Origin of the sequence: Candidatus Villigracilis vicinus (assembly GCF_016702885.1) — a bacterium.
Lineage (GTDB): Bacteria > Chloroflexota > Anaerolineae > Anaerolineales > Villigracilaceae > Villigracilis > Villigracilis vicinus.
Genome location: NZ_JADJDD010000022.1, coordinates 1 through 114,449 on the forward strand (window position 1 = coordinate 1; position 114,449 = coordinate 114,449).

Annotated in this window: 117 protein-coding genes, 1 tRNA gene, 2 pseudogenes and 1 riboswitch (1 of these 121 running past the window's edge); of the genes and pseudogenes, 68 read left to right on the top strand and 52 right to left on the bottom strand. The window is 51.0% G+C overall.

What is annotated here, in order from left to right; all coding sequences use genetic code 11:
• From IPG80_RS14465 to IPG80_RS14475, 3 genes are all read left to right on the top strand, one after another.
• A partial coding sequence (locus IPG80_RS14465) for a type I restriction-modification system subunit M N-terminal domain-containing protein (RefSeq protein WP_345108025.1) occupies positions 1-607 on the top strand: 607 nt, incomplete at its 5' end.
• A complete protein-coding gene (locus IPG80_RS14470) occupies positions 568-654 on the top strand; it encodes a hypothetical protein (protein ID WP_345108425.1) in 87 nt (28 codons plus the stop codon). The genes IPG80_RS14465 and IPG80_RS14470, both read left to right, overlap by 40 nt.
• Before the next feature lie 53 nt (positions 655-707).
• Positions 708-1,070 carry an N-6 DNA methylase gene (locus tag IPG80_RS14475; protein WP_345108026.1) on the top strand — a complete coding sequence of 121 codons (363 nt, stop codon included), beginning with the start codon at positions 708-710 and terminating at the stop codon, positions 1,068-1,070.
• 1,085 nt (positions 1,071-2,155) lie between these two features.
• Here the strand turns inward: IPG80_RS14475 and IPG80_RS14480 are convergent.
• The gene (locus IPG80_RS14480; RefSeq protein WP_345108027.1) at positions 2,156-2,329 is read right to left on the bottom strand and encodes a hypothetical protein; all 174 of its coding nucleotides are present in this window, start codon (positions 2,327-2,329) and stop codon (positions 2,156-2,158) included.
• On the opposite strand from IPG80_RS14480, the gene IPG80_RS14485 reads away from it, so the two are divergent.
• From IPG80_RS14485 to IPG80_RS14495, 3 genes are all read left to right on the top strand, one after another.
• Complete coding sequence (locus IPG80_RS14485) at positions 2,328-2,843, top strand: GNAT family N-acetyltransferase (protein WP_345108028.1); 516 nt, start codon at positions 2,328-2,330, stop codon at positions 2,841-2,843. The genes IPG80_RS14480 and IPG80_RS14485 overlap by 2 nt on opposite strands.
• Positions 2,844-2,961: 118 nt before the next feature.
• On the top strand, positions 2,962-3,462 hold the full coding sequence (locus tag IPG80_RS14490) for a hypothetical protein (protein ID WP_345108029.1): 501 nt from the start codon (positions 2,962-2,964) through the stop codon (positions 3,460-3,462).
• Between the two features lie 24 nt (positions 3,463-3,486).
• Positions 3,487-3,708, top strand: coding sequence for a VF530 family protein (locus IPG80_RS14495; protein ID WP_345108031.1), 222 nt, complete (start codon positions 3,487-3,489; stop codon positions 3,706-3,708).
• A 73-nt stretch (positions 3,709-3,781) separates the two neighbouring features.
• Here IPG80_RS14495 and IPG80_RS14500 read toward each other — a convergent pair whose 3' ends face one another.
• The 16 genes from IPG80_RS14500 to IPG80_RS14575 all read right to left on the bottom strand — a co-directional run bounded on the left by IPG80_RS14500 (position 3,782) and on the right by IPG80_RS14575 (position 19,680).
• Positions 3,782-4,855 carry a hypothetical protein gene (locus tag IPG80_RS14500; RefSeq protein WP_345108033.1) on the bottom strand — a complete coding sequence of 358 codons (1,074 nt, stop codon included), beginning with the start codon at positions 4,853-4,855 and terminating at the stop codon, positions 3,782-3,784.
• A gap of 19 nt (positions 4,856-4,874) precedes the next feature.
• Positions 4,875-5,927 carry a hypothetical protein gene (locus IPG80_RS14505; RefSeq protein WP_345108034.1) on the bottom strand — a complete coding sequence of 351 codons (1,053 nt, stop codon included), beginning with the start codon at positions 5,925-5,927 and terminating at the stop codon, positions 4,875-4,877.
• A 10-nt stretch (positions 5,928-5,937) separates the two neighbouring features.
• Positions 5,938-6,960 carry a hypothetical protein gene (locus IPG80_RS14510; protein WP_345108036.1) on the bottom strand — a complete coding sequence of 341 codons (1,023 nt, stop codon included), beginning with the start codon at positions 6,958-6,960 and terminating at the stop codon, positions 5,938-5,940.
• A 15-nt stretch (positions 6,961-6,975) separates the two neighbouring features.
• A complete protein-coding gene (locus IPG80_RS14515) occupies positions 6,976-7,842 on the bottom strand; it encodes a hypothetical protein (protein ID WP_345108038.1) in 867 nt (288 codons plus the stop codon).
• 77 nt (positions 7,843-7,919) lie between these two features.
• Positions 7,920-8,825, bottom strand: coding sequence for a hypothetical protein (locus tag IPG80_RS14520; RefSeq protein WP_345108040.1), 906 nt, complete (start codon positions 8,823-8,825; stop codon positions 7,920-7,922).
• A 120-nt stretch (positions 8,826-8,945) separates the two neighbouring features.
• Entirely contained in the window at positions 8,946-9,749 is an 804-nt protein-coding gene (locus tag IPG80_RS14525) for a hypothetical protein (RefSeq protein WP_345108042.1), read from the bottom strand.
• Between the two features lie 263 nt (positions 9,750-10,012).
• Positions 10,013-10,384 (bottom strand): nitroreductase family deazaflavin-dependent oxidoreductase, encoded by a 372-nt coding sequence (locus tag IPG80_RS14530; RefSeq protein WP_345108043.1) that lies wholly within the window; start codon positions 10,382-10,384, stop codon positions 10,013-10,015.
• Between the two features lie 73 nt (positions 10,385-10,457).
• The gene (locus IPG80_RS14535) at positions 10,458-11,036 is read right to left on the bottom strand and encodes a hypothetical protein (protein ID WP_345108045.1); all 579 of its coding nucleotides are present in this window, start codon (positions 11,034-11,036) and stop codon (positions 10,458-10,460) included.
• 7 nt (positions 11,037-11,043) lie between these two features.
• Complete coding sequence (locus IPG80_RS14540; protein ID WP_345108046.1) at positions 11,044-11,496, bottom strand: YqhA family protein; 453 nt, start codon at positions 11,494-11,496, stop codon at positions 11,044-11,046.
• Positions 11,497-11,568: 72 nt separating this feature from the next.
• Positions 11,569-12,399 carry an MBL fold metallo-hydrolase gene (locus tag IPG80_RS14545; protein ID WP_345108047.1) on the bottom strand — a complete coding sequence of 277 codons (831 nt, stop codon included), beginning with the start codon at positions 12,397-12,399 and terminating at the stop codon, positions 11,569-11,571.
• A 137-nt stretch (positions 12,400-12,536) separates the two neighbouring features.
• Entirely contained in the window at positions 12,537-13,925 is a 1,389-nt protein-coding gene (gene lpdA / locus IPG80_RS14550; RefSeq protein ID WP_345108048.1) for a dihydrolipoyl dehydrogenase, read from the bottom strand.
• An 89-nt stretch (positions 13,926-14,014) separates the two neighbouring features.
• Positions 14,015-14,671, bottom strand: coding sequence for a dienelactone hydrolase family protein (locus IPG80_RS14555; RefSeq protein WP_345108049.1), 657 nt, complete (start codon positions 14,669-14,671; stop codon positions 14,015-14,017).
• Between the two features lie 84 nt (positions 14,672-14,755).
• A complete protein-coding gene (locus tag IPG80_RS14560; RefSeq protein ID WP_345108051.1) occupies positions 14,756-15,232 on the bottom strand; it encodes an isoprenylcysteine carboxylmethyltransferase family protein in 477 nt (158 codons plus the stop codon).
• A gap of 2 nt (positions 15,233-15,234) precedes the next feature.
• On the bottom strand, positions 15,235-15,561 hold the full coding sequence (locus tag IPG80_RS14565) for a hypothetical protein (RefSeq protein ID WP_345108053.1): 327 nt from the start codon (positions 15,559-15,561) through the stop codon (positions 15,235-15,237).
• A gap of 19 nt (positions 15,562-15,580) precedes the next feature.
• Complete coding sequence (locus IPG80_RS14570) at positions 15,581-16,810, bottom strand: dihydrolipoamide acetyltransferase family protein (RefSeq protein WP_345108054.1); 1,230 nt, start codon at positions 16,808-16,810, stop codon at positions 15,581-15,583.
• A gap of 452 nt (positions 16,811-17,262) precedes the next feature.
• The gene (locus tag IPG80_RS14575) at positions 17,263-19,680 is read right to left on the bottom strand and encodes a thiamine pyrophosphate-dependent enzyme (protein WP_345108056.1); all 2,418 of its coding nucleotides are present in this window, start codon (positions 19,678-19,680) and stop codon (positions 17,263-17,265) included.
• A 124-nt stretch (positions 19,681-19,804) separates the two neighbouring features.
• Between IPG80_RS14575 and IPG80_RS14580 the strand changes: the two genes are divergently transcribed.
• Entirely contained in the window at positions 19,805-20,935 is a 1,131-nt protein-coding gene (locus IPG80_RS14580) for a PLP-dependent aminotransferase family protein (protein WP_345108058.1), read from the top strand.
• 56 nt (positions 20,936-20,991) lie between these two features.
• Here the strand turns inward: IPG80_RS14580 and IPG80_RS14585 are convergent, their stop codons facing one another.
• Positions 20,992-21,924, bottom strand: a complete 933-nt coding sequence (locus IPG80_RS14585) for a hypothetical protein (protein WP_345108060.1) — start codon at positions 21,922-21,924, stop codon at positions 20,992-20,994.
• On the opposite strand from IPG80_RS14585, the gene IPG80_RS14590 reads away from it, so the two are divergent.
• Positions 21,923-22,285 carry a hypothetical protein gene (locus IPG80_RS14590; protein ID WP_345108062.1) on the top strand — a complete coding sequence of 121 codons (363 nt, stop codon included), beginning with the start codon at positions 21,923-21,925 and terminating at the stop codon, positions 22,283-22,285. The two genes, IPG80_RS14585 and IPG80_RS14590, sit on opposite strands and share 2 nt — an antisense overlap.
• On the opposite strand, the gene IPG80_RS14595 is transcribed toward IPG80_RS14590, so the two are convergent.
• The 13 genes from IPG80_RS14595 to IPG80_RS14655 all read right to left on the bottom strand — a co-directional run bounded on the left by IPG80_RS14595 (position 22,275) and on the right by IPG80_RS14655 (position 35,311).
• Complete coding sequence (locus IPG80_RS14595; protein ID WP_345108064.1) at positions 22,275-22,628, bottom strand: hypothetical protein; 354 nt, start codon at positions 22,626-22,628, stop codon at positions 22,275-22,277. The two genes, IPG80_RS14590 and IPG80_RS14595, sit on opposite strands and share 11 nt — an antisense overlap.
• 70 nt (positions 22,629-22,698) lie before the next feature.
• On the bottom strand, positions 22,699-24,684 hold the full coding sequence (locus tag IPG80_RS14600; RefSeq protein ID WP_345108066.1) for a heterodisulfide reductase-related iron-sulfur binding cluster: 1,986 nt from the start codon (positions 24,682-24,684) through the stop codon (positions 22,699-22,701).
• A 144-nt stretch (positions 24,685-24,828) separates the two neighbouring features.
• Positions 24,829-26,478 (bottom strand): hypothetical protein, encoded by a 1,650-nt coding sequence (locus IPG80_RS14605; protein WP_345108068.1) that lies wholly within the window; start codon positions 26,476-26,478, stop codon positions 24,829-24,831.
• 63 nt (positions 26,479-26,541) lie between these two features.
• On the bottom strand, positions 26,542-26,694 hold the full coding sequence (locus tag IPG80_RS14610; protein WP_345108070.1) for a hypothetical protein: 153 nt from the start codon (positions 26,692-26,694) through the stop codon (positions 26,542-26,544).
• Positions 26,695-26,708: 14 nt separating this feature from the next.
• On the bottom strand, positions 26,709-27,407 hold the full coding sequence (gene ccsA, locus IPG80_RS14615; protein ID WP_345108072.1) for a cytochrome c biogenesis protein CcsA: 699 nt from the start codon (positions 27,405-27,407) through the stop codon (positions 26,709-26,711).
• Between the two features lie 135 nt (positions 27,408-27,542).
• Entirely contained in the window at positions 27,543-28,232 is a 690-nt protein-coding gene (locus IPG80_RS14620) for a heme exporter protein CcmB (protein WP_345108074.1), read from the bottom strand.
• Positions 28,233-28,294: 62 nt separating this feature from the next.
• Positions 28,295-28,993 carry a heme ABC exporter ATP-binding protein CcmA gene (ccmA, locus tag IPG80_RS14625; protein WP_345108076.1) on the bottom strand — a complete coding sequence of 233 codons (699 nt, stop codon included), beginning with the start codon at positions 28,991-28,993 and terminating at the stop codon, positions 28,295-28,297.
• A 37-nt stretch (positions 28,994-29,030) separates the two neighbouring features.
• Positions 29,031-30,884, bottom strand: a complete 1,854-nt coding sequence (locus IPG80_RS14630) for a c-type cytochrome (protein ID WP_345108078.1) — start codon at positions 30,882-30,884, stop codon at positions 29,031-29,033.
• Positions 30,885-30,937: 53 nt separating this feature from the next.
• A complete protein-coding gene (locus IPG80_RS14635; RefSeq protein ID WP_345108079.1) occupies positions 30,938-31,447 on the bottom strand; it encodes a zinc ribbon domain-containing protein in 510 nt (169 codons plus the stop codon).
• A gap of 10 nt (positions 31,448-31,457) precedes the next feature.
• Entirely contained in the window at positions 31,458-32,027 is a 570-nt protein-coding gene (locus IPG80_RS14640; RefSeq protein WP_345108081.1) for a redoxin domain-containing protein, read from the bottom strand.
• Between the two features lie 92 nt (positions 32,028-32,119).
• The gene (locus IPG80_RS14645; RefSeq protein ID WP_345108082.1) at positions 32,120-32,611 is read right to left on the bottom strand and encodes a cytochrome c-type biogenesis protein; all 492 of its coding nucleotides are present in this window, start codon (positions 32,609-32,611) and stop codon (positions 32,120-32,122) included.
• Between the two features lie 45 nt (positions 32,612-32,656).
• Positions 32,657-34,726 (bottom strand): heme lyase CcmF/NrfE family subunit, encoded by a 2,070-nt coding sequence (locus IPG80_RS14650; RefSeq protein ID WP_345108083.1) that lies wholly within the window; start codon positions 34,724-34,726, stop codon positions 32,657-32,659.
• Positions 34,727-34,828: 102 nt separating this feature from the next.
• Positions 34,829-35,311, bottom strand: a complete 483-nt coding sequence (locus IPG80_RS14655) for a cytochrome c maturation protein CcmE (RefSeq protein ID WP_345108085.1) — start codon at positions 35,309-35,311, stop codon at positions 34,829-34,831.
• Between the two features lie 178 nt (positions 35,312-35,489).
• On the opposite strand from IPG80_RS14655, the gene IPG80_RS14660 reads away from it, so the two are divergent.
• Together IPG80_RS14660 and IPG80_RS14665 are read left to right on the top strand one after the other, a co-directional pair.
• Positions 35,490-36,851 (top strand): peptidase MA family metallohydrolase, encoded by a 1,362-nt coding sequence (locus IPG80_RS14660; RefSeq protein ID WP_345108087.1) that lies wholly within the window; start codon positions 35,490-35,492, stop codon positions 36,849-36,851.
• A complete protein-coding gene (locus IPG80_RS14665) occupies positions 36,844-38,475 on the top strand; it encodes a peptide ABC transporter substrate-binding protein (RefSeq protein WP_345108089.1) in 1,632 nt (543 codons plus the stop codon). Before IPG80_RS14660 ends, IPG80_RS14665 begins: the two co-directional genes overlap by 8 nt.
• Before the next feature lie 34 nt (positions 38,476-38,509).
• On the opposite strand, the gene IPG80_RS14670 is transcribed toward IPG80_RS14665, so the two are convergent.
• Positions 38,510-39,421 carry a LysM peptidoglycan-binding domain-containing protein gene (locus IPG80_RS14670; protein WP_345108091.1) on the bottom strand — a complete coding sequence of 304 codons (912 nt, stop codon included), beginning with the start codon at positions 39,419-39,421 and terminating at the stop codon, positions 38,510-38,512.
• A gap of 78 nt (positions 39,422-39,499) precedes the next feature.
• On the opposite strand from IPG80_RS14670, the gene IPG80_RS14675 reads away from it, so the two are divergent.
• Positions 39,500-40,486, top strand: a complete 987-nt coding sequence (locus IPG80_RS14675) for an aldo/keto reductase (RefSeq protein ID WP_345108093.1) — start codon at positions 39,500-39,502, stop codon at positions 40,484-40,486.
• A 59-nt stretch (positions 40,487-40,545) separates the two neighbouring features.
• Here IPG80_RS14675 and IPG80_RS14680 read toward each other — a convergent pair whose 3' ends face one another.
• From IPG80_RS14680 to IPG80_RS14700, 5 genes are all read right to left on the bottom strand, one after another.
• Positions 40,546-41,955, bottom strand: a complete 1,410-nt coding sequence (locus tag IPG80_RS14680; RefSeq protein ID WP_345108095.1) for an FAD-dependent thymidylate synthase — start codon at positions 41,953-41,955, stop codon at positions 40,546-40,548.
• Between the two features lie 149 nt (positions 41,956-42,104).
• The gene (locus IPG80_RS14685; protein WP_345108097.1) at positions 42,105-42,446 is read right to left on the bottom strand and encodes a histidine triad nucleotide-binding protein; all 342 of its coding nucleotides are present in this window, start codon (positions 42,444-42,446) and stop codon (positions 42,105-42,107) included.
• A 17-nt stretch (positions 42,447-42,463) separates the two neighbouring features.
• Positions 42,464-43,564, bottom strand: a complete 1,101-nt coding sequence (locus IPG80_RS14690; protein ID WP_345108098.1) for a hypothetical protein — start codon at positions 43,562-43,564, stop codon at positions 42,464-42,466.
• Between the two features lie 130 nt (positions 43,565-43,694).
• On the bottom strand, positions 43,695-44,861 hold the full coding sequence (locus IPG80_RS14695; protein WP_345108100.1) for a polysaccharide deacetylase family protein: 1,167 nt from the start codon (positions 44,859-44,861) through the stop codon (positions 43,695-43,697).
• A gap of 95 nt (positions 44,862-44,956) precedes the next feature.
• Complete coding sequence (locus IPG80_RS14700; protein WP_345108102.1) at positions 44,957-46,045, bottom strand: inositol-3-phosphate synthase; 1,089 nt, start codon at positions 46,043-46,045, stop codon at positions 44,957-44,959.
• 99 nt (positions 46,046-46,144) lie between these two features.
• Here IPG80_RS14700 and IPG80_RS14705 point away from each other — a divergent pair, with 99 nt between their 5' ends.
• From IPG80_RS14705 to pheA, 3 genes are all read left to right on the top strand, one after another.
• Positions 46,145-47,407 carry a GAF domain-containing sensor histidine kinase gene (locus IPG80_RS14705; RefSeq protein ID WP_345108104.1) on the top strand — a complete coding sequence of 421 codons (1,263 nt, stop codon included), beginning with the start codon at positions 46,145-46,147 and terminating at the stop codon, positions 47,405-47,407.
• Positions 47,408-47,520: 113 nt separating this feature from the next.
• On the top strand, positions 47,521-48,702 hold the full coding sequence (locus IPG80_RS14710; protein ID WP_345108106.1) for a pyridoxal phosphate-dependent aminotransferase: 1,182 nt from the start codon (positions 47,521-47,523) through the stop codon (positions 48,700-48,702).
• Positions 48,703-48,747: 45 nt separating this feature from the next.
• Complete coding sequence (gene pheA, locus IPG80_RS14715; RefSeq protein WP_345108107.1) at positions 48,748-49,560, top strand: prephenate dehydratase; 813 nt, start codon at positions 48,748-48,750, stop codon at positions 49,558-49,560.
• Between the two features lie 37 nt (positions 49,561-49,597).
• Here the strand turns inward: pheA and IPG80_RS14720 are convergent, their stop codons facing one another.
• Complete coding sequence (locus tag IPG80_RS14720) at positions 49,598-50,278, bottom strand: isoprenylcysteine carboxylmethyltransferase family protein (protein ID WP_345108109.1); 681 nt, start codon at positions 50,276-50,278, stop codon at positions 49,598-49,600.
• A gap of 116 nt (positions 50,279-50,394) precedes the next feature.
• Here IPG80_RS14720 and IPG80_RS14725 point away from each other — a divergent pair, with 116 nt between their 5' ends.
• Genes IPG80_RS14725 through IPG80_RS14755 form a run of 7 tightly spaced genes read left to right on the top strand, consistent with a single transcriptional unit; the run spans position 50,395 to position 53,487 of the window.
• Positions 50,395-50,730 carry a metalloregulator ArsR/SmtB family transcription factor gene (locus IPG80_RS14725; RefSeq protein ID WP_345108111.1) on the top strand — a complete coding sequence of 112 codons (336 nt, stop codon included), beginning with the start codon at positions 50,395-50,397 and terminating at the stop codon, positions 50,728-50,730.
• Positions 50,714-51,196, top strand: a complete 483-nt coding sequence (locus IPG80_RS14730) for an SRPBCC family protein (protein ID WP_345108113.1) — start codon at positions 50,714-50,716, stop codon at positions 51,194-51,196. Before IPG80_RS14725 ends, IPG80_RS14730 begins: the two co-directional genes overlap by 17 nt.
• Positions 51,197-51,748 (top strand): DUF1697 domain-containing protein, encoded by a 552-nt coding sequence (locus IPG80_RS14735; protein ID WP_345108115.1) that lies wholly within the window; start codon positions 51,197-51,199, stop codon positions 51,746-51,748.
• The gene (locus IPG80_RS14740) at positions 51,741-52,118 is read left to right on the top strand and encodes a DUF1801 domain-containing protein (protein ID WP_345108117.1); all 378 of its coding nucleotides are present in this window, start codon (positions 51,741-51,743) and stop codon (positions 52,116-52,118) included. Before IPG80_RS14735 ends, IPG80_RS14740 begins: the two co-directional genes overlap by 8 nt.
• Positions 52,115-52,573, top strand: coding sequence for a VOC family protein (locus tag IPG80_RS14745; RefSeq protein WP_345108119.1), 459 nt, complete (start codon positions 52,115-52,117; stop codon positions 52,571-52,573). Before IPG80_RS14740 ends, IPG80_RS14745 begins: the two co-directional genes overlap by 4 nt.
• Positions 52,574-52,576: 3 nt before the next feature.
• The gene (locus IPG80_RS14750) at positions 52,577-53,173 is read left to right on the top strand and encodes a dihydrofolate reductase family protein (RefSeq protein WP_345108121.1); all 597 of its coding nucleotides are present in this window, start codon (positions 52,577-52,579) and stop codon (positions 53,171-53,173) included.
• 32 nt (positions 53,174-53,205) lie between these two features.
• Entirely contained in the window at positions 53,206-53,487 is a 282-nt protein-coding gene (locus IPG80_RS14755; RefSeq protein WP_345108123.1) for a DUF4287 domain-containing protein, read from the top strand.
• Positions 53,488-53,508: 21 nt separating this feature from the next.
• Here the strand turns inward: IPG80_RS14755 and IPG80_RS14760 are convergent, their stop codons facing one another.
• Entirely contained in the window at positions 53,509-53,976 is a 468-nt protein-coding gene (locus IPG80_RS14760) for a MarR family transcriptional regulator (protein WP_345108125.1), read from the bottom strand.
• 90 nt (positions 53,977-54,066) lie between these two features.
• Between IPG80_RS14760 and IPG80_RS14765 the strand changes: the two genes are divergently transcribed.
• From IPG80_RS14765 to IPG80_RS14815, 11 genes are all read left to right on the top strand, one after another.
• Positions 54,067-54,522 (top strand): hypothetical protein, encoded by a 456-nt coding sequence (locus IPG80_RS14765; protein ID WP_345108127.1) that lies wholly within the window; start codon positions 54,067-54,069, stop codon positions 54,520-54,522.
• A 120-nt stretch (positions 54,523-54,642) separates the two neighbouring features.
• Positions 54,643-56,892: an excinuclease ABC subunit UvrA gene (locus tag IPG80_RS14770; RefSeq protein WP_345108128.1), complete on the top strand. Its 2,250-nt coding sequence runs from the start codon at positions 54,643-54,645 to the stop codon at positions 56,890-56,892.
• 66 nt (positions 56,893-56,958) lie between these two features.
• Positions 56,959-58,284 carry an MFS transporter gene (locus IPG80_RS14775; RefSeq protein WP_345108130.1) on the top strand — a complete coding sequence of 442 codons (1,326 nt, stop codon included), beginning with the start codon at positions 56,959-56,961 and terminating at the stop codon, positions 58,282-58,284.
• A gap of 332 nt (positions 58,285-58,616) precedes the next feature.
• Complete coding sequence (locus tag IPG80_RS14780) at positions 58,617-58,871, top strand: hypothetical protein (protein ID WP_345108132.1); 255 nt, start codon at positions 58,617-58,619, stop codon at positions 58,869-58,871.
• 162 nt (positions 58,872-59,033) lie between these two features.
• Complete coding sequence (locus IPG80_RS14785) at positions 59,034-59,156, top strand: hypothetical protein (protein WP_345108134.1); 123 nt, start codon at positions 59,034-59,036, stop codon at positions 59,154-59,156.
• 10 nt (positions 59,157-59,166) lie between these two features.
• On the top strand, positions 59,167-59,655 hold the full coding sequence (locus IPG80_RS14790; RefSeq protein ID WP_345108135.1) for a DinB family protein: 489 nt from the start codon (positions 59,167-59,169) through the stop codon (positions 59,653-59,655).
• Positions 59,656-59,731: 76 nt separating this feature from the next.
• Positions 59,732-60,331 (top strand): GNAT family N-acetyltransferase, encoded by a 600-nt coding sequence (locus IPG80_RS14795; protein ID WP_345108137.1) that lies wholly within the window; start codon positions 59,732-59,734, stop codon positions 60,329-60,331.
• Positions 60,332-60,380: 49 nt separating this feature from the next.
• Positions 60,381-60,950, top strand: coding sequence for a dihydrofolate reductase family protein (locus IPG80_RS14800; RefSeq protein WP_345108139.1), 570 nt, complete (start codon positions 60,381-60,383; stop codon positions 60,948-60,950).
• A 34-nt stretch (positions 60,951-60,984) separates the two neighbouring features.
• Positions 60,985-61,854 (top strand): 5'-3' exonuclease H3TH domain-containing protein, encoded by an 870-nt coding sequence (locus tag IPG80_RS14805; protein ID WP_345108141.1) that lies wholly within the window; start codon positions 60,985-60,987, stop codon positions 61,852-61,854.
• A 28-nt stretch (positions 61,855-61,882) separates the two neighbouring features.
• Positions 61,883-62,392 (top strand): ClbS/DfsB family four-helix bundle protein, encoded by a 510-nt coding sequence (locus IPG80_RS14810; RefSeq protein ID WP_345108144.1) that lies wholly within the window; start codon positions 61,883-61,885, stop codon positions 62,390-62,392.
• Positions 62,393-62,404: 12 nt separating this feature from the next.
• Complete coding sequence (locus IPG80_RS14815) at positions 62,405-63,655, top strand: crosslink repair DNA glycosylase YcaQ family protein (RefSeq protein ID WP_345108146.1); 1,251 nt, start codon at positions 62,405-62,407, stop codon at positions 63,653-63,655.
• On the opposite strand, the gene IPG80_RS14820 is transcribed toward IPG80_RS14815, so the two are convergent.
• Positions 63,644-64,084 (bottom strand): GNAT family N-acetyltransferase, encoded by a 441-nt coding sequence (locus IPG80_RS14820; RefSeq protein WP_345108147.1) that lies wholly within the window; start codon positions 64,082-64,084, stop codon positions 63,644-63,646. The two genes, IPG80_RS14815 and IPG80_RS14820, sit on opposite strands and share 12 nt — an antisense overlap.
• 94 nt (positions 64,085-64,178) lie before the next feature.
• Here IPG80_RS14820 and IPG80_RS14825 point away from each other — a divergent pair, with 94 nt between their 5' ends.
• On the top strand, positions 64,179-64,841 hold the full coding sequence (locus IPG80_RS14825; RefSeq protein ID WP_345108148.1) for a potassium channel family protein: 663 nt from the start codon (positions 64,179-64,181) through the stop codon (positions 64,839-64,841).
• On the opposite strand, the gene IPG80_RS14830 is transcribed toward IPG80_RS14825, so the two are convergent.
• From IPG80_RS14830 to IPG80_RS14855, 6 genes are all read right to left on the bottom strand, one after another.
• Positions 64,838-66,121, bottom strand: coding sequence for an O-acetylhomoserine aminocarboxypropyltransferase/cysteine synthase family protein (locus tag IPG80_RS14830; protein ID WP_345108150.1), 1,284 nt, complete (start codon positions 66,119-66,121; stop codon positions 64,838-64,840). The genes IPG80_RS14825 and IPG80_RS14830 overlap by 4 nt on opposite strands.
• Complete coding sequence (metA, locus tag IPG80_RS14835) at positions 66,118-67,035, bottom strand: homoserine O-succinyltransferase (RefSeq protein WP_345108428.1); 918 nt, start codon at positions 67,033-67,035, stop codon at positions 66,118-66,120. The genes IPG80_RS14830 and metA overlap by 4 nt, the downstream gene beginning before the upstream one ends.
• A gap of 82 nt (positions 67,036-67,117) precedes the next feature.
• The gene (locus tag IPG80_RS14840) at positions 67,118-68,410 is read right to left on the bottom strand and encodes an O-acetylhomoserine aminocarboxypropyltransferase/cysteine synthase family protein (RefSeq protein WP_345108152.1); all 1,293 of its coding nucleotides are present in this window, start codon (positions 68,408-68,410) and stop codon (positions 67,118-67,120) included.
• Between the two features lie 115 nt (positions 68,411-68,525).
• Positions 68,526-68,643: riboswitch (SAM riboswitch) on the bottom strand.
• A gap of 92 nt (positions 68,644-68,735) precedes the next feature.
• Positions 68,736-69,797, bottom strand: coding sequence for an aspartate-semialdehyde dehydrogenase (asd, locus tag IPG80_RS14845; protein WP_345108154.1), 1,062 nt, complete (start codon positions 69,795-69,797; stop codon positions 68,736-68,738).
• A gap of 109 nt (positions 69,798-69,906) precedes the next feature.
• Positions 69,907-70,959: an aspartate kinase gene (locus IPG80_RS14850; protein WP_345108431.1), complete on the bottom strand. Its 1,053-nt coding sequence runs from the start codon at positions 70,957-70,959 to the stop codon at positions 69,907-69,909.
• Positions 70,868-71,326: a hypothetical protein gene (locus tag IPG80_RS14855; RefSeq protein WP_345108156.1), complete on the bottom strand. Its 459-nt coding sequence runs from the start codon at positions 71,324-71,326 to the stop codon at positions 70,868-70,870. Before IPG80_RS14855 ends, IPG80_RS14850 begins: the two co-directional genes overlap by 92 nt.
• A gap of 575 nt (positions 71,327-71,901) precedes the next feature.
• On the opposite strand from IPG80_RS14855, the gene IPG80_RS14860 reads away from it, so the two are divergent.
• From IPG80_RS14860 to lysX, 4 genes are all read left to right on the top strand, one after another.
• Positions 71,902-73,173 carry an argininosuccinate synthase gene (locus tag IPG80_RS14860; RefSeq protein ID WP_345108157.1) on the top strand — a complete coding sequence of 424 codons (1,272 nt, stop codon included), beginning with the start codon at positions 71,902-71,904 and terminating at the stop codon, positions 73,171-73,173.
• Positions 73,174-73,264: 91 nt separating this feature from the next.
• Positions 73,265-74,626, top strand: coding sequence for an argininosuccinate lyase (argH, locus tag IPG80_RS14865; RefSeq protein WP_345108159.1), 1,362 nt, complete (start codon positions 73,265-73,267; stop codon positions 74,624-74,626).
• A 3-nt stretch (positions 74,627-74,629) separates the two neighbouring features.
• The gene (gene lysW, locus IPG80_RS14870) at positions 74,630-74,800 is read left to right on the top strand and encodes a lysine biosynthesis protein LysW (protein WP_345108160.1); all 171 of its coding nucleotides are present in this window, start codon (positions 74,630-74,632) and stop codon (positions 74,798-74,800) included.
• 47 nt (positions 74,801-74,847) lie between these two features.
• Positions 74,848-75,723, top strand: a complete 876-nt coding sequence (gene lysX, locus IPG80_RS14875) for a lysine biosynthesis protein LysX (RefSeq protein WP_345108162.1) — start codon at positions 74,848-74,850, stop codon at positions 75,721-75,723.
• A gap of 9 nt (positions 75,724-75,732) precedes the next feature.
• Here lysX and IPG80_RS14880 read toward each other — a convergent pair whose 3' ends face one another.
• A complete protein-coding gene (locus tag IPG80_RS14880; protein ID WP_345108164.1) occupies positions 75,733-76,164 on the bottom strand; it encodes a hypothetical protein in 432 nt (143 codons plus the stop codon).
• 51 nt (positions 76,165-76,215) lie between these two features.
• On the opposite strand from IPG80_RS14880, the gene argC reads away from it, so the two are divergent.
• From argC to leuC, 14 genes and pseudogenes are all read left to right on the top strand, one after another.
• Complete coding sequence (argC, locus tag IPG80_RS14885; RefSeq protein WP_345108166.1) at positions 76,216-77,250, top strand: N-acetyl-gamma-glutamyl-phosphate reductase; 1,035 nt, start codon at positions 76,216-76,218, stop codon at positions 77,248-77,250.
• A 68-nt stretch (positions 77,251-77,318) separates the two neighbouring features.
• Entirely contained in the window at positions 77,319-78,140 is an 822-nt protein-coding gene (locus IPG80_RS14890; protein WP_345108168.1) for a [LysW]-aminoadipate kinase, read from the top strand.
• Between the two features lie 56 nt (positions 78,141-78,196).
• Positions 78,197-79,375, top strand: coding sequence for a phosphoribosylaminoimidazolecarboxamide formyltransferase (locus IPG80_RS14895; RefSeq protein ID WP_345108170.1), 1,179 nt, complete (start codon positions 78,197-78,199; stop codon positions 79,373-79,375).
• Between the two features lie 43 nt (positions 79,376-79,418).
• Positions 79,419-79,991, top strand: coding sequence for a hypothetical protein (locus IPG80_RS14900; protein ID WP_345108172.1), 573 nt, complete (start codon positions 79,419-79,421; stop codon positions 79,989-79,991).
• 8 nt (positions 79,992-79,999) lie between these two features.
• Entirely contained in the window at positions 80,000-81,142 is a 1,143-nt protein-coding gene (gene carA, locus IPG80_RS14905) for a glutamine-hydrolyzing carbamoyl-phosphate synthase small subunit (RefSeq protein ID WP_345108174.1), read from the top strand.
• Position 81,143: 1 nt separating this feature from the next.
• Positions 81,144-84,362: a carbamoyl-phosphate synthase large subunit gene (carB, locus tag IPG80_RS14910; RefSeq protein ID WP_345108176.1), complete on the top strand. Its 3,219-nt coding sequence runs from the start codon at positions 81,144-81,146 to the stop codon at positions 84,360-84,362.
• Between the two features lie 75 nt (positions 84,363-84,437).
• Positions 84,438-85,604, top strand: a complete 1,167-nt coding sequence (locus IPG80_RS14915; protein WP_345108178.1) for an aspartate aminotransferase family protein — start codon at positions 84,438-84,440, stop codon at positions 85,602-85,604.
• Positions 85,605-85,773: 169 nt separating this feature from the next.
• Positions 85,774-86,683 (top strand): annotated as a pseudogene (locus tag IPG80_RS14920) (M20/M25/M40 family metallo-hydrolase).
• A 312-nt stretch (positions 86,684-86,995) separates the two neighbouring features.
• Positions 86,996-88,666 (top strand): dihydroxy-acid dehydratase, encoded by a 1,671-nt coding sequence (ilvD, locus tag IPG80_RS14925; protein ID WP_345108180.1) that lies wholly within the window; start codon positions 86,996-86,998, stop codon positions 88,664-88,666.
• A 36-nt stretch (positions 88,667-88,702) separates the two neighbouring features.
• Positions 88,703-90,388: a biosynthetic-type acetolactate synthase large subunit gene (ilvB, locus tag IPG80_RS14930; RefSeq protein WP_345108182.1), complete on the top strand. Its 1,686-nt coding sequence runs from the start codon at positions 88,703-88,705 to the stop codon at positions 90,386-90,388.
• A gap of 38 nt (positions 90,389-90,426) precedes the next feature.
• Complete coding sequence (ilvN, locus tag IPG80_RS14935; protein ID WP_345108183.1) at positions 90,427-90,987, top strand: acetolactate synthase small subunit; 561 nt, start codon at positions 90,427-90,429, stop codon at positions 90,985-90,987.
• A 96-nt stretch (positions 90,988-91,083) separates the two neighbouring features.
• The gene (gene ilvC / locus IPG80_RS14940; RefSeq protein WP_345108185.1) at positions 91,084-92,136 is read left to right on the top strand and encodes a ketol-acid reductoisomerase; all 1,053 of its coding nucleotides are present in this window, start codon (positions 91,084-91,086) and stop codon (positions 92,134-92,136) included.
• 54 nt (positions 92,137-92,190) lie between these two features.
• A complete protein-coding gene (locus tag IPG80_RS14945; RefSeq protein ID WP_345108187.1) occupies positions 92,191-93,825 on the top strand; it encodes a 2-isopropylmalate synthase in 1,635 nt (544 codons plus the stop codon).
• A 93-nt stretch (positions 93,826-93,918) separates the two neighbouring features.
• On the top strand, positions 93,919-95,328 hold the full coding sequence (gene leuC / locus IPG80_RS14950) for a 3-isopropylmalate dehydratase large subunit (RefSeq protein WP_345108189.1): 1,410 nt from the start codon (positions 93,919-93,921) through the stop codon (positions 95,326-95,328).
• A gap of 3 nt (positions 95,329-95,331) precedes the next feature.
• Here leuC and IPG80_RS14955 read toward each other — a convergent pair whose 3' ends face one another.
• Entirely contained in the window at positions 95,332-96,048 is a 717-nt protein-coding gene (locus tag IPG80_RS14955; protein ID WP_345108191.1) for an HNH endonuclease, read from the bottom strand.
• Positions 96,049-96,111: 63 nt separating this feature from the next.
• On the opposite strand from IPG80_RS14955, the gene leuD reads away from it, so the two are divergent.
• The 12 genes and pseudogenes from leuD (at position 96,112) to IPG80_RS15015 (ending at position 106,372) form a co-directional block, all read left to right on the top strand.
• Positions 96,112-96,693, top strand: coding sequence for a 3-isopropylmalate dehydratase small subunit (gene leuD, locus IPG80_RS14960; protein WP_345108193.1), 582 nt, complete (start codon positions 96,112-96,114; stop codon positions 96,691-96,693).
• 59 nt (positions 96,694-96,752) lie between these two features.
• Positions 96,753-98,315, top strand: coding sequence for a citramalate synthase (gene cimA / locus IPG80_RS14965; protein ID WP_345108195.1), 1,563 nt, complete (start codon positions 96,753-96,755; stop codon positions 98,313-98,315).
• Positions 98,316-98,394: 79 nt separating this feature from the next.
• Positions 98,395-99,453 carry a 3-isopropylmalate dehydrogenase gene (gene leuB / locus IPG80_RS14970; RefSeq protein ID WP_345108197.1) on the top strand — a complete coding sequence of 353 codons (1,059 nt, stop codon included), beginning with the start codon at positions 98,395-98,397 and terminating at the stop codon, positions 99,451-99,453.
• A 17-nt stretch (positions 99,454-99,470) separates the two neighbouring features.
• Positions 99,471-100,385: a branched-chain amino acid transaminase gene (locus tag IPG80_RS14975; RefSeq protein ID WP_345108199.1), complete on the top strand. Its 915-nt coding sequence runs from the start codon at positions 99,471-99,473 to the stop codon at positions 100,383-100,385.
• A 228-nt stretch (positions 100,386-100,613) separates the two neighbouring features.
• Positions 100,614-101,486, top strand: a complete 873-nt coding sequence (gene rpsB, locus IPG80_RS14980) for a 30S ribosomal protein S2 (RefSeq protein ID WP_345108201.1) — start codon at positions 100,614-100,616, stop codon at positions 101,484-101,486.
• Positions 101,487-101,536: 50 nt separating this feature from the next.
• The gene (tsf, locus tag IPG80_RS14985) at positions 101,537-102,142 is read left to right on the top strand and encodes a translation elongation factor Ts (protein WP_345108203.1); all 606 of its coding nucleotides are present in this window, start codon (positions 101,537-101,539) and stop codon (positions 102,140-102,142) included.
• A gap of 57 nt (positions 102,143-102,199) precedes the next feature.
• Positions 102,200-102,916 (top strand): UMP kinase, encoded by a 717-nt coding sequence (gene pyrH / locus IPG80_RS14990; protein WP_345108205.1) that lies wholly within the window; start codon positions 102,200-102,202, stop codon positions 102,914-102,916.
• A 210-nt stretch (positions 102,917-103,126) separates the two neighbouring features.
• Positions 103,127-103,648, top strand: coding sequence for a ribosome recycling factor (frr, locus tag IPG80_RS14995; protein WP_345108434.1), 522 nt, complete (start codon positions 103,127-103,129; stop codon positions 103,646-103,648).
• A gap of 41 nt (positions 103,649-103,689) precedes the next feature.
• Positions 103,690-104,436 (top strand): isoprenyl transferase, encoded by a 747-nt coding sequence (locus IPG80_RS15000; protein WP_345108207.1) that lies wholly within the window; start codon positions 103,690-103,692, stop codon positions 104,434-104,436.
• Positions 104,429-105,241, top strand: coding sequence for a phosphatidate cytidylyltransferase (locus IPG80_RS15005; RefSeq protein ID WP_345108209.1), 813 nt, complete (start codon positions 104,429-104,431; stop codon positions 105,239-105,241). Before IPG80_RS15000 ends, IPG80_RS15005 begins: the two co-directional genes overlap by 8 nt.
• A gap of 15 nt (positions 105,242-105,256) precedes the next feature.
• Positions 105,257-106,248: pseudogene (gene glpX / locus IPG80_RS15010) on the top strand (class II fructose-bisphosphatase).
• Positions 106,249-106,296: 48 nt separating this feature from the next.
• Positions 106,297-106,372 (top strand) — tRNA-Asn (locus IPG80_RS15015).
• Between the two features lie 41 nt (positions 106,373-106,413).
• On the opposite strand, the gene IPG80_RS15020 is transcribed toward IPG80_RS15015, so the two are convergent.
• Positions 106,414-107,199, bottom strand: coding sequence for a hypothetical protein (locus tag IPG80_RS15020; protein WP_345108211.1), 786 nt, complete (start codon positions 107,197-107,199; stop codon positions 106,414-106,416).
• A 107-nt stretch (positions 107,200-107,306) separates the two neighbouring features.
• Between IPG80_RS15020 and IPG80_RS15025 the strand changes: the two genes are divergently transcribed.
• Genes IPG80_RS15025 through IPG80_RS15040 form a run of 4 tightly spaced genes read left to right on the top strand, consistent with a single transcriptional unit; the run spans position 107,307 to position 111,505 of the window.
• Entirely contained in the window at positions 107,307-109,181 is a 1,875-nt protein-coding gene (locus tag IPG80_RS15025) for a VanW family protein (protein WP_345108213.1), read from the top strand.
• A gap of 7 nt (positions 109,182-109,188) precedes the next feature.
• Positions 109,189-109,440, top strand: a complete 252-nt coding sequence (locus IPG80_RS15030; protein WP_345108215.1) for a Trm112 family protein — start codon at positions 109,189-109,191, stop codon at positions 109,438-109,440.
• A 1-nt stretch (position 109,441) separates the two neighbouring features.
• A complete protein-coding gene (locus tag IPG80_RS15035) occupies positions 109,442-110,005 on the top strand; it encodes a HEAT repeat domain-containing protein (RefSeq protein WP_345108217.1) in 564 nt (187 codons plus the stop codon).
• 12 nt (positions 110,006-110,017) lie between these two features.
• Positions 110,018-111,505, top strand: a complete 1,488-nt coding sequence (locus tag IPG80_RS15040; protein WP_345108219.1) for an LCP family protein — start codon at positions 110,018-110,020, stop codon at positions 111,503-111,505.
• Positions 111,506-111,613: 108 nt separating this feature from the next.
• Here IPG80_RS15040 and IPG80_RS15045 read toward each other — a convergent pair whose 3' ends face one another.
• Both IPG80_RS15045 and IPG80_RS15050 read right to left on the bottom strand, forming a co-directional pair.
• A complete protein-coding gene (locus IPG80_RS15045) occupies positions 111,614-112,057 on the bottom strand; it encodes a DUF4870 domain-containing protein (protein ID WP_345108221.1) in 444 nt (147 codons plus the stop codon).
• Between the two features lie 124 nt (positions 112,058-112,181).
• Positions 112,182-112,490 carry a hypothetical protein gene (locus IPG80_RS15050; protein WP_345108223.1) on the bottom strand — a complete coding sequence of 103 codons (309 nt, stop codon included), beginning with the start codon at positions 112,488-112,490 and terminating at the stop codon, positions 112,182-112,184.
• A gap of 186 nt (positions 112,491-112,676) precedes the next feature.
• On the opposite strand from IPG80_RS15050, the gene fmt reads away from it, so the two are divergent.
• On the top strand, positions 112,677-113,588 hold the full coding sequence (gene fmt, locus IPG80_RS15055; RefSeq protein ID WP_345108225.1) for a methionyl-tRNA formyltransferase: 912 nt from the start codon (positions 112,677-112,679) through the stop codon (positions 113,586-113,588).
• A 1-nt stretch (position 113,589) separates the two neighbouring features.
• Here fmt and IPG80_RS15060 read toward each other — a convergent pair whose 3' ends face one another.
• Positions 113,590-114,449, bottom strand: partial view of a LysR family transcriptional regulator gene (locus IPG80_RS15060; RefSeq protein WP_345108227.1) — the 3' portion only. 25 nt of this gene lie beyond the right edge of the window; only the last 860 of its 885 coding nucleotides appear in the window; the start codon falls outside the window, past its right edge; it ends in the stop codon at positions 113,590-113,592.

The following is a 114,449-nucleotide window of genomic DNA, read 5'->3' on the forward strand; positions in this document are numbered from 1 at the left end:
TATGATGCGGAAGGATGCGGGGTTGAATGGGGAGTTGGACCGGATTCCGCAGTTGGCCTGGATTTTGTTTTTGAAGTGCTATGATGATTTGGAGATTCGGCGCGAAGAGGATGCGAAGGCGACGCGGCAGAAGTATAAGCCGATCATTCCGCCGCCGTATCGCTGGCGGGATTGGGCGTCGAATGAGAATGAAGGGGCGACGGGCGAGGATTTGATCAAGTTCGTTAATGATGGTTTGCTGTCTGCGTTGCGCGGACTGTCGGGGTCGGATGAACGGTTGAAGGTGGCGGAGGTTTTCAAGGAGACATACAGCCGTATGCTCTCGGGGTATCTGCTGCGGGACGTGGTCAACCTGGTGGATGGGATCCACTTTCAGTCGAAGGATGAGATTTTTACGCTGGCGCATTTGTATGAATCGATGCTCACAGAACCAAGCCGCGGCTGGGTGAGACGGTACTCGATCCCGCGTGCGGCATGGCGGGATTTTTTAGTCGAGGCGTATGAATATCTCAAGCGCTGGCGAAGAATCCAAAGATCAGACTGCTGCAGAGCGAGACGTTGTACGGCGTGGAGAAGAAGCCGCTGCCGTATTTGCTCGGGACGATGAACCTGCTGCTGCACGGCGTCGAGAATCCCGAACATCCGCCGCGATAACGCGTTGAAGAACCCGCTGAACAAATCGGGAGCAAGACCGCTTTGATGTGATCGTGACCAACCCGCCCTTCGGCGGCGAGGAGGAGGCGGGCATTCAGTTGAACTTCCCCGGAGTCGCTGCGCGCCAGCGAGACCGCGCTGCTGTTCATGCAGTTCTGTTGCGCTCGCTGAAACCGGCGGACGCTGCGGCGTGGTGGTGCCCAATGGTTTTTTATTCGGCGACGGGGTTTCGGCGCGGATCAAGAACAACTGCTGCAAACTTTGACTTGCATACGATTGTCCGCCTGCCAGAAGGTGTATTTGCGCCTTATACGGGGATACCGACCAATGTGCTTTTCTTCGCTCGTACCCAGCCGACAACTGATATCTGGTTTTATATGAAGTTCCCTGCTCGTGATGGAGTGAAGATACACTAAACCAAGCACGATGAAATTTATGAAATTAAAATTGTATTGCATGGTGGGATAAACGTGTTGAAAACGAATTTGCATGGAAGGTTTCTGCCAAAAGCTTTTAGAAAATGGATGCAATTTAGATATTCGCAAACCAACAGACTTTAGCCATTGAACATCGCCCTCCAGAGGTTATTGCAAAAATATTCTTGAAAAGAGGCAGAATATTTGAAATCATAAAAGATAAATCAACTTTTGGAGAACAAAGGTGCGCTCCAGAAAAATCCATCTCATTAAGGAAGAAGTGCCAATAGGAGAAATCAAAAGATCGTGACGACCAAGTTGTGTTTTGATGACATGGCTGAATATATTACTATTACCGTAAAGCGTCGTCATGGCGGACTGGAAGCACGCGAGAAACTTTTCGGACATGAATAAAGACTAAAAACATATCGCCTTCATCGAGGAGCTTTCAATATTCGCGTCGTGTTCAGTGTTGGCACGCGCTTTTCTAGCTATTGTGCCCGATGACATACCTGAAAACATGATCGCAAGTCAAAATTAAGACAATTCGAGATTTCTCCAAAAGTAGATAAGCGTTTCTTCTGGTGGCTTTCACACACTCTCCGCAGTTTATCGGAGACCGTTAGAAGCAGTGCGTCGGTGTTGTGATTGAAATTAGGTTTTCAATCGAGATGCTTGGTTGTGCATAAGACGATTTCCATCCCCGCCATTGGATGAACAACGTCGCATTGAGAAGGGGTCGAAGCCCTTGCTGCCCGTATTACAGAGGCGCAGTCCTTGCGAGATGATGCGAGTGGCGAAGTAGATACTTCTTCTATCAAGAGCAACGAATACACCCTTGACGACAGGTTGGGTTCCCATTCCCCCGCTCGACGAACAGCGGCGAATCGTGGCGTATCTCGATAGCGTCCAAGCGCGGCTGGCGTCGCTGCGGGAGTTACAGTCCGCTACGGGGGAGGAATTGTCCGCGTTGTTACCGTCCGTGCTGGATAGGGCTTTCAAAGGTGAACTATGAAGACCCTAAGGGTTTGTCCCGATAACCTTCGTCATGTCAAGCAGGAGAGTCTTGTCCGCGGGAACACGAGTCAGTCAAGGAAACCCTTAGGGTCTCGGATGATGATGTCCGCGCGGCTGGTGACGCTGCGGGAGGTACAGTCCGCTACGGGGGAGGAAATGCGGGCGTTGTTACTGAGTGTTTTCAATAAAGCATTCAATGGGAACTTGTGAACGTAAAGAAAGATCAAGAGGAGTTCGACCATGCCTGAACCTACGAAAACACTGGTTAGAAATGCCAGGGAGCAGGACATTCCCACCGTTGCTGAAATTGATGCGGAGGCATTTTCTCCCTACGGAACCGCTGAAAAGCCGGAAACGTTTCAGCTCCGCCTCACGGCATTCCCAGATGGTTTTATTATTCTGATCGCCGATAATGAAATTGCAGCCTATGGTTGTTCAGAAAAATGGTTAACCGAACGCGAGCCCGGCTTGGACGAGAATCCCATGTCCACTCATCAACCAGAGGGCAGGATCCTGTGCATCACCGGAATGGCTGTCAAAATGAAATATCAGAAGCGGGGCTATGGGCTGCTGATCCTTGATAAACTTATTGAAATTGCCCATAGAGAAGGTTGCCGAAAAATTATTTTAGAGACGACCCATGCTCAAGGGTTATATCTAAAACGAGGTTTCACGACCATCCAAACTCGTGCCGAACGTGGAGTTTCTCTGGATGTGATGTCTCTGGATATAGAATCCTATGGCAGTAAGGCATGAATAGCGGTTCTGTGTCCCAGACTTTGGACGTCTAAAGTGCGACACCCTCTCTGCTGTTCTCAGTAGGGGGTAGGAGGGGACTGATGCGAGGTTCGCTTTAAATCTAAAGGAGAACATAATGACAGAAACAAATGTACTGCCGTGGGTCGAAGTCAACGAAATGATGGACGATGAGTATCGTCAACTGGTGGTGGCGGAGGCGCTCGGTCACTACCCCAAGGCTTCGCCAGAACTAAATAAATTCGCCCTGGATATTCTCAAGAAGACCATTCAGGTGAATGGGTTCCGCTCCTTTCAGAGCATTCCGCCGCACATGGCAAAAATACAGGTGGTTAAAGAGTTCAAGGTCAATGATCTGGTCGCTGCGGCGGTTATCTGCTTGTGGGCAGAGAAACAACACGAGCTGATCGAGTCTCTGGCAAAGGCGGCGCGGGACGCGAACATCCCCGTCCCTGAAAGCTGGGGCTGGCAGCAGGCGCGCTATGGCTTTGTGCAGGGTGAAGATACGCCCGAGTTCGATCAATTGGCTACGGACTTGTCCGCACAGAAGACCAAGCCCGAATCCGATCATTATCTTTTGGCTGCATTGTGGTTAAGCCATAGCCTTCATGAAAAGTAAAAGATCAACTCTTGATAGATTGTTATGAACACCCCACAACCAAATAATCCCCTGCACGGCGTAACATTGGAAATGATCGTCACCCAGTTGGTCAGTCAATATGGCTGGGTAGAGTTGGGCAGGCGTATTCCGATCAAATGCTTTAACGAGAACCCCAGCATCAAATCGAGCCTCAAGTTTTTACGTCAGACCGCGTGGGCAAGGAAGAAAGTGGAAGAGTTGTACCTGAAATCCATCGCAAAGTGACCGCGATCATATTGTGGAAATCAAAAGGAGACGATCACAACATGACCGTCTCCTTTTGATTCGACTTATCCGCTTACGGACAGGTGAGCGAAGCCGAAGCCTGAGATGTCCCGTCACCGGAAGTAACAGTAAACGAGTAAGTCGCTCCGGCTGGTCGTATTTCAGTGAATTCCCTATACGATTGATCGAGGCTGGTTGTCCCCCCGTTTCCTGTTAGTTGATTCCCATTTTGATCGAACCACTTCGCGTTACGCGAATAACGGCGGCCGTCATTCAGGACACTTGTCGTATCCGTCCAGTGAATGACGATTTGGAATTGGAAAGTGCCGTCAAGTTGATCGGTGCAAATCACAGATGATTTCAATATCACCAAAACTGGCGGGCTCTGGTAGGCGCAGGAGCCGTCGTCGCTGTTGGCTTTTGCATTGTAGTTTGTCGCTGCGGGGTCGGTGCAACCCAAAATTGTCGCCTGTGCCGTATAGATACAGGAGCTGTCGTTCACTGTGGCGGCGGAATTGTAATTGCTTGCGGCTGGGTCGGTACAACCTGCCACCGCTGGGGCGCCAGCCGCGGTTGTGCTGGTGGCTGTTGCGCTTGCACTGGGGGTCTTGGTTGCGGTTGGCTTTAGAGTTGCAACGGAGGTGGGCGTGACCACATCCTTCAAGCTGGCAGTATCGCCAGTGATGGTGGCGTATTGCCCCCATAACCAACAGGTCTGCCCGTTCTGCCCGGGGATCTCGATGATCCAATAGCCAGAATAGGAATTCTTAGCAACCACTTTGGCAACCTGCCCCACCGGCATGCCATAAATACTTTTGAATGCGGCGCCGGGTCCTTGTCGGCAGTTGGTTGCCACGCTGACGGTGACGGTCACATCGCCTGTGGCGGGTGGCAGAACTTCGGCTGGAATAACCACTTCTTCGGTCGGAGGAAGAGCCGGGTCTTCCGTCGCGGGCACGCCTTGTGCTTCTGGCGGTTGCGCTCCACTGGCCAACGCGGTTTCGATCAAGGCGGCATTAGCGGTCACGGTCAGTTCATAGCCGGGGGCGCTGGGGTCGCTGCCTGCATCGACAAGTTTCAGGTTGCAGGCTTGCAGGGCAAGGGCTGCCAATAAAGCGATGCTGAAAATGTTTTTCATTCGTTTCATACAGGTTTCCAATCGGTTGCTATGGGCATTTAATCTTGGCTATAGATGATGATGCGCTCCCGCCAGTGTTGTATGCCGTGATGCGGATATCGATCTCTAAGGTGGCAGAGAACGACGAGCGCGAGTCGGAATACTCTGTGGTATTTGCCGGTTCGTTGATATCGCCCTCAGGATCTGTTACCGTGAACCCATCTTCATTGTTGGAATTATCGTTCCAGTAAAATGTAAAATAGTGGGTGTAAATCCCATCCCCATCGGGTCCTGACACAGGACCACAAATATAATTCTTGAAAGTAGGCGCGTTGGGCTTGGTCACCGGGTAAGTGCAAGAGCCATCATCTGCGTTGGCATTGGGTTTGTAATTGGTGGCTTTCGGGTCGGTGCAGCCCAAAATGGTTGCCTGACCTGTAAAGACACACGAGCCATCGTCCACAGTGGCTGCAGAGTTGTAATTGCTGGCGGCTGAGTTGGTACAGCCTGTCACGGCTTGGGGACCGGAAGAAGACGTAGTGGCTGTTGCGCTTGCACTGGGGGTCTTGGTTGCAGTCGGCTTTTGGGTTGCCGCTGATGTGGGCGTGACCACATCCTTCAAGCTGGCAGTGTCACCACTGATAGTGGCGTATTGCCCCCATAACCAACAAGTCTGCCCGTTCTGCCCTGGGATCTCAATGATCCAATAGCCAGAATAGGAATTCTTGGCGACGACTTTGGCAACCTGCCCCACCGGCATGCCATAAATACTTTTGAATGCGGCGCCGGGTCCTTGTCGGCAGTTGGTTGCCACGCTGACGGTCACGGTCACATCGCCAACAGCGGGCGGCAAGACTGCGGCTGGAATGACCACCTCTTCGGTCGGAGGAAGAGCCGGGTCTTCCGTCGCGGACAAACCTTGTGCTTTTGGCGGTTGCGCTCCACTGGCCAACGCGGTTTCGATCAAGGCGGCATTAGCAGTCACGGTCAGTTCATAGCCGGGGGCGCTGGGGTCGCTGCCTGCATCGACAAGTTTCAGGTTGCAAGCCTGCAGGGTGAGTGCGAGAATGATGAAACCGACCCAAAGTTTGGATGTTTTCATTATTTTTTCCTTATGGGCAGGTTAATGAAGTCGAAGTTACGCTTTCAAACGTAACGGTGACGACCGTCCCTGCTGGCAATGTGAGCGTGGGACTATAAGGGTTTATGCTTACTTTCATGCTGGTACCGCTTTTATATACCTCTTTCCCATTGAGCATCCCAACGGTAGTTCTTGCAATCCTACTTAGACCCGGATCAGCAGGCTTCCAATGCACTGTGATAATAAATTTGTAGTTGCCATCGAACTGGTCTTCGCAGACCACGGATGCACTCGTAATGATCGGCGCAGGATAGCCGCAGGAGCCATCATCCGCATTGGCGTTGGGGTTGTAGTTAATTGCGTTTGGATCTGTGCAGCCACCCACAAATGCAGGACCGATATAGGCGCAGGAGCCGTCATCCACGGTTGCCGCAGAGTTGTAATTGCTGGCAGTTGAGTCGGTGCAGCCTGCCACGGCAGGGGCAGCGGCAGCCACTGTGTTGGTGATTGTGGGGGCAATGGTAGCTGTAGGTGTGTTTGTTGCCACAGAGGTGGGCGTGACCACATCCTTCAATCCAGCCATATCCCCGTTGATGGTTGCGTATTGCCCCCATAACCAACAAGTCTGCCCGGCTTGCCCTGGAATCTCAATGATCCAATAGCCCGAGTAGGAATTCTTGGCGACGACTTTTGCCACTTGCCCAACTGGCATGCCATAGATGCTGGCAAAGGCTGTGCCGGGTCCCTGACGGCAGTTGGTTGCCACACTGACGGTCACGGTCACATCGCCTGTGGCGGGCGGCAAGACAGCAGCTGGAACGACCGCTTCTTCTGTAGGTGGAGCGCTCTGTACACTGCCCGGTTGAGGCGTGGCAGTGATTTCCACAACATTCCCTTGCTGCGCCGCCTGGTCGATCAACATCTGCTGGACGATGGCGGTCAACTCAAGGTTTGCGTCGTTTGGGTCTTGCGGACTTTCTACCAATTGCAGGTTGCATGCGGAAAGTATGAATATGGGCAGAACCAGCCATAAAAACTTGGTTTTGAAGTTCATCAATAGCCTCTTTGATTATGGACAAGATAAACTGGTTGAGACGGGAGCCGAACTGCCAGTACCGTTTTGCGCAATCAGGCTGACGGTAAGATTCGTTCCCGCCGGAAGCACTTCGGTGAACGTATGGGATGTCGCATTGGGACCCTTACTATCGAGCCTATTGGAGGACGTCGTGATTACAAACATTGTTTCGTTATTAGAGTTATCTGCCCAATTGAGTTCAATCACATAGTTCCGGTTGCCGCCGCCCGCATCAGAGCAAGTCACAAATGAGGTAAGGATCTGAGGCGCATTCGGTGCAACGGCTGCAGCGGTTGTGCTCGTGGCAGTCGGCTGGACGGTGTTTGTTGGCTTGGGCGTGTTGGTAATGGTCGGTGCGGGCGAGGTAGGCGTGACAACTTCTTTCAAGGCGGCGGTATCGCCATTGATCACCGCATACTGTCCCCATAGCCAACAGTTCTGCCCGGCTTGCCCGGGGATTTCGATGATCCAATAGCCCGAGTATGAATTTTTTGCAACTACCTTCGCTACTTGTCCCACCGGCATGCCATAGATAATCTTAAAATTCTGTCCGGGACCCGTGCGGCAGTTGGTCGCCGTGGTGACGGTGACAGTCACATCACCTGTAACGGGCGGCAAGACCGCAGCTGGAACGACCGCTTCTTCGGTGGCAGGAACATTCCCCGCACCCGGCGTGGCAGTGATCTCCACGATGTTCCCTTGTTGCGCTGCCTGGTCGATCAACATCTGCTGGACGATGGCGGTCAACTCAAGGTTATCGGCATCTGCGCCTTGTGAGCTTTCTACAAATTGCAGATTGCAGGCTGATAATGAGAGGGTCAATATCAAGCACAGGAAAAGTTGCACGATTCTTTTTTTCATATTCATATCCTAGCCCAATGAAGTTTAAAGAATCAAAGTCCCTGCAAAGAAACTTGTAGGGACTTTGATTCAGTAAATTAAGGGCAGCCAGCGCCCACTACTTGTATGGTAGCAGGTAAACCGCATGTGCCTTCAGTGTTGCCACTACATGCATAGACAGAGACCGTAAATTGAAAGTTTGGCGAGGCGTTCTGGACAGTGATCGTTTCCATAACAACACTGAAACTGTCACTGGTCGAATTGGCTGCCAATATATGTGTGGAGACGTTGTTAGCACTTGAGACAACCTGTAACTCATTAGTAGAGTTATCCGTCCAGGATATGTTCCCGTTGACCGTTGTTTGGGTAGCGCCGGGTCCAGCAACACAACTGATATTGGCAGTCAGCCCTGAAGGTGCATTGGGGTACACAACTCCAGTGGTAGCTGTAGCAGTCGCTGTGGGTTTGGGCGTGTTGGTAATGGTCGGTGCGGGTGAGGTGGGCGTAACCACTTCCTTCAATTTGGAAGTATCGCCGTTGATCACGGCATACTGCCCCCATAGCCAGCAGTTCTGCCCGGCTTGCCCGGGGATTTCGATGATCCAATAGCCCGAGTAGGAATTTTTCGCCGTGACCTTCGCCACTTGTCCCACCGGCATGCCATAGACAATCTTAAAATTCTGCCCAGGACCCGTGCGGCAATTCGTCGCCGTGGTCACGGTGACGGTCACATCACCGGTAGCGGGAGGGAGTACCTGAGCCGGTTGAACTTGTTCGGCAGGCACGGCGCCGCCTTCGGGCGTGGCAGTAACAACGACGACCACTTGTTGAGCGGGGTCCTGCCCTGCGGCGGGCTGACCACCTTGTTGCAGCAAGGCTGCCTGTGCGGTAATGGTCGCTTCGAGATTTGGCGATTCAACGACCTGAATATTTTCCAATCCGCAAGCGAGAGTGGATAGGATGAGAACAACTAACAAGCTAAGAGATTTTCGGGCGGCGTTCATTCGTATTTCTCCTCATTTAGAGATATTGCTTACATAGACATCCACCACAGAGAAAGTTGAAATCTATGGCTTCTCTGTGGTGAATATTCTTTATATACATTGAGTCAGTAGACAGTCCCTTTATGGGCATTTGAAGGCGCCGGTTCCTACTGGCTGGGATGCGCCTTTTTCATTGGCGGCAGCCAAGGTTGCGGAAAGAGTTGTTCCTGAAGGAAGATTCTCTTCGAAACTGAAAGATGTTTTATTGGGTGGTGTTGAGAAAGCTTTACCGGTGGAAGAATTAATTACAAATTTATTTTCGTTGGAGGAGTTATCTGCCCATTTGAGGATGACCTTGTATTGATAATTTCCACCGCTGAGGTTGGTGCATTTTAATTCTGCATTCAAAAGTGTTGGCGCAATTGGCGCACCATTTGAAACGGCTGTAGGCGTTGCCGCATCTGCAACTTTTGAAGCATCACCCGTTACTGTGGCATATTGTCCCCACAACCAACAGGTTTTCCCTGAAGCATCTGGCAATTTGATGACCCAATAATTATCAATGGTATCTTTGCCGATCACTTCAGCCACTTGCCCAGGACCTAAAGCCCCAACTTCATCAAAAGCCTGACTCGGACCGGAACGACAATTGGTATTTTGGCTGACAGTTATTGTCACTGCACTGGATGTAGTGGCAGCAGGGTCGGTGGTTGGAGCAAGAATGTTAGGGTCTGGCGTTGCTGTTACTACGATGATAATGGGTTGAGATTGTAATGCTTGGGCTGTTTGAGTGAAAAAGTCCAATTGAATGGCTTGCACCGTTAATGTCAGCGCAACCTCAGGCGGTGGAGGGGGAGGGGCATATTTTTGCGGAATACAAGCAACAAGTACGCCAACACATAAAATAGAGAAGATTACAGAAAATGACTTGCGAATCGCGTTCATGGAACAGCTCCTGTATGAATCTATATGGCTTTGCAATAAGAGTGGATTTGTATTTCTGCCAAATGACCATCCTTTTCACTCCATCTTTATAAAAGGCTTTACCTGTGCGGAGCCTGGCACATGGCAAAGAACATGAGGTTCAATTGGAAAAACTAAATTTCCCCATTAAGGTAATTATCCCCATTTTACTGGACTTTTCATTTTAGTAAGGTGTCCTTAAGTACTGTAATTTAATGGCAATATGTTATTTATCACAAATAACTTTATAAATCTTGGGGGGTAAACTTCACCACCAATGCTGTCCGCGCCCATTCGCTTGGATCTTGCCCTTCCCACTCGTTGTATTTGACTGCCATTACCATGCGGATCATTTGCTCGACCGTCTTATCGTCTAGTAGATTTGCCACGGCAGGGAAGGTCTGCCCGGCAATGCGGATGCTCACTCTGGGCTCTTGGAGCAGGTTTCGAACCCAATCTGATCTTTCCATATTGCCGGACATGATGTATAGCGAATTTTCATGGACGATAAACCATATCTCGATCTCATGTGGATTCCCGGTTTTTCGTCCGCGGGTGGTGAGGTAGCAGTATTCTTCTTTTTCGAATTGTGCCAGGTCGATGGGGAAGTTTGTCATTAGGTGACTCCATATAAAAAAGACTGACGATTAAGTCAGTCTATCACGGTGGGCAGAGAAAATAAATAGTGGGCTATGTGTCGTACTGAGCGATATCAGTAGAGATTTCATTTGAGAGGAAGTAGGTCTGCGCGGGGAGTAGGACATGCTTACGCTGCCAGGTGGCGTCACTTGTGGTGCAGAAGGAACGCGGCAGGCGTTTGATCATGGCTGAGTCATAGAGCAGGATGGAGCGGTTGGTGATCTTCTCAATGACCGTCCAATGGTCGTGATAGCCCTGGATACCGAGGATGATGGAACGCCCGGCGGTGCCATCCAAAAAGCTCTGCATGGATTTCCAGAATGTTGTCAGGTCTGGGTTGGGTATACCCCGCCAAGGCAGCCCCACATTTGAGATACGTTTCTTGCCCACTACTTTTTTGAGAATGAGCAGCATGTGGGGGTGATGAATGCCGCCGATCAGGAATGTGCCGAGCAGCCCGCGGCGGGATAGATAACGGATCAGGTCATCGAACAGGACCTGAGATTCTTCATCCTTGGAGCGGTTGATGAAACGTTCGGCGTTGATGATGCTGTACAAGCCGCAGAGCGAATCCAAGCCGCCTTGTTGAAAGGGTGGCAGCCCCATCATCAGGCGATTCGATCTTTTCATTACGGCACTAGTCCTTCTTTCCGAAATATCCGAAAGCGATCAACGCGGCAGAGACGACGGCAATGGCAATGCCTCTTTGCAGAAGCTCCATGCCATCTTTGATCTCGATCAATTTTTGTAGATATTTGACCGCCATGACGAGCACGATCATACTGCTTAACTTGGCTTTGAGCTCATACAGGTCATGTGCCAGCATCCACTCGGGCATGTCCAGTTTCCCGATGAAGAGTTCATATAAACTGGCAGAGAAGATCAAGATGGTGGTGGCGATCAGAAAGATGTCAATGAGTTCGATCAACTCGATGGTGATGGTGGCGTCTTTGCCGAGGGATTGGACGATCAACAGCGTGGTGGTCACCGTCTTGATGGTGCCCCAGGCAAAGGCGGCGAATGAAGCGACCAAAAGGGAGATGATGCCGATCAGGGCAAGATAGCGTGAGCGTTCGAGTAGGAATTTCATGGGGTTATCCTCCAAAATTATCATTAAATGAAAGATGTTGCAGACCTGTCTTGCATCTGCAACATCGTGTACTTATTCTCCGTGCATTTGGCGGTGCAGTGCCCGCAGGTTGCGCCGGTGCAGGGTCTCTGCCAGCCCACCCAGATACACGCGGCTCTTGCCGCAATCTTCGATGGCGATCTCCTCGAGATATTCATCGACATTCTTGCGCTTACCGCCCGCTTTAACCGCCTTCTTGATGTTGTTGAGGTAGTTGACGTTCTCACGCACGGCTGCATCGATCTCACCGCGCAGGATGATATCACCATGACCTTGAATGATGTTTTCCAGACCCATCTTGCCGATCTTCTTGATGGAGGCGAGCATGTCGTCTGCGTCGCCATCTACAATGAAGGGCAGGGGCATGAAGGCATCGCCAGCAAAGAGGACACGGTCTTCTTCGACGAGCACCGAGATGCCGTCATCGCTGTGACCAGGCGAAGTGGAAAGGATCAAATTCTTCTTGCCGACCCGTAGAGTCATTTCGCCGGTTTCAAAGGTGAGGTGCGGCGGCACGATCTTGACCTGACGCAAGCTGGGGTTTTGCTTTTGGGCGTTTTCCAATGAGGCAACGCCGTCTTCGATTAGATACTGGCGGCACTTGGCATGACCGATCACCACTGCGCCGGGGAAGAAACAATTGCCCCAGCAATGGTCGGCATGGTAATGGGTGTTGATAACATACCGAACCTGCACGCCTAACTCGTGCTCGATGAACTCGCGCATGGTCAGCGTCTCTTCAGGGAGGGCAAGGGTGTCGATCACCACTGCCCATTGAGGACCGATAATGACACCCGCCGTGACTTGCGCGTAGACTTCACTTTGGAACCAAAAAACGTTCTCTGAAACTCGTTCTCTATGCATGCTTGCAACCTTCTTACGTGGAGTATCTATTGTTAATAGCATACTATGCCGAAAATTTCAAGATGTATATACAAATTAGTAAGGGCAAAAAAAACCGAGGTTCAAAACCTCGGTTTTTAGGTCTCAATTGGCGATACTTAGATGTGAATAGGTGTTCCGCTTGCGCCGTGCGCTGCTTCCATCAATGTCTCTGAAAGCGTCGGGTGCGCATGGACGTTGCGTGCGATCTCGTGCGGGGTCAGTTCCATCATCTGCGCGAGGGTCAGTTCGGGCAGCAGTTCGGTCACTTCAGGTCCGATCATGTGTGCGCCGAGGATCTCGCCGTATTTTTCATCGGTGATGATCTTGACGAAGCCCGCATAATCGCCCAAGCCAAGCGCCTTGCCATTCGCCTGGAAGGGGAAGCGCCCGACTTTGATGGTGTAACCCTTCTCTTTTGCCTGCGCCTCGGTCAGCCCGAATGAAGCAACCTGTGGATGACAGTACGTGGCACGCGGCATCATGTCGTAATTGAGCACCACGGTCTCATGTCCGCCAATGTGTTCGGCAGCCACAATGCCCATCGCCGAGCCGACATGCGCCAGCATGAGTTTGCCGGTCACATCACCGATAGCCCAAATGCCGGGGACGTTTGTTTGCATCTTTTCATTGATCTCAACAAAACCGCGATCACTGATCTTGACGCCAACCGCCTCAAGCCCAAGCCCTTTGCTGTTCGGCGTGAAGGAAGTTGCGATCAACGCCTGATCCACTTCAAGGGTCTCGTCTGGCAGTTTGACCTTCACCTTGTCACCGCTCACTGCGATGCTTTCGAACTTAATGCCGGTCTTGATCTTGATGCCGTTCTTGGTGAGTTCCTTGGTCAATTCCTTGCTGACCTCTTCATCTTCACGCGGCAACACACGCGGAAGCAGTTCAACGATGGTCACGTCCACGCCATAGGAATTCCAGATAGTGGCGAATTCCACGCCAATGGCGCCCGCACCGACGATCACCACCGACTTGGGCAGTGTGTCTTGCATGATGGCTTCCCAATACGTGACGATCTTCTTTCCGTCAATCGTTATGCCGGGCAAGGTGGCTGCACTCGCGCCGGTTGCGACGATGATATTCTTCGCCTTGAGCTCAGTAGCTTTGCCGTCTTTATCGGTAACGGTAATTGTGTCTTTCGTCTTGAATTGCGCCGCGCCCATGAAGACAGCGATATTGTTCTTCTTCATTAAGAAGCCAATGCCTTTGACTAGACGATCTGAGTTGGAGCGCGAGCGTTTGAACGCCACACTGTAATCCAATTTCAGGTTATCGAACGAGAAGCCAAAATCCTTGGCGCGGTGACGTAGGGTATGTGCCACTTCGGCGTTCTTTAATAGCGATTTGGAGGGGATACACCCAACATTCAAACATACTCCGCCCAGCCACTGCTTGTCAACGATTGCCACTTTTTGTTTCAATTGTGCGGCACGGATCGCAGCCACGTAGCCTGCAGGCCCCGCACCGATCACAACAACATCAAAATTTTCGGACATGAGAAGTTCTCTCCTAAATGTAAAAAGGTTAAGGGCGATTATACCCTTAACCTTTTTTGCGTTTTGTAGGACAAGTCTATAGACTTGTCCTACAGTGCGGCTTTCAAAAACTCAAACGTCCGGCTCCATGCCAACTGCGCAGCAGCGGGGTTGTATTCGGGGCGATCCTCTTCCACGAACCAATGGGCAGTTCCCGGGTAGTTGTGACGCGTCGCATCCACGCCTGCTTTGGCGAACTCTGCAAAGGTGTTATCCACAAATTCGGTTGGTTCCCATTCATCCACCTCACAAAAATGCCCCATCACTTTGGCGGTGATCTTGCCATAGTCCACGCCTTCGTTGCCGTAAAAAAGAACGACGGCGCCGAATTCCGCTGGCTTGTATGCAGCCGCGATCAAAGACCACGCCGCACCCATTGAAAACCCTATCACGCCGAGTTTGCCCTTCACCCGTGTTTGTAAATAATCTTTTGCAGTGAACACCGTGTCCCCGGTCAATTGGCTGTCGCTTTTTTCCATCAAAGTTTTGGCTTCATCAATAGTCTTGGCGATTTGTCCATCACGCAGATCGGGCGCGAGTACAGTAAAACCTTGTTCTGCAATACGGTCGCAGACTTGTTTGAAGAAAGGCTTCAATCCCCACCAGGCGTGCAGAAGCAAAATACCCGGTCCGCTGCCGTCCGCGAGATAGGCTTTTACTTTTTTATCATTCACGGTCAATTCGATCTCGGAAGTTTGAATGGACATGGCAATCTCCTTTTGAATGATTATAAGTACATTTGTTCTAATTATCAAGCAAAAGAAAAAGGCGACTTTCGCCGCCTTTGGGATTTACAACCAACGCCTCACTTTGGAACTGTAGGCTGTGTACTCGCCTTTGAACTTTTTCTCCAGATAGGCTTCTTCCTTCTCTATCACGAGCCGCGAGAGAGTGACCATAAAAATTGGCGACACGACCAAACCCCATAATGATCCGTATGCCAGTGGGAAACCAATGACCATCAAGAGAAAACCCAGGTAGATGGGGTTGCGGGTAAAACGATAGATTCCACTTTTTACCAATGCTTTGACCGACCCATGCGGGTCAAGCGTTGTATGTGCTTTGCGAAATTCGATGAAAGCGCCCACGCCGAAGAGAAAGCCAATGAAAGTGAGACCCAACCCGATATTTTTTAGAAGCGGAGGCATCCCGGCAAGGATGGGGGCGAGGTATCCCATCAAAAGACCGACGATGATAAAGACCATCGCCACAATGGGTGGGTGGACGTTCTTGTTTATGTTCGGACTGTCTTTTTGTTTATCGCTCATTTTCAATCCTCAAGTTTAAGTGTTGCCTTCAACGGCGGTTTACGCCAGAACCAATCCATCCAATCGGCATAAGAGACACCTTTTTGTTTTGAGTCCGACCAGATGCCTGCTGTGAGTTTGTGTTTGTCGAAAAAACCGCGTTTGATAAATTTTATTTTTCCAGACCAGAGTGTCTTCTCATGCGTCTCGTAGATAGTTAGATAATGACCGTCTTGCAAAGTGATGAGGTCGTTCAGCCCATTACCTTCATCAGGCATGAAACTGAACACGATCATACCTTCCCAGCCTTGCTCGTAATAGGCTTCCAATTTTCCGAAGTAACGTTTCACTTGTGACTCGTTACTTCTCTCAAGCCCAATTTTCCAACGTTTCCTTGACCTTCGCCAGGAACCAATCCGCGGATGCGCCATCCAGGATGCGATGGTCGAAGACGAAGGACATGTAGACCATTGGGCGAATCGCGATAGCATCATCGATTACAACCACGCGTTTTTGCATCGCTCCCACACCGAGGATGCCCGCTTGCGGCTGGTTGATAACGGGGAAGGCGAATAATGATCCACTCACGCCGTGGTTGGTGAGTGTGAACGTGCCGCCTTTGACATCGTCCGGTTGCAATTTCTTGGTACGGGCACGATTCGCAAGGTCGTTGACTGCGCGTGCCATCGCCAGCAGGGAGAAGTCTTCGGCTTTCTTGATGACTGGCACGATCAAGCCATCTTCGCCGAGTGAGACCGCCATGCCAAGGTTGACATTCTTATGAACCAGCAAGCCTTCATCTGTCCATGAGGCGTTGGTCTGTGGATAGGCTTTCAGTCCCGCCACGATCGCCATCATGAAGTATGCCGTGAATGTGAGGTTGACCCCATCGCGTTCAAATGCGGCTTTGTTCGCGGCGCGATGCTTGCTAACCTTGCTCATATCCGCTTCCATCACAGTCAATACATGCGGCGAAGTATGCTTGGACTCGACCATGTGCTGCGCGATGGATTTTCGCATGGTGGAATGCTTGATAAGTTGATCGCCTTCGGTTGGAGAGACGATTGACGATTGACGATTGACCATAGGCTGACTTTTGACCTGTGACTTTGGACCCGAAGACACATAGTTCAACACATCATTCTTCGTAATGCGTCCACCCAACCCGGTGCCAGCGACCTGAGACAAGTCCACGCCATGCTCGGCGGCGATCTTTGCTACGACGGGGGAGATGAAGCCGAGGTCTGTAGTGCGTGATGCGTGATCCGTAATGGGAGGCTGGAGGTTAGAGATTGGAGATTGAGCAGTCTTTTGTGCAGGCGCACTGCCCACTGATAATTGTTCACTGTCCACTGCTTCCCCAGGCTTACCGATAATCGCAAGTAATTCTCCCACCTTCGCGGCAATCCCTTCTTGCGTGATGATCTTCAAGACTGTTCCAGTTGCCGGGGCAGGGATTTCAGTATCTACTTTATCGGTGTTAACTTCGAGCAAAGGTTCCAGTTCATTAATAGAATCGCCAACTTGCTTTAGCCATTTTGTAACGGTAACTTCATCCACGCCTTCGCCGAGCCGGGGTACATAAACTTTTGTTGCCATAATATCTCCAGTTGGTGGTGTAACCAGTTCTTAGTGGTGTAACGGCCTGTGCTGGTGGGTTGTGGGAGCAGCAAAGTGTTTTGCGTACATTTTGCCAAGTATGCTCATCCATTGGTCAACATGCGGCTTCTTTGCTCAAATACCCAAATTCCTGCAACCCCCAATGTTGCGTCTCATGCTGTTCACCATCTGCATCTGTAAATTTGCTTTGAAATGCTTTTCCAAGGACGTTTTGCCCATGCCTTCTGCATATTTGAGCGCCAACAGAACCAGAAGAGCGACGGATCTGGTCTGCGAAAGAGTACGTCTCTTCTTTAGGGAATTTTCCAGTTCAATGATTACAGTTTGCAATCTTGATGGCTTTCTGATAAACAATCAACTCACGATAACCTCGTTGCATACTTTTTCTTTTCCATATAACCTCCTGCCAGGTCTTTCAACTACTGCACTGGTTACTTGAATACTGGATACGCGTTCGGGTCAACTTCATGCATCATTTCATAAACAGCATCAAACACCGTCTCAGGATTTGGTTTGGACCAGTAATCTCCATCACTTCCATAAGAAGGGCGATGTGCCTTGGCAGATAAGGTGCGGGCTGGTGAGTCTAAATGGAAATAGCCGCCTTGTTTCTCAATGACTTCCTGCATCATGTAAGCGGTTGTTCCGCCGGGGACGTCTTCATCCACGAAAAGGATGCGGTTGGTTTTCTTGAGCGACTCGATGATCTTGCTGCGAATATCGAACGGCATCAGTGATTGCACGTCAATAACCTCAACATCAATACCGACCTTGGCTAATTTATCTGCGGCATCCAACACGACACGGCAACAGGCGCCATACGTGACGATGGTCATGTCCTTGCCTTCACGAAGGGTTTCAGGCACCCCCAATGGAAGTGCGATTTCACCGATATTTTTTGGCAAACGTTCTTTAACACGATACCCGTTCAGCACTTCTACTACAATGGCGGGCTCGTCCGATTTCAACAGGGTGTTGTAAAAACCAGCGGCATGGGTCATGTCTCGCGGAACGAGCACATACATACCGCGCACCAAACTCAAAATACCCATCATGGGTGAGCCCGAATGCCAGACGCCTTCCAAACGGTGCCCGCGTGTGCGCACAATCACTGGCGCTTTCTGTCCGCCAGCGGTGCGCCAATGCAACGACGCCAGATCATCGCTCATGGTCTGTAAGGCATACAAGACATAATCCAGATATTGGATCTCCGCGATGGGGCGTAGTCCACGCATGGCCATGCCGATCGCCTGCCCCATGATGGTCGCTTCACGAATGCCGGTATCGGTCACACGCATTGCGCCATATTTCTCCTGCATTCCTTTGAAGCCCTGATTTACATCCCCGAGTTTGCCAACGTCTTCACCAAAGGCGATCAGGCGCGGGTCACGGGCGAGGGCGGCATCGAAAGCGGCATTAACCACTTCGAAGCCGAACATGGTCGGCGATTCGTCCGCATACACCGGCTTGACCTCATCCACTTTCATGGCGGTGCCCGAATATAAATGCGAGCCGTAGCGTTCAAGATTCAATTTGTCGTTCTCGTGTTTCCATCCGATCAAAACCTGCTTGTTCGGATGCGACTCATCCCGCAGCAGGCGCAGCGCTTCATGCACTATGGTGTGGATGTCGCGCCTCGTAAACGACGGGAGAGTTGCCAGCCGGTCTCTGAGCATTCGCAACTCTGCGACATGATTCGAAGCCCCGGCGATCTCTTCAAGCATATCCATCACCTGTGCCCGCTCTTCGGTGATGGGGGCGAGGTAGGCATCCCAGGCAGCTTTGCGGAATCCCTCCACAGTGTCGTAGTCTGCTTTTTCAAGGGCATCCAGCTCGGGCACAGAAATGATGCGGTTGTCTATCATCCACTGACGCATCTTTTTGAGTCCGTCAAACTCTTCTTCCCACTTTAATCGCTCGGCTGATTTATACCGTTCATGACTGCCTGAGGTGCTGTGACCCTGTGGCTGCGTCACGTCAATGACGTGTACCAATGCAGGGATGTGATATTCGCGTGCGATCTCGGCGGCAGTTTGATACGTTTCAACAAGGGCGGGATAATCCCATGCATGGACGGTGTAATGGTCATAACCGTTGTGAGCTTTATCTGGCGGGGTATGCGGATCACGCTCGAAGCCTTTCAGCAGGGTGCCGATATTTTCCTTGACCATTTGGAATTGATTTGGAACAGAGATGCCATAGCCGTCATCGTAGATGCTGATCACGGCTGGCGCTTTGAGCACGCCAATGGCATTGACCGCCTCCCAAAAATGTCCTTCGGCAGTGGAAGCATTGCCAATGGTAGCGAAGGTCACTTCGTTGCCATTGATCGAGAAATCTTTCAGGTTGTGTAATTCCTTGAGGGAGCGGTATACGACCGATGCGTAAGCAAGCCCAACGGCTCTCGGCATTTGCGCGGCTGTGCAGGAAACATCGGCAGCGGTGTTGTAAAGCTGTGTTTGCGAGCGCCAGGTTCCATTAGGATGAAGCAGGCGCGTAGCAAAGTGTGCATTCATTTGTCTGCCGCCGCTGGCAGGATCGTGAGTGGTATCGCTGTGTGCGTAAAGTTGTGCAAAAAATTCCTGAATGCTCATCACGCCTAACATGAACATCCAGGTCTGGTCGCGGTAGTAGCCGGAACGCCAGTCGCCTTTTTGAAAGGCGCGTGCAATGGCAAGTTGGGCGATCTCTTTACCGTCGCCGAATATTCCAAATTTTGCTTTGCCGCTAAGGACTTCGCGTCTACCGATAAGGGAAGCCTGTCTGCTTTGATAAGCGAGGCGGTAATCTTTTATGATCTCGTTTTTTTCAAGGGGAAGCGCAATCGTACCCTTCTTTTTGTTGGGCATCTACTCTCTCTCCTGAGTTGGTGATGGGCAGGATTATAACAAGGATAAGGGATGCATGAGTATGGATGCAAGTGGCTATTGTGGTTTTTTGCGCAAAGATTTTGTCTCCTGCTATACTTTAACTATGATGCCCAACTTTCAAACCATCCAAACTCTGATCCCGCCCGGTTTTATAGACCTTGGTGCAGGTGAACCACAGCCGGATTTATTGCCTCTTGATCTGCTGCGTGATGCTGCCGCACATCGGTTTGGGCTAGGCGATAAGGACTTTTTGCAATATGGATTGGAACAAGGGGATGGATATTTCCGTGCTGCCTTGGCGGGATTTTTATCGACGCATTGCGGCTCTTCCGTTGCACACGACGACCTGTTCATAACTTCGGGTATTTCCTTGGCGTTGAGTTTGCTTTGCACACTCTTCACGAAACCTGGCGATACCATTTATGTAGAGGAGCCATCTTACTTTTTGGCATTGCACATCTTTGTGGATCATGGCTTGCATGTTGTCCCGATCCGAACGGACACATCCGGGCTGGTCCTTGAGGATATGGTGGCTGCATTGAACGTGTCGAAGCCGAAATTCATATACGTCGTTCCCACCTTTCAAAACCCAAGCGGGCAAACCCTTTCGCAAGCACGCCGTGATCAATTGGTTGAGCTGGCAAAAGAACATGACTTCTTAATTCTTGCCGATGAAGTCTATCAATTCTTGAGCTACACCCAAGCGCCGCCCAAATCGTTTGGCGCTTATATTGACTCAGAACATGTGATTTCGCTGGGGTCATTCTCGAAGATCCTTGCCCCCGGTTTGCGGCTGGGGTGGCTGCAAACTCACCAGTCTATTATGCAAAAAATCATCTCATGCGGCATGTTAGACAGCGGGGGAGGGATGAATCCATTCACATCCACCATCGTCCGCAGTCTGATCGAAAGCGGCGGTCTGGACAGGAACCTCTCAACACTATTAGATGTGCTTGGCAAGCGGGTACGGGTCATGAGCGAGCTGTTACAGAAGCATATCCCACAGGCGCAATTTATCCCTCCACATGGCGGATATTTTTTCTGGCTGCACGTGCCTGGCATGGACGCAAAAGAACTGCGCAAAAAGGCGCAGGCACACAAAGTTGACCTGCGTCCTGGCATCCTGTTCTCCAGCGAGAATGGGTTGAGCGAGTATTTTCGACTCAGCGTTTCCCATTATGGCGTGGATCGTATTGAAGAAGGGGTTCTGCGGTTGAAGGATTGCTTTAAATAAAAAAACAGGCGAACCCAAAATTTGTCCGCCTGTTTTTTGTTCAGGATATATGAAGGTTATGGTATCGTATATGTGCCGAAGACGCGATCGAACAGGGGAGCGTAGATCTCCAGGGTGCTGTCGTAGGACACGAAGGACAGCAACAAGACCTGTGTGCCGCCATTACGCAGTTCAAAATTCGTGACGCCTGAGTAACCGCCTTTGGTGGATTTCCATGTCCAGTACTCGCTTCCGTCTGAAAGCGTTTGGATGTTTGAGACACGTACATCGCCGCCGCCATTGGAATAACGTTCGTTCAACAAGAACAACGCCATCTCGCCCGCATTTCCCATGGTGTAGGTATTGCCGTCTACGACTGAAATATTTTCGATCAAGGCAGCTCCGTCGGGGGAGGTTAGTGATTCCATCACCGCATCGCTGTAGGTGGTGCGGTCATCGAGGCTGTACGTCCAACCGACTGGAACATCAATGGTCATGGAATTGTCGGGACCCACGAACTTCCAGGTTAGCTCATAGACCGGGCGGGTAAGCACTGCATCTGCCGCCACTTCAAGCTTTTCAAAGAATTTATCAAAGAGAGCCAAATATTCGGGGTTTTCCTTAACGATACTGTCTTGACCAATGACCTCAAATACAAAGTTGACCTGACCGAACTGGTTATAGATCGACTTGGCGTATTGAGTTTTTCCATCGTATAGATAGGTTTTTTCAACGACATATACGTCTTTGGCAGTACCAACTCCGTAATCAAGTTGTTCATATCCTTCCATTGACGTGTAGTAGTAGGTTTCGGTGGCGTTGACGTAGGCTTCGTAGGAAGCCGCATCAAGCGGAAGCCCAAAATTTGTGACCGCTACGTAGAAGGTAATGCCAGTTTCCGGTTCATAGACCAGTACATCGATATCTGAATCCTTTATTTCCCAACCAACAGGAGGATAGAACGTGAATGCTCCAGAGGGATGGGTGTACAACTCTGTGCTCAGTTCCATGGGCGCTGCTTTTACAGCAGTTGGGGAGGGGGGTACGGCTGTGTTGACGGCAGTGTTTGTTGGTATAGCCGTTGGCGTGGGGGTGGCGCTCCCAGCACATGCGAGGCTGACGAAGAGCATCAGTGCAACAAAAGCGAAAAATACTTTATTTCCTGATTTCATGATTTTCTCCTCCAATGAATTTGTTGGTATTAATATTCAATTATTAGAGTTTTTTGTATTAATAAAACTGACAAATGTCACCAAAAAACATACAAAACGGTTAAGCGTTTTTCTGATGGATACTCAGCTTTGTCATATAAAAAGAAAAGGCGGACAAACAATGTCCGCCAAAATAAGATTTTTGACTGTTACGGCATGATTTCAAGCCATTCCATGGCCTGATCCATTTCGCTGAATATCTTTGCATTCAATCCGCGATTCTTGCTGACCGTTTCTGCGAACCAGTCTATTTCTTCTGGACGGTACAAAACTGCCACCTTGATCAAATTGCGAAAGATCAAAGAACCTTGAACTCCGATCTCAAAACGCTGAATTGTTTTCACTTTCCCTGGCATGTGGGTGATATTGACGAAAACTTTTCTGCAATTTTTTGTCTGGCAGATCTCAAAAACATGTTTGGAGGTTGATACGAAAACCTCTATTGAATACTCTTCATCATATTCTACATAGATGTATCCGTCTCTTTGTTCGATTTTTTTCATAAGATGCTCTCGCGTACAGGGAAGAAAAAAGGGAGATGATAAAGCTTTATCATCTCCCTTTTTTCGTTATTTATTTCAGTCTTTCGGCTACGATCTCGGCAACGTCTTTCACTTCGATCGTACCGCCATCGCCTTTGGATGCATCCGTCATCATCGTCAGGCAGAACGGGCAACCCACCGCCACCGTATTCGCGCCCGTGGATTTGGCTTCGGCGAAGCGGGTCGCATTAACGCGTGCCGAACCTTCCTCTTCCTCTTTCCACATCTGTGCGCCGCCTGCGCCGCAGCAGAAGGATTTGGCTCCGTTGCGCGGCATCTCCACGGTTTCAATGCCAGCCGATTTCAAAGCATCACGCGGCGCGTCTGTCACCTTGTTATGCCGTCCCAGATAGCATGGGTCATGGAAGGTGATCTTCATATTATCACCTTCAAGGTTCATGGAGATTTTCCCCGCGCCGACTAACTCATTGATGAGTTGTGTATGGTGAATGACCTGATAATTCCCGCCAAACGCCGGGTATTCGTTCTTGATAGTATGCAGACAATGCGGGCAGGTCGTCACAATGCGCTTCGGTGCGACTTCGTTCAAGATTTCAACATTCTGTGAAGCCAAGCCGAAGAAGATATCTTCACGTCCGGCGCGGCGAGCGGAGTCACCGGTGCAAGCTTCGTTCTTGCCGAGTACGGCGTAATTCACACCAGCCGTGTTCAGAATTTTTGCAAAGGCTTGCGCGGTCTTCTGTGCGCGTGTATCGGTGGCAGGCGCACAGCCAACCCACCACAAAATTTCTGGTTCGGCATTCTGTTCAATGGTCGGCACGCTCATGCCTTCCGCCCACTTCATACGGTCACCTTGCGAAACGTTCCATGGGTTCTGATTGCGTTCCATGCCTTTGAAGGCTGTTTCCAATTGTTTGGGGAAGGCGCTTTCCATCATGGAAAGATTTCTGCGGATGTCGAGAATGTCGCGCATCGGTTCATTGCCCACGGGGCAAATATCCACACAGGCGCCGCAGCTTGTACAAGCCCAAACTGCTTCTTCGCTGATGAGTTCGGTCATCGCTACATCGGTCGTGCCGCCGCCGTTGAAGTGATAGCGCTTGTTGATCTCCAACGCAGCGGGGGAGAGCAACTTACCCGTGTTATATGCCGGGCACACTTCCTGACAGCGGAAACACATGATACAGGCGTAGCTGTCCATGATCTGTTCCCAGCCGAGGTCTTTCATCTTCGCCGCGCCAAATTGCTCGATGTTTTGGTCGTCGAGATTGATATAGCTCAATTGCCCGATCGATTTGCGTTCAGGCTTGAGCGCAAAATTCAACGGGGCAAAGAATAAGTGAATATGTTTTGAAACAGGGAAATAAGGAAGAAAGGCGACGACTGCACCAATGGATAACCAAAATGCGAGATGCTCACCCGCGACTAAAACATTCGCATCCATCCCCGCCCAAAGCTGAGCCACTGCCGAGATGCTGGGTTGCCAGCTGTCAGCGTGACCTGCCAATGCCAACCCAAACGACTCGCCCAGAAAACGCATCGAGTTGTGAACGAAGATGAATGTGGCAACGATCGCCGAGTCGCGCAGGATGCCGGTGCGAGCTTTCGGGTTGAGTAAAGTTGTCTCGCGAGTGGACAAAGTCGCCGGTCGAAGGATGAAGCGGCGGAACGCCATCGCAACAATACCAAAGATGATGGCAACGTTGGCAATATCCGCAATCAGGCGGTAGACATCACCGAACACGCCGGTATTATCAAGCAGACGCCAACCGGTGTAGGCATAGATCAAATCTGCGAGGTTGATGAGCAGAAAAGAGAGGAAGCCCCAGCCAATGAGCGCGTGCAGAATGCTGGGTCCGATCCGGAAACGGAAGACGGGTTGAAATAAGCCTACTTTGACGACGAGCTCGCCGATCCGTTTCCACATCAACGACCAGTCCACTTTGCCCTGCCCGCTGGCGATGTGACCAACGATTTTCATCACCCCGTTATAGGTGAAATAGAGCGATACAAGAACCGCAACTGCGAAGAGGATTTTTTCTGCAAGAGTAAGCAAGGGGGCCTCCGTGAGTGACTATCGTTGTATGGAGTAAAAACTCACTTTTTGCAACGACGACTTACGAAGTTTAGCACAACTTCATTTGATTGTCTCAAAATTCACTTGTGACGTTCCTCCTGCATCCCCCGGCGTATATACCTGTTACTGACTTATGTCGTTAACATAATCCACTGCACCCAAACATGCCCCGGCAAGGTGAGGCGAAACGCTTTCCCAGGTTAAGGGCTGGGTGCTGTTCGCGCCATATGCTCCACTGATGGCTTCGGCGAGGCAGCCTCCGCCCGCGTTGTAGTTGACCAGAGTAAATTTCCAAAGGTCTTCATAAGAAGCCATTTCTGCCGGGGTGTGCAGGGTGTAGTTGTACACCACCTGCCCGGTCTGTTCACAGCTTGCGATCAGGGTGTTGGCAAAAACGCCGACGGAAAAATTCGCCTGGGTCAGGTCCAGTCCAAGTGGACATTCTTTGCAGCTCGCATTGACGCTGCCCACAAGGGCGCTCCGCAATTCCACCTGTTGTTGTTCATTCAAGTTGGCATAACCGATGCCGCAGATTTCAGAATCCATTACCAGTGGACAGAATTGATTGAAGAAGGAACGGTTCCAAAAGAGGGTGGTGTCTGCGCCGTTTTCGGTGAGCTGCCCCAAACCAATATCGCCAGCCGCCTGAAATATGCCGGGCCAGAATTGGCTTTCACGCGCGAAAAGATTTTTCAACAAAAAAGCAGGTACGCCGGTCTCTCTTGCGGTTTTAAGAATCAATTCGTCGAAGCTGTTTTGCCATTTATACACAGCCTCGCGCGATTTTTCCAAACCACACTGGTTGGCTGCATTCTCCGGGGAGAGCCCGCCATCTGGACAAGATCGCGCGTCCACTATGCCTTGCAGGATGAGATTCGCTGCAAGATATGTGTATGGAATATCGCTGCTGAGGTCTTTGCTTTGAGTAGGAGTGCTTAGCCAGGCAGGCGCGCCGCCAACAGGCGGAAAGACGCCCCATGCGTCGGCGCAGGTTGCAGATACGTTTCCCTGCCATTGTGAAGAAAGCACATCCACATACCAGTAAAGCTGGTCTGGGTCGCCTTCGTCCACTTTTTTGGCGCGGACCTGGGCTTCGTAGACCGGGCTGCTATCTCCATAGGATGAATATGCCCAGAATTCAACGGTTACACCTTCATTTTCTGTTTCAGGGACGCGGAATTTGCATACATCAGTATCGGCGCATGAGAAGGGTTGCCCGTTGTATGTGCCTTCCACACGCAGAATGGTTTCATTGGGCAAGGGCTCGCGCCCTGAGATGACCAGGGTCGGTTTGGTTTCGCAGATGTTGGTGGATGTACTAAAAACGGGTTCGCAGTCTTCAAGCGTGATCCAGGCACTGGCGGCAGGCAGCTGCATGGCGATCTCTTTTTGTTTTGGTCGTGTGGTGGAAAGTCGGGCAAAGTACCCTTCGCAGTTGGCGGCGTTATTGAGATTACAAAGCGGCTGAGATATCCAGTTGCGATAGATGATCGTGCCGCAATCCCGATAGACTTCCTCTGGCAGGGGCATTCCGTCATGGTCTATGATGATGGAACAGACTTCGGCTCGATCTTTCCAATTGACGAGATCCCACTCGTAGGAGATGTAATCGACGGTGATAACGGAGAAACGGTCTGGTCCAGGTGGGGGATTGGTTTCAGAAGCAGGCGTGGATGTAGTCCCGGAGGCGGGTAAAGCTCCAGTATTGACCATCAGGTTGGAGACTGCGATCAGAATGAAGAGGAGGCGGTTTTCCCAGTGTCGCCTTGGCATAGAATCAAAAAGGATCCGTCACATTATACTTTACGGTATAACGTAACGGACCCTTCGCTGGAACTATTTTTTCTCGGTGTCCATCGATTCGTAGGTTTCTAGGTCACGTTTGAGGTTGCGATTTCGAATGTACATGCTGAGCAGGTAAATGCCCATGGTGATGAAGGATACGACGTAGCCTGCGATCATATAGCCGTCGGTATTAGCGGGTCCCATAATGTTTTCTCCTCTTACATTGAAACTTTCAGTTTGAGCTGTTCAACCTTCTCTTCCAGGTCACCCATGCGGACGCGGTGCCACATCAGGTCGATGAAGATGAGGGTGAACGCGCCAATGGCAACGAACATGGCGGTGAGCATATTGCTGGACATATCAAAGCCGCCCTGTGCTGCGGCGCTCTGATTACCGACGACGACCGGGTGAATGGTGCGAAAGAGACGGATGACCATGAAGGTGATCGGAGCGCTCAAGCCGCCAAGCAGCGCATACACGGCGCCGAAGCGGGCGCGCTTTTCGGGGTCTTCCATACCGGCACGCAGCATGAAGTAGGCGATGTAGATCAACTCGGTAACAGCGGCGGTGGTCAGGCGTGGATCCCATGTCCACCAGGTGTTCCAGGCGGGGCGTGCCCAAATGGAGCCGAGTAGGATGGTGATGAAGAAGAACATGGTGCTTACTTCCACGGCGGCAACTTCAATGCGGTCCCACTTCATATCTTTGGTGACGAGATAAATGATGCCTGTCACTGCGGCGAGGACGAAACCAACCAGCCCGACCCAGGCAGTGCCGATGTGGAAATAAAAGACCCGCTGAACATTGCCCATCACGGCTTCGGTGGGGGCGAAGACCAGCGCGAAATACGTTGAAACACCAAGCGCGATAATTGAAACAATATCGAGAATGGTGAGCGCAATAGGTTTGGATTGCATGGATAAACTCCTTTTACGATTTTAGATTGATGATTAAAACTTGGAAAATAAAGCCACAGGATTTGGAAATTTGAAGCAACGCCTCTTGCCTTGTGTTAGGCTGGATTCTGACCATTGGGCGGTGTGCCGCACTTTTTATTCCTCCACCACATAATCGAAGATCATGAACGATGCGGCGATAAAGACCACGTCATATACGATGAGCAGATTGAGCGGTGTGAGGATCTCTTCAAATGGCAGCCCGGCAATGATTCCGCCGCTGGCTTTGACGGACGCCAGCAGAACGGGCACTGCCACAGGAAACAAGAGAATAGGCAGCAATACATCGCGGGTACGGGTCTGCACAGACATGGCAGAGAGCAGTGTGCCCACTGAGATATACCCTATGGAACCAAGCAATAGAACGCCGATAAATTCCAATTGGAAGATGCGGGTTTCGTTGTATAGCATGGCATACATCGGCACGACGATGGCTTCCACGATGAGCATGAATGCCAGATTGCTGATGGCTTTGCCAAAGAAGATCGCGGAACGATCCACGGGAGCGAGCAGGAGACCATCCATGCAGCCACGGTCCTTTTCCACTGCCATGGAGCGGTTAAGTCCGAGTGTTCCGGCGAAGGCGAAGGTTGTCCATAATACGCCAGCCGTGACAGATTGCCGGACTTTCACATCCAATTCGAGGGCGAAGTTGAAAATGAGAATGACGAGCATGGAGAAGACCAGCATGGCAGAAAGCAGTTCACGCGAACGGAATTCTGCTGCCAGGTCTTTATGAGCGATCGCCAGCATGGCTTTAAAAAAGGAGGGGGTGGGTTGGTTCATGGGTGGTTTCTTTACGGGTTACGCAATACGAAATATGAGATCCGTACTGCGTGATGCGTAATTCATGCTTCCAGGGCTTTCTTATAGAAGTCGAGCAGGTTGGAATTCTTGAAGTCATCGCGAGTGCCGGATGCTGAGATGACGCCGCGGGTGAGTACATCAAACCGGGTGGCAAGGTCTTCGGCGCGGGCGAGGTCATGCGAGGTCATGACTACAGTGCGTCCCTTGGCTGCCACAGAGCGCAGTACCTCATCCAGCATTTCGGAGGCATCCTGGTCGAGCCCGGTGTAGGGTTCATCGAAGAGCACCACTTCGGGGTCGTGTAAGACGGCGCGCCCAATGGCGAGTCTTTGCTGCATGCCGCGTGAAAAGGTGCGGACGAGGTCGCGGCGGCGGTGTTCGAGACCGACCATGCCCAATACTTCGGTGATGCGCTCAGATTGGTTCGCCAACCCATACATGCGCGCATAGAATTGCAGGTTCTCTTCTGCGGTCAGATCGGGGTAGAGCAGCGGCATGTGAGAGACCACGCCCAGCCTTGCGCGCACTTTGGCAGAATCGTTTGGCAGTGAATATCCTGCTACCTTAACGCTCCCCAGTGAGGGGCGTGAGAGCGAGGCAAGGATGCGCAGGAAGGTGGTCTTGCCCGCGCCGTTGGGTCCGAGCAAGGCGACAAACTCGCCGGGCTGCACGGTGAAATCCAATCCTTTGAGGATGGTCTTCAATCCAAAACGTTTGATGAGTTTCTTGACTTCGATCATGAGAAGTTAGTAATTGGTAATTGGGAATTACCAATTACTAATTACCCTTTTTTAGCGAACTGGTCAATTCGGCGCGGCGTTTGCTATAGGCTTCGTCCGATATCTTTCCGGTGCGGTGCAGGTCGTCTAGGGCGATGATGGCATCCATGATGGATTCAGTGTCTTCATATGTATCATCATCTTCATCGTCTTCTTCACCATCGTTTTCTTCTTTCTTGCGGTCGCGCAGGTACATCCACACGCCGGCGAGGATGAGCGTGATGCCCAGGGCGCCAACGCCGATCAGGACGTATTGATTTTGGGTGATGTCCGGCGATTCGGTAACGGTCTCTGGCTTACCGCTGAGGGTGAACTCAAGAGCTGCATCCTTTGCAACGGGTGAGCCTGTGTATGTGTGGAAGTTCGCGCCTTGCAGCGACTGAACACCATTATCGGTAAGGGTTGCCCCTTCAGCTTCCATGCCTTCGGGTAGGAATAGGCTGATGGTGTTGATGGGCAGCAGGGCGGTTTGAACGATCTTTATTTCTTTTGCCTTTGGAATGGAGGCAAATGCAATTAAGCCGTACGGTTCTTCACTGGGTGGAATGGCAAAGCCATTATCAGTCGGAACAAATGCTGCGCTGCTGTCGGTGGTTTCAAAGCCGAGCCCGGTGGCGCCTTCAGGGAAGGCGATAAATGGAATATTTTTTCCGTCTGTCATGGGGATAAGAACGGTCTTATCGCTGTTATTGGTTACGAAATAAACGGCGAAGATTTGCGCTTCTTCACTGGCGAGATCGAAGAATATCTGTAATTCTTCAACTTTTAATTCGCTGGTGTCGTCAGTGGTGGGGTAGATGATGATGGGTTCAAGCACGAGTTCAGAAACACCCGAAGGTACCACACCAAACCCGGATTGGTAGCTCATGCCATTGACTTCGATCTCAGTCAGATAAATCTGACTTTCGATGAGTTCAGTTTCAAAGCTATAGCTGCCATCAGGGTTGACTTCCCCTTCTACAGTGAGGAATTCGGTAGGACCGGCGCTGGGGTCGGTGCCATGATCGAATCCGCGCAGGGTGATCTTCAACCCGGCAGGGAGGTTGGTGCCGGTGCGGTTGTCGACCTGTCCTTTGACTGTGCTGGGCGCTAGGGCTGCTTCTTCTGTAGCAGCAGGAGTTGCTCCATCGACCGGGGTTCCTTCGGCAGCCGGGGTAACGGCTTCGGCGTTGACAGGCGTTTCGGTGGCTGCAACCGCTACCGGCGCGGCGGGAGCGGCAAAGGTCATTGTGCGGATGTAAGCGGCAGCGGCGTAGGCTTCTTCGTCGCTGAATCCGCTTCCAAAGGCGGGGAAGTTCCCATTACCTTCGCGAATGAATTTCACGATGTCGTCTTCAGATAAAGCAGACATCATTTCCAGATTGGTGAAGGCATCACCGCATTCAGCGCAATTAGCTTCAACGAGGGTTTTGCCGAGATCGATCTGTTCGTTGGTGGTGTGCAGGGTGAGTGCATATGCCACAACATCCCAACGCTCTTGGTCATTCAGGCTATTGAAAGGCGGCATGAAGCGTTCGATCCTGCCTTGGGTAACGGTGGCATACCAATTGGATGGGGTTGCGTCGTTGGCGAATTCAGGCAGACCAATGGGAATGACCGAAACAGGCAGGTCTTTGCTTTGTGCGCCGTCGCCCAGACCTTTTTCGCCGTGGCAGTCAACGCATTTTTCAGCATAGATGGCTTTGCCGTTCTCAATATCCGGCGCCTGGTCGGGGAAGAGCGGTCCGAGGGTGGGAGCGGGAGTGGGGGGGACGTATCCCGGAGGCGGGGTGACATCTGCTGCAAGCGTCATGTTACAGGCAGAGAGCAGGAGCGTACCAAGGGCTAAAAGAAGGGTGTGGCGTAATTTCATGAATTCCTCGGGTGGAGATTGATAAATGCTAATGACCAATCTCTAATTACTATTTACTTCAACGACTTTCCGCAAGACGGGCAAAAATGATCGGCAACGAGCACAGGTTTACCGCAAGAGGGACAGAACCCGGCAGATTTGCTTTTGTGCTGTTTGCGGCGCGCGGCGATCATGGCTTCGAGTTCCTCGTCACTAAGTTCGGATGCGTTGGAGGAGGCATCGGCACGTTTGGCGGCAGCGGCTTTTTCAATGCGTGATTCAGCGTCACGTGCTGAAGAAAGGATCGGTTCGAGTTCATCGAGCTGACGCAATATTTCAGAACCTTTTTTCAACAGTTCAGCGCGTTGTTCGGGGTAATCCTCGACGGGAATCTTGCCGAGCTTCTGATCGAAATCCAATTCCTGCAGCGCGTTGATGACGCGGTCGCGTTCGGCTTTCAATGCGGATACTTCGTGCGTTTGGTTGGTGGATGTTTTGCGGGCGCGGGTCATGAACGGCGCATACAGATACATGCCGACTATGACGAGGACTGCCAGTATAAGAAAGATTGAGCCTAGTTCCATTGAAATTCCCCTATTCTGCGTTCGCGATAAAAGCTTGGATTTCCGAAATGGATGCAAACGGACCGATCTTGATCTGCCGCAGAACACCTTCGCGGTCGATCAGGTAGGTTTCGGGCACGCCCATCTGACGGTTAAGAATGCTGGAGATGTTCGATTGCAGGTCGGGGGCATTGGGGAAGGTGATGGTGAATTTTTTCAAATACCCAAAGGCACCTTCGGGCGTATCCACATAATCAACGCCTACAAAGACCACATCGTTACTGTCTTTATATAACTGCCAGGCTTCTTCAAGATCGGGCGCTTCCTGTTCGCAAGGTTTGCACCATGAAGCCCAAATATTGATGAGCACAACCTTGCCACGCAGGTCTGAAAGATTCATTTCGGCAGTGTTGTTGTATTCGTAACCTTCATAATAGACTAATTTGAAATCAGGCACGGGTTTGCCGATCTCTGCCATGGGGCTGCTGGAGCGCTTCAAGCCGAAGCCTACCAGGGCAAGCAAGCCTGCAAGAAAACCCCAAATGGTGATTTGTGCCCAAAGTGGCACACTACGTTTTGTTTGCGTTGTTGTTTCTGTCATTGCATTCTCCGAGCCCTCATCCCCAGCCCTTCCCCGAAGGGGGAGGGCGTTCCCACTCCTTTTGGGAGAGGGTTCGGGTGAGGGAGATTTTATTATTTTCTGTTCTTTAATTCTTCTTCAAGACGCTTGATATATTCATCGTCACTGGATGAAGCCCCCGCCCCTTTTTCCATCCCCGCGCCTGCCTCAGCAGATTTGGGTTTGGTCCATGCCCGGAAGGCGTTGAAAAGCACAACTGCACCCACAAGGATCAACACTGGCGGGATGATGTATACCAGCCAATTGAAGCCGGTGCGCGGCGGTTCAGAAAGCACACGTGCGCCGTAGTTGGCAACAAAATAGTCCTTGATCTCTTGTTCGGTCTTGCCTTCCGCTAATTGTTGGCGGATCAACTCACGCCATTGGCGGCATGCTTCGGTCGGGCAGACATCCAGCGGGGTATTCTCACAGACCGGGCAATATAACTGCTTGGCGATCGCGTTCACTTCATCGTCGGTGGGAGTGGTATCTTGCGCAAAGGCGACGGCTGTGAATAGACCAGATGCGACTAGTACGAGTGTAAGGGTAAGAAGGAATTTCTTCATTGAATTTCTCCGAGATAGGTCGATGACTTTCGACCTTTGACTCTTTTAGTCTGCTGCGCTCGTCTGGTGATTTCCAGCGCTCACCTTGCGGCGGACGGGTTCGTCGGCGGGGTCACGGTCGGGCCAGGCAGCGAAGATCAAGCCCAGCAGGAAGGTGAGGCTGCCGATCCACAACCAGTTCACCAGCGGGTTGACGTAGATCTTGAAGGTCGCGCCATCACTGGAGACGGGCTGCCAATCTACGAGCAGGATGTAGAGATCATCCTTGAGTGTGGCATGCTGACCGGGGATGGTCATATTTTGTTGTGAGTCGAAGTAGTAGTCAATGCGCGGGTAGAGTTTTCCAATGAAGATACCGTTCTCATAGATATCCACGACCGAGCGGGTGTAATTGACGCCGGCGCCGCCGTCGTCCCATGAGGCGAGTTCCTGATATTGAACGGTGTAATCACCAATATTTAATTCTTCACCTGCGGCAATGGTGCCCTGGGTCTGGATCTGGAAGATCTCAATGCCGAGGATACCGATCGCCATCAACGCCATGCTGACGTGGATGATGTATCCACCGTAGCGGCGGCGGTTGCGTCCCATCAGGCGGGCGAGTGCGAGGAAGAAATTCTCGTTCTGGGCTTTCATTCTTGCGCTTGCGCCGCGTGCAAATTCATCTGCGGTGGCGAACAACACCAGCGCGATCAGGAAGAACCCGATCAAGGCGTAGATATTCTGAGTGTAGGTAAAGACCAGCACCACGGTCAGGATGGCTGCGGCAAGTGCAGATTTCCAGATGGCGCGACCAAGTGTCTGGATCGTCGAGTGACCCCATGCAGAAAGCGGCGCAATCGCCATCAGGAATAACAGACCCGCAAAAAGCGGACCCGTGGCGCGCTCATAGTAGGGAGGTCCAACCGTGATCTTGGTTCCAGTGAAGAGTTCCGAAGCCAGCGGTGAGATGACGCCCCAGAAGCAAACGACGAGGATACCCATAAAGAGCAGATTATTAAGAAGGAAGAGCGCTTCACGCGAGAGCATGGATTTCATTTCAGTCTCACTGCGCATTTCGGGCCAGCGTTTGATGAGCAATGCGATCGAAGCGATTAACGTCAGACTGACAAACGCCATAAATAACGGACCGATCGGGCTGTTCGCAAAGGCATGTACCGAGGAGAGCACACCTGAACGGGTCAGGAAGGTTCCGAAGATTACCAAGGCATAGGTCAAAATGATGAGGATCATGTTCCAGTGTTTGAGCAAGCCGCGCTTTTCCTGGATCATCACAGAATGCAGGAAGGCAGTTCCCGTTAACCACGGCATGAAAGCAGCGATCTCAACTGGGTCCCAGCCCCAGTAGCCGCCCCAACCGAGTACATCGTATGCCCAGCGTCCGCCTAGCACGAGACCTAGTGAAAGGAACAGCCATGCCCATAACGTCCAGCGGCGGGTGATGCGGATCCAACGGTCATCGGTGCGCCCGGTGATGAGTGCTGCCATTGCAAACGCATACGGAATGACGAAAGAGACGAAGCCCAAATACAGCATGGGCGGATGGATGACCATGCCCGGGTGGCGCAGAAGCGGATTCAAACCACGTCCATCTGGCGGGGTGAAGAGTGTTGCACCTGCGGCAGGAGAGAACATGCTCGGCACAATTTCGCCGCTCACATTCCAGAAGCGAGTGAAGGGATTTTCGTAAAAAACAACCATTCCAACAAAGAACGCCAGCGTAATGGATGACACTACGATCACCCACGGCAGGAATTCAATATCACGATCCCATTTGCGGATGGTGACAGCCGAAGTGAACATGGCTAACAACCATGCCCAAAACAAAAGCGAGCCTGCCTGTCCACCCCACCATGCGGTGACTCTCAGATAAGTGGGCATGCTTCTGCTTGTCACTTCATACACGAACGAGACGTCGAAATGATTATTTACCAGCAAATAGATCAGCATCCCCGCCGCAATGGAGAGAAGTGGAAAGGTGAGTAATTGAGCACGTCGCGCACTTTCCACCAGAGATGCGGATTTATTTTGAACGCCCAAGAAAGCGGCAATACCGCTGTAGATCGTAACAATAAAACTGACCAGTAAAACGCCATATCCAAATTCTGCAAGCATATTAACTTTCCTACTATTCTCCCCCTTTTCTCTGATTAAGGATGGGGGTGAGGATGGGGTGAAATAAAACCTGATGGATAGAACACCCATCAGGTTAATTGGTTAGTTCGATGCCGCCTGTTCCGGGACAGCTTCTTCATATTTGGTCGGACATTTGAGCAGAAGTTCCTCAGCGTGGAAAACACCATCATCGCCGAGCTTGCCGGTCATGATCGCCTGCGCCTCGTTGCGGAGCAGGTCGGGCATCACACCTTCGTACACCACCGTGACACGTGAGCGGCTCGGGTCGATCACTGCCTGATGCAGCACTACTGCCAGCCCGCCTTGTGCTTCGATCTCGGCATTATCGCCTGGAACGTGAGCCACCTCAAAAGTCAACGTCAGCGTGGATGCATCGTACTGGATGGTGTCACCCAGAACGGCGCCGGAGAGACGAACGCTCTTGTTGATGGCAGATGCGCCTTCCGCATTCAGTTCGTCAACGGTCATGAAATATTCCGCGCTTGCCTGAGTAGACGAAGCGATCAAGTAAACGACAGCTGCAAGGATGAGCGCGCCGCCGATAAAAAATTTGTTTCTTTGCATGGAAGCCTCCAAGAAATGGGTAGTGCCAAATAGAACAATCTATGTCCATTTTACATGGTGAGATTAAATACGGCTGAGTTTAAAGGCAGATGGATGTCATAAAACCTGCGTGATTCTGTCTTAATTATCCATGACGATTTTTTGATGGTATAGTTGCCAAAACGAACGGAGGCTACGGATGCAAAAACGGCTCATCTTATTTTTGACCTTACTTATAACACTGCTCCACCCAACCAGTGCTCTTGCCGCGCCTCAAGCGGACGTGGAAGCTGATTCCGCCACCCTGGATTTCCCCAACACGGTGACATTTTCCGCCACCCTCAAGGCTTCTGCAGAGATCACCTCGGTGGTGCTTGAATACGGCAATGAGCAACTGAATTGCGGCGATGTGATCGCCAAGGCATTCCCCGATTTCCAACCGGGAACTTCGGCAGATGTCTCATGGACATGGGACATGCGTCAGAGCGGATCGCTCCCGCCCGGTACTACCATCTGGTGGCGCTGGCGTTATGTCGATTCTTCCGGCACCGAATTCGTCAGCGATACTCAAACTGTCACCTGGCTGGACGATATCCACGATTGGCAAACCGTCACCAGCGCCGGTATCCACATCCATTATTATGGGGCAGACGAGAGTTTTGCCCGATCCATGCTGGCTGCGGGGGAGGAAGGTCTGCGCCGCAATAAAGAACAGGCGGGTATGACCCCCGATATCCCTGTTCAAATTTATGTGTACCCCAGTTACGATGAAATGCGCGATGCCATTCTTTACGAACCGCAATGGACGGGCGGCTTGGCATATTCTGACTCAAGCATCATCATCATGGGTACCTCCGGCAGTGCCGATTTTGACAAAGCCACCGTCATTCACGAAGTGACCCATGTTCTGGTGGGGCGTAATGCCTTTACTTGCATCGGTTTCATTCCCACCTGGTTGAATGAAGGGCTTGCCGTTTATAACGAAGGACCTCTCGACGAGAGCATGCAATCTCAGTTCGATATCGCTTTGCGCGATGACGCCTTTTTCCCCGTCCGCTCGCTTGGCGGGAATTTTTCTGAGATCCCCGAAAAAGCCTTGCTCTCGTATGCCCAGTCTTACAGTGTGGTCAATTTCATGCTGGAGACCTATGGACAGGAGAAGATGAGCCAGTTGCTCACTGCGCTTAGTAACGCCGAACCGGTGGATACTGCCTTGCTTAACATTTACGGTGTTGATACCGATGGACTTGATGCCGCCTGGCGAGAATCGTTGGGGCTGGCTCCATTGATAGTGGCACAGGCGACTGCTCAACCTACCGCCACCTACGTGCCGACCTATGTTCCAATAGACGGTATCCCGCAGGCGATTACTGCCACACCTGGAGCAATCCCTGCTTCGTCACCAAATAATCCAGATTCAACTTCAGGTTTTTCCGGTCCGAAGATCGCAGTGACTGTGTTCCTGTTGTGTTTCTGCCTTGTGTTTCTACTTATTATTGGTGTCATCGTCCTTGGCGTAGTTGTCCGCAAGGGAAATGCCAAAGGAGGAAAAAATGGATAAGTTCATTACGGCTTTTCAATCCAAAGGCAGGCAGCGGACTGCGATTGGCAGCCTTATGTTTGTCTTGATAACTTCGCTTTTCCTAACTGCCAGCGCACCCAGCAGCCCCGATTTTCAAATCGGCGTTCCGCTCGACCAGGCGTTGGTATACAACGGCGGCGAATCTGCCAACCCGCGCGATTACGACCCCGCCACCACCTACAGCTCCGGCGACAAACTTGTTTTCAGCGGCTTGGTCATGCTCGACCAGAATCTAAACATCCGCCCCGACCTCGCTGAAACCTGGGAAGTAAGCGGTGGCGGCACGATCTACACATTCAAGATTCGCGAGAATGCCCGCTTCCATAACGGACGTGAAGTAACCGCTCAAGATGTTGCCTTTTCCTGGGAACGCGCTGCCAGCCCTGAATTGGCATCTGATACTGTCCTCACTTATCTTGCTGATATCGTGGGTGTGCGCGAGAAAGCGCTCGGACAGGCAGAAAGCATCAGCGGCGTTAAGGTTATTGACGACAAAACCCTTCAAGTCACGATCGATGCGCCGAAGCCTTACTTCCTCATGAAGCTGACCTTCCCCACATCCTATGTTGTGGATGAAGAGAATGTCTCGGCGGGTGAGGAGTGGGTGCGCCAGCCGAATGGAACCGGTCCATATAAATTGACCGAATGGCGCTCCAACGAATATATCGTTTACACTGCCAATTCCGATTTCTACCTCGGTGCACCTTCCATCCCATATGTGGTTGTGAAGATCTATGCAGGGGATGATGTACGTCTCTTTGAAACGGGAGATATTGATGTTGCCGGTGTCGGTTTGTATGATGTGCAGCGTATGCTCAACCCTGCCGAGCCCATGAGCCGCAATCTTGTCACCGGCGTGAACCTATGTACGAGTTACGTTGTGTTCGATGCCACCGTGCCGCCTTTTGATGATGTCAACGTGCGCAAAGCGTTCAGCATGGCATTCGACCGTCAGCGTTATGTGGATGTGTTGTATCGTGGTGTTGCCTTGCCTGCGGTCGGTCTATATCCGCCCGGCTTACCCGGCTTTGACTATGGCTTGCAAGGTTTGCCTTATGACCCTGCTCAGGCGCGTGAGTTGCTCAAACAATCCAAATACGGCGGACCGGAAGGCTTGCCGGAGATCACTTACACCAACTCTGGTATTGGCAGTTATATTGGCGGTACTGTGGCTGCCCTGGCAGAGATGTGGCAAACGAATCTGGGTGTCACCATCAAGGTTGAGAACCTCGATTACAACTTCTACTACGAACAGATCTTCTCTGGCAACCATGGGCAGATCTTTGATGGTGGTTGGTGTGCTGACTATCCCGACCCCGAAAATTTTGCGGACGTTCTCTTTCATACCGGTGTGCCGCAAAATCATGGCGGTTACTCCAACCCCGAGTTGGATGCCCTGCTCGAAGCCGCGCGCATCGAACCGGATGTGACCAAGCGTATTGCCATGTATCAGGAAGCTGAACGCACCATCGTGAACGATGCGCCTGTATTGTTCACCACCCATTCGCTTTCTTATGAACTTGTTCAACCATATGTGAAGGGGTATGTGTTCACCCCGATCACTATCCCGCTTGAGAGATACATGTGGCTTGACGGAAAATAAACGCTGACTCTGGATTGACTGGACTGGCAGTCTTCTATGGGCTAGCTTGTACGGAAAATTCCACCGTCTCAATATCTCCGCCGACGCTGGCTACGCTAAAGTCAAAACTGAGCGAACCGCCCGGCTGGAGACCTCCGTCTTGCCAACGACGAACTCCGACTACAGTCCCATTTTTATCGTATGCCACCGCCGCAACCCAAACCTGGGTTGCGGCGCTTGATTCAACGGGCAAGCTCACCTGTCCGCTAGCCTGTGCGGTCTTGCCATCCCAATCTACTTGCGCAGACGTGTTGTGGAGTGTGGCAGGCAGGTAATGACCTGTGCCCGCTTGCATGGCGCTTAAGAGTTGGGCTTGCGGTTTGGCAGTGGCGGGCATGTTTGGAAAGAAAACAAAGACGGGCAGCGATGTATTTGGAGAAAGCATGTCCAAAGGCAGGAAGGCAACCTGGCTTGCGATGACCTGGTCGTTTTCATCGAACAGGTTAATCTGCACCGAGACATTTTCAAGGATATCGGGTGTGGTGTTTTGAATGAGCGCAAAACACCATAAACCTGAATCCGTGGTGGGGTGGCAGGCGGCTTGGGTAATGGGAATAGGCAGCGGTGTGGGCGTCGAGGCGGCGGCGAGAGCGGCAGATGGGTCTGGAATGAAAAGAGTCTGCCCGATGGTGAGCGTGTTCGGGTTCACATCCGGGTTCGCCGCGATCAAAGCAGCTTGGGGAATTCTAAATTTTTCGGCGATCTCGCTAATGGTATCGCCCGACTCGATCATATACACTTGTTGGGTGCTGGTGGGTTGCGCCGTTTCGATGATGGTCAGCACGTTCGGGGTGCTGCTGGCGGCAGGTGTTGCCGTAAGGTAGGGCGCGAGTGAAACGTCTGTGGTCTGAGCAGGCGAAGGCGCACATGCGCAGAAAAATATGCTGAGAAGCAGAAGTTTTCGCATGAGGTGATTATAATAGAAGCGAAAAGTGACAGTCATCAGTTTGGTGGCTGTCACTTGAAAATTAAATGGAGGAACACAATGCAATATCGTCATCTTGGAAGAACGGGAATTCAGGTCAGTGAATTATCGATCGGTTCCTGGGTTACATTCAAAAATCAGGTGGATGTGGATGCGGCAGTGGAGATCATGGCGGCAGCCTATGACCACGGCGTGAATTTCTTCGATAATGCCGAAGTGTATGCCAGCGGCAAGTCTGAAGAAGTAATGGGGGCAGCGTTGAAGAAGCTGGGCTGGCGGCGCGGAAGCTATCTGGTTTCAACCAAGTTCTATTGGGGTTTGCATGACGGCATTAATGAAAAGAACACGCTCAACCGCAAACGCCTTATTGAAGGGATTAACGGTGCGCTCCAACGGCTCGACATGGACTATGTAGACCTGATCTATTGTCACCGCCCGGATAAGACCACGCCTATCGAAGAGACTGTTTGGGCGATGCATAACATTGTCGAATGGGGGAAGGCGTTGTATTGGGGTACGTCGGAATGGGCGGCTTCGGAAATCATCGAAGCGATTCAGATCGCAGAACGACACCACTTGCACAAGCCGGTGGTCGAGCAGCCGCAATACAATCTCTTCGAACGCGGACGCCTCGAAGGCGATTACGTGCGCTTTTATAAAGAATATGGATATGGCACAACCATTTGGAGTCCACTGGCTTCAGGTCTGCTTTCGGGTAAGTACAACAAGGGTATCCCACAGGATAGCCGCGGTGCGCTCAAGGGCTATGAGTGGTTGCATGGAAATCTGACCAACCAGGAGAAGCTTGCCAAGGTTACGGCATTGGAACCCATCGCCAAAGAACTTGGCGGCACAGTGGCTCAACTTGCCCTTGCCTGGTGTTTGAAGAATCCCTTTGTGAGCACAGTCATCACCGGTGCAAGCCGGGTGGAGCAGGTGCATGAGAACATGAAATCGGCTGAGATCGCGCCAAAGCTCACACCCGAGATCATGGAACGCATTGATACGATTTTTGGGGTCAAAAGGGAAGAGGAAGACGACGACTAGAGCCTGATAAATTCAATAAAAATGCTCTGTTGAGGCGAAGCCCAACAGAGCATTTTGTTTTATAGCTTTGAAAAATAATTCTCTTCCACGCTTTGCCAGGTCTCATCGCGCAGTTTCATATATTTTGTGAGTAGCGGATGAACTCTTGAAATATCCTCATACATTTTTTGCGCCACGCGCCGGATGGAGAAGTGGGCATTGGCGGCAGTTCTTAATTGACAGAATGCGAAGGCTTCGCGCAGGTTGAACTGCGCCAGTACCCGGCGGTTGTACCCGTTCGGGACGATGTATTGAGCGACATCGGGATTAAATGCGTGGAGTTTTTCGTACATGGCATGTGCCGCTTCCATTGCCGCCTCATACCTGGAACCGAAGTTTGCTTCCGTTATAAGCAGCGGAGTCGTGTACCCAAGCCTCGTCGTCAGTCGCTGCGGGGTCTGCGTCATCATGCGGTGACGTTTGAATTCGGCATACGCACCCTGGTCCATGACGAGGTCGAAGGTGTACGTGGAATATTCCAACTCTCGCAGGGGAGTATCATATTTGCCGAGTTTGCCCAGCAACGCTTCAGCCAGCGCTTCACGCTCTTTTTTCTTGAGCGATTTTACATGTGCCAGGGCTTCGGCATAAGGAATTTCATCGAAGCGATAGAGAGCTGCCGCGAGGATCTTCTTTTCACCGTCTTTGTCATGGTCGATCAATTCACACCAACCAGATTGGCGATTGGTGATAGATAATTGACGATTGGCAAGTTCGCGGATCGTTTCCGTGGTGTATGGATTCGCGTCGGCGTATTTGACCAGTGTAGGGGTCTCTGCTTTGGAGACTTCTTTCATTTTTTCGCCGATCTGGCGCACTTCCTCCAACGGGTGGGAGAGCATCTTGCGGATCGTCATTTCGATGACACGCGCATTGGCTGTCATGCCCACATTGGCGTTGGCGGCGGCGGGCAGCAGGAAGCGGCAGCGGTCCACATATTGTGAGCGGATACGGCGGTCGTAGGCTTCGTCGCCCTCGTTCTCGCGGCGCGGTGAACGCTCCACGATGAGATTCTTCACCGGCTCGAGCGATTCGGCATAGGCGGAGAAGAGGAGGCGCACAGTGGCAATGAATTCGTCGCGTAACGGATGTCCATCCAGTTCAGGCGGAATGGTGAAATCTTCCATGCCCCATTTTTGGTACCGTGTCGATTTTTCGGTGTAGGATGCGAGCCGGTTTCCCTCGATGGTTTCGATGGCAACCCGCGAAACATTTTCGAAAGCGAGGTGCAGCACGGCATGTTCCGCCACTGAGGCATGCCCATACCCAACGACCCATTTCTCATGGAATTGGGCGGAAGACTCATCGCTGAGTTCTGCCGCGATCTCACGAAAAGATTCGGGGGAACGCGAGGTTTTGGCAAATGCAACTGCTATGGTTTCCGGGCTGAGCGCGCGCGGCGATAAAAGATAAATTTCTCGTTCGGGCATGAATTCTCCTGAAAAAATAGACCTCTTGCATCAGTGCTCTCGACGCAGTCCCCGGCGGCGAGGACGCCGCCTTGAGCAGGATGAAAAATAGACTTTTACAAGAAGTCTAATGATGATGGACGATGGTAATTATCGTCCATCATCCAAAACTATCCCATTTTGGTGAGCTGCCTGCCGCCGAGCAAATGCAGGTGGATGTGGAAGACGGTCTGCCCGGCATGGGCATTGGTATTGATGACGAGGCGGTAGCCGTTCTCTGCCAGTCCTTCCTGTGCTGCGATCTGCCTGGCGGCATTGAAGAGATGACCGATGGTCTGCTCATCGTTATCTGTCATGGCGTTGATCGAGTCGATGTGCTTGCGCGGTACGATCAAAATGTGAGTTGGCGCGGCGGGTTGAATGTCGCGAAAGGCGTAAGCTTGTTCATCCTGGTATACGCTGGTGCTTGGAATTTCACCGTTGATGATCTTGCAAAAAATACAATCAGACATGAGATGCTCTCCTCGATTTATGGGGTGGGCAGGGGCCCATATTTTTCTGCGCAGACAGTATTGTAATATTCAAATTCTGTTTCTTTATTGGCAAGGGTATATTCTGCTGCTGCCTTGCTGATGGCGCGCACCGTGTCAATGGCATTGATTGCTTCATTGGCGGAGTACATAGGTATGGTCATCACCGGGTCGTTGATACGACCTTCAGGAATTAACCCCGGGCGCTCCGGGTCGGCGGCATCTGCCAATGGGATCCAATTGTACATAATGGGTCCGCGCGGATTTTGAGTAAAACCCAGCCGAAAACGTAGTTGTCTTGCTGCATCAACCGGTCGATAACCGAAACCACCATTAGGCCAAATAATGGCGTTTGGAAATTTATTGAAACTGACAAGCCCATTCAGCGAGCCTTGTAGTTCACGTGCAATGATCGTCTTGGCTACATCGTCTGAGAGGATTGTATCCGGGGTGACGCCGCGGGCTTGGTGATTTACAAAACCCTCTTCTTCAAGGGATACGTTCCCTTCGAGCAGTACCGGGTCGATCTCCGGTTCGCTGACCCAGGCATTGGTGACAGTCCAGCCCCACCTTTCGAAATACTCACGGAAATTCTTATCGAAGTACTCTTCGCTTTGGTTGCCATCTTGAATGAGAAGGACCGAACGGGGAGGGATGGCTGCATTGCGTTGTAAAAAGGCATGTAATTGATTCGTGTCGATCGTGTCAAAGCCTTGCGCCTTGAGCATTTCCATAAGATCGAAGAATTCAAGGATGCGGATGCTGTCTGGTATTTCGGTAGTACCGCGATTAATGTTCTTGATCAAAATAACCATCACCACGGTTCCTGGCTCGGAATTGATCGGATTCCATTTGTACCGCAGGGAACGGCACGTGTCATTTAGGTAAGTGTGCGGCGTATCGAGCGGATTCAAAAGGTTTGTTTGAAACGTGGCAGGCAGCGGCGGAAAGTCCTCAACCGACTCGTTGCTGGAATTATCCACGGTTGCCGGGTCTGCAGTAGCGGATGGATTTAACTGACAGGAGATCAGGATGAAGACGATGGTGAGAACGAAAATGGAGCGCAGGAGAATTTCCTGAAGTGCATTTCTTGTTTGCATATCGTTGGAATTGTAAACCAAATTAGAGCCGGAGATTGATAGGGTAATTCAGGCTAGATCCCATTTTATGGGTATGTAGCCTGAATTTTAATTTTTACGACCATCACACTGAAAGCATGACTTGTAGAATTTACGGAATCGGTCCGTATGTAGGCGCGCAAACAATGTCGTAGTATTCCAACTCGACCGCTTTATTCTGTTCGGCATAGGCGGCAGCTTCTTCGCCGATGGCACGGACTGTATCGATATGGTCAAGGACGTTGGTGCTCCAATAACGGGGCAGGGTCATGAGCGGATTTCCAGCAGGTACTTCAGGGATCGCCATCGGGTTGGAGTCGTTGACGGCATCTGCCTGCGGGATCCAGTTATACATGACGGGTCCGCGTTCGTTGACGGTGAAGCCGAGTTTGTAGCCGAGGGTGGGTCCGATCTCAACGGCGCGTTTGGAGAAACCGCCGCCGGGCCACGTGTAACCGATCGGCGTTTTATTCATGTATTTTTGAATGGAAGAGATCGCGCCGCCCATTTCGCTGATGATGAATTCATCAGTAGAACCTTCGCTGATGGGGATGTTGTGAATGTATCCGTGGGATTGGAAGTCTACCCAGCCTTCGGCGGATAGCGCGGCATTTTCTGCCCACAAGTCGGTGCGTTCATCAATGCCAATATAGGCATTGACAACGGACCAGCCCCATTGGTCAAAGTATGGGCGCCAATGGTCGTTGAAGTATTCGGCGAAGTGGCGGTCATCTACAATGAAGATGACGGAACGCTGGGGAATACTGGCATTGTCGTACATGAAATCTGATAACTGCTGCATGTTGATGGCTTGGAACCCGGCTTCATACAGACTGTCCATGATCTTCTTGTGTTCATTTACGGTCACATCGTTGCCGCTGGCTTCCCCTTTGTTGATGCCGTGGTGCATCACAACCATCACCACCGTTCCCGGCGCAGCTTTGGTCGAGTCCCATTTATTTTTGATGTACTGACAAGAATCTGTAACGTAGGTGCGGGGCAGGTCTTCGGGTTTGAGCATTGAAGTCTGATACGTGCCCGGCAATGCAGGCGGTGTGCGCGGGATCGTGGCAGTGGGAACGGGGGTATCTGTGATCTGCGGTGTAGCGGTGGGTGCGCTGATCTGGGCAACTGCGGTTTCGAAGGCAGCGGTCAGGGCGAGATTTACATCGGGCGTTGCGGCGGCGGGTTGGCAGGCAGCCAGAAGCGCTGCGAGCAGGCTGAAGGGAATTAAGAAGCGGGAAACGATCAACGAACGACGAGAGTATTTGCGTCTCATGATGAAGTTATATCCTTTTTGTGATTGCCAATAATAACAGAAAAGGCGTACTGGGTCTCAGCACGCCTTTTCCTTCTTTTTATTCGTTACTTGTCTTATTCGTCGCTCTTGCCTGAAATAAAGTCTTCCACTTTTTGGTGGGCAACTTCATCCTTGAACTGTTTGGGCGGTGTTTTGAAGAAGTAGGATGATGGACCAACGATCGGACCGGCGAGTTCGCGGTCAAGCGCGATCTTGGCACAGCGGATGGCATCGATCATCACACCGGCGGAGTTGGGGCTGTCCCACACTTCAAGTTTGAGTTCAAGGTTGAGCGGCACATCACCGAAGGTGGTACCTTCCATACGGATGTAGCACCACTTACGGTCAGTCAGCCAGGGGACGTGGTCGCTGGGACCGACATGCACGTTGCTGGGGTCGATCTCGTAGGGGATCATGCTGGTGACGGCGTTGGTTTTTGAGATCTTTTTGGATTCAAGACGTTCGCGTTCGAGCATGTTAAGGAAGTCGGTATTGCCGCCGAAGTTGAGTTGGTAGGTTCGGTCGATCTTCACGCCTCGATCTACGAAGAGGCTGGTCAGCACACGGTGGACGATAGTTGCCCCGACCTGGCTTTTGATGTCGTCGCCGAGAATGGGCAGACCGGCATCGGCGAAACGCTTGCCCCAATATTCGGAGGAGGCGATGAAAACGGGGATGCCGTTCACAAAGGCGCAGCCTGCTTCGATGATCTGCTCCACGTACCACTTGGTCGCCATCTCCGAACCGACAGGCAGGAAGCTGATGACGACTTCGGTCTTGGTTTCTTTTAATAGGCGCACGATATCGGCGGTGGAGCCGGGTGCTTTTTCGATGACCTGGCTTAGATATTTGCCCAAGCCGTCATGTGTCATGCCGCGCACGACGGGCACATTGAGATGGGGAACATCTGCAAATTTATAGGTATTGTTCGGCTCGGCAAAAATTGCTTCAGACAAATCTTTGCCGACCTTGGTGGCATTGATGTCGATTGCAAGCGTAAATTCGATGTCGCGGATGTGATATTCGCCCAACTGCGGGTGCATAATGCCGGGGATCACATCATCATTCTTGGCGTTCTTGTAGAATTGAACTCCCTGCACCAGGGAGGATGCGCAATTTCCCACGCCGATGATCGCTACTCGTACTTTTTTCTTGGGTGCCATTTTTATATCTCCTTGAGATGAATTACAATTTCCTTGTTGATTTGTGAAGGCAGAATTCAGATACAACCGTGAAGTATAATCTTACCAACAGGAAATTGTATGACCATCGATCAGGGAAAAATCCTAACCCGCCTTCTCGAAGTGACCCGCAGCCTCGATTCTGAAGTGGATCTGGAGTCGAACTTTCGTTCGATCCTTTCCGCTGCTGTCGAGTTGACTGGCAGTGAAACCGCGTTACTTTTGGAATACGACGAAGCATCCCTTAACTTTTTTTTCAAGTATGTACCGTGGTTTCACCGCGAATCAGCAGGCAGCGCTACAAGGATTCCCCTGAACGGCAGCATTGCAGGCTGGATCTTCTTGAACAACGCAGCAATTGTTGTTGACGATGTGAGTAAAGATGACCGCCATTCCCGCAAGGTGGATGAACTAGCCGGGATCGCCATTCACTCGGTGCTGGGTGCGCCCATGGTTGCGCGTGGAAAGCCGATTGGGGTTTTGGAAGTTTTCAATAAACGCGAAAAATATACGGCTGAAGACACACTCGTAGTGGAGACGTTGGCAGCGCTGGCAGCTTCAGCGATGCAAAAGGATATTCTTGAGAAGGGCATTCTTGTTTCAAAAGAAGAGACGCGGGAACTGGACCGTTTGAAGAACGAGTTCATTGCCATCACGTCTCATGAACTGCGCACTCCCCTAGGCTTGATCCTTGGTCATTCCACATTTCTCAAAGAGTTGATCGGCAGTGAACATCAGGAACAAGTGGACGCCATCATCCGTAATGCTGCACGTCTCAAAGAGATCATCGAAAGCCTGACGAGTGTGGATAATTATCAATCAGGCGGGGCACTCGTCCGTTCGCGCAAAGTGTCCATAGCGCGCATCATTGAAGATGTATGTGTCTCCTTTAATGAAATGGCATCGAAGAAGAACATCTCTCTCAAAAAATCCCTGCAGCCCGGGCGTGAAATGTGGGTGGATGTAGATGGCGGCAAGGTTGCCATTGTGTTGAGTAATATCTTGAAGAATGCCATTTCCTTTACGAATGAAGGCGGCGAGATCATTATTCGCGGAGAACAACAGCCAGATTACGTGAAAGTTTCCGTCAAAGACAGCGGCATTGGCATCCCAGCCAAAGATGTGCCGCATGTATTTGATCGGTTTTATCAAGTGGAAGGACATCTCACCCGACGGCATGGCGGCATGGGGCTTGGGCTTTCGGTTGCCAAAGTGATGGTGGAGATGCACGGCGGGCGTATTTGGGTGGATAGTGAGGAAGGCAAAGGCAGTATTTTCTCTTTCATTCTCCCGGTACACACCGCCGCCCCGCCGCCCGCGCCGGTTTCTGCGCTGACCTCTTGATCCCGTCAAACCGTTGACGGGATTTTTATTTCCCTATACACTCACGCCTTATTCTTTCCGTCGTCGTGAAGCATGGTCTTTCGATAAAGTACTTTCATTCAGGTGAGCAACTTATGCAAACACTCAATACTCAATTTGAACTGATACGCCAGTCTGCCACGGTTTCTCTAACAGACCGCATTTTGGCTCTAAAAGCCAGCGGGCGTCAGATCATTGGCTTGCAGGTCGGCGACCCCGATTTTGGAACCCACCCCGCCATTGCAGAAGCTGCGCTTAAAGCCATGCAGGATGGGCAAACCCATTACGGTCCATCCAATGGCACGCTGGAACTACGCAAAGCCATAGCACATAAACTTCAACGTGACGAAGGCGTGACTTATGACCCCGCTTCGGAAATTCTTGTCACCAATGGCGGTATCCATGCTTATTACACTGCCATGCAATCTGTGCTCAACCCCGGTGATGATGTGTTGATCCCCGACCCTTCTTGGGCGACACATTCCAATATGGCGACCATGCTGCGTGGAAATGTCATCCGCGTCCCTGCCCCCGCCGAAAATGGGTTCATCCCTCATTTCGATTCCTGGCTGAAAGCTCTTACCCCTAAAACCCGAGTCATCGTCCTGAACTATCCCTCAAACCCGACTGGGGCATATCCCAATCGTGAATACTTACAGCAGTTGCAAGATTTCGCCGCTAAAAATAATTTGTGGATTGTCAGTGATGAGGTCTATGGCAGTTTGTATTATGGCGAAAAGCCAACCAGCGCTGCTGCCATTGCCGGGGCGAAAGAACGTACTTTGCTCGTACAAAGTCTCTCCAAATCTTATGCGATGACGGGGTGGCGTGTTGGTTTCCTTGCCGCTCCGGCGCAGGTGATTGCAAATGCGCTTAAAGCCAGCCAGAACTCCATTACTTGTGTGGCTCCCTTCATCCAAAAAGCTGCTGCCTTCGCGTTGACCGACCCTGCGATTCAGGATGTCACAGTCAGCATGCGTTCTGCGTATGCCAAACGCCGTGAACTGGTCTTACGCCTCGCTCGCGAATTCGAAAGTGACAAGGTCATCGTCACGCCTTCACAGGGCGCCTTCTACTTCTTCCTTGATATGCGTCCCCTCAAAATGTCCTCGGTGGAAATCTGCGAGAAATTGCTGGACGATGTTGGTGTGGCGCTTGTGCCTGGCTCTGCGTTTGGAGAACAAGGTGAAGGCTTTGCCCGTTTGTGCATCGCCGCATCGGATGCGGATGTGGAAGCCGGGTTTCGGAAAATAGTTGAGTGGGCGGAAAAGCAATAATCAGTTACCAGTAGGGGCGGGGTCTCCCCGCCCGAAGGAGTCATAATGAAAGTATCATTTCAGGGCGAACCTGGTGCATATTCAGAGCAGGCGGTCTTCAATTATTTTGGAAATGTTGAAACGGTTCCGTGCGAATCTTTTGATGTGATGTTCGATTCGGTCATTTCCGGCAAAAGTGACATGGCGTTGGCTCCGATCGAAAATTCATTGGCAGGGAGTATTCACCAAAACTATGACCTGCTTCTGCGGCATGATCTGCATATTGTGGGCGAGTATTTCCTGCGCGTACAGCATTGTTTGATCGCGAATCCGGGTGTGAAGATGGAAGACATCAAGAAAGCCATTAGTCATCCGCAAGCATTAGGACAGTGTGCGGCGTATTTGCGGGGGAAAGGTATCAGATCTGAAACTGTGTACGATACGGCAGGCAGCGTAAAGATGTTGAAAGAATCCGGTGCGCGGGATGTGGCAGCCATCGCTTCGAAGCGGGCGGCTGAATTGTATGGCATGCAAATTCTGGAAGAAGGTATTGAAGATAATCAGGAAAACTATACGCGTTTTCTTGCTGTCCAACGCGAAGCAGTTGTCGCTGAGAAGGAAGCGAAGACTACCATTGTATTCACATTGAAAAATGTGCCGGGGTCGCTTTTCAAGGCAATGTCTGTTTTTGCGCTGCGAGATATCGACCTGGCAAAGATCGAGTCACGTCCGTTGCAGGGAAGTCCGTGGGAGTATCTTTTTTATATTGACCTGATCGGCTCCGTGCATGATGAAACCGTGCAGCGTGCGCTTGACCATTTGAACGAATATGCAACGATGCTGCGGGTGCTGGGGTCGTATCCGCGTTTCAAACGCTAAACAAAAAAATCTCCGCTGCCTGCGGAGATTTTTATATTTAGAAGATGTACGGAACAAGCCGCCATGTTTTGGCTTGGTACTCTTCCCATTCTTTGCCAAATTCTTCGTGCATCATTTTCTCTTCGGCAAAGACGCGCCAGATCAAAACCAAGGCTAAGGCAAGGACAGTGAAAATACCAAGCAGGGAACGGAAGGTTAGAGAGACGCCGGTGAAGAAAATTAGGATGCCCAAATAGCGCGGATGGCGAACCACTTTATAGGGTCCGTTTTGGATGAGCTTATGGTCTTTTTGTAGAGTCACTTCGATGCTGAATTGTTTGGCAAGATATTTTTCGCCCGCTTGCATAAGTACAAAGCCGGGGATGGTGATGAGAAGCCCAGTATAGCGGACGATATTTCCTGCATTCAATACACCGATGGAATGACTGTCTGAATATGGAGCGAGGATGACGACCGCAAGGCTGAATATCTGAATCAAGATCAAGTCCAGTTTGCTGCGAGGGGCTTCATTTTTTCGGTTTTCCTGATTTTGCCCCACTTGCGGGTTATAGATCAAGGAAAAAACTTGCAGAGCAAATATTACGACAACAAAAGCGATGCGGGCTGGGTTCTCAAAGAAAGTTGGGAGGTTTCCAAGACCCCAACCAAGCAATGGAAGACCGATGAAAATGATAGAGCCTGCAAGCAGGGCGAGGAAATAGCGGGGGAGTGATCTCATATTGTTTTATTCCTATTGGATTTGCAGAAAGTATAAATGATTCCCTCTTGACAGTACAGAAAATTTGTTCTAAAATCTAATTATATTATGTAACTAAATGGTTACAAAAAGGAATTATGAGACGAGACGTATTTCAAGCCATCGCAGACCCCAACCGTCGTGCCATTTTGGCGCTGCTGTCACAACAACGATTGACCCTGAACGGCGTTGCTGAGAATTTTCGCATCAGCCGCCCGGCTGTTTCAAGGCATATCAAGATATTGAAGGAATGCGGGTTGGTGGTGGTCATCCCGCAGGGACGCGAGCGCTTTGTGGAAGCGCGTTTTGATAAATTGGAAGAAGTGACTCGTTGGGTGGAGCAATACCGTCAAATGTGGGAAGACAGGTTTAACCGCCTTGATGACGTTTTGGAACAGATGAAAAAGGAGAAAAATCATGCCCTCAAAAAATAAAGTGACAGTGAATGCCGAGCCCGGTAAACAAGAACTGTATATCATCCGCGAATTCGATGCGCCGCGTGAATTGGTGTTCCGTGCTCACACTGACCGAAATCTGTTTGTCAAATGGATCGGACCGCATGGGTATGAAATGATCCTTAAAGAGTTTGAGCCGGTCAATGGCGGCAAGTATCGTTATATTCACAAAGACCCGCAGGGAAATGAATATGGCTTTCACGGCTGCTTCCATGAGATCGCGCCAGAGCGTTTGACGCAGACCTTTGAGTTCGAGGGCTACCCGGGGCACATTTCGCTGGAGACTGCGACGTTGGAAGAACTGCCGGGCAACCGTACACGCGTCACGATCCATTCTGTATATCAATCTGTTGCAGATCGTGATGGCATGGTGCAGAATGGGATGGAAAAAGGCGTGCGCGAAGGGTATGAGCGACTCGATGATATTTTGACGGGAATGAAGTAAATGAGCGGATACCTTGCTTTGCTGCGCGGAATTAACGTCGGTGGAAAGAACATCATCAAAATGGCGGACTTGAAAGCCAGTTTTGAGGCGATGGGCTTTTCAAATGTGGTCACTTACATTCAAAGCGGAAATGTTGTTTTTCAGTCGGATGACAAGGATAAAGCTGCAATAACCACCAAGATCGAAAAGGGACTTTCCAAGCGCTTCAACTTTGAGGCGAAGGTGGTGGTGATTTCTAAAAAAGAATTGGCTGCCATTGTTAAGTCTGCGCCAAAGGGATTTGGCGAGGATGACGCGACGTTTCGTTATGATGTCATCTTTTTGAAGGAGCCGCTCACGCCAAAGGAAGCGATGCTGAGTGTAAAAGTCCGCGAAGGTGTGGATACGGCTCATGCAGGCAAACAGGCGCTGTATTTCTCGCGTCTCATCAGCCGCGCTTCACAAAGCTATCTCACAAAAATTATTGGCATGCCGGTTTATCAGTATATGACCATTCGTAATTGGAATACGACCACAAAATTATTGGCGCTTATGGAAGGACAAAATGGCTAAGACAAATTTCCAATCGATTGATGAATATATTGCAGCGTGTCCGCTAGACTCGCAAGATTATTTGCGACGGATTCGAAAGTTGATTCGTGTATTGGTGCCAGATGCGAAAGAGAAGATCAGTTATCAGATGGCGGCGTTTGAACGGAACGGCAGGAACTTGATCCATTTTGCGGGGTGGAAAAAGCATGTGTCGCTGTACCCGGTTCCGGCGGGGAGTGAGGCGTTCGAACGTCAGGTTGCAAAGTATGCAGGCGGCAAAGGGACGGTCAAATTTCCGCTTGATGAGCCGCTTCCGCTTAAGTTAATTGAAAGAGTCGTCAGGTTACACCTAGCAGTGAATAAAAAACAAACCAAAGGAAAATTAAAATGACAAAAATTACCCCGTTCTTATGGTTCGATACACAAGCCGAAGAGGCGATGAATTTTTACATCTCAATATTTAAGAATTCAAAAATATATAATATCTCACGCGATCCGAATGGCAAAGTCTTTACGGTTGCGTTTGAGTTGGAGGGACAGGATTACATAGGGTTGAATGCAGGACCTGCCTTCAAGTTTAATGAAGCAATTTCGATGTTTGTGAATTGCGAAGACCAAGCCGAAGTGGATTATTTTTGGAATGCACTGATCGCCGATGGGGGAGAAGAGTCGATGTGTGGCTGGCTTAAGGATAAATATGGCTTGTCCTGGCAGATCGTGCCCAAGCAGTTGGGCGAGTTAATGAACGACCCAGATCGTGAAAAATCCGGGCGTGTCATGGATGCCATGCTTAATATGAAAAAGATCATCGTAGCAGATCTACAAAAGGCTCATGACGGAGCATAGCTCATGAGAAAAATTGTTGTACTTGAACATATCACCCTGGATGGTGTCATTCAAGCTCCCGGCGGACCCGAAGAAGATACCAGTGGTGGATTTACGCATGGTGGTTGGATATCATCTCATGGCGATGAAATTGTAGGAGCCGCGTTGAGAAAACAAATGAATTCGTCGTTTGACCTGTTGGTAGGACGCAAAACATTTGAGATTTGGGAACCTTACTGGCCGCAACATCCCGATGTATGGGTGAACGTCAATTCGGCGACCAAATATGTTGCTTCGAATACTAGAACATCGAGTGACTGGCAGCCATCTGTATTTTTAAATGGTGATGTGGCAGAAAGAGTGGCTGAGATTAAGAAGCAGCCAGGTCCTGACCTGCATGTGTGGGGCAGTGGCAACCTGCTTCAAACACTTATCAAGCATGATCTGGTGGATACGTTCTGGCTGATGATCTATCCGATCACCTTGGGCAGTGGAAAGCGCTTATTTGCCGAAGGTACAGTTCCAGCGGCGTTTAAGGTGACCGAAAGCCTGGTCGGTTCGAGCGGTGTTATTGTGGTGAATTATGAGCGTGCAGGTGCGGTTGCATCTGCGCGTTTGTAATTGAAAAAAATGTGTATGTATAGGAGTAAAACATGTCATTTCAAGCATATTTAGATAATGTGGAAGAAAAGACAGGAAAAACCCCGAAGCAATTTATCGCTGAGGCGAAAAAGAAAAAACTTACCGAATTTAAAGACCTGATGAATTGGCTAAAAACCGATTATGGACTCGGCACTGGGCATGCCAGAGCCATCATCCATGTCATTCAACATGGTGATACCTTTACACTCAAGCACACTACAGGCACACATCGAGATGAGTCCGGGAAACTGAAATTAGATGGGAAGAAAAAAACAAAAAAGAAGAGTGCTTGAAATAAATCGATCGGACTTGGTCTATTGTTTCTTTTGAACCTTTTTACGTTCATCATCCCATAGTTTGGCGAAGCGTTCAAATATATCAGCGATGATCTCCAACTCACTTTCGGAATAAGTGGACATCAACGCCTCTTGCGCATTTCTCGCTGACTCAAACCAGGCTGCCATTTTGGCATTGCTCGATTTTTCAGGAGCGATCAATGTGCCGCGGCGGTCATTGGGGTTGGGTCGGCGTTCGATCAAGCCTGCTTTTTCAAGGCGGTCGAGCATGGCGGTGGTTGCACCCGAAGTGAGCCCCGTATGTTTGGCAAGTTCAGTGGGGGTGGCGGTACCCTTTTGCGATAACAGCCTCAGGCATTCCATGTCGGTGGCGTTGAGCCCTGCCCATTCGTTCATGGCGTTGCGGAAGTGGGTGAGATTTACCCCGTAATCTCGCACTGCCATGAGGGCTCGTATTTTCAAATCGGTCTTTGTTGATTTCTGCATGGAATATCCCTTGACATTATCTTTATAATAAAGTATCTTTATTATATAACTAAATTGATTTTACTGCAAGATATCGATAAGGAGATTTCCATGAGCCCAGTCAAAAAGTCCACACAAAAAGTTGAAGGATTTACCGCCGATGAAAAAGCCGCGATGAAAGCCCGCGCGCAAGAATTGAAGGCGGAAGCACGTGCCAGCAAGGATAGAGCCGAAGGTGAAAAAGCCATTCTTGCTGCGATTGCCGGAATGAAAGACCCGACGGATCGTTCGATGGGGAAGCGGATCCATGAACTGGTAACGGCTGCTGCGCCGGAACTGATGCCGAAGACCTGGTATGGCATGCCTGCCTATGCCAATGCAGATGGCAAAGTCATTTGCTTCTTTCAGGCGGCGAGCAAGTTTGGGGTGCGGTATGCAACCTTCGGCTTTCAGCCGGATGCGATGCTTGATGATGGCAATATGTGGGCAGCCAGTTTCGCGCTCATTAAGTTGACATCTGCTGAAGAGGCGAAAATCACAGCACTCGTGAAAAAAGCCGTGCGTTAATTGTCTTGACTGAATAGAAAAAATGTTCTAAAATCATAGTTCGTTTGTCACGGGCGGGCAAAAGCAACCTTGCTTTTACCTGCCCGCTTTGTTTTTGGCATAGAATTCAGAGGAGAGACCATGCCACAGGAATATATTGAGATTCGCGGCGCACGCGAGAATAATTTAAAGAACGTCTCATTACGCATCCCCAAACGCAAGATCACCATTTTTACGGGCGTATCCGGCTCGGGTAAATCGTCCATCGTGTTCGATACGATTGCGACTGAGTCACAGCGCCTGCTCAATGAAAACTTCAGCATGTTCGTGCGGAATTTTTTGCCAAAGTATTCTCAACCCGAAGCGGACTCGATCGAGAACTTGAGCATGTCCATTGTGGTGGATCAGAAGCGGATGGGTGGCGGCTCCCACTCGACCGTTGGCACGATCACAGATATCAACACGATCCTACGCATGATGTTTTCCCGCATCGGTCAGCCCCACGTGGGACCCACCAACGTATTCGGCTTTAACGACCCGCAAGGGATGTGCCCGAACTGCAACGGACTCGGTCGCAAGCTGGATGTAGATATGGATAAGTTCCTGGACAAATCCAAGTCCTTGAATGAAGGCGCTATTTTGTTTCCAGAATATGCGGTGGATAGTTGGGGCTGGAGCAATGTAATCAATACGGGTTTGTTCGACCCGGATAAGAAAATATCCAAATATACCCAGAAGGAAATGCATGATCTTTTATATAGCGAACCCATCAAGGTCAAGACCAAAATGGGGGCAAAAGACTTCAACCTGACCTACGAAGGCATCATCAACCGCTTTACCAACAAGTACATTAAGCAGGATCTAAAAACCAAGTCTGAGCGGACTCAAAAGTCGGTCGAGCCTTTCATGACGATGGGTCCCTGTTCCGAATGCAATGGCGCGCGGTTGAACAAGACCATCCTGAAATGCAAGATCAACGGATACAACATCGCCGATCTGACGAGTATGGAAATCCCTGAATTGATTGAAGTCGTAAAGAAGATCAAAACACCTGCCGCCGAGCCGATCGTCAAAGCGCTTGTGGAGCGATTACAGAATCTTGCCGATATTGGCTTGGAATACCTTAGCCTCGACCGTGAGACGGATACATTGTCAGGCGGAGAGTCGCAACGCGTAAAAATCGTCAAGCACCTCGGCAGCAGCCTGAGCGATGTGATCTATATTTTCGATGAGCCAAGCGTGGGGTTACATCCGCGTGATGTGCATCGCATGAACGAGTTGTTGCAGAAACTGCGTGACAAGGGCAACACGGTCATTGTGGTGGAGCATGACCCGGATGTGATCAAAGTTGCAGACCATATCGTGGATGTGGGTCCGCTTGCAGGTCCGCATGGAGGTGAGATCGTCTACGAAGGCAGTTATGCAAATCTGCTCAAGGCGAACACGCTCACGGGCAGGCATATGCAGCAATCCGTGCCGATCAAAGAAGAGTTCCGCAAGCCGACGGGTAAACTACCGATCAAGAATGCGAAGGTCAATAATTTACAGAATGTCAGTGTGAACATTCCAATGGGCGTGCTGACCGTGGTGACGGGCGTGGCTGGGTCTGGCAAAAGTTCGCTTATCAATGAGGTTTTTCAGCACCAACATCCCGATGCTGTTGTGATCGATCAATCGGCGGTGGGAGTCAACAGCCGTTCTAACCCCGCCACATACACGGGCATTCTGGACGATGTCCGTAAGGCATTTGCATCGGCGAACAAGGTGCAGGCTTCGTTGTTCAGTTTCAACTCGAAGGGTGCCTGCGAAAACTGTCAGGGACTGGGCGTGATCTATACCGAGTTGTCATTTTTCGATAGTGTGAAATCGCCCTGCGAAGTGTGCGAAGGCAGGCGCTTCAAAGATGAAGTGTTGGAATATAAACTGAATGGGAAAAATATTTCAGAAGTCTTGTCTATGAATGTTGAACAAGCGCTGGAGTATTTTGAACTTCCAGAAGTGAAGAAGAAATTACAAGCCATGAGTGATGTGGGCTTGGATTATCTCGGACTCGGTCAACCGTTGAGCACGCTCTCGGGTGGTGAATGTCAGCGCATAAAACTCGCCAGCGAACTGCACAAAAAGGGAAGCATCTACATCATGGATGAACCGACCACGGGTTTGCACATGTCTGATATTGGTCATCTCATGGAAGTCATCAACCGTCTCGTGGACACAGGCAATACGGTCGTGGTCATCGAACATAATTTGCATGTCATCAAGAACGCCGATTGGATCATTGACATGGGTCCCGAAGGCGGCAGCAAAGGCGGCAAGGTCATGTTCGAAGGCACACCTAAAGAATTATTGAAAGCGAAGCAATCGCTCACCAGTGCGTATTTGAAAGATTAGTTGTTTGAATTGCTTCTGAATCTTTGAGTAAATAGAGCGTAATTTTAGAAATAAATAAGGATAGCAGTGAAAACTTTTTATCAAATTCTCGCCAATACAGTTATCGCCAACGTCACGAACATGACGGTTTGGTTTGCGATGATATTTTTTATTTACCTTGAAACCAAATCCGTCACTGCGACTTCGATCGTTTCAGGAATTTATCTGGTCATGACGGCAAGCCTGGGTATTTGGTTTGGCAGTTTGGTTGATCATAACAAGAAAAAGACGGTCATGATCCTTTCGGGCGTGATTTCTTTGATCATTTATATAATTGGTTTTGTACTTTATATAAGCACGCCTGCCGAAACATGGAAAGACCCAACCAGTGTTACGTTATGGATTCTTAACGTACTTCTTCTCGTCGGTGTGATCGCGGGAAATTTACGCTCGATTGCAGTGCCAACTTTGGTCACCATATTAATTCCTGAAGAGGAGCGTGCCAAAGCCAACGGTCTCACTGGCACTGCCTTTGGAATCGCCTTCTTGATCTGTTCCGCCATCAGTGGTTTGTTAGTAGGCGCGGGCGGCATGTTTTATGTGTTGATCCTTGGCATTGTCATGATGATCCTTTCGATCCTGCATCTTTGGTTCTTGGTCATTCCTGAAAAAGAAATCGTGCATCTCGAGCATCAACAAGGCAAAGTGGATTTGCGCGGCACCTTTGCCGTGGTCGCGGCGATTCCCGGCTTGATGGCATTGATCCTTTTCGCCACCATCAACAACTTTTTGGGCGGCACTTTCATGGGTCTCATGGATGCCTATGGATTGTCATTGGTTTCAGTTGAAACATGGGGCTTGTTGTTTGCCGTGATCAGTTGCGGATTTATTGTGGGCGGCTTGTTCATTTCAAAATATGGCTTGGGTAAAAATCCACTGGTGGCAATGTTCGCTGCCAATATCATCATCTGGATTATCTCGGCAGTCTTTACCATTCAACCTTCCATTATTTTGCTTTCGGTGGGTATGTTCATCTATATCAGTGTTGTGCCCTTCATCGAAGCTGCCGAGCAGACGATCCTTCAAAAAGTTGTCCCACAGGAAAGACAGGGACGTGTTTTTGGATTTGCTCAAAGCGTGGAACAATCCGCCTCGCCTCTGACGACGTTTTTGATTGGTCCCATTGCTGAGACCTTTTTCATCCCGTTTATGACAACCGGCGCAGGTGTGGGTCTCATTGGCAGTTGGTTCGGCACCGGACCTGCTAGAGGTATCGCTTTGGTATTCGTTGTTACGGGTATTATTGGCTTGATCCTGACCATAGTCGCCATGAACACAAAATATTACAAGTTGCTTTCTGACAGATATATGAAAGATGTCCCTGAGACCTTGCCCGAAGGCGAGTTGGCATAAGGAGTTGTGTATGACGGTTTCTAATTTTCCCAAGATCGGTGCTCCTGCCACACGTGCCATCAGTATTGCTGAAAATGATAAAGTTGATGATACCAAACTTACTGAGCGGCTGTGACCTTAATATGCGGAAAAAGAAGATGAGCATTGACCTTCCCAAGTGCCCGGGCAGCGGGGCTTCAAAGTGCAGGTATCACCAATCTGCATGCAGTTGCCCAAGTCAGCGAAGAGGTAGTCATGCAATTGCATGGCATAAAGGGGAAAAATGCTTAAGTACATTGCAAGAGGCACTAGCAACAGACTGTCATTGCCGAAGCGAAGAAAAAGAAAGAGTTATGGATAAAACAATTCGTATTCAGTTGGATAATATCCGTTCGGCGGATGCACAAATGCAAAACAAGGCGTATATGTCTCTCATGCAGGAAACCGAAAAGCCGGTAGATTGGGCATATGAAGCTTGGGACGAATTGCTTGACGGTTTAGCACACAAAGATAATCACGTCCGGCGATCTCATCTCAGATATTGGCGAACCTTGGGAAAAGTGACCCCAAAGGTCGAATGCGAAAGACTTGATAAGCTTTCCATGTGACGCGTGACGAAAATTTGTCACCGCGCGGCATTGTATGCAAAATATCTGGAAAGTTGGTCTAGGTGGTAAGAAGGCCAACAGTTGGTAGTGGATGGACTGGAAAAACGATTTCATGAATGTGTCAACGAGAAGAATTGCACAACGATCCGTTAAGATATTCAAGTGTCGCTGCACAACCTTTATAATGCGACTACCTTCAGCGAGGTCAAACAGAAGGCGCTGGAATGGATCGAGTTGGAAGAGGATGGGAAATACAAGAAGAAATACCTCACTGTGTGGAAATAGGAAATCGTTGATGGATATTCTTGACCGTCTCCTCGCGCATGATACATGGACAACCCAACAGCTGCTTAATGACTGTGCAGGTCTTTCAGATGAGCTGTTGGATAAGGATTTTGATATCGACCATCGCTCGCTTCGAGAAACATTCCTTCATATGATCGAAAACCTTGAAACGTGGACAGACCTGATTCATGAACGCCCCGTGCAGGATAAACAGGGCAGGTCAATTCCAGAATTAAGACAGAGGCTGGTGAATGCAAGCCGCGAATTCACAAACCTTGCCCGCAAAATTGCACGTGAAAACCGCTTTGACGATTCGTTTTGGGATATTCTGGACAACCCTCCACGTTTGAAAACATTTGGCGGTGCGATCGGACATGTGCTTACTCATAATATGCATCACCGTGCCCAGCTTATGTATCTAATGGAAAAGGTGGGCATAAAAGATCATATTGAGGGCGACTTGTTGAGTTGGGAATCGACTGCTTTTGGGTGGGCGTGATCGAACGATAGACATGGTTCTTGGAAGAGTCGTGTAGAATTTATAAAACTACTCTGTTAAATGGATGGTATCTACGATGATCAAACTCTCTCCCATAATATTAGAAGGTCATGGTATTCGGCTTGAACCGCTGACGATTGAGCATGAAACGGATCTTTCTGCGGCGGCAGCGGATGGCGAACTTTGGAATCTGTGGTTTACCTCTGTGCCAAACCCGGAAGAAACCAGGAAATATATTGAAACTGCGTTGGCAGGCTATCAGGCGGGGCACATGCTGCCATGGGCGGTTCGTGAATTATCTACAGGGAAGATCATTGGGAGCACGCGCTATCATGATGTGATGGCCAATATCGACCGTGTGGAGATCGGCTATACCTGGTATTCCAAAAGCTGGCAGAAGAGTCATGTCAACACAGTTTGCAAGTTACTGCTGCTGGCACATGCCTTCGATACACTAGGATGCAAAGTGGTTGGCTTGCGTACCGATAATTTCAACTTCAATTCGCAGAAAGCGATCGAAGGCTTGGGCGCAAAGAAGGATGGTATCTTGCGTCATCATGCCATGCGCCGTGATGGGTCGGTTCGGGATAGTGTTATGTACAGTATTTTGATCACTGAGTGGCCCAGTGTAAAGCAACATCTCAGATTCCGATTGTCTCGTCATGGGACGTTGTAGGTTTTTCATTTTAGAGACTGATTACTTTTACTGTTAGATAGGAGAAACCATGAGAAAAATAATTGTTCACGAGTTCATTACGTTGGATGGTGTCATTCAGGCACCGGGCAGCCCCACGGAAGATACCGACGGCGGCTTCACCCACGGCGGTTGGACGGTTCCGTACTGGCACGACGATATTGGCGCCCACTTCGGTCAGATATTTGCAGATGCCGATACACTGCTGCTGGGACGCAAAACCTGGCAGACCCACGGCGAAGCCTTTGAGCCTAATCCAGACGAAGACCCGTTCAATGGCTTCAAGAAGTTTGTTGTTTCATCCACATTGAAGTCCGCAGATGCCTGGCGCGACTCGACCATCATCCGCGGAAATGTGATCGAGGAAGTCCGCAAGTTGAAGGGGCAGCCCGGCAAGAACATTATCATGGACGGAAGCAGCGTTCTGGTTCAGGCTTTGATCGAAAACGATTTGGTGGATGAGCTGTCCCTGCATGTATATCCGCTGGTACTGGGCATGGGCAAGCGCATGTTCCCGGATGGAAAACGCGTCAACCTTAATCTGATAGAGTCTTCAGCGCTTCCAACCGGCGTTGTCTATCAACGTTTTCAACTAACTTAAAATAAAAAAGAGCAAGAGCATACAAGGAGTCTGCATGAAAATCCATTTGGTAGATGGCACTTACGAATTATTCCGTGCTCATTTCGGCGCACCGCCCAAGAAATCTCAAAGTGGACAGGAAGTTGGTGCCACGCTTGGAATGCTGCGCAGTATGCTCTTGCTGCTCTCCGACCCGGAAGTGACCCATGTCGCTGTTGCGTTTGACCATGTCATTGAGTCCTTTCGCAATAAGATGTACAAAGGCTATAAATCCAGTGAAGGGGTTGACCCGATCATCTTGAATCAATTTCCAGTGGCTGAGGCGGCGATTAAAGCTTTGGGGTTGGTGACTTGGCCCATGGTCAAGTTTGAAGCGGACGATGCGATTGCTACAGCAGTGGCGAAGTTTAAGAAAGTCAAATCCGTGGAGCAGATCGTGATCTGTTCCGTCGATAAAGACCTGACGCAGATGGTGGATGGCGACCGCGTTATATGTTGGGATAGGCGTCGTGAGATCACTCTAAATGAAAAAGGTGTGATCGAAAAGTTTGGCGTCAGTCCTGAATCGATTCCGGACTTTCTCGCCTTGGTGGGGGATTCCGCCGATGGCTACCCCGGCATTCAAGGTTGGGGAGAGAAATCTACATCAACCGTTCTGGCGAAATACAAACATATTGAGTCGATTCCCAAAGACCCAAATAAAATTCCGCTTGGCTTGGGGCGTGCTACAACCTTGCTTGGAAATTTGCAAAATAACTACAAAGACGCATTGTTGTTTAGAGAATTGTCCACCTTAAGGACGGATGTTCCTTTAAAGGAAACACTTGCAGACTTGAAGTGGCAGGGAGCGTATCCGCGCTTGAAGAAGGTTTGTAAGGAATTGCGGAGTGAAAGTGTTATAGACCGGGTGACAAGGTGGCGTTGAACATTTTCGGCTGCTAAAGGAAACAACTATGAACAAAACTGAACTCTTAATCTGGTTGAGGGCAGAATATCAGCACTGGGAAGAATTTCTCGACCATATCGGACCTGAACGTATGGAGGTCCCCGGTGTGAATGGAGATTGGTCGATGAAAGATATGGTTGCTCATCTGACTTGCTATCAGCCCTGGGTTACCGCCCGTATACAGGCTGCGGCTCACGGTGACCCGGGACCGCTCCCGCCCTGGCCCGCAGAATTACAAACGGATGATGAGGTCAATGCTTGGATCTATGAATCCAATCGGGGTCGTTCGGTGAGCGAGGTGTTGGATAATGCCCGCCAAATGTTTCACCAATTTTTTGCCGTCATTGAGAATTTACCCGAGGATGTCCGCATCGAAGAGGTGCAGCATAAGGGGCGAATGTTCTATCTTGTTTGGTTGGGTGAACAGCGTTTTCAGGTTGGCGAGATTTTTGATCATTTCCGTGATGACCATGAGGCGGATATCCGCGCATGGTTGGCGGGTTTGGAAAGCCAATAAATAAAGAAACCTATGCTGACTATAGACCTCGAAACTGCCCGCCGTTTTATCCTTGGGAAACAAGGCTTGTGGCCCGGTCGCCGCTGGCGCGGACTCAAAGGTACCGAGCAAGCCATGCGCACCATGGAATATCTTCAACTAGACCCGTTGCAGATGATTGCACGCAGTCAGGATATTTCTTTATATAGCCGTGTTCTCAATTACAAACCCGAACTTTGGGAAGATGCCGCCTACAAACAGAGAAAGTTCTTCGATTGGGGTGGCTGGTTGGCGGCGCGCCCGATGGAGGAATTGCCCTACTGGCGGGTGGTGATGCATCGCGAACGGGATGGGGGATACGGTGACTCGCGTCTGCGGCAGATGGCAAAGGATCATGCAAAGGCAATTGTTGAAGTCTGCGCCATTTTGAAGGATCGTGGAACCGTGGGTAATCGCGACTTTGAAGCGGCAGACCGCAAGAAGACTCAAAGTTATCGCGGACGAAAAGATAGCGCTCTGGCTTTGTATTATTTGTGGCGCACCGGTGAGGTGATGACGCATCATCGCGAACGGTTTGAGCGGGTCTATGCACTGACGGAAAACATCGCACCGAAAGAATTGATCTACGAAAAGACTCAGGATGAGGCGGATCGTTTTCTCGTTAGAAAAGAAATCAGCTTTGGCGGCATCACGCGCATTAAACGTACTGGTGATTCCTATGGACGCGGCGAACCCGACCGGGCAGCGAAGAAACTTCTTGAAAATATGTTGGCGGATGGCGAGATCATCGAAGTGAAAGTAGATGGCTGGAAAGCGACTCAATATGCGTTGACAGAAGATGAGAAGATCATTTCAGGCTTAAGCGTTGGTCGTATTCCAAAAGTATGGAAACCTGTAGATACAACGACGACCGAAGAAGCCGTTTTTCTTGCGCCGCTGGATCATGTTAGTGCGCGTGGGCGTGCCAAAGAGTTGTTCGGGTTTGATTATGTGTGGGAAGTTTACAAGCCGGAACACCAACGCAAATATGGTTATTACGTGTTGCCCGTCTTATGGGGAGATCGTCTGGTTGCCCGCTTTGATAGCAAGTTAGACAGAACCACAAATACATTCGTGATTTTAGGTTTCTGGCTCGAAGATAAAGCCCTTGCCAAAGATGAAGCCTTTGCTGAAGCTCTGGCACGTGGATTTGCCCGCTTTGTTAATTTTCTGGGTGCGGAAAAAATGGATGTTAAGGTAATTCCATATCCGCTCTTGCGAAGAACGGCAACTTCATTTCTCTAGCTTGTACATTGAGATTTTCCCACCTTCATCGTGAAGCGTAAATCCGTTTTTCTGCAAAACTTTTTGTGAAGCAAGGTTGTGATTTGCCACTTCTGCGAACAACGGGCGGGTTTTCATGAGCAGTAAAAATTCCGCCACGGCTGTGCTGGCAATCCCGCGCCGCCAAAATTCTTTGCCGATCCAATAGCCGATCCGCTGTTCGTATTTGCCTTCTTTCCAACTAATGATGTGACCTGCGATCTTCTCTTTGTAGAGAATGGTCCGCGCGGTCACATTTTTGTTTTTCATAATGCCTTCCCAGTGCCGCATGAACTCGCCACGGTCTTTGGCTGGGTAGGCAGACATGGCAACCGCTTGTGGATCAAGTTGTTGTTGAAAGAGAATGGGTAGATCGGCGGGGAGCACAGGACGCAGGGCGATGTTAGGCATTTGGAATGATGATTGAAGATTGGATTTTATAAACTTACTGCAACGGGCGAAGTAAAATAGTGTTGTGTGTAAATCATAACATCATGGAGCAAGAATGATCGAGAAATTATCTTTGCGTTTTTATGGCAGGGTGGGATTGCTGCTGCTTTTGGTCGCGGCACTTAATTTTGGATATCCGCTGACGCTGTACATGGGCGGGTTGGGAAATATCATCTTTTTGCTGGCGTATGCGTTGATGTTCGTGATCGGTGTATTGGTGACCAGCGAAGATAACAAACATTTCATTCAAACCAGTATTGCGGCTGTGGCGTGGATGGTCTGCGCGGTGATCTCGTTCTTTGCCCCATCTTCAAGCTTTGTTGCGATTCTTTCGCAGTTGGCGATCATCCCTGCCCAGTTGTTGATGACGATTGCGCTGGTGCGCTACATCTACACATCCAAAGTCGTGGATACGAGCGTGATGATGACCGCCATCACGGTCTATATTTTCATTGCCGCCATGTTCACACCGCTATATGTCATCATCAGCCGATTGGATGTGAATGCCTTCGTGGATAACGGATTGGGAGTCGCACCGCAGTGGCAGCAGTTGGTGTACTTCAGTTTTGTCACACTTGCTACGCTCGGTTATGGTGATGTGCTTCCTCTCAATGCGTGGGCGCGTTCACTGGCGACGGTGGAAGGGATGGTGGGGGTGTTGTACGTCGCTCTAATCATGGGACGATTGATCGGGGTGTACTCGCAGGAAAGAGATTAAGAGCGAAGCGCCTGATCCAGATCCCAGAGAATATCTTCGATGTCTTCCAAACCAATAGACAAACGAATAAAGTCTGGGCTGACTCCTGCGGCGGTTTGCTCTTCGTCGGATAGTTGACTGTGGGTGGTGCTGGCGGGATGGATTGCCAGTGAGCGTGTGTCACCGATGTTAGCAACGTGGCTGAAGAGCTGCAGGTTGTCGATGAATTTCGCGCCCGCCTCTCTGCCGCCCTTTACGCCGAATCCCATCACCGCGCCTGTTCCAAGCGGAAGATATTTTTTTGCGCGTTCGTAATGAGGGTGACTGGCAAGACCTGCGTACGAGACCCAGTTCACATTGGGGTGACTTTCAAGAAATTCAGCAACACGCTGTGCGTTCTGCACATGACGTTCCATGCGCAGGGAGAGGGTATCGAGTCCTTGCAGGAGGAACCACGAAGCGATGGGTTGCTGAACTGTGCCAAAATCACGCAAAATACCTGCGCGCGCTTTTGAGATGAACGCCAGCGGACCAAAGTCATCGGCGTAGGCAACGTCATGGTAGGCAGTATCAGGCTCGGTGAAGTTTTTGAAGCGCCCGCTCTTCCTCCAATTGAATTTACCGCCATCCACGATGATCCCGCCCATGGTGGTGCCGTGCCCGCCGATGAATTTCGTTGTAGAGTGGGTGATAATGTCCGCGCCCCATTCGAAGGGACGACAGAGGTATGGCGTGGCGAAGGTGTTGTCGATCATCAATGGGATGCCGTGCTCGTGCGCGATCTTGGAAACTTCGTCGAAAGGGAAGATGTTGCCGAGTGGGTTACTGATGGTTTCGCCGTAGATAATTTTTGTGTTCGGTTGAATGGCGCGGCGAAAATTTTCAGGGTCGCTGGGGTCAACCAATGTGACGTTGATGCCGAGTTTCGGAAATGTGGATTTGAATTGTGTGACCGTGCCGCCATACAGTGTGGAAGTTGAAACGATGTGGTCGCCCGCTTCGCAAATGGTGAGGATGGCTGTGGCTTGCGCGGCATGACCTGAACCTACTTCCACGGCGCCAACTCCGCCTTCGAGACTTGTAATGCGTTTTTCAAAGACGTTGCTGGTCGGGTTGGAGATGCGCGTATAAATGTTGCCGCTCTCTTGCAAGGCGAAAAGTCTCGCGGCGCGGTCTGTGCTTTGCAGGTCGTAGGCAGTGGTTTGGTAAATAGGAACGGCGCGGCTGCCTGTGGCTGGGTCGGGAGTGTAGCCTTCGTGCAGTTGACGTGTGTTGAAACCGAATTTACGGGGTGAGGTCATTTATTTCTCTTTGGAATTTCATTTGGGTCGAACGGCGTGGACTGATAAACGTAATAGTTCAGCCAGTTCGCGTACAACAAGTTGGCATGCCCGCGCCAGCGGACGTTGGGCATTTTACTCGGGTCATCATTGGGATAATAATTTTTCGGCACGTGAATGGACAAGCCCTTGTTCACATCTCGGTCGTATTCGCCTTTGAGGGTGAATGGGTCGTATTCAGAGTGACCTGTGATGTAGAGATTGCGTCCGTCTTTGTCACTGACGATGTAAATACCAGCATCATCAGATTCAGCAAGGATTTGCAAGTCGGAATGTTTTTCTATGTCTTCGCGGCGGATCTCGGTGTGACGGGAGTGCGGAGCGAGGAAAATGTCATCGAAGCCGCGCATCAGGCTTTCGGTCCGATTTAAGAGGCGGTGCTCAAAGACGCCGAACATCTTGCGGGGCAAGTCATATTTCGGAATCCCGTATTTGTGATACAAGCCCGCCTGTGCTCCCCAGCAAATGTGGAAGGTGGACTCAACGTTGGTCTCTGACCAATCCATGATGCGTTGGAGTTCCTGCCAGTAATCCACATCTTCAAAGGGCATCTGCTCAACGGGCGCGCCTGTGATGATGAGTCCGTCGAATTTTTCGTTTTTTACATCATCAAAGGTGACGTAATGTTCCATGAGATGGTCTGCGTCAGTATTCTTGGATTCATGTGTGGCGGTGTTGAGTAAGGTGACTTCCACCTGTAATGCCGAGTTGGAAAGCAAACGTAGAATTTGTGTTTCAGTAGAAATCTTGGTGGGCATCAAGTTCAGGATGGCAACACGCAAAGCTCGGATATCCTGATGAATGGCGCGGTCTTCGTCCATGACGAAGATGTTCTCGTTTTCGAGAGTGGTTCGAGCGGGGAGAGTGGAGGGGATTTTTTACAGGCATTTTTGAATGATGAATGTTGAATGCGGAATGATGAATAAATTTCATCATTCTGCATTCTGACTTCTGCATTTACGCGTTAAGCGCCTGATCCAGATCCCACTTGATGTCTTCGAAGTCTTCGAGACCAATGCTCAAGCGGATGAAATCGGGGCTGACGCCAGCGGAGACTTGCTGCTCGTCACTGAGTTGACTGTGTGTGGTGGTTGCAGGGTGAATGGCGAGACTGCGCGCATCACCAACATTGGCGAGATGGCTGAAGAGTTGCAGGCTTTCGATGAATTTCTTGCCAGCTTCTGCGCCGCCTTTGATACCAAATCCGAGAATTGCACCTGCACCCTTGGGAAGATACTTCTTGGCACGAGCATAATCGGGGTGGCTCTTGAGTCCAGGGTATTTGACCCAGCTAACTTTGGGATGAGCCTCAAGATATTCGGCAACAGCTTGCGTGTTTTGCACATGACGGTCAATGCGCAAGTTGAGGGTTTCGAGCCCAAGCAAAGTTTGCCATGCGTTGAACGGAGATTGGCAGGCGCCAAGGTCACGAAGAACCTGCACGCGTGCTTTGATCGCAAATGGGGGAAGTCCCGCCGCGGCGATGGAGGAATACACGAGACCGTGATATGAAGGATCGGGCGTATTGAAATTCTCGAACTTGCCGTTGCTCCAATCGTAATTGCCGCCATCCACAATGATGCCGCCGATGGATGTGCCATTGCCTGTGATGAACTTGGTGGTCGAGTGGGTGATCATGTGTGCGCCATATTCGAACGGGCGGAAAAGATACGGCGTGGCAAAAGTGTTGTCGATAAACAAGATCAGTTTGTGCTTGTTCGCGATCTCGGATACTTCTTCAAACGGGAAGACGGAGATGTCGGGGTTGCCGAGAGTCTCGCCGTAAATAATTTTTGTGTTCGGCTGAATGGCTGCTTCAAAATTCTTCGGGTCGCTTGGGTCAACAAAAGTGACATTGATCCCCAGCTTGGGCAGGGTGTAGGCGAACTGGTTGTACGTGCCGCCATACAAACGGGATGACGAAACGATATGGTCACCTGCGCTGCACAACGTGAAAATTGCCTGTGCTTGCGCGGCATGTCCCGAGCTTGCAGCCAGAGCCGCAACGCCGCCTTCGAGTGCAGCAATGCGCTGTTCAAGCACATCGGTGGTCGGGTTCATCAAGCGCGTGTAAATATTTCCCAACTCTTTGAGCGCGAACAAATTCGCGGCATGTTCCGTGTTCTTGAACTGATAGCTCGTTGTTTGATACAACGGCACGGCGCGGCTGCCAGTGGTGGGATCGGGTGAATAGCCCGCATGTAACTGGCGGGTGGCAAAACCTAACTTGCGATCTTTGATTGTGGACATTTGAATTATCTCCTCTTGCATAAAATTTTTGGATTAAATTAATTCCGCCCGTCAGAAGAGATTAAAAAAATAACCTCTTCTGAAAGTACAAGAAGAGGTATACGTCTATACCGTCCTCTCATCTTCCAGATATGAATGACTGTGTCATTCGTATTTGCCGAATTTGGCACCTGAACTTTCGTTTGGTTGCCGAAGCTTCAAAGGGTCGGTCCCTCAGCTTCTCTGGATAAGAGCGAATATTTAATTTCGCGGTTTATATCATGCGGTTCATGATTGTGTCAAGTCTTTTTCGTAACGGATAATAAGACTACCCTTTTGGGTCATGCTATAAAAGATTTTCACTCACCAACAACTCAGCATTATAGATCGATGCACCTGCCGCACCGCGAATCGTGTTGTGGGATAGTACAACAAATTTAAGATCAAGGATGGGATCTCGGCGCACGCGACCGACTACTGTCGTCATGCCTTTGCCTGCCATACGGTCGAGTCTTGGCTGTGGGCGATCCGCTTCATCTCTGACCTCGATGACTGGTTTGGGCGCCGAAGGCAGATTCCTCGCTGACGGTTTTGCCGCGTAATCGCGTAACGCTTGAATCGCAACTTCTGGCGCCACGGGTTTGTCCAATGCCACGCTCGCACACACGGTGTGACCATCGATCACAGCCACGCGATTGGTGTGCGCGCTGAATTGGATGTCTGCCATATCAATTTTGCTTTCGTTGAATTTGCCCAGCATCTTGCGCGGCTCCCATTCCACTTTTTCTTCTTCGCCGCCATTGCCCACGTTGGGGATGATGTTATCCATGATGTCGAGCGACGGCACACCAGGGTAACCTGCCCCCGAAAGCGCCTGCAATGAGACCATGAAAACTTTCTTCACGCCAAAGGACTCGTCCAAGGCTTTGAGCGCAATCGTGAGACCCGTGCTCGTGCAGTTGGGATTTGTGACAATGCATCCGCTCCAGCCTTTGTTTTTGCGCTGCTGCTTCACCAGTTGAATGTGCTCCGCGTTGATCTCAGGCAAGAGCAGCGGCACATCTTCTCCGCGGCGATACGATGACGCATTCGAGCAGACTGCCGCGCCTGCTTTTGCAAAGGCAGGCTCCAGTTCATTGGCGATCTCGGTGTGCAAGGCTGAAAAGACGATCTTCGCCTGTACCGCATCCGTGTTGGCAGGGACAATGACCATGTCACGGGCATATTCGGGCATGGGCGTATCCAATACCCAGCGAGTCGCTTTGGCGTAGGGCTGTCCCGCTGAACGGTCAGATGCGGCAAGCGCCACCACCTTGAACCACGGATGATTTTCCAACAACGAAATAAAACGCTGACCGACCGAACCTGTCGCGCCGAGTACGGCAACGGGGATTTGAGATTGGGACATGAGAAACTCCTGAATGATGAATTTTGAATGATGAATGCAGAATTTGTCGAAGGTCAAAAGTCAAAGGTCTTTAGTTGTGCAACTTTTGACCTTCGACTTTTGACAGATATTATTTCACAATTAACTCATGCAGCGCCTTGACCGCATTTTCCGTATCCGCTGAATCTACAACGAGCGAAATGGATACTTCGGATGAACCTTGCGCAATGGCGAGGACGTTAACGCCGTCATTGCCGAGCTTGCTGAAGACACGACCCGAAACGCCAGGCGTGTGCCGCATCCCTGCACCGACGACGGTGATGATGGAGATGTCTTCGGTGGACCAAACGCGGTCAATGTCTTCGTCTGCGATCTCGTTGGCGAATGCTTTTTCAAGAGAAGATAACACGGTGGGGGCGAGCTCTGAAGGCACGGCAAAACAAATGGACTGCTCCGAAGATGCCTGCGTAATCAGCGGAACGCTCGTGCCCGTGGATGCGACGGCTCCGAATGCACGCGCCGCGACACCAGGCACGCCCAGCATACCGCGCCCTTCAATGGTGATGAGCCTTTGCTTGCGGATGGCGGTCACCGCTTTGATAACTTTCCCTTCCACCTTGCCATTGCTCTTCACACTGGGAATCAAGCGCGTCCCAAGGTGGCTGGGATTGAAGGTGTTGCAAATGCGCAGACCAATGCCCGCATCCAACACGGGGCGGATGGTCTTGGGATGCAGCACTTTCGCACCGTAGTAGGCGAGTTCGGCGATTTCGTTGTAGCTGATCTCTGGCAGGGTTTGTGCTTCTTTCACAATGCGCGGATCGGTGGTCATCACGCCGTCTACATCTGTCCAGATCCAGACATCATCAGCAGGGAGCACGGCGCCGATAATGGCTGCGGAATAATCCGAGCCGCCGCGACCAAGCGTGGTGATGGCGCCTTCAGGGGTTGCGCCGATAAAACCAGTTGTAATGGGAACAATACCTTTATCCATGAGCGGATTGAGTTTCCCCCGTGTCTTTTCGGTTGTGACCTTGAAATCGGGATGGGCATTCTGGAAGTGCGCGTTGGTGACGACGAACTCTGTCGATTCAATGGCTTGGGCGGGAATGCCTGCATCGTGGACGACAGCTCCCAACAAACGCACACTCATCCTTTCGCCGAGGGATGCCACCGTGTCCATCGCTCGCGGACTGGCTTCGCCGAGTACGGCGATGGCTTTGCACAAGTCCACGAGCGAGAAGGATGAGCGCGTTGATCTCGGATTTCGTCTGTTCTCGCAAAGACTCATCTTTGATGAGCGCATCGGCGGCGGCGAAGTGTTTTTCTCTCAGCGAAGATTCGGTTGCTGGAAGTGAATCCACTTTCCCTTGCGAAGCTGAGGCGGCAGAGTCCAATAGCAGGTTCGTCACGCCAGACATGGCAGATGTCACCACGACGACTCGTTCCCAATCCTTTTTCGCATCGCGGATGATCTGAATGGCGCTCTTCAATGCATCGGCTGAGCCGACGGAGGTTCCTCCAAATTTCATAACCAGTGTTCTCGACATAGTATTCTCCTTGGCGCTTCTCTGAAAGAGAAGGGATTTTGATAACAAAAACGCCTCGCGTTTTCCGCGAGGCGTTGTGTGTTCTGAAACCCGTTCTGACGGTTATTTCTGACCAAGCACAAATGCCTCGCGGTGTGTACCGGAGGTAGTGGTCATGGTCATACCCAAGCCGTGCTTGGTGTTCGTCAAAACGTTATACATAATTGGGCGGTATTCTATGTGAGTGTGTAAGATGTGTCAAGGGATGAGTTTGTTCAATTACCCATTTGGGTACTCTTAAGAATGGCTTGTGTAAAACCATTGACTCATTTCATAACGGTAGTAGAATTGCGCGAAATGTTCACCCTGTTTGTAATGCCTCGTACCCGTCGTACCAAGCCCACTTCCCAGAGAAGGTTGGGAGCTTTTCGTTTGGACGATGCGAACACGAGCGTGAACTAACACACGCATAGTCGACCAAAACAGCCCATCCTTCTCGGATGGGCTGTTTTTATTTCGGAATCCGGAATTTCTACTTCCGCGATTTCAAAAATTATTTTCCGAAGTAGAACTTCGGGAATCCAAAAGGAGTAAAAATGAGTCCAAAGTCAAAACCTAGTGTCAAGAAAGTTGTATTAGCCTATTCAGGCGGGTTGGATACATCCGTCATCGTACCGTGGTTGAAAGAGAACTACGGTTGTGAAGTGGTTTGTTTCTGTGCCGATGTAGGGCAGGGCGATGAAGACCTCGCCAAGTTGGAAGATAAAGCCATCAAGAGTGGCGCGAGCGAATTTATCATTCATGATATGCGGGAGGAATTTGTCAGTGAATATCTTTTCCCGATGCTCAAAGCGGGGGCGGTCTATGAACACAAGTATTTATTGGGCACATCGGTTGCCCGTCCTTTAATTGCAAAACATCTCGTGGAAGTGGCGCACGAAACCGGCGCGGATGCGATCGCGCATGGCGCGACCGGCAAAGGCAACGATCAAGTTCGCTTTGAGTTAACCGTGATGGCGCTTGACCCACGCCTCAAGATCATCGCTCCGTGGCGCGAATGGGATATCCGCTCTCGCGAAGATGCGCTCAACTATGCGGCGAAGCACAACGTGCCTGTGACCGCCACCATCAAATCCATTTACTCGCGCGATTCAAATCTCTGGCATCTTTCTCACGAAGGCGGTCTGCTCGAAGACCCGTGGAACGAACCCGAAGAGATCATGTTCCAGATGTCCACCTCGCCGGAGAATGCACCCGATGAAGCTGAGTATGTCGAGATCGAATTTGAGAGCGGCAATCCGGTTTCTGTGAATGGCGAAAAACTTTCGCCAGCGAAGATCATTTCCACGCTCAATGCGATTGGCGGTAATCATGGCATCGGTCGCGTGGACCTGGTTGAGAATCGCCTTGTGGGCATGAAGTCTCATGGTGTGTACGAAACTCCTGGCGGCGCAATTCTTCTGTATGCTCATCGCGAACTTGAGTCGCTCATTCTCGACCGCGAGACTTTGCACTACAAGCAAGTTGTCGCCGTCAAATATGCCGAGATCACCTACAACGGTTTGTGGTTCACTCCGCTGCGCGAAGCGCTTGATGCCTTCGTCAATTCCACACAGGGACCCGTCACCGGCACCGTGCGCCTCAAACTTTATAAAGGCAACATCATCACCGCCGGGCGCAAGTCGCCGTTCAGTTTGTATCGCGAAGACTTCGCCACCTTTGGTCAAGAAGATGTCTACGATCAGAGCCATGCTGAAGGCTTCATTCGACTTTATGGTCTCAGCATGAAAGTCCGCGCCATGAACGGTCTGCCCGTTTCCGGTCTCGATATGCCCAAGCCGGATTATTCAAAGTTCAAGAGAGATTAGTGAGTTGGGAATCGGTAGATTGGTACATTGGGCAAACCAAGCCACCAATTTACCAATCTACTAATTTACTAACTGACCGAAAGGAAATCACATGACCCTTTGGGGTGGCAGATTTACTCAATCATTAGACTCTCTCGCATGGGCGCTTAATTCGTCCCTGCCTGTTGATCAGCGCATGGCGATTCAGGATGTGGAAGGAAGTATTGCTTGGGCTGCGGCGATTCATAACGCAGGCATTCTTACGGATGAAGAACACGCCTCGATCTCGCTCGGGCTGGATACTGTCCGAAAAGAATTCGCTTCGGGTGAGTTTATCTTCCAACCCTCTGACGAAGATATCCACACCGCAGTGGAACGCAGACTCAGCGAACTCATCGGTGCCGCCGCTGGCAAACTTCATACGGGACGAAGCCGCAATGACCAGGTCGCCACAGATTTCAGATTATGGATGTTGCAGGCGATTCCTGAACTTCATTCATCATTCCTCAATCTGCAATCTGCATTGGTGGAGCAGGCTGAACTTGCAGGCGAGACCATCATGCCGGGCTACACTCACTTGCAGAGAGCGCAGCCGATTTTGTTGGGACATTGGTGGTTGAGTCACTATTGGGCGTTGAAGCGCGATGTGGAACGCTTGAATGACTTGACCAAACGTGTATCCGTTCTGCCGTTGGGAAGCGGTGCCTTGGCAGGTGCTCCCTTTGCGCTTGACCGTGATGCGCTGGCGAAAAACCTTGGCTTTTCGGAAGTTTCGCAGAATAGCCTGGATGCCGTTTCAGACCGGGATTTTGCAGCGGAGTATTTGTTCGTCTGTTCGATGGCATCTGTCCACTTGAGCAAATTAGCTGAACAAATTGTTTTGTACACCACCGCAGAGTTTGGCTTCTTCGAACTCTCCGATGCTTTCTCGACTGGCTCTAGCTTGATGCCGCAGAAGAAGAACCCCGATGTTTTTGAGTTAACTCGCGGCAAGGCAGGGACGATGATCGGCTTGCTGACGGGGTTGATGTCCACGCTCAAGGGGTTGCCCTCTACTTACGACAAAGATTTGCAGGAAGACAAAGCGCCTGTCTTTGCAGCGACGGATACCTTGCTTTCGATATTACCCGTCATGGCGGCGGCGTTGCGGACGATCACCGTCAAGCCGGAACGAATGCGAAGCGCCATCGACTCGACGATGATGGCAACGGACTTGGCAGATTATCTCGTGGAGAAAGGTGTGCCGTTCAGAGAAGCGCACTCGCTGGCGGGGAAAGTTGTCCGTGCGGCGGGGGAGGGGAATGTTCGGATGGAGGAACTGCCCCTCGAAGCGTATCAGGCGATCAGTCCAGTTTTTGAGGCGGATGTGGTGAAAGTTTTCGATCCGCTGGAATCGATCAATAAAAGAAATACGGTTGGCGGCACGAGTCTCCAATCGGTCAAAAATCAAATTTCAAAAATCAAAGGAGAATAAATCATGTCTACAGTTGTATGCCCCGAATGTGAAGCCCAGATTGAGTTGGCGGCTGGAACCGAAGCCGGTGAGATCATCGTCTGCTCGGATTGCGGCGTGGATCTGGAAGTGACCTCGATCGACCCTGCCGCTGTGCAGCTCGCGCCGATGGAACAGGAAGATTGGGGTGAATAATTATTTGATGTAGGGGCGACTCGCGAGTCGCCCCTACGGAGAACATTATGCAACGACGATTAAAGATTGGCGTCCTATATTCCCGTGTGCGTGTGGAAGAGAAATGGATCTTTGGCGCGATGGAAAAACGCGGCATTGACTATGACCGCCTCGATGACCGCGCGATTAGTTTTGACCTGGAGAAGCCTGAACCGTGGAAGCAGTATGACGCGGTGCTGGAACGCAGTATCAGCTACAACAGCGGGTTGTATGCCTTACGTTTGCTGAACTCGTTCGGTGTACCAACGGTGAACACGGCGGCAGTGGCGGAAGTGTGCGGTGACAAGTTGATGACCAGCGCTGTGCTGGCACGTGATGGTGTGCCTCAGCCGCATAACGTGACCGCCTTCACTCCCGAAGCGGCGCTTGAAGCGATTGAAGCCTTTGGCTATCCGGTGGTGTTGAAGCCGGTTGTCGGTTCGTGGGGAAGGTTGCTGGCGAAGGTCAATGACCGCGATGCGGCGGAGGCGGTGCTGGAGCATAAGTCCACGCTGGGTTCGGTGCAGCATTCGGTTTTTTATATTCAGGAATTCATTGAGAAGCCCGGGCGTGATATTCGCGTCATCATGATCGGTGACCGTGTATTGACGGCGATGTATCGCACTTCGGAGCATTGGATCACGAATACGGCGCGCGGCGGCAGCGGTGAGTTGTGTCCGATCACGCCGGAGATCGAAGATATTTGTCTGCGTGCTTCAAAGGCGGTGGGCGGCGGCTTGCTTGGCGTGGACTTGGTGGAGCACCCTGAAAAGGGACTTGTGGTCAATGAGATCAATCACACCATGGAATTTCATACCATGCAGCCTGTGAGCGGTATTGATATTGCAGGCGAGATCGTGGAATATGTGGTCAAAGTGGCAAAAAAATCTACCAAGACAACTTGATGTTTGATTTTACGTTCTCTCGATTTGTTTTGTCAGGGTTTCCCAGCTCGCGATCACAGACTCTTCTTCCAAACCCAACCATTGGATGGCGTCGCTTTGATTGTGGAAAATACTGAAGTTGGCAACCGAATCAAAAGAAATCTGCCTTAATGCTACGCCAAGAAACTTCATCGTCGCACTGCGTGTATAAACTGCTGTTTGACCGACCCCCTTGCCTAGTTGCTTTGCTTCGTTATTTTTGAAAATGGCAAGGTGAATATCAGATACAGAGGTGTCAAGCTCGGCATTGAAGAAATCCAGAATAACTTTCATATTTTCTGTTATATGAGGGTTCTGAAGTGCTTCATCCCCAACCCTGAAAAATTCTGTTGGGGTGACTAGACCAGTGCCAACATAAATGATGAGATTGAGTTCTGAAAAAATATTATAAATAACGGGCATTTTTCCTCAAAAAGGTGTTTTTTTTCAGCATTATATAGGAAAAGGAGTTGTATGACAACTGTTTCAATTATTGGAGGTTCGGGATATGGTGGTGGCGAGTTGCTGCGCTTGTTGCTCGGGCACCCGAATGTGGCAATCAAACAAGTCACTTCGCGTTCACGGGTAGGGGAGTATGTATATCAGACTCACCCTAATTTGCGCAAACGCACACAGTTAAAGTTTAGCGACCCGTCGCAATTGGAGTCGGTGGATATTCTCTTCCTCGCCCAGCCGCATGGACAGGCGCAGAAGAATATTGAAGAATATGCCAAGCTCGGAACAAAAATTATTGACCTCGCGGCGGACTTCCGTCTGCGGGATGCGGAGTTTTACGAGAAGTGGTACGGCGAAGCTCATGCCGCGCCCGAGTGGTTGAGTAAATTCGTGTATGGCTTACCTGAACTGCATCGCGAAGAGATTTCCAAGGCGAGTTATATCAGCGGGGTGGGATGCAATGCTACGGCGAGCAACCTTGCGTTGCTGCCATTGGTCAAAGCGGGGTTGATCGATCTGGCTTCACCAGTAATTATCGAGATTAAAGTGGGTTCCTCTGAAGGCGGCGCGGAAGGAAATTCCGGTTCGCTGCATGCGGAACGGGCGAATGTAATCCGCACGTTCTCTGCGTTCGGGCATCGTCATACCGCCGAAGTGATTCAGGAAATGGGCGTAAAAGACATTTCACTGACCATGACCGCAGTGGACATTGTCCGCGGGGTGTTGGCGACGGCTCATGCCAAGGTCAAGCCTGGTGTGGCGACAAAAGATTTGTGGAAAGCTTATAGAGCAGTGGCGAATGAAAATCCATTCGTGCGGGTGGTGAAGGAACAGCGCGGAATTTACCGTGTGCCGGAGCCGAAGATCCTTGCTGGCTCGAATTATGCCGATTTGGGATTTGAACTGGATGAGAGTAACGGTCACATCGTAGCGATGTGTGCGATCGACAACCTGATGAAAGGTGCTTCGGGTACGGCGGTGCAGTGTCTGAATTTGATGATGGGATGGGATGAGACGCTTGGCTTGGAGTTTATGGGTTTACATCCGATTTAGAGATACTCGATATTAGATAATTCGATATTCGAATTTCGAGTATCGAATATCGTTTTGGACAGGAAATTATGACAGAACATACCTCAGTTACTGTAGTCAAACTCGGTGGCACCGAAGGCGTAGATTTTTCCGCGATCTGCAAAGATGCCGTAGAGTTATTAAATCAAGGCAAGAAGTTGGTTTTCGTGCATGGCGGTTCGGCTGAGGCGAATGCATTGGGCGAAGGTCTTGGCACGCCGCCGAAGATGATCACCTCGCCCTCGGGATATACCTCGCGTTATACCGATCGCAAAACGCTGGAGATCTTTTTGATGGCGGTTAATGGCAAGGTCAATTCTTTGCTCACCGAGCAATTGCAAATGTTAGGTGTGAATGCTTTTGGGTTGTGCGGGCTTGATGGGAAACTGATGCAAGCCACGCGCAAAGAGTCTGTGCAGAGCATCGAGAATGGCAAGCGTAAGATCATCCGCGATGATTACACGGGCAAGATCGAAAAAGTGAACAGCGAATTATTGACCATGTTACTGGATGCGGGCTACATGCCCGTGATCGCACCGGTGGCGGTCAGTGAAAAAGGGGAGGCATTGAATGTAGATGCCGACCGCGCGGCGGCGATGGTGGCATCCGCGCTGAAGGCGGAGAATCTGTTGTTGCTCACTGCGGTTCCTGGCTTGATGAAAAACTTCCCAGATGAATCAACGCTCATTCGGCAACTGCCGCAGAGTCAACTTGCGGCGGCGAGTGAGGCGGCGCAAGGTCGCATGAAGAAGAAAGTCCTCGGAGCAGAAGAAGCTCTCAAAGGCGGCGTGAAACGCGTCATCATTGCCGATGGTCGCATTCAAAACCCGGTCTCAAGTGCGCTGGCAGGGAATGGGACCGTCATTGAGTAGGTTGACTAGACAAGTCAGGAGCAGTACAATGACGCGATTTTTACAAAGGTGAAACGATGAGCGCTTCTTTGAAACTTCGTTATGGGACCAATCCACAGCAGGCGCCTGCCAGTGTGTTCATGGCAGCGGGCGTAGATTTACCCATCAAGGTCCTCAACGGTTCGCCGGGTTACATCAATCTGCTCGATGCGCTCAACGCCTGGCAATTGGTGCGTGAGTTGAATGCGTCGCTGGGCTTGCCCGCGGCGGCTTCGTTCAAACATGTCAGCCCGGCGGGTGTTGCGGTGGGTGTTCCGCTTTCAGATGTTTTGAAGCGGGCATATTTTGTCGATGACCTTGAACTCTCGCCGCTTGCCACGGCGTATGCCCGCGCCCGTGGTGCGGATCGGCTTTGCTCGTTCGGTGATTTCATCGCGCTCTCTGATACGGTGGATGTGCCAACTGCCCGGTTGATCGCGCGTGAAGTTTCAGATGGAGTGATCGCACCCGCGTACGAACCTGCCGCGCTTGAAATTCTCAAAACAAAGAAACAGGGCAAATATGCGGTCATTCAAATTGACCCGGCGTATGAGCCGGGTGACTTGCAGGAACAGCGTGATGTGTTTGGCATCCGTTTCGAACAGCGGCGGCATGATCGCCGTGTAGTACCAGATGATTTTTCAAATATCGTCACCACGAATAAAGATCTGCCTGCATCCGCCATGCGTGATCTGATCCTCGCGTGGGTTACGCTCAAGTTCACACAATCGAATTCGGTCTGTTTCGTAAAAGACGGTCAGACCATTGGGGTGGGGGCGGGGCAGCAATCACGCATTCATTGCGTGCGCCTTGCCGGGCAAAAAGCGGACTTGTGGTGGCTGCGTCAGCATCCTGCAGTGTTGGGGTTGCCTTTCAAATCAAATATCAAAAGACCAGACCGAGACAATGCCATCGACCAGTTCCTGCGCGATGATGTAACCCCCAACGAAAAATCTGCCTGGGATGAGATCTTCGCTCAGACTCCGCCGCAGTTGACTCTCCCCGAAAAACAGGACTGGCTCTCCAAGCTGGATTCCGCCACTCTCGGTTCCGATGCCTTCTTCCCCTTCCGCGACTCGATCGACCGTGCCGCAGCCAGCGGTGTGAAATATGTGCTTGAACCCGGCGGCTCCACCCGCGATGATGTTGTCATTCAGGCGGCGAATGACTATGACATGACAATGGTCTTTTCTGGAGTGCGGTTGTTTCATCATTAAATAGCAGGGGCGGATCGCGATCCGCCCTGCACAAGGATTTTTTATGCCCAAAGCAATTCTTTCTGTTCACGATAAGACCGGCATTGTAGATCTTGCCAAGGGTCTCACCGCCTTGAATTGGACTCTGCTCGCTTCCGGTGGGACAGCCAAACTCCTGCACGAGAACGGCTTGACCGTCACCGAAGTTTCCGAGTACACCCACTCGCCTGAAATTCTTGGCGGGCGCGTCAAGACCCTGCATCCTGCCATCCATGGCGGGTTACTTGCCCGCCCTACTGAAGCGGATCTTGCCGAACTTCAAAACCTCGGTTGGGATTTTATTGACCTGGTGGTCGTCAATCTCTATCCTTTTGAAGCCACCATTTCAAAACCGAATGTGACATATGCAGATGTTATTGAAAACATCGACATCGGCGGCGTTACGCTCATCCGTGCAGCGGCAAAGAACCATGAGCGTGTTACTCTCGTCTGCAATCCCGCGGATTATCCCGAAGTATTATCGAAATTGAACGAAGGCACCATCCCATTTGAATTTCGCAAGCAACTTGCCGTCAAGGGCTTTCAAGTGACAGCCCATTATGATGCCATGATCGCTGCATATCTTAATGACCATTAGGTGAATTCATGAAGTTTGCAACACTCGTTTTGGAAGATGGAACCATCTTGGAAGGTCAGGCATTTGGTGCGGAGACCGATGCCGTTTTTGAGTTGGTATTCAACACCAGCATGACTGGTTACCAAGAGATCCTTACCGACCCATCCTACCGCGGACAGGGTGTGCTGTTCACCGTGTCACACATTGGGAATGTGGGCATCAATACAGAAGATGACGAATCGGCACATCCGCAAGTGTCTGCTGCTGTCATCCGTGCTTTGAGTCCTGTGGTGTCGAACTGGCGTTCGGCACTTTCTTTATCTGACTGGCTTGCCCAACACGGAGTCCCTGGTATCGGCGGTGTGGACACGCGCTGGTTAACTCGTAAACTGCGCGACGGCGGCACGCAAAAAGCGGCGCTCTCTACAAAAGGTACGTCTGCCGAATCGTTGTTGAAGATGGCGCGCGAGTGGAGTGGACTCGACGGGCGTGACATGGTGAAAGAAGTAACCTGCGAAGAGACGTATCACTGGTCGGATGATGCGGGGAGTAAGTGGGTGGAAAGATCCGATAATTCGAAACTCGATAATCGAAGATCGAATAACGAATATCGAATTATTGCATATGATTTTGGTATCAAAGAAAACATCCTGCGCCATTTATCTTCATATGGCGCAAATGTGACTGTTGTCCCTGCGGATACTTCTGCGGAAGAAGTGCTCGCACTAAACCCCAACGGCATCTTTCTCTCGAACGGTCCCGGCGACCCGGCGGGCCTGCCCTATGCCGTTGAAGCTGTCGAAAAATTGATTGAAAGCAACGTACCGATGTTTGGCATTTGTCTTGGGCATCAACTCATCGGTCGTGCGCTCGGAGCCGACACCTACCGCCTCAAATTCGGACATCACGGCGGGAATCATCCCGTTCAGCATTTGCCAAGCGGAGAGGTTCTCATCACTGCACAAAACCATAACTACTGTGTCACCGCGGGTGACTTGAACAAAGATGAAGTGGAAATTACATACAAAAGTTTGAACGACGACTCGTTGGAAGGCATTCGGATGAAAAAGAAACCTGTGTTCAGCGTTCAGTTTCATCCTGAGTCTGCGCCGGGTCCGCATGATGCCCATGATATTTTCGGTGAATTCTTCAACATGATCGGGGGTAAATAATATGAAACGCACAGACATTCATACCATCCTTGTTCCGGGTTCAGGCGCCATCGTTATCGGTCAGGCGGCTGAATTCGATTATTCTGGCACGCAAGCGGTCAAAGCTCTCAAAGCGGAAGGCTATCGTGTGGTGCTGGTCAATTCAAATCCCGCCACCATCATGACCGACCCCGAAATTGCAGATGCGACCTACATCGAACCGCTCACACCCGAGTCGCTGGAAGCCATCATCGCGCAAGAAAAACCTGATGCCATGCTTCCCACTGTGGGCGGGCAGACGGGACTAAACCTTGCGCTCGCTCTCAGTGAAAACGGCGTACTTGAAAAATATGGCGTGCAATTAATTGGCGCGAAACTCAGTGCTATCAAAGCTGCCGAAGATCGTCTGCTCTTTCGTGAGACGATGCAGAAAAATAATATTCCCGTTCCGCGCGGGGGAGCGGCGTATTCACTCGCAGAGGCAGAAGAACTCGTGAAACAAACGGGCTATCCCGTTCTTGTCCGCGCTTCGTTTGCGATGGGCGGCACTGGCGCGTCGTGGGTTTATGACCCCGCTCAACTGAAAGAAGCCGTGCGCAGCGCGATTTCCGAATCTCCGATCGGACAGGCATGGCTCGAAGAGTCTGTCATTGGTTGGAAGGAATATGAACTCGAAGTAATGCGCGACAAAGCCGATAACTTTGTTGTCGTGTGCTCCATCGAAAATCTCGACGCGATGGGCGTTCACACCGGTGATAGCATCACCGTCGCGCCTGCGCAAACGCTGACTGATCGTGAGTATCAAGTCTTGCGCGACCTTGCGCATCGTGTTCTCTCTGCGGTTGGTGTGGAAACGGGCGGTTCGAATGTGCAATTCGGTGTGGATCCTAAAACGGGACGCATTGTTGTCATCGAAATGAATCCGCGTGTGAGTCGTTCGTCTGCATTGGCGTCCAAAGCCACGGGCTTTCCCATTGCCAAACTTGCCGCGCTTGTCGCTGTCGGTTACACCCTAGACGAAATCACTAACGACATCACAGGTCAAACCAAAGCCGCCTTCGAGCCTTCGCTCGATTATGTCGTCACCAAGATTCCGCGCTGGGCGTTCGAGAAATTCCCTGGCGTGGATCCAACTCTTGGTCCGCAGATGAAATCGGTGGGTGAGGTGATGGCATTGGGACGCACCTTCCCCGAAGCCTTGAACAAAGCGATCCAATCCCTCGAAATCGGAGTCGACGCCCTCGACGGCTCCGGTCCCAGCCGAGAGTTGCCCGCTGAACCCGAAACATTGTCCACGCTGAAACTTCCCACCGCAGACCGATTGTTCCGTGTCTATCGAGCAATTCGGCAGGGAATTTCACTAGAAGAAATTTCCAAAGCGAGCGGCTATGACCTGTGGTTCCTGGCTCAGATGAAAGAAATCAGTAATTGGGAAGTAGTAATTGGTAATTGCAAGACCGAGGCAGAACTGAAACCTGTGATTCGTATCGCTAAACAATTAGGCTTCTCGGATTCACATATTGCCCGCCTACTTACCAATTACCAATCACCAATTACCAATCTCCGCGAATTACGGAAGAAACTCAACATCCTTCCAACATTCCAAAGAGTCGACACCTGCGCCGCAGAGTTTGAATCGCAGACGCCGTATCTATACTCTGCATACGAAATGGGTGACGAATCCCGCCCGACGGATAAGCAAAAGATCCTCATCCTCGGCGGCGGACCGAATCGCATTGGTCAGGGTATTGAATTTGATTATTGCTGTTGTCAGGCGGCGTTCGCTTTGTCTGAGATGGGATTTGAAACCATCATGTACAACTGCAACCCCGAAACCGTGTCCACCGATTACGACACGGCAGACCGCTTGTATTTCGAGCCGCTCACACTTGAGCATGTATTGAACGTCATTGATAAAGAGCAACCCATCGGCGTCATCGTCCAATTCGGCGGGCAGACTCCGCTCAACTTGGCGGCAGGACTCGAAGCGGCGGGTGTGAAAATCTTAGGAACGTCACCGCACGCCATTCAACTCTCTGAAGATCGCGAAGAGTTTGCGAAACTGCTCAAAGAGTTGGACATTCCCCAGCCTGAAAATGGAATTGCCCGGTCACTGGACGAGGCGCGTGTCATTGCTGAAAGGATTGGTTATCCTGTGTTGGTTCGCCCGTCTTTTGTTTTGGGTGGGCGAGCCATGGCTCTCGTGGAGTCTGAGGCTCATTTAGCAGGATTCATTCAAAAGGCGATCGAGGCGGCTCCTGGTCAACCGATACTGATTGATAAATTCATGGAAGACGCTTTCGAGATCGACGTCGATGCTTTATCTGACGGTGATAATGTTGTTGTCGGTGCGATCATGCAGCACATCGAAGAGGCAGGCGTGCATTCGGGAGATGCTGCTTGTGTGCTTCCGCCGTATAAGGTTAGTGAATTCCATTTGGGGATCATGCGCGAATATACAGAGCAACTTGGGCTTGCCCTCGGTGTTCGAGGACTCATGAATGTGCAGTTCGCGTTGAAAGACGAAGTGGTCTGTGTGCTGGAAGTGAACCCGCGTGCTTCACGGACTGTGCCATATGCCAGCAAAGCCACAAATTTAAATCTCGCGTACAAAGCCGCGCAAGTGATGGCTGGTAAGAAATTAGCAGAACTTGATGTGACGGAAGAACCGCATGTGGATGGTTTCTTCATCAAGGAAGCAGTGTTGCCCTTCAAGAAATTACCCGGATCCAGTTCATTACTTGGTCCCGAAATGCGTTCAACCGGTGAAGTGATGGGACATGCCTCCCGCTTCGGTCACGCGTTTGCAAAATCCCAGATCGCAGCAGGGCAGAGCTTGCCACAAAGTGGGGCAGTGCTTGTCAGTGTGAATGATTATGATAAGAGTGCTGCATTGAAAGTTGCGCGAGATCTATCTCGCATGGGTTTTGCTTTGTACGCCACCCCTGGCACCGCTGACTTTTTTAGCAAAGTTGGTTTAACTGTGGAAGTGGTGCGCAAGATCGACGAAGGCTCTACTGCCATTGAAGATCTGATCCGCAGCGGTAAAGTGCAGTTGATCGTGAATACGCCACTGGGTACGCATGCTCATTCAGACGGAGCGCGCATCCGTGCGGCGGCGATCGCAATGAATGTTCCATTGTTGACGACACTTTCAGCAGGCATTGCGGCAGTCGCTGCCATACAGGCATTGAACAAAAAAGAATTGCAATATCGAAGTTTACAGAGTCACTTTTCTTAAATGCAGAATGATGAATGCAGAAGTTAGAATTTCAATTCTGCATTCATCATTCTGACTTCTGCATTGGAGTTAACTATGAATATCGTTGAAACTGAAAATAAACACACGTCCGGCGTGTACGCCAAGCAAACACTGACCATCGTCCGTGGGCAAGGGGCTTCGCTGTTCGATGTGGATGGCAACGAGTATCTGGATTGCTCGTCTGGTCATGGCGTGGCAAACTTGGGGCATGCACACCCGAAGATCGCCGAGGCGCTTTACAAGCAGGCGAATACGCTCATTACTTTGTTTGAAACTTTTCCCAATGACCAACGCGCCGCATTGATGGAAAAGATCACTGCACTTGTTCCCGGCATGGACAGAGTCTTCTTCTGCAACTCTGGCACCGAAGCCGTGGAAGCGTCGTTCAAGTTTTCGCGTATCTCGACAGGACGAAAAAATATCATCGCCGCTATGCGTGCCTTTCATGGGCGGACCTATGGCTCGCTCTCTGCCACCTTCAATAAAAAATATCGCGAAGGCTTCGAACCGCTATTGCCCGGCGTTTCGCATGTTTCGTACAACAATATCGAAGCCCTCGATAAAGCCGTCAACGAAGAAACCGCCGCTGTGATTTTGGAAGTTTTGCAAGGCGAAGGCGGCGTGTATCCAGCATCTGCTGAATATATCCAAGCCGCCCGCCGTATTTGTGATGAACGCGGTGCATTGCTGATCGTGGATGAAATCCAAACCGGCTTTGGGCGCACTGGCAAGATGTTCGCGGTTCAACACTTCGACGTGACGCCTGATCTGTTGACCTGTGCCAAGTCCCTCGCTGGGGGCGTGCCCATGGGCGCGGTGCTGATCGGACCCAACGTCAAGAATCTCACACCGGGCGTGCATGGTTCGACCTTTGGCGGCAATCCGCTTTCATGTGCGGCGGCGAATGCGGCGTTGGATGTGATGAAAGATGAAGATCTGCCTGGTCAAGCGGCGGCAAAAGGCGCGTATTTGATGGATAAATTGAAAGCCATTCAATCTCCCAATATCCGTGAAGTGCGTGGACTTGGCTTGATGGTTGGCATTGAAATGAAACAAAAAGTGACAGGGTACATCAAGGCGTTACAGGAAAGAAAGATCATTGCGTTGAATGCAGGCTTGACTGTAGTCCGCCTCCTGCCTCCACTCGTGATCACCTATGAACAAATCGACCAGCTGGTGGAAGTACTCACAGAAGTATTGACTCAAGAAACCAATGACTGACCAATTACCAATTACCAATTACCAATCTCCCGAAACACTTATCGGTCTCATCTCCCAATACAGTCCCTCAGGGCAGGAAAGCGGCGCGGTGGAATGGCTGGTGGCGCGGATGAAGTCACTGGGATATGACGCCGCATTTATGGATGAGGCTGGCAATGCTGTCGGTGTGATGGGGCAGGGGACGAAGCAGGTGGTTCTGCTGGGGCACATTGATACGGTGCCAGGTGAAATTAAAGTAGAGCAAGTCTCAGACTTGCTCTACGGTCGCGGCTCGGTAGATGCCAAAGGTCCGCTGGCGAGTTTTGTGGATGCGGTGGCAAAGGTCGGTGCGAAGGATGGCTGGCAATTTGTAGTCATCGGCGCGGTGGAAGAGGAACGCGATTCGGAAGGGGCGCGGTTTGTCGCTACAGCAATACAAACCAGACTTCGCCATCATCGGCGAACCGAATCAATGGGATCGAGTTTCGCTTGGATACAAAGGCAGCGCGTGGGCACATGTAACCATCAAACGCGGGCAGGCTCATACGGCAAGCGGTGAAGAGACAGCGGCTGAAGCGGCGATTGAAACGTGGTTGAAAGTCAAAGCCTATGTTGATCTGTATAATGCGGATAGGCAAAAGGTTTTCGATAAACTTCTGCTTACGTTGCGCGGCATGGATTCAGACTCGAATGAATTTGAACAGTGGGCCAGGTTGAAGATCGGTGTGCGTTTGCCGGTGGAAGTCTCGCCGGAAGATTGGTATCAAATATTAAATGAGACCCTAAAGGTCTCTGAGACCTTTAGGGTCTTTATAGAACCAATAGGCTTCCCCGTCCCGGCATGGAAGTGTGAGAAGAACTCCCTCCTGGTACGAAGCTTCTTAAGTGGCATCAGGTCGCAGGGCGGTGAGCCGCGTTTCGTCTACAAAACAGGAACTGCGGACTTGAACATCGTCGCTCCGGTGTGGGGCTGCCCGGCTGTGGTGTATGGTCCCGGTGATTCGGCATTGGATCATACGCCAAATGAACATATCTATTTGGAGGATTATCGTAAAGCAGTGGATGTTTTAAGTGCGGCTTTGGAGAAACTGACTAGCTGAGCACATTCCTGAAGGACAAAATGTAATCGTTCCTTTTTGCCGAAACGGAAAAAATTGCTCTTGACGGATTTCCGTTTCCGCCTATAATCGGGCGAAGTCAAACCTCATGAATATGTTGTTCAACCTCTCGCTTATTGTCGTCCTTATTGTAGTCCTTATTATTAAAGGATTATTTTCGGTTAGGATGGCTGCGGTGAGAGTAAGATAGACCACTGAGTAAGAACGAGAGCCGCCCTAACCACGGGCGGCTCTTTTTATACCCAAACCTCACCCTTTCCCTCTTCTGAGGGGAGATGGGTATCAAGGAGAAACATGCGTTCAGATACAGTAAAAAAAGGGTACGAAAAAGCGCCACACCGCGCATTGTTACGTGCCACCGGTTTGAAGGACGAGGATTTCAATAAACCCTTCGTTGCCATCGTCAATTCGTATGTAGACGTTGTGCCCGGTCATGTGCATTTGCAGGAATTCGGCAAATTAGTGAAAGAAGCCGTCCGCGCGGCGGGTTGTGTCCCGTTCGAGTTCAATACCATCGGCGTGGATGATGGCGTGGCGATGGGTCACATGGGTATGAAATACTCACTGCCTTCGCGTGAGTTGATCGCCGACTGTGTGGAGACCATGATGGAAGCACATCGCTTTGACGCGATGGTCTGCATTCCGAACTGCGACAAGATCGTACCGGGCATGCTGCTGGCTGCCATGCGCGTGAATGTGCCGACCATTTTTGTTTCGGGTGGCGCGATGAAAGCCGGCATGACCCCCGAAGGCGAAACGCTTGACTTGATCTCCGTCTTTGAAGGAGTGGGTGCTTTTTCTGCGGGCAAGATCGACGAAAAGCGCCTCCTGACGCTCGAGAAGTTTGCCTGCCCATCCTGCGGCTCCTGCTCCGGGATGTTCACCGCTAACTCGATGAACTGCCTCATGGAAGTGTTGGGGTTGGCTCTGCCATATAACGGCTCTGCGCTGGCGAAGACACCCGAACGTGAAGCCCTGGCAAAACAAGCAGCGGCTCAGATCATGACCTTGATCGAACGTGATATCAAGCCGCGTGACATTGTCACCGCCGACGCCATCGACGATGCTTTTGCCCTGGATATGGCCATGGGTGGCTCGTCTAACACGGTGCTGCATACGCTGGCATTAGCCAACGAAGCCGGTGTGGATTATCCGTTGACCCGCATCAATGCTGTGGCAGACAAGGTGCCGCATATCTGTAAAGTGAGCCCGGCAGGTAAATGGCATATGGAAGATGTGCATCGTGCAGGCGGGATCCCGGCGATCTTGAACGAAGTACAACGGGGGACGGGGATGCTGCATTTGGACCGTATAACAGTCACTGGCAAGACATTGGGGGAATCGATTCAAGGCAAAGATATTCAGGATGAAGAAGTCATTCGACGTTATGAAAATGCCCACTCCAAGCGCGGCGGTTTGTCCATTTTGTTCGGCAACCTTGCACCAAATGGGGCGGTGGTGAAGGTCGGCGGCGTGAGTGCCCCGATGATGCAGTTTGAAGGACCGGCTGTCATCTTCGAGTCACAGGATGAGGCAATGGCTGGAATCCTCGCGGGCAAGGTTAAGGCTGGCGATTGTGTCGTGGTACGTTATGAAGGTCCCAAAGGCGGACCGGGCATGCAGGAAATGCTTTCGCCCACATCTGCCATCATGGGGCAGGGACTTGGTGATAAGGTCGCGCTCATCACCGATGGACGTTTCAGTGGCGGCACACGCGGCGCATGTATTGGTCACGTTTCACCAGAGGCTGCGGCGCGTGGTCCGATCGCGGCGCTACAGGCTGGGGACCTTGTCCAAATTGACCTGGTGGCGCGTACGCTCAACGTCAAGTTAAACGAGGCGGAGATCCAGAGCCGGCTTGCGGCATTGCCTCCCTTCCAGCCCAACGTCAAATCCAAGTGGTTGAAGCGCTATTCTCATTTTGTAACCAGTGCGGATACCGGAGCGGTTTTGAGCTCAGATTGAAAAATGTAGAATGCAGAATTTGAAAGGAATTATTGAATGAAAAAGACAGGTGCAGAAATTGTTTGGGAATGTCTCACACGCGAAGGCGTGGAGGTGGTGTTCGGCTATCCGGGTGGTTCAAATATGCCGATCTACGATGCCATGTTGAGCTATCCGGTTCATCATGTGTTGGTGCGGCATGAGCAGGGTGGGGCGCACATGGCAGATGGATATGCGCGGGCTTCCGGCAAGGTCGGGGTGGCAATGGCTACTTCGGGTCCTGGTGCAACCAATTTGGTGACTGGTATTGCCACAGCCATGATGGATTCGGTTCCCGTGGTCTTCATTACCGGGCAGGTAGCGGCTCATCTCATCGGCGGCGACGCCTTCCAGGAAACGGATGTGACAGGGATCACCCTGCCCATCACGAAGCATAACTATCTGGTGACCCGTGCAGATGAAATTGCGGAGACGATTCGTGAGGCGTTTTACATTGCCAAAAGCGGCAGACCGGGACCCGTTTTGATCGATATCTGCAAGAACGCTCAGATCGAATCTTGCGAGTTCGAATATCCGGACGAAGTAAAACTACCCGGCTACCAGCCGGTGATGCATGCGCCGCGTCCATCTTTGGATGATGCGGTGAAATTGCTTGAGAAGGCGAAGAAGCCCATCATCCTGTGTGGACACGGCGTGCTGATGTCCAAAGCGGAGCAGGAATTGCTTCAGTTCGCAGTCAAAACGCAAACCCCGGTGGCAAGCACGTTGTTAGGGTTGGGCGCGTTCCCGTCTTCGCATGAATTAAGCCTTGGCATGATGGGTATGCACGGCGAAGTGCATACGAATATGGCGATCCAGAATTCTGACTTGATCCTTGCTTTTGGTATGCGGTTCGATGACCGTGTGACCGGCACTCTCAAGACCTATGCGCCACGCGCGAAGAAAATTCATATCGAGATCGACCCGTCCGAATTACACAAGAACGTCTATGCGGACGTCCCTTTGGTGGGCGACCTGAAAACCGTCCTGAACGATCTCATCCCGATGGTGGATGAATATGACCATGAGGATTGGAAGTCTGAGATCAATGGCTGGAAATCCGAAGCCGATAAACGCAGCATTATGAATTGGAATAATGATGGCAAGCTCTATGTGGCTCATCTTATTGCAGATATCTGGAAGGCGACCGGCGGCGGCGCGATCGTCACCACCGATGTGGGACAGCACCAGATGTGGACAGCGCAGTATTACCAGCTCGACAAGCCAAACCGTTGGATCACCTCCGGCGGTGCAGGTACGATGGGCTTCGGTCTGCCTTCCGCCATTGGTGCCTGGTTTGCGGCGAAAGATCAGGAGATCTGGGCTGTGGCTGGGGATGGTGGTTTCCAGATGACGGCTGCTGAATTGACCACTGCCGTTCAGGAAGGCGCGAATGTGAAAGTTGCCATCATGAATAATAACTTTCTTGGCATGGTCCGTCAGTGGCAGGAATTCTTCTTTGAGAAGCGCTATTCAGCTGTGAATATGGTCACTCCAGATTTTGTCAAACTGGCAGAGGCGCATGGCGTACCCGCCCGCCGCGTGACCAAGCGCGAAGAAGTAGACGAAGCCATTGCCTGGGCGCGCAGCATCAAAGGACCGACGGTGCTCGAATTCAAAGTGGAACGTGAAGATGCGGTCTACCCGATGGTTCCCGCCGGTGCAGCCCTTCACGAAATGCTGCAGAGACCGGAAAAAGCGTAAAAACGATAATGGACTTTGTCCCTTATCAAAGGAGAAAAATGAACTACACCTTCATTGCATTAGTTGAGAACAAACCTGGCGTGTTGAACCGTGTTTCTTCACTGTTTCGCCGCCGTAACTTCAATATCGAATCTCTGGCGGTAGGACGTACCGAAAACCCTGAAGTTTCGCGCATGACCATCGTGGTCGATTGCCCCAATGGGGACATGGATGCGCATAAACTGGAAGCCAATTTATATAAATTGGTTAACGTGATCGATGTGCAGGATGTCACCCGCCAGCCTTCTGTAACCCGTGACCTGGCTCTGATCAAGGTCAAGGTCGGACCGGAACGCCGCGCAGAAGTGAACGGACTCGCCGAGATCTTCCGCGCCCACATTGTGGACGTTGCCCCTGAGTCTGTCATCGTGGAGATCACCGGCACCGAAGATAAGATCGAAGGCATGATCGAGCTTCTGCGCCCGATCGGTATCATGGAAATGGTGCGCACCGGTCAGATCTCGATGACACGCGGCAACAACGACGGCATTCGCCGTATGCCCGGGTTGGATGGGCGCCGTTATGAAGACGTGATGGATATGGCGGTCATGGCGCCGTAAAGACTGAAAAAGTCAAAATGAGGCTCGCAGAAATAACGAAACCTGCAACCTTCAACTTGTAATCAAAAACTTTAAACAAAATCAGGAGAATAAAAAATGGCTAAGATCGATTTCGGTGGTGTGGTGGAAGATGTTGTTACCCGCGATGAATTCCCGCTTGAAAAGGCGCGTGAAGTCTTGAAGAATGAAGTAGTGGCTGTGGTCGGCTATGGTGTGCAGGGACCGGCTCAGGCAATGAACATGCGCGACAACGGCATTAACGTCATTGTCGGCCAGCGCAAGGGTACGTCTAATTGGGATAAAGCCATTGCCGATGGCTGGGTTCCCGGCAAGACTCTCTTCGAAGTGGAAGAAGCGGTAGAAAAAGGCACTGTCATTCAGTATTTACTTTCAGATGCCGGTCAGCGTTCACAGTGGCCCGCGATCGTGGAACACCTCAATGAAGGTGATATGCTCTACTTCTCTCATGGCTTCTCTGTCACCTTCAAGGATGACACTGGAGTGATCCCGCCTCCGCACGTAGATGTGGCTTTGGTTGCCCCCAAGGGCTCTGGACGCAGTGTGCGGGTTAACTTCCTGGAAGGTTCTGGTATCAATGCCAGCTACGCTATCCACCAGGATGCAACCGGCAAGGCAAAAGACCGCACCATTGCGTTGGGTATCGCCATCGGTGCGGGTTACCTCTTCCCAACTACCTTCGAAAATGAAGTACTCTCTGACCTTACAGGCGAACGCGGTATTCTCATGGGGGCTCTCGCAGGTGTGATGGAAGCCCAGTACAACGAACTCCGCAAACATGGACATTCTCCCTCTGAAGCTTTCAACGAAACAGTAGAAGAGTTAACTCAATCCCTCATCCGCCTCGTTGGACAGAACGGTATGGACTGGATGTATGCCAACTGCTCGACCACCGCTCAGCGCGGCGCACTCGATTGGAAAGACAAGTTCCGTGATGCAACTGCACCCGTCTTCAAAGACTTGTATGAAAGCGTTGCGACCGGTAACGAAGCCCGCATTACCCTCGAAGCCAACAGCCAGCCCGATTATCGTGCCAAGCTCGAAGTGGAACTCGCCGCCATCCGCGATTCGGAAATGTGGCGTGCTGGTGCCGCTGTTCGTTCGCTGCGCCCTGAAAATTGGAAGAAGTAACCGAATATCGAATACTCGAATACTCGATATTCGGTATTTGATGTGGAGACATATATGTCTAACTACGTCAAAATTTTTGATACAACCTTGAGAGACGGCGAACAATCTCCCGGCGCAACGATGACCTCTGCCGAAAAATTGGAAGTGGCGTACAACCTCGCCCGCCTCGGCGTGGATATCATCGAAGCTGGCTTCCCTGCTGCTTCGCCGGATGATCTGGAAGCCGTCCGCCGGATCGCGCTCGAAGTGGGCAACCCGCCCAATGGAAGTCCTGATGCGAAGGTTCCCGTCATCGCTGGCTTGGCTCGTGCCAATAAGCCCGATATCGATAAGGCATGGGAAGCCGTGCAAGGAGCGAAGAAGCCGCGCATTCACACGTTCCTGGCTACATCGGCAATCCATATGAAGCACAAGTTGAAGATGGATCCCGAAGATGTGGTGCAGCGTGTTTCTGAAATGGTGACGTATGCGCGTTCCTTATGCGCGGACGTTGAGTTCTCACCTGAAGATGCCGGACGTTCTGAGCCTGAATTCTTATATGTTGTGTTGGGTGAAGCTATCAAAGCCGGTGCAACCACGCTCAATATTCCCGATACAGTCGGCTACACCACCCCCGATGAATTTTTCAAATTGATCGATGGCATCATCAAAAATACGCCGGGCATGCATGATGGGATCACGGTTTCTGTGCATTGCCACGATGATCTGGGACTCGCCACCGCGAACACACTGGCGGGCATCCGCGCAGGAGCACGTCAAGCCGAGGTGACCGTGAACGGAATCGGTGAACGCGCGGGCAACACCTCGCTTGAAGAAGTAGTGATGGCGTTGAAAACGCGTCACCCGGTCTTTGGCTTGGAAACTGGGATTGAGACTCAGCAACTCTCGCGCATCTCGAAACTGGTTAGCAATTACACCGGTATCGTTGTGCAACCGAATAAAGCCATCGTTGGGTCAAATGCTTTCGCGCATGAAGCCGGTATTCATCAGGATGGCATGCTGAAACACCAAAGCACATACGAGATCATGCGCCCCGAAGATGTGGGTGTGAATCAGACCAACCTGGTGCTGGGCAAACATTCCGGTCGTGCCGCGCTGCGCAACCGTCTGGCGGAAATGGGGCACTCGCTCGATGATGTTGAACTTGATAAGGCATTCGCGCGCTTCAAAGAACTTGCCGACCGCAAGAAGGTCATTACCGACCTCGACCTCGAAGCCTTGGTTGCCGATGAGTTTTACAAGCCGCGTGATGTGTATCTGTTGAATGGCTTACAAGTGACCAGCGGCACAGTGGGCATGCCCACCGCCACCATCCGTTTACGCGGACCTGACGGCGTTGTTCACACCATTGCTGCCATCGGTACTGGTCCTGTGGATGCAACCTATAAGGCCATTGATGCGATCGTGAATGTTCCTTGTACATTGCTGGAGTTCAACATTCACGCCATTACCGAGGGCATTGACGCACTTGGTGAAGTGACAGTCCGTATTCAAAACGAAGGCGGTTCCACCACCATGGATGCGCAAAGTGAAGTGGAATACAAGCGCGTTTACGGCGGACATGGCGCAGATTCTGACATCATCGTCGCCAGCGCCAAGGCATACATCAACGCGTTGAACAAACTCATCATCGCCCAAACCGAAGGCAAAGGCAAAACGCCGAACGATCTTGGGGTGATGCTGGGATAAGACCGCCGACGACTGACCATTGACCGCCGTCAGCAGTCGTCGGTCTACGGTCAAATCATTATGGAATAAAAAAAATTTAACAAGGTATCGAATATGGCAAATCAACCAAAAACACTCTTTCAAAAAATCTGGGACTCTCACGTCGTCACCGAGCAGGAAGGCGCTCCCGCCGTCCTCTACATTGACCTGCACCTCGTTCACGAGGTAACCTCTCCCCAAGCCTTTACCGGACTCCGCACTCGTGGGCTGAAAATTCGCCGCCCCGACAAAACTTTGGCAACGATGGATCACTCCATCCCAACCACTCCCATTGATGTGCCGATTGCCGATGCAATGGCAGCCGCACAGATCAAGCAGATGGAAACCAATGCCGCTGAATTTGGCATCACCCTGCACGGCATGACCAGTCCGCACCGCGGTATCGTCCACGTGATCGGACCGGAACTCGGGCGCACCCAGCCCGGCATGACCATCGTCTGCGGCGATAGTCACACGGCTACACATGGCGCATTTGGCGCACTCGCGTTCGGCATCGGTACTTCAGAAGTTGAACACGTCCTTGCGACTCAATGTCTCTTGCAGAAGAAACCCAAAACCTACGAAGTCCGCGTGGACGGCAAATTGGGTCCCGGCGTTTCTGCCAAAGACATCATCCTTGCGCTCATCGCTAAGATCGGCGTGGGTGGGGGAACGGGGCATGTCTTCGAATACACCGGCGAAGCCATTCGTGGGCTGACCATGGAACAACGCATGACCATCTGCAACATGTCCATTGAAGGCGGCGCACGTGCAGGCATGATCGCCCCCGACGAAGTCACTTTCGAATATCTCAAAGGACGCGAGTTCGCTCCCCAAGGCGCAGACTGGGACAAAGCCGTTGCCTACTGGAAGACCCTGCCCAGTGACGAAGGCGCCGTGTACGATAAGTCTATTGTTCTCAATGCCGCTGACCTCGAACCGATGATCACCTACGGCACGAATCCCGGCATGGGCATGAAGATCACTGATCGCGTTCCCACTACGGAATCATTTAGTGAGCCTTCGCAAAAAGCCGCCTTCGAAAAAGCCATGAACTACATGGGCTTGCAGCCTGGTCAATCGCTGCTCGGTCAAAAAGTAGACGTGGTTTTCATCGGCTCCTGCACCAACTCCCGCATCTCTGACTTGCGTCTTGCTGCTGGTATGTTGAAAGGGAAGAAAGTTGCAGATGGACTTCGTCTCATGGTTGTTCCCGGTTCGCAAGATGTAAAGAAGCAAGCCGAGCAAGAAGGCTTGGATAAGATATTTAAAGAAGCAGGCGCTGAATGGCGTGAAGCAGGTTGCTCGTTATGTATTTCAATGAACGGTGACTTTGTTCCTGCTGGGCAATATGTTGTTTCAACAAGTAACCGTAATTTTGAAGGTAGACAAGGTAAAGGTTCTCGCTCTTTTCTTGCAAGCCCAATTACTGCTGCTGCAACCGCTATCAATGGAGTTGTTACTGACCCAAGAACTCTGCTGTAGAAACTAACGATAGTCAATTTGTCGAAGGCTTTTCTTGCTATTGCATCTGGCACACAGTGGTTGAATGTTGTTAATAGAATCACTGCCGCCGAGAATCAATGGACGCACATGATCACGAGTAAGTTTGATCTCAGGTTCTTGCTTTCCGCAGCATAGGCATTTGAAGTTGTACTTAGCTTTCAAAGCTTGCCATTCTGCATCAGTATGAGAGCCTTTAGCAAAAAGTTTTCGGGCGCGACGGTTGTTTGTGTATAAAGTTAGTTTGTCTCGGTTTGCTTTGCCGTACTCCCGTTGATAAGCATTTCGTTCTTCCGCATGTTTGTCACGAGATTTTCGTCCAATTTCACGGTAATGCTCCAAGTCTTGTTGACGTCGCTCTCTGGCTTTGATGTTGATTTCTTCTCGGTGAGTTTCGCGATATTTCCCCAGAGCTTCTTGGTACTTTTCAGGATTTGCCCTTTTGTGCTTGCGTTTCAGTTCTTGATAATGTGCTTTGTTAGCTTCAACGTACTCGCGTTCTCTTGCTCGGTACTCTTCGATTTTTGCTGCTCGTTCGGCACGGGCTTGTGCTCGGAAACACTCCCTGCAACGGTATTTATATCCGTCGCCAACAGGCAAGCCAAATAATCTGGCTGGAGCAAACTCACTAAGTGGTTTCCAACCACATTCAGGATTTGCACAATTCTTTCCTGCAACACCGTCTTGATACACAATTGCCATCGTAAGTCCGCTCCTTGAGCAAAATATGTAAGGTAAGTATAAATCAATCAATAAGGAAAATGTATGGCACAATTTACTTCTCTCACCTCCCGCGCACTTGCCATCCCTGTCAACGACATCGACACGGACCAGATCATCCCTGCGCAATTCCTCAAAGTGACCGATAAGAACGGTCTCGCCGACGCGCTCTTTTTCAACTGGCGCTATAACGATGATAAATCTCCGAAAGAAGACTTCATTATCAACAAGCCCGAGTCAAAGGGCGCACAAATTCTCCTAGCCGGAGACAACTTCGGCTGCGGTTCGAGCCGCGAACATGCGCCGTGGGCACTCACCAGCTACGGCTTCCGCGCCGTCATCTCCACCTCATTTGCAGACATCTTCCGCAACAACTCGTTGAAGAACGGACTCATTCCCATCATCGTGGATGATGAGACTCACAAGATGCTCTTCGACTTGTTGGAAGAAGCGCCTCGCGCTGAGCTGACAGTTGATCTGGCCACCCAAACCGTTTCCTTCCCCGGAGGCTCGTTCACCTTCCCGATCGACGCATTCAACAAGACTTGTTTGCTCAACGGCGTGGACGAACTCGGCTACATCATGGGTTTTGAGAAAGATATTGCGGCTTTTGAAGCAAAGGCGTAATTAGTAATTGGTGATTGGTAATTACAAGTTACTAATTACCAATCACCAAAAGGCAACACATGACACTACCCCTTATACAAATCTACGACACCACCCTGCGCGACGGAACGCAATCCGAAGGCTTCAACCTTTCGGCAAATGACAAGGTCCGCGTTGCTCAAAAACTGGATAATTTCGGCGTTGCCTTCATTGAAGGCGGCTGGCCCGGTTCGAACCCCAAAGATGTGGAGTTCTTCGAACGCGCCCGTGACATGCAATGGAAGAACGCCCTCATCGCAGCCTTTGGTTCCACCTGCCGCGTCAAAGGCGGACCCGAGGACGATGCCAACATCAAAGCGCTGCTCGATTCGCGAACACCAGTCTGCACCATCTTCGGCAAAACGTGGACTCTGCATGTCACCGAAGTCTTGCAAACCACCTACGAAGACAATCTGCGCATCATTGAAGATTCAATTGCTTATCTCAAAGCAAATGGCAAGCGTGTCATCTACGATGCCGAACATTTCTTCGATGGCTACAAAGCGGATTCAGCCTATGCACTTGAAACGCTGAAAGCCGCCATTCGCGGCGGCGCGGAAATGGTCGTGCTGTGCGATACCAACGGCGGATCCATGCCGTGGGAAGTGGAACAGATCATCCGCGAGATGAAGGCGCAGATTCAACATCCGTTTGGCATTCATCCACACAATGATTCAGAGACGGCTCTTATCAATGCACTAACCGCTGTCCGTGAAGGTGCGGTTCAAGTGCAGGGAACCATCAACGGAGTGGGGGAACGTTGTGGCAATGTCAACTTGTGTTCGGTGGTGGCGAATCTTGAACTCAAAATGGGCTATCAATGCCTGCCCAAGGGCAACATCCAACACTTGTATGACTTGTCTCATTTTGTAGCTGAAGTTGCCAACCTCACGCCTGACGAGCATTTGCCCTTTGTCGGCAAATCGGCATTCGCGCATAAAGGCGGTGTTCATGTGGCTGCCATGCGGCGTTCTCCCATTTCGTATCAGCACATTGCACCCGAACTCATCGGTAATAAAATGCGTGTGGTGGTTTCCGACCTTTCTGGTCGCGGCAACCTGCTCAGCAAAGCCGAAGAACACGGCTTGGAAGTTGAGGGCACAGAAGTCGTGCCCGTGCTCAACGAGATCAAAGAACTCGAATCGCGCGGCTTTTCCTTTGAAGCTGCCGAGGCTTCGGTAGCGATCATGCTCAAGCGCCAGGAATACGGTTACAAACCGCCTTTTGAATTGATTGATTTCTTTGTCAATGTAGAACACAGACAAGGACGCGGCATTTTTGCAGAAGCAATGGTCAAAGTCCGCGTGCAGGGTGAAGTGCTGCATACAGCCGCTGAAGGCAATGGTCCCGTCAATGCGCTTGACCTCGCCTTACGCAAGGCGCTCAAAGACTATTATCCGCAGATCATGAAATTCAATTTGTCCGATTACAAAGTCCGCATCCTGGATTCAGATCATGGTACCGAAGCTATCACCCGCGTGTTGATCGACACCCGCAATACCAACTCTCGCTGGAGCACCGTCGGTGCAGGCACGAATATCATTGAAGCCAGTTGGCGTGCGTTGGCAGATTCTGTCGAATATGGATTGATGGTGGCGCATTAAAATCACGACGGCGGACCGCCGACCACAGACCACAAAACGGTCAGCGGTCGGTCGTCTGCGGTCATATCAGGAGACTCCTTTGAAATTCAAAATCACCTTACTCCCCGGCGACGGCATCGGACCCGAAGTGGTCGCTGAAGCCGTGCGCGTGCTGGAAACAATTGCCAGCAAATATAAGCACTCATTTCAGTTTCAAGAAAGATTGATGGGTGGCTGCTCGATCGACAAATACGGCTCTTCCCTGACCGATGAGACTCTTGCCGACTGCCAAGCCTCAGATTCCGTTTTGCTGGGCGCCGTCGGCGGACCGAAATGGGACGACCCCAAAGCCAAAGACCGCCCTGAGCGTGGATTGCTTGCCCTGCGCAAAGGTCTTGGCGTATTCGCCAATTTACGCCCGGTCAAAGTCCACCCGGCGTTGATGGAATGGTCTCCGCTCAAGCCGGAGAAATTACAAGGCGTGGATATCCTGGTTGTGCGTGAACTCACGGGTGGGTTGTACTTCGGCTTCCCCAAGGGACGCGACATCAAAGATGGACGCGAACGTGCGGTGGACACACTGGAATATTATGATTACGAAGTGAAACGTGTGATGGAGCTTGCTTTCAACCTCGCCCGCGGACGCAAGAAAAAGGTCACCTCAGTGGATAAAGCCAATGTGCTCGAATCCTCCCGCTTGTGGCGCCAGATCGCTGTCAAGGTAGGTGAGGCGAACAAGGATATTGAGTTGGAGCATATGCTGGTGGATACCGCTTCGATGCGCTTGATCACTGGACCAGCGTGGATGGATGTGGTCGTCACCGAGAATATGTTCGGCGATATTCTCACCGACGAAGCTTCGGTTTTGGCAGGTTCAATGGGAATGTTGCCCTCTGCCAGTTTGGGCGAATCAACTATCGGCTTGTACGAGCCGATTCACGGTTCCGCTCCAGATATTGCGGGCAAGGGCATCGCCAACCCGACCGGCACGATCCTTTCCACGGCAATGATGCTGCGTCACTCGTTTAAATTGGAAACCGAAGCCGCAGCCATTGAAAAAGCAGTGGATGAAACTGTCACAGCGGGTGCGCGTACGGCAGATATCGGCGGTAAGTTAACGACCCGTCAAATGGCGGATGAAATTATTCAAAGACTATAGGAGAATATGTTATGGGCATGGAATCCAAGTTTATCTGGAAAAATGGGGAGATGGTACCGTTCGAACAGGCGACATTGCACTTTTTGACGCCTGCTTTGCATTATGGTGCGGCGGTCTTTGAAGGCATCCGCACTTATAACACCCCAAAGGGACCGGCTATCTTCCGCCTGGGTGAACATGTGAAACGCTTGTTTGACTCAGCACGTGTGTTGGGCTTCCGGGAATTTCCGTGGAGTTTCGATGATGTGATGAAAGCGCATAAAGATACTGTGCGCGCGAACGGTTTCAATGATTGCTATGTGCGTCCGCTCATTTATTTGGATGGCGGCGGCTGGAACTTGAATGTGGATTATGGAAAGCCCTCCTTGATGATCGCGGTTTGGGAGTGGAATAATTATCTTGGCGGCGATGCGTTGGTAAATGGTATTCATGCAAACATCTCTTCCTTTACCCGTCATCATGTCAACGTGACCATGACCAAAGCCAAGATCGCCGGGAATTATGCGAACAGCATCCTTGCAAAGACCGAGTCGGAGCGTAATGGCTTCCAGGAAGCCATCATGCTGGATCCGCAAGGATTTGTGGCTGAATGCACGGGTGAAAACCTCTTTATTGTGCGTAATGGCGTGATCTATACACCATCCACTGCGCCGGTGTTGGAAGGCATTACCCGTTCTTCTCTTGCCACCATTGCTCAAGACCTTGGCTATGAAGTTAAGGAAGCGCCAATCTCCCGCGACCAGCTTTATATTGCCGACGAAGTTTTCGTCTGCGGTACAGCAGCGGAAGTGATCGGCTTGAGCAAAATTGACTATCGCCAGATCGGCGACGGCAAGACCGGACCCATCACCCGCAAAATTCAGGAAACCTATCACGATGCGATCCGTGGAAAGATCGCGAAGTACGAAGCTTGGTGTGATCTAGTAGGGTAGGGGATAACTCATATAGGGATTTGACGATGGATCGTGGAAAGCAGGTTTTATGGTCTGCAGTCCGTGGTCCATCGTCCGATTCCTGTGATATAATCCCGCCGCCTTGAAAAAGGCATAATCTGCCTGGGACGGGCACAAGCGTCCCTGAGTGGGTCATCAACCCCACTAAACTCATTCCGCTCCACACCACCACGTGATGCGTGTCGGAGAGCGGATTTTAGGAGAAACATGGCTAATATTTCCATGAAAGCCCTGCTTGAGAGCGGCGTCCATTTCGGTCACCGCACCAACAAGTGGGATCCCCGTATGAAGCCGTACATTTTCACCGAACGCAACGGCATTCATATTCTCGATCTTCAACAGACCGTAAAGTTGGCGAACAATGCCTATCAGGTCATCCGTGATACAGTTGCCAACGGTGGTACCGTGCTCTTTGTAGGTACCAAACGCCAGGCACAGGAAACCGTGATGGAAGAAGCTGTCCGCGCGGGCATGCCTTACGTCACCGAACGCTGGATGGGTGGCATGCTCACCAACTGGAACACCATGTTCAAGCGTATCCAGGAACTTGAGCGCCTCGAAAAACTGCGTGACAGCGGTGATATCAACCGTCTCACCAAGAAGGAAGGCTTGCTGATCGAACGTGAGATCACCCGCCTCCAATCCCGCCTCAGCGGTGTCCGCGCCATGAAGCGTGTGCCTGACCTGCTCTTCATCGTCGATGTTGGACGCGAAGATGCGGCTGTCGAAGAAGCCAATCTGTTGAACATCCCCGTCGTTGCCTTGGTGGATACCAACTGCAATCCTCAGAGCATTGATTACGTCATCCCTTCCAATGATGATGCCATCCGCGCCATCAAGCTGCTCGTCTCCAAGATGGCAGATGCTGTTCTAGAAGGCAAAGCTTCCCGCAAGGACGATGAACCTGAAAAGGCTGCTGAAGCACAAGCCGATGCCAAGCCTGTCAAGTCTTCCCGCCCGGCCCGCAAGGTTGTCGAAACCGACGATCAAGTGGGTGATGATGCTCTGTTGGGCAAGTCCACGCTTGCCAAGCTGAGCCCCAAAGCGGACGAACCTGCTGCCGACGCCCCTGCTGCTTAATAAGCCAGGCAATTGCACACCAAGAACGCAATGTATTAAGGATAGTTACGATGGAAATTACGACTGAAATGATCAAGCAACTGCGCGCTGCAACCAACGCCCCCATGTTGGATTGCCGCAAAGCGCTGCAGGAAGCCGACGGAAATTTTGACAAGGCTGTAGACTGGTTGCGCGAAAAAGGCATGGCTACCGCCGCCAAGCGCGCCGACCGCGACGCCTCCAATGGCGTTGTGGAACTGTACTCCCACGGCGGTGGGCGTGTGGGTGTGATCGTTGAGATCAACTGCGAAACCGATTTCGTTGCCCGCAACGAGCAATTCCGCAAACTCGCCCATGAGATCGCTTTGCAGATCGCTGCCAGCGCACCCAAGTACATTGTTGCTGAAGAGATCCCTGCCGCTGAACTCGAACACGAAGCGGAGATCGCCCGTGCTCGTGCGAAAGAAGAAGGCAAGCCCGATAATGTCATGCCGAAGATCGTCGAAGGACGCATGGAGAAATATAAGGACGAGGTCTGCCTTATGCGCCAGGCATATATCCGCGACGAGTCGATCAGCATCGAAAAGCTCATTCTCCAGAATGTGGCTGCCATTGGCGAAAATATCATTGTCCGACGCTTCCAGCGTTGGGAACTCGGCGAAAGCATCAATCATTAGTTTCAGAAAAGCCAGCCTTCGGGTTGGCTTTTTTTCTATTTCGATTTGGAGGTAAAAATGGCTGAACTGAAATATAAAAGGATCCTGCTCAAATTAAGTGGTGAAGCGCTTGGCGGCTCAATGGGCTATGGCATTGACGTCAATGAAGCGGAATCGATCGCTAGTCGTATCAAGGAAGTGTACGATATGGGCGTGGATGTTGCGGTTGTCATTGGTGCAGGTAACCTATGGCGCGGCAAGCAGGGTTTGGAGCGCGGCATGGATCGTTCCACTGCCGATTACATGGGCATGCTTGCCACCGTTATGAATGCCATGGCGCTGATGGATGCCCTCGAAAGACAGGGCGTATTTACCCGCGTCATGTCTGCCATTGATATGAGAGCCATCGCCGAACCGTATATTCGCCGACGCGCTGTCCGCCACCTCGAAAAACGCCGCGTGGTCATCTTTGGCGCCGGGACGGGTAATCCCTTCTTCTCAACAGATACCGCTGCTGCTTTACGCGCTACTGAGATCGACGCCCAAGTGGTTATCAAAGCCACCAAGGTGGACGGTGTCTACGACTCAGACCCCAAGAAAAACCCTGATGCAAAGAAATTCGACCAGCTCAGCTACATCGAAGTCCTCAATCGCCGTCTCGAAGTAATGGATAGCACCGCGATCACCCTGTGTATGGAGAATAACCTTCCCATTCTTGTTCTCAACTTATGGGATTCCAAGGCGCTCACCAGCGCACTTTACGGTGAAGCAGTGGGAACATTGGTAGCCGGTTAATTGAATTTAACGAAAAGCCTCTCCCTTTACCATAGGGGAGAGGCTTTTCGTTTTGAGAGTCTCTCCATAATTTTCATAAACTATCAATGTTTTTTCAGTCCCATAGCCTAAATCCTTATTTTAAGGTATCCTTGTAATGTAATCTTTTTTTGGAGGAAGATCGTGAGTACTGACGAAATCAAGAGCCTATTAAAAGACGCCGATACCCGCATGAACGGCGCGATCCAATCCCTTGTTGACGACCTGAACGGCATTCGCACAGGGCGAGCCAGCCCGGCACTGGTGGAAAAACTTCCGGTCGAATACTATGGCACTCCCACCCCTCTTCAGAATTTGGCTTCCATCAGTGTGCCTGAACCTCGCACACTGACTATTAAGCCCTTCGATGTCGGCTCGCTCAAAGATATTGAGAAAGCCATCCGCGTTTCGGAACTGGGTTTGAACCCCAATTCTGATGGCAAGGTCATCCATTTGAACCTGCCTCCGCTTAATGAAGAACGCCGCCGTGACCTGGTCAAGCACATGAATCATCGTCTTGAAGAGTCGCGTATTGCCGTGCGCAATGTTCGCCGCGACCTGCATAACGATATTCGTGAGTACGAAAAGGAAAAGCTGATCACGGAAGATGACCTCAAACGCGGTGAGGAAGACCTGCAAAAACTCACCGATAAATTCATCGAAGAGATCGCAAAACTTGGGCAGAACAAAGAAAAAGAGATCATGGAAGTCTAGCCTGCCACTTCGATGCCGCTGGCATTGAAAAGGTCAACCCTATGACAGACACCCCCTTGAACATTCCGTTGGAAAAGATTCCCCAACACGTTGCCATGATCATGGACGGCAACGGACGTTGGGCGATCCAGCGCGGACTTCCGCGCCTGGCAGGGCATAAAGCCGGAACTGAAAACCTGCGCCGCGTGATTCGGTCCACGGTTGAATTTGGTGTTAAATACCTGACGATCTATGCCTTTTCCACTGAAAATTGGGGACGCCCTGCCGAGGAAGTGAACGGGCTAATGCTCATCCTTCAAAATGTGATCGATCGTGAACTCAATGAACTTCACAAAGAAGGGGTTCAACTTCGTCACATTGGGCGTTTGGAAAGACTGGATCCTGCCATTCAAAAGAAGGTCATGCATGCCATTGAACTGACGAAAAATAATGATCGTCTTGTTCTTAATGTCGCCTTTAATTACGGCGGGCGTGATGAGATCGTCAATGCCATTCAAAACATCATTCGCGATGGGATCCCCGCTGAAGAAGTGACCGATGAAATGGTCAATCGTTATCTCTTTACCGCTGGTGTGCCCGACCCGGACCTGATCATTCGCACCTCTGGGGAGTTGCGAGTCAGCAATTTCCTTATCTGGCAGGCGGCATATTCAGAATGGTACATCACACCCACTTTCTGGCCAGATTTTGATAAGGAAGAATACCGCCGCGCGCTGGAGACTTTCTCCAACCGTGACAGGCGCTACGGAAAAGTTTCTTCAGGGGAATTACAAGAATCAAATGCGTAGACGATTAATTACAGCACTTGCTTTAGCAGTCATCGGGGTGCCCGCCATTGTTTTTGGCGGCATCCTTTATTATTTATTGATGGGAACGTTTCTCATCGGCGCAGCGTGGGAATATGTACATTTATTCCGTGCAGTGAAATTTGAACCAAACATGATCGTGACGGTGGGCGGAGTGGCGGTGGTCACTTTGGCGCGCATGTTCCTCCCAGAATATGCCCAACCCGCTTTTGCGATTGCCATCCTTTTGGCTATGGCAGTACATCTTGTATCTTATGAGCGCGGACGAGACCAGTCCGCGCTCGATTTTGTTATCACCGTTGGCGGTATTGTCTATATCGGTTGGATGGGCGCCTACCTGCTGGACTTGCGTAACCTGCCCGAAGGTGGATGGTGGTTCATGCTTGTGATGTTTTGCGTGTGGGCGGGTGACTCCGGCGCCTATTCCATTGGACGGGCGTATGGTAGCCACAAAATGGCGCCGCGCCTTAGCCCCAAGAAAAGCTGGGAAGGCTACGCTGCGAGTGTTTTTACGGGCATCCATACCGGTGCGCTTTATGTTTGGATATTCCAAACCTATGGGAACCATATTCATGGCATCACCATTTGGCAGGGCGCACTCCTTGGTCTGTTGCTTGGCTCCCTGCCGCCATTGGGTGATCTTGGTGAGAGTATGATCAAACGTCAATCGGGTATCAAAGACTCGAGCGATATTATTCCTGGTCATGGCGGCTTCTTTGACCGTATTGATTCATGGTTATGGGGCGCAGCTATCGGGTTTTATTTTCTCACTTGGTTTATCATCTAAACACTGGAGGATAAGATGAAAGTTCTCGGCGCAACACCCACTCGTAATTTGGCGCTCGAACTTGCGCGCGTGACTGAAGCAGCCGCGATGATGGCTGGTCGTTTTATGGGACGCGGCGATAAAGAGGGGGCAGACCAGGCGGCAGTGAATGCGATGCGTCTCATCCTCAGCACAGTAGATATGAACGGAGTCATTGTCATCGGAGAAGGGGAGAAGGATCGGGCTCCGATGTTGTATAACGGCGAGAAAGTGGGCAACGGCTCAAAACCAGACGTGGATGTTGCTGTAGACCCCATTGATGGTACCCGCCCTTTAGCCTTTGGTCGCTCAAATTCGCTTGCTACTGTGGCACTGGCTCCGCGCGGAACGATGTTCGATCCGGGTCCATTCCTGTATATGAATAAGATCGCTGTAGGACCGGAAGCGAAGGGCAAGATCAATATCGAAAAATCGATCACTGAAAATCTGCATGCCATTGCGAAGGCAAAGGGGAAGGCGGTGGAAGACCTTACCACCATCATCCTTGATCGTCCGCGCCACGATGATATGATCGCAGAGATCCGCAAGGCGGGTGCTCGTATCCGCGAGATACCCGATGGCGATGTAGCAGCCGCACTGATGACCGCCTGGCCCGACGCCGGTGTGGATGTTCTATTTGGCATTGGTGGCACACCCGAAGGGGTAATCTCCGCTTGTGCGTTGCGAGCCATGGGCGGCGAAATTCAAGGAAAGCTTTTTGCACGTGATGAAGACGAACTGCGCCGCGGGCATGAAGCCGGATACGACTTCGATAAAGTCCTAACGATGGATGATCTTGTCTCCTCTGAGGACGTCTTTTTGCTGCCACTGGTATCACAGATGGAGAATTGCTCAAAGGTGTGCGCTACTATGGGAACAGCATCACGACCGATACACTGGTCGTGCGCGGTCTGACCGGTACAGTACGCCAGATCCACGCCACCCACACCACAGATAAATTGGACAATCTGAGCTCGGTCCACTACTAGATTACCGCTTGACATTCCTGGGGCATATACATATAATATCGCTCGCGTTCCTGGCTAGCTCAATCGGCGGAGCGAGCGGCTGTTAACCGCTAGGTTATAGGTTCAAATCCTATGCCAGGAGCCAATAAAAAAGCCCTTGAAATTTCAAGGGCTTTTTTTGTTTTCTTAATTCTCTGGCCAGGGAATTTCAGCCGGACCGGCGTAGCCGTGTTTTTCCTGAATATACACCCGCCCATGTGAAGGTTCGGAGCAGCCGGGTTCATCAGTGAAGGTGATAAAGGGGACACGCGAGCCGATGGTGTCAAAGACGATCTCGCCGTTTTGGCAGCTCCAAACTTCAACAATATATGGGAACATATTTTCATCCTCATATTTTCCCGGGCTAACGATGATCTCGATCCAGTCTACGATGATTTCACTGCCGTTGCGCTTGGCATTAAGCACGGTGGTTGGTCCGTAATACGGTGAGACAGGGATCTTATATCCATCGGGATACATCGGAATGAGCGCTTTGAGATCCCCTTCTTCTTTGAGTGCAATGAATTCAGAATTTGCCCAACAATCTTGCTGTCCATTTTCGATCAAAACCCAATTATTTCCGGGAGCACGTCCGATCAGACGGATCGGCGTGGATTTGTTGAACGCGATCAGATATAGGTAATTTGCGCCGGGACCGTAGCGGCAAATGAGTTTGTCGGCGGTGACGGTGGCTTTCAGACTCTCAACGGTAGGGATGGGAGTGATGGTTGGCGTAGGGCTTGGGGTTTCAGTTGGTGGGACGGGTGTGGGCGTGAGGGTTTCTGTGGCAGGCAGTGAAGTAGCGGTAGAAGTTGCAGCGAGGGCAGGTTCTCCGGCGGCTGTGGCAAGCTCCGGCGTAGATTGTGAGGCGGGCGAACAGGCAGCTACAAGAAACAGTAGGCAGGTTAGGGCTAAGGTCCGGGCACGATTCATTTTGATTCCATCCGATCTGAAGTTTTACTTATTGTACCGAAAAAACTTTTATTCAAATCTAAGATACTCTTCATAATGCCTCCCATTTTTTCGTTATAATCCCTGCCATGAATGCTTTGATTCCGCAACGCGATTTACCCAGGCAACTCCTTGCTGCATTGAGCGGCGGTTTTGCATTGTTTATTGGTATCGTCCTGGTGTGGACGATCGGATATCAGCTAGCTTATGCAGGGCGCATCTTTCCGGGTGTGTCTGTGGCGGGCGTGGATCTTTCAGGGCTATCGCCTGGTGAAGCAGCTGTGAAATTAAGCCAGACGCTTTCATACCCCAACACTGGCAAACTTTTGTTTCGCGATGGTGAACGGGTGTGGGTGGCATCTCCGGCTGAATTGGGCATGGTCTTCGACCCGACCGCCAGTGCGAATGCGGCATATGAACATGGACGCAAGGGCGGTATGTTCACCGCGCTTTCAAGGCAGATCAGTGCGCGTGGACTTGGCGCAGATGTTGCGCCGGTGGTGATCTTTGATCAGCGTGTAGCGTATGCCTATTTGCAGAACCTCGCTGTACAGGTGGATCAGCCGCTTGCAGAAGCTGTCTTGCGGTTGGAAGGAACAAATGTGATCTCAGAACCGGGCAGGGTGGGACGCTCTTTGAATCTCGATGCCACCTTGATCTACCTTGGCTCACAATTGCAAAGTTTTCGAGATGGCGAAGTTCCTTTGGTGATCCAGGAAACAACGCCAAGACTGTTGGATGTAAATGCTCAGGCAGACCTGGCGCGGACAATGCTCAGTCAGCCTTTCACGGTAACCCTGCCGAACACCGGCTCCAACGACCCAGGTCCGTGGACGTTCGATGTGAATGTGCTCGTAAATATGCTGGCATTCAACATGATCGATTCGGGCGGCGTGCCGCAGTTGCAAGTCGGTTTGGATGCGAATGCCCTGCGGAAATCATTGAGCGACCTGAAAGTTTTGGTGGACCGGACTCCGAAAGAGCCGCGCTTTGTCTTTGATGAAAGCCGGGGGCAGATCGAACCGATCTCTGATTCTTCCGTTGGGCGTGTCATGGATGTGGAAGCGAGTATCGCCGCGATCAATGGAGCATTGCAGCGTGGTGAACATAGCGTCAACCTTGTCGTTGCCGAACAACAGCCGGCGGTGACAGACCAAGCCAACGGCGCGGAACTGGGAATCATCCAATTGGTTGCTTCACAAACAACGTATTTCTATGGCTCCAGTGAGGCGCGTATTCAAAATATCGTTACCGCTGCTTCGCAATACCACGGCTTGTTGGTGGCTCCCGGTCAAACATTTTCCATGGGGAGTGTGCTGGGTGATGTCAGCCTGGAGAACGGATACGCAGAAGCGCTGATCATTTATGGCGGACGGACCATTAAAGGCGTTGGCGGCGGCGTGTGTCAGGTGAGCACAACCTTGTTCCGTACGGTGTTTTTTGCGGGTTTCCCGGTCGTGGAGCGTTACTCGCATGCCTACCGCGTACCGTATTATGAAATGGATGCCAGCGGTCATGTGGATACTCAGTTTGCCGGTATGGACGCCACGGTATATGTCCCTCTTGTGGACTTTAAATTCACCAATGACACGCCCTATTGGATGTTGATGGAAACCTATGTGGATGTTGGAGCGCGTACTCTGACGTGGAAGATCTATTCCACATCTGATGGACGCTCTGTGACGTGGGAGACGACCGGTCCGCAGAACACTTTGCCTGCACCGGAGCCGGTTTTGGAAGAAAATCCGGATATGCGCGTCAACGAAATCAAGCAGGTTGACTATGCCGCCGAGGGCGCTGATGTCAACGTAACACGCACTGTGTGGCGCAACGGTCAGATCTATTTTACAGACCAGTTCCAGACCCATTACGAACCCTGGGCGGCGGTCTGCCAATATGGTCCTGGCACCGAAGACCCAAAGAAGCTGGCAAAAAAGAGCGAACTTTGTGCAGGAAGCTCATAAAACCGGCATGGTACAATCTTTCCCCGAACAAGGAGACATTATGGTCAGTACTGAATTACTTGAGATCTTGCGCTGCCCCAATTGCGTGCGCGAAAAAGACGGTTTGCTCACTCTTCATAAAGATGCCTGGCTCATCTGCCAGGATTGTGGTCGCAAGTATCCCATTGTGGACGACATTCCCGTCATGTTGATCGAAGAAGGCGACAAGTGGGTGAGCACTGCGCAAGATGCATTGCCTGTCCCTCCGCCTGCCAAATAAAATGAACGACCTGTTCGCCGAGCTTGTCAGCGGGGACGATGAACGCGCTGAAAATGCCATTCCAGCCATTGTGGATCTGGGAGCGGCGGCGATTCCAACCTTATTGGACCTTTCCCGCTCTCCAGATTCCGATTCGCGTTGGTGGGCTATTCGTGCCCTCGCCGCTTCGCCTCACACCCAAACCTCGGATCTGATTCCCTTCCTAAGCGATGCCACTCCGGAGGTACGAGCTGCCGCTGCTTTGGCGCTATCGCATCACCCCGGCGACGAAGCGCTCCCAGCGTTGACCCAAACCCTGCGAGACAGCGACCCGCTTACGGCGGGTTTGGCGGCGAATGCCCTTGTCAAAATAGGCAAGGCAGCTGTGCCTAATCTGATCGAAGCGGCACAGGATGGGGAGGCGGGCATCCGGATTTTGGCGCTGCGGGCGCTTTCAGAGCTTCGCGATCATCGCGCCATTCCTGTAATGATGAAATGTATTCAGGAAGAATCGGCTGTGCTGCAATATTGGGCGCAGTTGGGTTTGGAACGGCTTGGTCTGGATATGGTATATATTAAGCCCTGAGGTAACAGGTACATGGATAGATTTGAATTTCTAAAGAACATAAAGATCGGGCGCCCGACCATTCCCCAGATCATATTCTGGGGGGTGACGGTTGCGTTGGCGGTCGCTGTATATATCTTGCTCGGTAATTTTGTGCAGTGTTGGACCTTCACCGAATTGCCTGGCATTCCACCTGCGCAATGCGGCGTGACGACTTCGGGCGATAACTTTGAAGTAAATGCAGACGGTACGCAGCAAACCGCAGAATTGCCCGCTGCGCCGGAAGCAGCCGTTCCCGTTGACGTTCTGCCTCCCACCTGGGATGGTGCCAGCCGAATCAACATCCTTTTCATCGGTTTGGACTCGCGTGACCTCGAAGCTAATCAGGGTCCGCCGCGTACAGACACGATGCTACTTTTCACAGTGGATCCAGTTAGTAAAACGGCTGGGATGTTATCCATTCCGCGCGACATGTGGGTGAATATTCCTGGCTTTGGGTATAGCCGTATCAATACTGCGTACCCGAGCGGCGAAGGTGCAAAACTCCCTGGTGGCGGTCCTGCGCTTGCCATGAAGACCGTTTCGCAGTTCCTTGGCGTTCCGGTTCACTATTATGTGCAGGTGGATTTCAACGTTTTCATCCGCATGGTGGATGAATTGATCAATATCGGCGGCTGTATTCATGTGGAACCCAGTGAAAAAATGATCCTTGACCCGATCGGTCCTGGTATGGATAAGGTTGTGTTCACCCCGGGTGGCGACCGTCCCTTGTGCCAGGGCTGGAAGGTTCTGGCGTATGCGCGCAATCGCCATACCTCCGGCGGTGACACCGACCGCGCCCGTCGTCAGCAGGAAGTTGTGCTCGCGTTAGCCGACATCATTTTTGATACGAATAACTTCCCGCAATTTATCAGCAATGCGCCTCGTCTTTACAACGAGCTGTCCTACGGCATCAAGACCGATATGGCGTTCGATGATGCAGTCAAACTGGCAATGCTTGGTAGAGAGGTTTCACTGGAAAGCATCCGTACGGGTGTGATCGATCCTCAACAAGGCATGGCGATCTTTGATAACACCGTGCTTAATGGCGAGGCAGCCAGCATCCTTAAACCTGTAATGGATAAGATCCGCGTCTTGCGTGATGAAATTTTTACATCCACGGGTCCCACCAGCCCGGTAGCAGTTCCGATCGGGTATACCGATGTGAATTTGTTCGCTCAGGCAATGCAGCAGGAAGAAGCTCGCGTGCGAATCATGGATGGTACCTTTACTCCCGGTTTGGATCAACGTGCGGGGGCGGTATTCCAGTCTTATGGCATGACCGTGACGGAAGTGGCGCCATCTCCCGAAGTCTACAGCCAGACGGTCATCGTGGTATATGGTCCGAAACTTTATACGATCAAATGGATGCAAGCTGCGTTCGGCATCTCTGATCGGCAGATCCGTTTTAGCCCAGACCCGAATCAGAACGTGGATATTGAGATACGCCTCGGTTCGGATATCGCCGGATCGATCCCATAATGAAAAAATCCCCTTCAAGAATGAAGGGGATTTTTTTGTTTCTGCGAAGTGATGCGGACTTTATTTGATTTCTCATGAACATGAAGGGTATTCCTGTTTTGATAAACCCTAATCAGTAAGTATGTTACGGAACCAATCACCGATCAACCAGTATTTAAAATCCTGTCCCTGATTACATTGGATGCCCGCATACACTCCATATATCAAGGCAACCAACGGCATGGCACTGATAACGCAGGCAAAGGGAATGCATAAGAGACCAATGATCACAGCACTCAACGCTCCGGTGATTGCCCAGGCAATGCCTGTCAGTGCGCCGCCGCCGACCCACCAGATTAGCTGGAAGATTAAAGCCTGCATGGATTGATACGCCACGTAACGCGACCGCTCCTTGTAGATCATGTAGATCGCGAGCGGTACGATCGGTCCTAAAAAGCCAGAAAATAGGTTTGCCAGCACACCCAAATGGGCGAGCATTGCCCATTGACGTTCCTCCTCCGGAGTCAGTGGAGGGAGTGGTGCGGGCGATTGTTGAGGGATTTGTTCGGTCATGCTATTCTCCTTGAATTCGTAAGTTGCTTATACCCTTAATACGCAGGAAGCATGGATGGGTCGCATTTTTTAAACAAAAAAGACCCGCGTCTAAAACGCGGGTCTTTTGATAACGCGGGTGGGATTACGCCCAGCCCTGATTGCGAATGAAATCGGTGACAACCGGGATGCGGATGTCCTGACCCTGATACGCCTGGTAAGCCCAGTAGAGCTGAGCAAAAACGAGAACTGCGCCACAGCCGAAGGTGACCGCCGCAATGACCGAAATCACAACAGTTGCTGCAAGGGATTGCACAGCGCTGAACTTGACGTACGGGCGGGCTTTCTTGTCTTCCATGAACAACACAACAATGGCAACGACGGGTATTAAGTAGCTAAGCATCGCCCACAGTTTGTCGTCCTGGGTGATATCAGACATAGGTGCTTGAGACATGTTTTATTCCTCCGAAATGAATTGATTTTGAATTTCCAGTATTTTACAACCAATCACCTTAAGATGCAACCAATCTGATTTCACCCAATGGTACTGTCTTCAACAAAAACCTTATATCCCTTTTATTTTTCACATAAATTCGCTCAAAACTTTACATAATAATGAAACAAGCGATAAAATCACTTTATGACTATTCGTGTTGTATTCATGGGTTCGCCCGATTTTGCCCTATCCTCCCTGCGCCTGCTTGCACAGCATTATCAGGTCGTGGGAGTCGTTACTCAGCCAGACCGTGCCTCCGGGCGCGGACGGGAACTCAAAGCCCCGCCGGTTAAAACCCTGGCACAGGAATTGAACATCCCGGTCATCCAGCCGGAAAAAGTGCGTCAGCCCGAAGCCATGCAGCAATTGCAAGATTGGAACCCCGACCTGATCGTCGTTGCAGCGTTCGGACAGATTTTGAAAAAGGATGTCCTTGAACTCCCTAAGTATGGCTGCATCAATGTCCACGCCTCGTTGCTGCCACGTTGGCGCGGCGCGGCGCCTATTAACGCTTCTGTTTTGGCGGGGGATGAGGAGACCGGGGTGACCATCATGAAAATGGATGTGGGACTCGATACAGGTCCCATGCTGGCGATGAAACGTATCCGCATCAAACCCGACGATACAGCGGGTTCACTCTTCGAAGCCTTAGCCACACTCGGAGCGGATCTCCTTATTGAAACCCTGCCCGCCTACATGGACGGTAAACTTTCTCCACAACCACAACCCGAAGAAGGTGCAACCTATGCGCCCATGCTCAAAAAGGAAGACGGCTTGCTTGATTTTAACCAACCTGCTGTCGATTTGGATCGCCGCATCCGCGCAATGAATCCGTGGCCCGGTGCATGGTTTGAGTGGGAAGGCGCACCGTTCAAGATTCACAAGGCGCATATGGGGCAGGGGAAGGCCGAGGCAGGCAAAAGGCTTGTAGAGCAGAATCAGCCCGCAGTTGGGACGGGAAGCGGGATTTTAATCCTCGATGAAGTGCAGCCGCCGGGCAAGAAGCCCATGAATGGCAAATCCTTTTTGGCGGGCGCGCGCAATTGGCTTGATTAACTCAGGCGGGATATTCTGCTTTCACGATCTCGATGAATTTTTTGGCAAGGAAAGATTGTGTCCGCTCGGCGTGAGTGGCGGCGGCAATTTTACGCTGCGGCACGGCTCCGTTGAGCGGACGGTAATTAACCTGTTGGCTTGTATCGCTGAGCGCCAACGCACGGGGGACGAGGGAAAGACCCAACCCAATTTCAACACAATTCTTGACCGTGGTGAGCTGTGAGGTATCACAGACGATCTTCAATTCCAGGTTTTGCCGATGGCAGAACGATTGCACCTGTTCGCCGAGGCAGTGCATTTCACTGAGTGCAATGAAGGGGAACTCATCCAACTCTTTAACATGAATGGTTGTACGGGTGATGCAGTCATTTTGCTTGGAGGAAGCAACCAGCAAGGGTTCGGTCAACAATTCTTCGGTACGGATGAGGCGGTGATGGATCGGCATACTGGTGATTCCGACATCCAGCTTTCCATCCAATAGATTGCGCACAATCGCTTCGGTGAGGTCTTCCTGCACGGTGAGGCGGGCATTGGGGAATTCTTCACTGAAGCGTTTGATGGCACGCGGCAGGACAAAAGGCGCGATGGTGGGGATGAAACCAACGTTCAACAAGCCGTGACCGGCGTCTGCATTTTGGTTAAGGGTGTGTTTAATATCGTGCAGGTCACTGAGGATATTGATGGCACGTGGCAGCAAGGTACGCCCGGCATCGGTGAGAACCACTTTACGGGGCAGACGGTCGAAAAGTGGTTCTCCCAACTCCTGCTCCAATTTTTGGATCTGCTGACTTAGCGAAGGCTGGGCAATGTTACAGCGTTCAGCGGCACGGCTGAAACTCCCTGTTTCTGCAACAGCGACAA

Coding starts and splice junctions, on each gene's coding strand:
- IPG80_RS14485 (WP_345108028.1), top strand. CDS start 2,328: ATGCCTGAACCTACGAAAACACTGGTTAGAAATGCCAGGGAGCAGGAC.
- IPG80_RS14480 (WP_345108027.1), bottom strand. CDS start 2,329: ATGGTCGAACTCCTCTTGATCTTTCTTTACGTTCACAAGTTCCCATTG.
- IPG80_RS14490 (WP_345108029.1), top strand. CDS start 2,962: ATGACAGAAACAAATGTACTGCCGTGGGTCGAAGTCAACGAAATGATG.
- IPG80_RS14495 (WP_345108031.1), top strand. CDS start 3,487: ATGAACACCCCACAACCAAATAATCCCCTGCACGGCGTAACATTGGAA.
- IPG80_RS14500 (WP_345108033.1), bottom strand. CDS start 4,855: ATGAAACGAATGAAAAACATTTTCAGCATCGCTTTATTGGCAGCCCTT.
- IPG80_RS14505 (WP_345108034.1), bottom strand. CDS start 5,927: ATGAAAACATCCAAACTTTGGGTCGGTTTCATCATTCTCGCACTCACC.
- IPG80_RS14510 (WP_345108036.1), bottom strand. CDS start 6,960: ATGAACTTCAAAACCAAGTTTTTATGGCTGGTTCTGCCCATATTCATA.
- IPG80_RS14515 (WP_345108038.1), bottom strand. CDS start 7,842: ATGAAAAAAAGAATCGTGCAACTTTTCCTGTGCTTGATATTGACCCTC.
- IPG80_RS14520 (WP_345108040.1), bottom strand. CDS start 8,825: ATGAACGCCGCCCGAAAATCTCTTAGCTTGTTAGTTGTTCTCATCCTA.
- IPG80_RS14525 (WP_345108042.1), bottom strand. CDS start 9,749: ATGAACGCGATTCGCAAGTCATTTTCTGTAATCTTCTCTATTTTATGT.
- IPG80_RS14530 (WP_345108043.1), bottom strand. CDS start 10,384: ATGACAAACTTCCCCATCGACCTGGCACAATTCGAAAAAGAAGAATAC.
- IPG80_RS14535 (WP_345108045.1), bottom strand. CDS start 11,036: ATGAAAAGATCGAATCGCCTGATGATGGGGCTGCCACCCTTTCAACAA.
- IPG80_RS14540 (WP_345108046.1), bottom strand. CDS start 11,496: ATGAAATTCCTACTCGAACGCTCACGCTATCTTGCCCTGATCGGCATC.
- IPG80_RS14545 (WP_345108047.1), bottom strand. CDS start 12,399: ATGCATAGAGAACGAGTTTCAGAGAACGTTTTTTGGTTCCAAAGTGAA.
- lpdA (WP_345108048.1), bottom strand. CDS start 13,925: ATGTCCGAAAATTTTGATGTTGTTGTGATCGGTGCGGGGCCTGCAGGC.
- IPG80_RS14555 (WP_345108049.1), bottom strand. CDS start 14,671: ATGTCCATTCAAACTTCCGAGATCGAATTGACCGTGAATGATAAAAAA.
- IPG80_RS14560 (WP_345108051.1), bottom strand. CDS start 15,232: ATGAGCGATAAACAAAAAGACAGTCCGAACATAAACAAGAACGTCCAC.
- IPG80_RS14570 (WP_345108054.1), bottom strand. CDS start 16,810: ATGGCAACAAAAGTTTATGTACCCCGGCTCGGCGAAGGCGTGGATGAA.
- IPG80_RS14575 (WP_345108056.1), bottom strand. CDS start 19,680: ATGCCCAACAAAAAGAAGGGTACGATTGCGCTTCCCCTTGAAAAAAAC.
- IPG80_RS14580 (WP_345108058.1), top strand. CDS start 19,805: ATGATGCCCAACTTTCAAACCATCCAAACTCTGATCCCGCCCGGTTTT.
- IPG80_RS14590 (WP_345108062.1), top strand. CDS start 21,923: ATGGGCGCTGCTTTTACAGCAGTTGGGGAGGGGGGTACGGCTGTGTTG.
- IPG80_RS14585 (WP_345108060.1), bottom strand. CDS start 21,924: ATGGAACTGAGCACAGAGTTGTACACCCATCCCTCTGGAGCATTCACG.
- IPG80_RS14595 (WP_345108064.1), bottom strand. CDS start 22,628: ATGAAAAAAATCGAACAAAGAGACGGATACATCTATGTAGAATATGAT.
- IPG80_RS14605 (WP_345108068.1), bottom strand. CDS start 26,478: ATGCCAAGGCGACACTGGGAAAACCGCCTCCTCTTCATTCTGATCGCA.
- IPG80_RS14610 (WP_345108070.1), bottom strand. CDS start 26,694: ATGGGACCCGCTAATACCGACGGCTATATGATCGCAGGCTACGTCGTA.
- ccsA (WP_345108072.1), bottom strand. CDS start 27,407: ATGCAATCCAAACCTATTGCGCTCACCATTCTCGATATTGTTTCAATT.
- IPG80_RS14620 (WP_345108074.1), bottom strand. CDS start 28,232: ATGAACCAACCCACCCCCTCCTTTTTTAAAGCCATGCTGGCGATCGCT.
- ccmA (WP_345108076.1), bottom strand. CDS start 28,993: ATGATCGAAGTCAAGAAACTCATCAAACGTTTTGGATTGAAGACCATC.
- IPG80_RS14630 (WP_345108078.1), bottom strand. CDS start 30,884: ATGAAATTACGCCACACCCTTCTTTTAGCCCTTGGTACGCTCCTGCTC.
- IPG80_RS14635 (WP_345108079.1), bottom strand. CDS start 31,447: ATGGAACTAGGCTCAATCTTTCTTATACTGGCAGTCCTCGTCATAGTC.
- IPG80_RS14640 (WP_345108081.1), bottom strand. CDS start 32,027: ATGACAGAAACAACAACGCAAACAAAACGTAGTGTGCCACTTTGGGCA.
- IPG80_RS14645 (WP_345108082.1), bottom strand. CDS start 32,611: ATGAAGAAATTCCTTCTTACCCTTACACTCGTACTAGTCGCATCTGGT.
- IPG80_RS14650 (WP_345108083.1), bottom strand. CDS start 34,726: ATGCTTGCAGAATTTGGATATGGCGTTTTACTGGTCAGTTTTATTGTT.
- IPG80_RS14655 (WP_345108085.1), bottom strand. CDS start 35,311: ATGCAAAGAAACAAATTTTTTATCGGCGGCGCGCTCATCCTTGCAGCT.
- IPG80_RS14660 (WP_345108087.1), top strand. CDS start 35,490: ATGCAAAAACGGCTCATCTTATTTTTGACCTTACTTATAACACTGCTC.
- IPG80_RS14665 (WP_345108089.1), top strand. CDS start 36,844: ATGGATAAGTTCATTACGGCTTTTCAATCCAAAGGCAGGCAGCGGACT.
- IPG80_RS14670 (WP_345108091.1), bottom strand. CDS start 39,421: ATGCGAAAACTTCTGCTTCTCAGCATATTTTTCTGCGCATGTGCGCCT.
- IPG80_RS14675 (WP_345108093.1), top strand. CDS start 39,500: ATGCAATATCGTCATCTTGGAAGAACGGGAATTCAGGTCAGTGAATTA.
- IPG80_RS14680 (WP_345108095.1), bottom strand. CDS start 41,955: ATGCCCGAACGAGAAATTTATCTTTTATCGCCGCGCGCGCTCAGCCCG.
- IPG80_RS14685 (WP_345108097.1), bottom strand. CDS start 42,446: ATGTCTGATTGTATTTTTTGCAAGATCATCAACGGTGAAATTCCAAGC.
- IPG80_RS14690 (WP_345108098.1), bottom strand. CDS start 43,564: ATGCAAACAAGAAATGCACTTCAGGAAATTCTCCTGCGCTCCATTTTC.
- IPG80_RS14695 (WP_345108100.1), bottom strand. CDS start 44,861: ATGAGACGCAAATACTCTCGTCGTTCGTTGATCGTTTCCCGCTTCTTA.
- IPG80_RS14700 (WP_345108102.1), bottom strand. CDS start 46,045: ATGGCACCCAAGAAAAAAGTACGAGTAGCGATCATCGGCGTGGGAAAT.
- IPG80_RS14705 (WP_345108104.1), top strand. CDS start 46,145: ATGACCATCGATCAGGGAAAAATCCTAACCCGCCTTCTCGAAGTGACC.
- IPG80_RS14710 (WP_345108106.1), top strand. CDS start 47,521: ATGCAAACACTCAATACTCAATTTGAACTGATACGCCAGTCTGCCACG.
- pheA (WP_345108107.1), top strand. CDS start 48,748: ATGAAAGTATCATTTCAGGGCGAACCTGGTGCATATTCAGAGCAGGCG.
- IPG80_RS14720 (WP_345108109.1), bottom strand. CDS start 50,278: ATGAGATCACTCCCCCGCTATTTCCTCGCCCTGCTTGCAGGCTCTATC.
- IPG80_RS14725 (WP_345108111.1), top strand. CDS start 50,395: ATGAGACGAGACGTATTTCAAGCCATCGCAGACCCCAACCGTCGTGCC.
- IPG80_RS14730 (WP_345108113.1), top strand. CDS start 50,714: ATGCCCTCAAAAAATAAAGTGACAGTGAATGCCGAGCCCGGTAAACAA.
- IPG80_RS14735 (WP_345108115.1), top strand. CDS start 51,197: ATGAGCGGATACCTTGCTTTGCTGCGCGGAATTAACGTCGGTGGAAAG.
- IPG80_RS14740 (WP_345108117.1), top strand. CDS start 51,741: ATGGCTAAGACAAATTTCCAATCGATTGATGAATATATTGCAGCGTGT.
- IPG80_RS14745 (WP_345108119.1), top strand. CDS start 52,115: ATGACAAAAATTACCCCGTTCTTATGGTTCGATACACAAGCCGAAGAG.
- IPG80_RS14750 (WP_345108121.1), top strand. CDS start 52,577: ATGAGAAAAATTGTTGTACTTGAACATATCACCCTGGATGGTGTCATT.
- IPG80_RS14755 (WP_345108123.1), top strand. CDS start 53,206: ATGTCATTTCAAGCATATTTAGATAATGTGGAAGAAAAGACAGGAAAA.
- IPG80_RS14760 (WP_345108125.1), bottom strand. CDS start 53,976: ATGCAGAAATCAACAAAGACCGATTTGAAAATACGAGCCCTCATGGCA.
- IPG80_RS14765 (WP_345108127.1), top strand. CDS start 54,067: ATGAGCCCAGTCAAAAAGTCCACACAAAAAGTTGAAGGATTTACCGCC.
- IPG80_RS14770 (WP_345108128.1), top strand. CDS start 54,643: ATGCCACAGGAATATATTGAGATTCGCGGCGCACGCGAGAATAATTTA.
- IPG80_RS14780 (WP_345108132.1), top strand. CDS start 58,617: ATGGATAAAACAATTCGTATTCAGTTGGATAATATCCGTTCGGCGGAT.
- IPG80_RS14790 (WP_345108135.1), top strand. CDS start 59,167: ATGGATATTCTTGACCGTCTCCTCGCGCATGATACATGGACAACCCAA.
- IPG80_RS14795 (WP_345108137.1), top strand. CDS start 59,732: ATGATCAAACTCTCTCCCATAATATTAGAAGGTCATGGTATTCGGCTT.
- IPG80_RS14800 (WP_345108139.1), top strand. CDS start 60,381: ATGAGAAAAATAATTGTTCACGAGTTCATTACGTTGGATGGTGTCATT.
- IPG80_RS14805 (WP_345108141.1), top strand. CDS start 60,985: ATGAAAATCCATTTGGTAGATGGCACTTACGAATTATTCCGTGCTCAT.
- IPG80_RS14810 (WP_345108144.1), top strand. CDS start 61,883: ATGAACAAAACTGAACTCTTAATCTGGTTGAGGGCAGAATATCAGCAC.
- IPG80_RS14815 (WP_345108146.1), top strand. CDS start 62,405: ATGCTGACTATAGACCTCGAAACTGCCCGCCGTTTTATCCTTGGGAAA.
- IPG80_RS14820 (WP_345108147.1), bottom strand. CDS start 64,084: ATGCCTAACATCGCCCTGCGTCCTGTGCTCCCCGCCGATCTACCCATT.
- IPG80_RS14825 (WP_345108148.1), top strand. CDS start 64,179: ATGATCGAGAAATTATCTTTGCGTTTTTATGGCAGGGTGGGATTGCTG.
- IPG80_RS14830 (WP_345108150.1), bottom strand. CDS start 66,121: ATGACCTCACCCCGTAAATTCGGTTTCAACACACGTCAACTGCACGAA.
- IPG80_RS14840 (WP_345108152.1), bottom strand. CDS start 68,410: ATGTCCACAATCAAAGATCGCAAGTTAGGTTTTGCCACCCGCCAGTTA.
- asd (WP_345108154.1), bottom strand. CDS start 69,797: ATGTCCCAATCTCAAATCCCCGTTGCCGTACTCGGCGCGACAGGTTCG.
- IPG80_RS14850 (WP_345108431.1), bottom strand. CDS start 70,959: ATGGACACGGTGGCATCCCTCGGCGAAAGGATGAGTGTGCGTTTGTTG.
- IPG80_RS14855 (WP_345108156.1), bottom strand. CDS start 71,326: ATGTCGAGAACACTGGTTATGAAATTTGGAGGAACCTCCGTCGGCTCA.
- IPG80_RS14860 (WP_345108157.1), top strand. CDS start 71,902: ATGAGTCCAAAGTCAAAACCTAGTGTCAAGAAAGTTGTATTAGCCTAT.
- argH (WP_345108159.1), top strand. CDS start 73,265: ATGACCCTTTGGGGTGGCAGATTTACTCAATCATTAGACTCTCTCGCA.
- lysW (WP_345108160.1), top strand. CDS start 74,630: ATGTCTACAGTTGTATGCCCCGAATGTGAAGCCCAGATTGAGTTGGCG.
- lysX (WP_345108162.1), top strand. CDS start 74,848: ATGCAACGACGATTAAAGATTGGCGTCCTATATTCCCGTGTGCGTGTG.
- IPG80_RS14880 (WP_345108164.1), bottom strand. CDS start 76,164: ATGCCCGTTATTTATAATATTTTTTCAGAACTCAATCTCATCATTTAT.
- argC (WP_345108166.1), top strand. CDS start 76,216: ATGACAACTGTTTCAATTATTGGAGGTTCGGGATATGGTGGTGGCGAG.
- IPG80_RS14890 (WP_345108168.1), top strand. CDS start 77,319: ATGACAGAACATACCTCAGTTACTGTAGTCAAACTCGGTGGCACCGAA.
- IPG80_RS14895 (WP_345108170.1), top strand. CDS start 78,197: ATGAGCGCTTCTTTGAAACTTCGTTATGGGACCAATCCACAGCAGGCG.
- IPG80_RS14900 (WP_345108172.1), top strand. CDS start 79,419: ATGCCCAAAGCAATTCTTTCTGTTCACGATAAGACCGGCATTGTAGAT.
- carA (WP_345108174.1), top strand. CDS start 80,000: ATGAAGTTTGCAACACTCGTTTTGGAAGATGGAACCATCTTGGAAGGT.
- carB (WP_345108176.1), top strand. CDS start 81,144: ATGAAACGCACAGACATTCATACCATCCTTGTTCCGGGTTCAGGCGCC.
- IPG80_RS14915 (WP_345108178.1), top strand. CDS start 84,438: ATGAATATCGTTGAAACTGAAAATAAACACACGTCCGGCGTGTACGCC.
- ilvD (WP_345108180.1), top strand. CDS start 86,996: ATGCGTTCAGATACAGTAAAAAAAGGGTACGAAAAAGCGCCACACCGC.
- ilvB (WP_345108182.1), top strand. CDS start 88,703: ATGAAAAAGACAGGTGCAGAAATTGTTTGGGAATGTCTCACACGCGAA.
- ilvN (WP_345108183.1), top strand. CDS start 90,427: ATGAACTACACCTTCATTGCATTAGTTGAGAACAAACCTGGCGTGTTG.
- ilvC (WP_345108185.1), top strand. CDS start 91,084: ATGGCTAAGATCGATTTCGGTGGTGTGGTGGAAGATGTTGTTACCCGC.
- IPG80_RS14945 (WP_345108187.1), top strand. CDS start 92,191: ATGTCTAACTACGTCAAAATTTTTGATACAACCTTGAGAGACGGCGAA.
- leuC (WP_345108189.1), top strand. CDS start 93,919: ATGGCAAATCAACCAAAAACACTCTTTCAAAAAATCTGGGACTCTCAC.
- IPG80_RS14955 (WP_345108191.1), bottom strand. CDS start 96,048: ATGGCAATTGTGTATCAAGACGGTGTTGCAGGAAAGAATTGTGCAAAT.
- leuD (WP_345108193.1), top strand. CDS start 96,112: ATGGCACAATTTACTTCTCTCACCTCCCGCGCACTTGCCATCCCTGTC.
- cimA (WP_345108195.1), top strand. CDS start 96,753: ATGACACTACCCCTTATACAAATCTACGACACCACCCTGCGCGACGGA.
- IPG80_RS14975 (WP_345108199.1), top strand. CDS start 99,471: ATGGAATCCAAGTTTATCTGGAAAAATGGGGAGATGGTACCGTTCGAA.
- rpsB (WP_345108201.1), top strand. CDS start 100,614: ATGGCTAATATTTCCATGAAAGCCCTGCTTGAGAGCGGCGTCCATTTC.
- tsf (WP_345108203.1), top strand. CDS start 101,537: ATGGAAATTACGACTGAAATGATCAAGCAACTGCGCGCTGCAACCAAC.
- pyrH (WP_345108205.1), top strand. CDS start 102,200: ATGGCTGAACTGAAATATAAAAGGATCCTGCTCAAATTAAGTGGTGAA.
- frr (WP_345108434.1), top strand. CDS start 103,127: ATGAACGGCGCGATCCAATCCCTTGTTGACGACCTGAACGGCATTCGC.
- IPG80_RS15000 (WP_345108207.1), top strand. CDS start 103,690: ATGACAGACACCCCCTTGAACATTCCGTTGGAAAAGATTCCCCAACAC.
- IPG80_RS15005 (WP_345108209.1), top strand. CDS start 104,429: ATGCGTAGACGATTAATTACAGCACTTGCTTTAGCAGTCATCGGGGTG.
- IPG80_RS15020 (WP_345108211.1), bottom strand. CDS start 107,199: ATGAATCGTGCCCGGACCTTAGCCCTAACCTGCCTACTGTTTCTTGTA.
- IPG80_RS15025 (WP_345108213.1), top strand. CDS start 107,307: ATGAATGCTTTGATTCCGCAACGCGATTTACCCAGGCAACTCCTTGCT.
- IPG80_RS15030 (WP_345108215.1), top strand. CDS start 109,189: ATGGTACAATCTTTCCCCGAACAAGGAGACATTATGGTCAGTACTGAA.
- IPG80_RS15035 (WP_345108217.1), top strand. CDS start 109,442: ATGAACGACCTGTTCGCCGAGCTTGTCAGCGGGGACGATGAACGCGCT.
- IPG80_RS15040 (WP_345108219.1), top strand. CDS start 110,018: ATGGATAGATTTGAATTTCTAAAGAACATAAAGATCGGGCGCCCGACC.
- IPG80_RS15045 (WP_345108221.1), bottom strand. CDS start 112,057: ATGACCGAACAAATCCCTCAACAATCGCCCGCACCACTCCCTCCACTG.
- IPG80_RS15050 (WP_345108223.1), bottom strand. CDS start 112,490: ATGTCTCAAGCACCTATGTCTGATATCACCCAGGACGACAAACTGTGG.
- fmt (WP_345108225.1), top strand. CDS start 112,677: ATGACTATTCGTGTTGTATTCATGGGTTCGCCCGATTTTGCCCTATCC.